Source organism: Xenorhabdus griffiniae, from assembly GCF_037265215.1.
GTDB lineage: Bacteria > Pseudomonadota > Gammaproteobacteria > Enterobacterales > Enterobacteriaceae > Xenorhabdus > Xenorhabdus griffiniae.
On the sequence record NZ_CP147737.1, the window covers coordinates 3,130,267 to 3,244,111 of the forward strand.

Consider the following 113,845-nt stretch of genomic DNA (forward strand, 5'->3'; position numbering starts at 1 on the left):
TGCAAACACTGATCCTCGGAGAAGCCGCACACCTGCCCGCCCCATTGCCTTACCGCAATTTTATCGCCCAGACCCGTCAGGTGCCGATTGAAGTGCATCAGGCTTATTTCCAGCAGTTACTGGGCGACGTGGAAGAACCGACGCTACCGTTTGGGTTACTGGATGTACAGGGGAATAGCCGCGATAAGCACGATAAAATCGTGGAAGATATTGTCACCTTAGATGAGGAACTGGCCCAACAGATCCGGAATTGCGCCCGTCAATTGGGGATCAGTGCGGCCGTGCTATTCCATGTGGCCTGGGCGCAGGTATTGGCACAGTGTAGTGGCCGTGAAGATGTGGTATTCGGTACGGTGTTATTGGGCCGCTTACAGGGGGGGATGGGCGCTTCACAGGTGCTGGGGATGTTTATCAATACCCTGCCAGTCCGTATCCCGTTACAGGCCCGTACCGTAAAACAGGCGGTACAGGAAACCTACCAGCGCCTGAGTGAATTACTGGATCATGAGCAAACCCCTCTGGCGATTGCCCAGCGGTGCAGCGGCGTGCCGGCCTCATTGCCACTGTTTAACAGTTTGCTGAATTTCCGTCACAGCCCGCGTGATGAGGAAGCGGCGCATTCATTGGCTTGGGACGGTATTCAGGTGCTGGACAGTGAAGAGCGCAGTAACTACCCCTTATCCCTGGATGTGGACGATTTTGATGATGGATTTGCACTCACCGCACAATGCAGCCAGCAAATTAATCCGGTGCGCATTACTGCCTATATGAAGACGGCACTGGAAGGCATTGTGGCCGCGCTGCAATATGCGCCTGAGCAACCTATCCACGCTATTGATATCTTGCCACGGGCCGAACGTACCCAACTACTGGAAACATTTAACGATACTATTGTTGAGTATCCGCAAGACGCCTTAATCCATCAACTGTTTGAACAACAGGCAACACGTACACCGGATGCCATTGCATTGGTCTTTGGCGAAAACGAACTGAGTTATGCGGCACTAAACCGCCAGGCTAACCAACTGGCACACCAACTGATCGCCGCGGGGGTACGCCCCGATGATCGCGTGGCAATCTGTGTTGACCGCAGTCTGGATTTGATTATTGGTCTGTACGCCATTCTTAAGGCGGGAGCCGGCTATGTTCCGCTTGATCCCGAATACCCGACCGAACGGCTGGCGTATCAACTGTCGGACAGCAAACCGGTGTTATTGCTGACACAGAGCTCTTTACAGGGACTGTTGCCAATATCAGATATGCCTGTCTGGTTGCTGGATGATGAAAGCCAGCGCAATAACGTAGCAAAACAGCCGATCCATAATCCGGATATTCAACTTCAACCTCATCATCTGGCGTATATTATCTATACTTCCGGCTCCACCGGCCAGCCCAAAGGCGTGATGCTGGAGCACCGCAATGTGGTGAACTTTATCCATGCACAGCACCAGACCAGCGAACCACAATCAGGGGATCGTATCCTGCAATTTGCGACTATCGCTTTTGATACCTCGGTATCGGATATTTTCCCGACCCTGGCCGCCGGTGCGACACTGGTTTTGCGACCGCCCCATATTCGGATACCGGATATGACTTTTGTCACCTTCCTGCGTGAACAGAAGATCACCATTATAGATATGCCGACCGCCTTCTGGCACCTGTGGGTACAGGAGATGATGGCCGGTCGCAGCGGTTTTAGCCCCTACCTGCATACCCTGATTGTGGGCGGCGAAAAAGCAGAATATCGCCATTTAATCAACTGGCTGTCTCATCAGGAAACCCAATCCTGCCGCTGGATTAACTCTTATGGTCCTACCGAAACCACGGTGATTGCCACCACGCTGAAATTGGACCACCAAAATTTACCCCAGCTTAAAGGGGTTATCCCGATTGGCTATCCACTGCCGAATACCCGTATTTATATTCTGGATACGCACGGCCGGCCGGTTCCTCTCGGCGTCAGTGGTGAAATTCATATCGGTGGCGCCGGTGTGGCCCGTGGTTACCTCAATCGTCCGGATTTAACCGCCGAAAAATTTGTGGCGGATCCATTTAGCATCCAGCCCGATGCCCGTATGTACAAGACCGGTGATCTGGGGCGCTGGCTACCCGATGGCGCGATTGAATATTTAGGACGCAACGATTTTCAAATTAAGATCCGTGGCTTTCGCATTGAACTGGGGGAAATTGAAACCCAACTGCTGGCTTGCGAAGACGTCCACGATGCCGTGGTGATCGCCCGTGAAGAAGAAAGCGGTGACAAACGCTTAATTGCCTATGTGATCCCCAAAGCTGGCAGCACGCTAAAACCGGCGGAGTTACGTGAACACCTCAGTTCCCGCCTGCTGGAATATATGTTACCCCGTGCCTTTGTTATACTGGACGCTTTCCCGATGTCCGCCAACGGTAAACTGGATCGCAAGGCCCTGCCGGCACCGGATCAAAGCGCTATCGTCAGCCGTGAATATGAAGCGCCACAGGGTGAAACTGAACAGAAACTGGCGGCAGTCTGGCAATCGCTGCTGGAACTGGAACAGGTCGGGCGCCATGACAATTTCTTTGAACTGGGCGGCCATTCCCTGCTGGTCGTCAGCCTGATCGAACAGTTGCGCCAGCAAGGGCTTTCTCTGGCGGTCAGCGCGGTCTTCGCTGCCCCTACCCTGGCGGCCATGAGCGCCCGCTTACATCAAAAGCAAGATGCCGCGCTAGCGGTTATCCCGCCTAACCTGATCCGCGAAGACAGCCCGCAGATTACGCCCGCCATGCTGCCACTGGTGACATTAACCCAGGCCCAAATTGACCGTATTGTTGACCATGTCCCGGGCGGTGTCGCCAATATTCAGGATATTTACCCGCTTGGCCCCTTGCAGGAAGGCATTCTGTTCCACCATTTACTGACCGAAACCGGTGACACCTACCTTGAAAATATTCTGATGCACTTTGACAACCGGCCACGGCTGACGCGTTTCTTGCAGGCGTTGCAGCAGGTGATTGACCGGCACGATATCCAACGCAGTGCCTTCCACTGGCAGGAGCTGCCCATTCCCGTGCAGGTGGTCTACCGTCATGCCCCTCTGCCGATCACAGAGCTGACGTTATCCGCCGGAGAACGTGCCGAAACCCAGCTACGGCGTCTGACCGATCCGGACAGCATACGGTTAGATATTACTCAGGCGCCATTACTGGCCGCTTATATCGCCCGGGATCCTGATACCGATCAATGGTGGTTAAGCCTGCTGCATCACCATCTGGTTTGTGACCATCTGTCACTGGAAATCATTTTCAGTGAAGTGCAGGCACTGATCCTCGGAGAAGCCGCACACCTGCCCGCCCCATTGCCTTACCGCAATTTTATCGCCCAGACCCGTCAGGTGCCGATTGAAGTGCATCAGGCTTATTTCCAGCAGTTACTGGGCGACGTGGAAGAACCGACGCTGCCCTTTGGGTTACTGGATGTACAGGGAAACAGCCGCGATAAGCACGATAAAATCGTGGAAGATATTGTCACCTTAGATGAGGAACTGGCCCAACAGATCCGGAATTGCGCCCGTCAATTGGGGATCAGTGCGGCCGTGCTATTCCATGTCGCCTGGGCGCAGGTATTGGCACAGTGCGGCGGCCGTGAAGATGTGGTATTCGGTACGGTGTTATTGGGCCGCTTACAGGGGGGCATGGGCGCTTCACAGGTGCTGGGGATGTTTATCAATACCCTGCCAGTCCGTATCCCGTTACAGGCCCGTACCGTAAAACAGGCGGTACAGGAAACCTACCAGCGCCTGAGTGAATTACTGGATCATGAGCAAACCCCTCTGGCGATTGCCCAGCGGTGCAGCGGTGTGCCAGCCTCATTGCCACTGTTTAACAGTTTGCTGAATTTCCGTCACAGCCCGCGTGATGAGGAAGCGACGCATTCATTGGCTTGGGACGGTATTCAGGTATTGGACAGTGAAGAGCGCAGTAACTACCCCTTATCCCTGGATGTGGACGATTTTGATGATGGATTTGCACTGACTGCACAATGCAGCCAGCAAATTAATCCGGTACGCATTACTGCCTATATGAAGACGGCACTGGAAGGCATTGTGGCCGCGCTGCAATATGCGCCTGAGCAACCTATCCACGCTATCGATATCTTGCCACGGGCCGAACGTACCCAATTATTGGAGGGTTTTAACGATACGGCGATAGACTCTCCACAAGACGCCTTAATCCATCAACTGTTTGAACAACAGGCAACACGTACACCGGATGCCATTGCATTGGTCTTTGGCGAAAACGAACTGAGTTATGCGGCACTAAACCGCCAGGCTAACCAACTGGCACACCAGCTGATTGCCGCGGGGGTACGCCCCGATGATCGCATCGCTATCTGTGTTGACCGCAGTCTGGAGTTGATTATTGGTTTGTACGCCATTCTTAAGGCGGGAGCCGGCTATGTTCCGCTTGATCCCGAATACCCGGCCGAACGTCTGGCGTATCAACTGTCGGACAGCAAACCGGTGTTATTGCTGACACAGCGCTCTTTACAGGGGCTGTTGCCAATATCAGATACGCCTGTCTGGTTGCTGGATGATGAAAGCCAGCGCAATAACGTAGCAAAACAGCCAATCCATAATCCGGATATTCAACTTCAACCCCATCATCTGGCGTATATTATCTATACTTCCGGCTCCACCGGCCAGCCCAAAGGCGTGATGCTGGAGCACCGCAATGTGGTGAACTTTATTCATGCACAGCACCAGACCAGTGAACCACAATCAGGGGATCGTATTCTGCAATTTGCGACCATTGCCTTTGATACCTCGGTATCCGATATTTTCCCGACCCTGGCCGCCGGTGCGACACTGGTTTTGCGACCGCCCCATATTCGGATACCGGATATGACTTTTGTCACCTTCCTGCGTGAGCAGAAGATCACCATTATAGATATGCCGACCGCCTTCTGGCACCTGTGGGTACAGGAGATGATGGCCGGCCGCAGCGGTTTTAGCCCCTATCTGCATACCCTGATTGTGGGCGGCGAAAAAGCAGAATATCGCCATTTAATCAGCTGGCTGTCTCAGCAGGAAACCCAATCCTGCCGTTGGATTAACTCTTATGGTCCTACCGAAACCACGGTGATTGCCACCACGCTGAAATTGGATCACCAAAATCCACCGTATCCCGAAGGGGTTATCCCGATTGGCTATCCACTGCCGAATACCCGTATTTATATTCTGGATACGCACGGCCGGCCGGTTCCTGTCGGCGTCAGTGGTGAAATTCATATCGGTGGCGCCGGTGTGGCCCGTGGTTACCTCAATCGTCCGGATTTAACCGCGGAAAAATTTGTGGCGGATCCATTTAGCACACAACCTGATGCCCGTATGTACAAAACCGGCGATCTGGGGCGCTGGTTACCCGATGGCGCAATTGAGTATCTGGGACGCAATGATTTTCAAATTAAGATCCGTGGCTTTCGCATTGAACTGGGGGAAATTGAAACCCAACTGCTGGCTTACGAAGACGTCAGCGATGCCGTGGTGATCGCCCGTGAAGAAGAAAACGGTGACAAACGCTTAATTGCCTATGTGATCCCCAAAGCCGGCAGCACGCTAAAACCGGCGGAGTTACGTGAACACCTCAGTGCCCGCCTGCTGGAATATATGTTACCCCGTGCCTTTGTTATACTGGATGCTTTCCCGATGTCCGCCAACGGTAAACTGGATCGCAAGGCCCTGCCGGCACCGGATCAAAGCGCTATCGTCAGCCGTGAATATGAAGCACCACAGGGTGAAACTGAACAGAAACTGGCGGCAGTCTGGCAATCGCTGCTGGAACTGGAACAGGTCGGGCGCCATGACAATTTCTTCGAACTGGGCGGCCATTCCCTGCTGGTCGTCAGCCTGATCGAACAGTTGCGCCAGCAAGGGCTTTCTCTGGCGGTCAGCGCGGTCTTCGCTGCCCCTACCCTGGCGGCCATGAGCGCCCGCTTACATCAAAAACAAGATGCCGCGCTAGCGGTTATTCCGCCTAACCTGATCCGCGAAGACAGCCCGCAGATTACGCCCGCCATGCTGCCACTGGTGACATTAACCCAGGCCCAAATTGACCGTATTGTTGACCATGTCCCGGGCGGTGTCGCCAATATTCAGGATATTTACCCGCTTGGCCCCTTGCAGGAAGGCATTCTGTTCCACCATTTACTGACCGAAACCGGTGACACCTACCTTGAAAATATTCTGATGCACTTTGACAACCGACCACGGCTGACGCGTTTCTTGCAGGCGTTGCAGCAGGTGATTGACCGGCACGATATCCAACGCAGTGCCTTCCACTGGCAGGAGCTGCCCATTCCCGTGCAGGTGGTCTACCGTCATGCGCCCCTGCCGATCACAGAGCTGACGTTATCCGCCGGAGAACGTGCCGAAACCCAGCTACGGCGTCTGACCGATCCGGACAGCATACGGTTAGATATTACTCAGGCGCCATTACTGGCTGCTTATATCGCCCGGGATCCTGACTCCGATCAATGGTGGTTAAGCCTGCTGCATCACCATCTGGTGTGTGACCATCTGTCACTGGAAATCATTTTCAGTGAAGTGCAGGCACTGATCCTCGGAGAAGCCGCACACCTGCCCGCCCCATTGCCTTACCGCAATTTTATCGCCCAGACCCGTCAGGTGCCGATTGAAGTGCATCAGGCTTATTTCCAGCAGTTACTGGGCGACGTGGAAGAACCGACGCTACCCTTTGGGTTACTGGATGTACAGGGAAACAGCCGCGATAAGCACGATAAAATCGTGGAAGATATTGTCACCTTAGATGAGGAACTGGCCCAACAGATCCGGGATTGCGCCCGTCAATTGGGGATCAGTGCGGCCGTGCTATTCCATGTCGCCTGGGCGCAGGTATTGGCACAGTGTAGTGGCCGTGAAGATGTGGTATTCGGTACGGTGTTATTGGGCCGCTTACAGGGGGGGATGGGCGCTTCACAGGTGCTGGGGATGTTTATCAATACCCTGCCAGTCCGTATCCCGTTACAGGCCCGTACCGTAAAACAGGCGGTACAGGAAACCTACCAGCGCCTGAGTGAATTACTGGATCATGAGCAAACCCCTCTGGCGATTGCCCAGCGGTGCAGCGGCGTGCCGGCCTCATTACCACTGTTTAACAGCCTGCTGAATTTCCGTCACAGCCCGCGTGATGAGGAAGCGGCGCATTCATTGGCTTGGGACGGTATTCAGGTGCTGGACAGTGAAGAGCGCAGTAACTACCCCTTATCCCTGGATGTGGACGATTTTGATGATGGATTTGCACTGACCGCACAATGCAGCCAGCAAATTAATCCGGTACGCATTACTGCCTATATGAAGACAGCACTGGAAGGCATTGTGGCCGCGCTGCAATATGCGCCTGAGCAACCTATCCATGCTATCGATATCTTGCCACAGGCCGAACGTACCCAACTACTGGAAACATTTAACGATACCGTTGTTGAGTATCCGCAAGACGCCTTAATCCATCAACTGTTTGAACAGCAGGCAGCACGCACACCGGATGCAATTGCATTGGCCTTTGGTGAGAGCGAACTGAGTTATGCGGCACTAAACCGCCAGGCTAACCAACTGGCACACCAGCTGATTGCCGCGGGGGTACGTCCCGATGATCGCATCGCTATCTGTGTTGACCGCAGTCTGGAGTTGATTATTGGTTTGTACGCCATTCTTAAGGCGGGAGCCGGCTATGTTCCGCTTGATCCCGAATACCCGGCCGAACGGCTGGCGTATCAACTGTCGGACAGCAAACCGGTGTTATTGCTGACGCAGCGCCCTTTACAGGGGCTGTTGCCAATATCAGATATGCCTGTCTGGTTGCTGGATGATGAAAGCCAGCGCAATAACGTAGCAAAACAGCCGATCCATAATCCGGATATTCAACTTCAATCCCATCATCTGGCGTATATTATCTATACTTCCGGCTCCACCGGCCAGCCCAAAGGCGTGATGCTGGAGCACCGCAATGTGGTGAACTTTATCCATGCGCAACACCAGACCAGTGAACCACAATCAGGGGATCGTATCCTGCAATTTGCGACTATCGCCTTTGATACCTCGGTATCCGATATTTTCCCTACCCTCGCATCGGGCGCAACACTGGTGCTGCGCCCTGCTCATATCCGTGTACCGGATGCAGAATTTGTCAATCTGTTAAATAAGCAGAAAATCACTATCATGGATATGCCGACCGCCTTCTGGCATCAATGGGTACAAGAGATGATGGCGGGACGCAGTGGTTTCGGCCAATATCTGCGCACCGTTATCGTCGGTGGCGAGAAAGCGGAACTGCGCCATTTAATCAGTTGGCAATCTATACCTGAAACGCAATCCTGCCGTTGGATTAACTCTTATGGTCCTACCGAAACCACGGTCATTGCGACCACATTAAAAGTGGATGGAACGAGCACGCTATCGACTGATATCACCGATAATATCCCGATTGGCTATCCATTGCCGAATACCCGTATTTATATTCTGGATACATTTGGGAAGCCGGTTCCTCTCGGCGTCAGTGGTGAAATTCATATCGGTGGCGCCGGTGTGGCCCGTGGTTATCTCAATCGTCCGGATTTAACCGCAGAAAAATTTGTGGCGGATCCATTTAGCAAACAGCCCGATGCCCGTATGTACAAGACCGGCGATCTGGGGCGTTGGCTACCCGATGGTGCGATTGAATATTTAGGACGCAATGATTTTCAGGTCAAGCTACGTGGGTTCCGCATTGAACTGGGGGAAATTGAAACTCGTCTGGTGCAATGTCAAGGAGTACAAGATGCTATTGTCCTGATCCGAGAAATAACATCTGATGATAAACGTCTCGTTGCATATGTTCAGCCAGAATCCGGTGTCAACTTGGTTCCCAGTGAACTGCGTCAGCAACTTGCTCAACAGCTTGCCGAGTTTATGCTACCCAGTGCATTTGTGATCCTTGACGCTTTCCCGCTTACCTCTAACGGCAAAATCGACCGTCAGGCATTCCCTGCTCCCGATCAATCTGCCATCGTAACCCGTGATTATGAAGCCCCCCAAGGTGAGGTTGAAATAACATTGGCTCAGATTTGGCAAGATCTTCTGGGAGTGGAGCGTGTCAGCCGTCATGACCATTTCTTTGAATTAGGAGGCCATTCACTGCTTATTTTGAAAGCCAGCTCTTTAGCAATAGAAAAACTTGGGCTTCAGCAGAATATGATGGCGAGCCTGATGACGTTTACCACTATCAAAGAACAAGCCCGCGCCATTGAAGATCGAGATAATATCCATGTTGGTTCTATGGTCGGCCTGTCACAAAACCTCAAAGCAACACCGCTGTTCTTTGCGCCCGGCGCTGGAGGACACGTGCTCTATTTGCGGGAATTGGCGACAGCATTGGAAGGTATTTATGCCGTTTGGGGTATGCAATCACCAGAGTTAGATGGACGTAGTGATCCCCCATCATACCTTGAGATGAACGGCCTTGAGGCAATGGCCAGCGTTATGATCGATGATCTTAAGAAAGTTCAACCCAATGGCCCTTATTATTTAGCTGGACACTCTTTCGGAGGCTGGCTCGTATTCGAAATGGCCCGACAACTCGTCCAACAAGGTGAAAGCATTGGTTTGCTGGCTTTAGTCGATAGCGAATCCCCTCTAGAAAGCCTAACCCAAAGGAACGAATCAGAATGGTCTAATCGCCGCTGGCTGGCTGAGTTTGGCAATGTGCTTGCTGCATTGGCGGGGGCAGAGGAAAACTTTACCGAAGAAGAATTTGAATCCATGACAGAAGAAGAGCAACTCGATAACTTACGAATTCGTCTCATTGAAGAAGAACTCTTACCTCCTCAACTTGAAGCTAAGGAAATCTCTGCCTATTTAAATGTCTTCAAGGCCCATTCTTTGGCAACTTATCAGCCGCAAGAACGCTATTCAGGAACACTCCACCTGTTTCTGGCTAACGAGGAGTATGAAGGACAAAATATCTCTGCCGACAGCATTATTAATGGCTGGAAGACGCTGGTTACTGGGGAAGTTATCTCCGAAACTTTATCTGGTGATCACATCACCATTATGCGTCAACCTTTCGTTCAAGGGTTAGCATCGGCCATAGCGAGTGTAAATATAATTCCATAAATTTCTGGCAGCCAATGGCTGCCTTATCCGCTAACAACAAACCTCGTTATTTTCAACGAGGTTTTTCGATATTTATACCAATCTAACTTCAAGGCGCAACTTGCAAATCAATGTGATTGTTTATATCTCCCCGCTACGCGGGGAGATATAAGACGCATCTTGAAAGGCGATTGGTATAATGCGTATATTAATAGAGAAGAATATAAATTAAATAAATATATTTTAAAGACAAGAGCCAATATAAGAGACACCCATTATCTTGACATATAAACTAAGCTTCTTATCCTTGACATTCCTTCCACAACCAAAAATAAGGGGAATATTTATTATGTCTAAAGATAAATTAACCAACGGCGCTATATTTTATACCGGAAAAAATTATACTGGGGCGTGTTATGAATACCCAGAAAATAGTACAGAAATCAATCTAATTGGCACGCCATTAAATGATAAGTTTCTTTCCGTTGAAATTGGAACAGGTTCTATTGTATTCGCCTGGCGGCATGGCAATGACAGTCAACCTGGACAAATTTATCGTGAATGGGATACAAGCCAGCCAGATATCAGCGATATTAAAGGGTTATCAAAGTTTATTGTCTCACCCTCAAATCGTGATTTACTCGCAGTAAAATTAATTAATGAATCAGGTATCGATCAAATATTTAGGGCTAATATTCAGACTTATAAAATTCCCAATCCTGTAGATTGCTATTCAAATGGAGATTATGAAATTGTTGGTTTAATCCCCAAAGATGGTCAACAATATGTTACATTCGTTGTTGTCTTTGATCAGAATAATATTCCAGTCACGCAAGGATCGGTTTATTTTACATACAATGGTACAGATCTTGATATCGTTACTTATGATACGACTAAACCACATCATATGCGATTTGAAAAAGTAGATGGTTATCATTTTATATTCTTCTTAGAAAAATTTTCTGACAATAAATAAAGCTGAAATATTAAATTAACAACCTGCTATTCCGTTTATTAAATTTTAATAAAAAAGGAGTATGTATATTTATAATACATACTCCTATTTTAAATGATTATTGAATATCAACAAAAGATCCTCATTTCCGTAACCAATAATTGTCAATGATAATTAAAACGACGCCACTTGATTATTACGTGCTAACCATAAAGAGAGCGCTTTCAGTGAATCCTGGGTGAACTCATCACAACGGGCCGTGATTTCTTCCGGTGTTAGCCAGTAAACGGCGGCGACTTCTTCTTCCTGCAATGCAAATGGCCCATGGCTAACACAACTGAACAAACCACCCCATATACGACAAGTGTCCTCTTCATAATAAAAAATCCCATGTTCGGCAAAAGGAACACCTGCAATCCCCAACTCTTCTTCTGCCTCCCGACGCGCGGCTTCAAGCAAAGTTTCTCCCGCCATCACGACACCACCTGCCGTTGCATCTAATTTTCCCGGATAAAAATCTTTCGTTTCTGTACGATGCTGAATCAGGATCTTGCCCATCCCATCATGCACGACAATATAAGTAGCACGATGCCTCAAGTTCTGCGCTCTCATCTGCTGGCGAGACGATTGCGCAATGACTTCATTGCCTTCATTGACGATATCAATCCATTCAATATTTGCCGATTTTTCTTGCATCATTCTAAAAACCTTTTATCAATCAGTTGCCTGTTACTTTTTGCAGTAAATTTATAACATTTATAAACAAACGATGGTAAGGTAATATCGTTACGTTTTTCAGAAAGTTATTATCGCTGGAGGTTATATGATAGATCTGTACTATGCTCCAACCCCAAATGGCTACAAAATCACTCTTTTTCTTGAAGAAGCCGGCATTCCTTATACTATCTACCCCATCAATATCAGCACTGGCGAGCAGTTCAAACCTGAATTTCTCACCATTTCACCCAATAACAAGATCCCGGCTATTGTCGATCATCAACCCGCCGATGGGGGAGAGCCTGTCTCTATCTTCGAATCAGGAGCTATTTTACTTTATCTGGCAAATAAAACAGGCCAGCTATTAAGCAAAGATTTGCGTGAACGTACCGAACAATTGCAATGGCTGTTTTGGCAAGTTGCCGGCTTTGGCCCAATGCTCGGTCAAAATCACCATTTCAACCGCTACGCTCCAGAAGTTGTACCTTATGCCATTAATCGCTATGTGGAAGAATCAAAACGTTTATACAAGGTGCTAAACACTCAACTGGAAAAAACGGCTTATCTCGGCGGAAACGAATATAGTATCGCAGATATTGCCACTTATCCGTGGGCGAGATGCTATGAATACCAAAAAATCGACCTACAGGATTATCCGGCGGTTGCTAAATGGTTAGATAAGATCAGCCAACGCCCGGCAACACAAGCCGCCTACGCCGATAAGGTAGCTTAACGCCCATAACCTGATGACGAGATATTTCACCATAAAACTTGATATTGGTAACAGATAACAGCATATTTCGCTGTCACTTAAGCTATCCCTTGTTATAGTCCAATGTGCAATTATTTTTTGTTACAGGGGGTGGCTATGCGTATCTTAATTACGGGGGGAACAGGGTTAATTGGTCATCGCTTGACCTGCCAATTAATTTCGCTCTCCCATTCCATCACCATTTTGAGTCGTTCACCACAAAAGGTGTATTCTCTGTTTTCTGATCGCGTTGCCTGTTGGACAACATTGAATGACCAATACGATCTTAACGACTTTGATGCTGTTATCAATCTTGCTGGCGAGCCTATTATCAATAAACGATGGACATTGAAACAAAAAGAGAAACTGTGTCAAAGCCGCTGGCAGATCACTGAACAGTTGAGCAAGCTAATCAAGGCCAGTGAATCTCCGCCATCTGTCTTTATTTCCGGTTCGGCCGTTGGCTATTATGGTGATCAGAAACAAGCAGTCGTTACCGAAAACGATCTTCCTCACAATGAATTTGCCCATCAGCTTTGTGAACGTTGGGAGCAACTTGCCCTACAAGCTCAAAGTGACAAAACTCGCGTATGCCTGTTACGTACGGGCGTTGTCTTGGCTCCCGAAGGCGGAGCGTTACAAAAAATGCTGCCACTGTTTCGATTAGGTTTAGGGGGAGCTATCGGCAATGGCAAGCAGTATATGCCGTGGATACACATTGACGATATGGTCAATGGTATTTATTACCTGCTGGTATCACCTGAATTACAGGGCCCTTTCAATATGACATCGCCTTACCCTGTTCATAATGAGCTGTTTAGTGCCACACTCGCGACTGTGTTACATCGCCCTGCTTTTATACGTATTCCTGCATGTGTGTTAAAAGCAATGATGGGAGAAGCCGCAGAGTTAGTCCTGGGTGGTCAACAAGCTATTCCGAAAAGACTGGAAGAAGCCGGATTTGGTTTCCGTTATTTTCAACTGGAAGAAGCCTTGCAAGATGTCATAGAGGAAAAAAACAATACTTAATTAATCTATACGCATTAAACTTCAAATTGCCATTTACAACACGCTATGAAACCTGATTTCTCCCCGCTTCGCAGGGAGAAATCACACGCATCTTGACGTTAGATTGGTATATCTTGAACAAGGGTAAGATAATAAACGATATGCTGTTATGATTTCTTCACAACAGCATATTGACTCAACTTAAATGCCATATCCAATGGGCTTAGCGCCCTGCCAACGGTTAAACAGATCTTCTGGCAAGTCAATATCAAATTGATCAAGCACACGGTTAACCGTTTGGTCGATAATATCCTGAATATGTTCAGGACGATGATAAAATGCCGGAACAGGTGGCATGATCACCGCCCCAATTTCCGCGGCCTGCGTCATTAATCTCAAATGCCCCAAGTGCAAGGGAGTTTCCCTCACTCCCAGCACTAGCTTACGCTTCTCTTTCAAAACAACATCCGCAGCACGGGTAATTAAGCCATCAGTGTAACTATGCACAATGCCTGATAAGGTTTTTATGGAGCAAGGCAAAATCACCATACCCAATGTCTTAAAAGAGCCAGAGGAAATGGATGCGGCAATATCACGATTGTCATGTACAACATCTGCCAAAGCTTGTACATCTCGCAGCGTATAGTCCGTCTCCAATGCCAAAGTCTGTCGGGCTGATTGACTGATCACTAAATGCGTTTCAATGTCTTCTATTGGTCGCAAAACTTGCAGCAACCTGACACCATAAATCGCACCACTCGCGCCGGTCAGCCCGACAATCAATTTTTTCATGTTTTCCTCTGAGATTCTGGCTATAACTGCATGATAATAACAATATTATCCTTCATTATATATTTCCAGATCCTCTATTTCGCTCTGTCCACGCACTTTCATTGCATCGTCTTTGCGTAGATTTTCCAGGTAGTCGAGGTAACACTGGTCAATGTCTTTCGTGACATAAATACCATCAAATACAGAGCACTCGAATGTCTCAATATCAGGATTTTCTTCCCGGACAGCCTGGATAAGATCGTGGAGGTTTTGGTATATCAGGGCATCAGCACCAATGATCTGACGAATTTCATCCACTTCCCGACCGTGAGCTATCAGTTCATTGGCATTCGGCATATCAATACCATAAACATTCGGGAAGCGAACTTCCGGTGCCGCCGAAGCAAAATAGACTTTCTTGGCACCCGCTTCGCGCGCCAGTTCAACAATCTGCTCAGACGTGGTTCCACGCACGATGGAATCATCCACCAGCAAAACATTTTTACCCCTGAATTCAGCGCGATTAGCATTCAGTTTACGACGAACAGACTTACGTCGCTCTTGCTGACCAGGCATGATAAAGGTACGCCCGACATAACGGTTTTTGACAAATCCCTGACGATAGGGTTTATCCAGAATATGGGCGATTTCCAGTGCGATATCACAAGAGGTTTCCGGTACGGGAATAACGACATCAATATGTAAGTCTTCCCATTCACGGGCAATTTTTTCCCCCAATTTCCGCCCCATCCGCAACCGAGCGTTATAGACCGAAACCTTGTCAATAAAGGAATCCGGGCGAGCAAAATAGACAAATTCGAACAAACACGGTGTTAATGACGGATTTTCTGCACACTGGCGAGTAAACAGTTGCCCGCTTTCAGTGATATAAATCGCTTCCCCAGAAGCCACATCACGCAGGAACTCAAAACCCAATGTATCCAGCGCCACACTTTCCGACGCCACCATGTATTCATTGCGGCCATCTTCCCGTGTTTTCTTTCCCAGCACCAGAGGACGAATGCCATGTGGATCACGAAAAGCCACCACTCCATGTCCAATAATCATGGCAACACACGCATAAGCGCCACGAATTTTTTTGTGCATTTTTGCGACTGCCGCGAAAATATCATCAGGCTCTAAAGGGAAATGGGGAAATTGGGCTAATTCATTGGCAAAAATATTCAGTAGAATTTCAGAGTCTGAGGTTGTGTTGACATGACGGCGGGCATTTTCAAACAGCATTTTTTTCAATTCATGTGCGTTTGTCAGATTGCCGTTATGTGCCAACGTGATACCAAAAGGAGAATTCACATAAAAGGGCTGCGCTTCAGATGCACTGGAACTGCCCGCCGTAGGATAACGGACATGTCCAATGCCGATGGTTCCCTGTAAACGTAGCATGTGCCGTGTTTCAAACACATCCTTAACTAAACCATTCGCCTTACGTAAACGAAACTCATTGTTACCATCAATAGTTGCAATACCTGCTGCATCTTGTCCACGGTGCTGAAGCACCGTCAATGCATCATAAATCGACTGGTTAACCGGTGTAAAACCGACGATACCGACAATACCGCACATGTAGCCTTTCCTCATCAGCCAAGCGGAGAGCGTTATCTCTCCGGCAAGAAACTCGACGCACTTTGTAAGTAGTCAAAAAACCACCTGATAATTTGACTAAACTGTGGGATCAGTTGTGATTGTTGCCAATCCTGACTTTTGGGCAGTGGTGTGAAAGAGTCCGCAATAAACAAAATGGCAGACACCACCAAGACACCACGTAAGGCGCCAAAGCAGATCCCCAAAACCCGATCAGTGCCTGACAGGCCCGTTCGCTGAACAAGTGAACCAATGACATAGTTTACTACTGCGCCAACAATCAGTGTTGCAATGAATAAGATAGCAATCGCTACCCCATTGCGCACCAGTTCATCCTCAAGGCGGGTAAAATAAGCCGCCAAATAAGTATAGAAGTGGCTTGCAACAAAGAAAGCACAGCCCCACGTTATCAGGGAAAGCGCTTCGCGAACAAAACCACGAATCAAGCTAACCAGTGCCGAGAAACCAATGATGGCAATGATCGTATAATCAATCCAGACCATATTTTAATCCAAAAACAAGCTCCCGACACTCAGGTCGGGCGCATTCTAACAGAAAACGAAAACGTTTGCGTAGTAGATTCACCACTCTACTGAAAATAATTTTCGACAGGTAAACAAACAGCATTTGCTGTGCCAATCAGATTATGGCTTATAATTTTTGATCTGCCCTTGTAATCCCGTAAGTTCCTTTAATTCGGGCAAAATAGATTCCAGTACCTGCCTTGATGCATTCGGTCCTACATAAATTCGGGTTAACTGCCCCTGTACCGGAGAAGAAGGCACTGTATATACCTGGTGCCCAGAAAGACGCAACCTTGCCACTATCTCGTCAACTTTATCCGCGTTTTTTAATGCGCCAAGCTGAACAACATATGCCGCTGCCTGGGGGGCTTGCTCTGTTGGCTCCGGTTTAGGTTTCGTTACCGCTTTTTGTTGAGGAGATGGCTCCACTTTTTTAGGCTCTGGCGTGACAGTAACAGGAGGTGCTGTTATTGGCTCTGCAGGCGATGGCCAAGACAGCATCTCGATATCTGGCTCTTGCTCCTGTGATTGCATTGCTTGTGCAGCACCTTCAGGCGGTGTAGACGGCATGTTTTGTGTCAATGGTGGGATCGAGTCAATATCTTCTTCATCACCAGGTTTTGGCACCAAAGGGATCGCCGCAAATTGATTTTCATTGTATTTCTTATCGCCATCAAAAATCATAGGCAGGACAATGACGCCCAATGCAACAAGAACAATCGTACCAACCAAGCGATTTTGGAATTTACTGGCCACTTTCCTTGCCCTCCTCCAGTGCTTCCATGACATGTGCGACAGTGTGGAAAGAGCCACAAACCACGATAATATCTTGCACCGACGCATCTTTTTCTGCCTGCTGCCAGGCTGTTTTTACTTCGGGGAATGTCCGCGCCTGTACAAGATGCCCAGACAATTCGTCAGCTTCTGCTCCCCTCAGTTCATGCAACGATGCGCAATACCACTCATCAATTTGTTGAGAAAGACAAGCAAGTGTACCCGCTATATCCTTATCTCCCAACATGCCAACCACGCCACGGATCTTGCTGTCTGGTGAACGAGGCAATTCTGCCAGTTTTTGCACCAGATAGCTCGCAGCATGTGGATTATGAGCCACATCCAAAATAACCAGTGGATTTTCCCTGATGATTTGGAAACGCCCCGGTAATTGCGCATTTCTTAGCCCTACACGGATTGCTTGTTCATCAATGGCCCGGCTGACTTTGTCATCCTGCTGCAACAAGCAGTGGATCACCCCCATTGCAGTTGCAGCATTTGCTAACGGCAAATTAGGTAAAGGTAACTCGTTGAATTGTTGCTTATCGCTTCGCCAGTTCCAGCTATCTCCACGCTGTGAGAAATGCCAGTCAACGCCACGACGAAAGAGCTTAGCGCCTAATTCATTCGCAACTTCAGCAATTGAATGAGGCATATCAGGTTCACCCACTACGGCAAAATGCCCACGGCGGAAAATGCCCGCTTTTTCACGGCCAATGTGTTCGCGATCTGCACCCAACCAATCCGTATGATCCAGTGCAATACTGGTGATTGCGGCAATATCGGCATCAACGATATTAGTGGCATCCAAACGTCCACCCAGCCCAACTTCCAAAATCACGACATCAAGATCCGCTTCTTTGAAAAGCTGTAATGCGGCCAACGTCCCATATTCAAAATAGGTTAATGAGATGTCACCACGCTGGGCTTCAATCGCTGCAAATACACGGCAGAAATCTTGTTCCGTGGGTTCCTTGCCCTGAATACGCACCCTTTCGGTGTAGCGGACTAAATGCGGGGAACTGTACACGCCGACTTTAAGCCCTGCGGCCAGAAAAATGGATTCCAGGGTATGGCAAGTGGTTCCCTTGCCATTAGTACCTGATACCGTGATAACTTTTGGAGCCGGAGTCAATAAGCCTAACTGACGCCCCAGCTTACCCACACGTGCAAGCCCCATATCAATGGCTTTGGTATGCAGGTTTCCCAGATAGGAAAGCCACGTCATCAGTGGCGACGTGGCTTGAGGAATTTGTGAAATATCAGACATCTTCTTTATTAGGACTGATGTTTATATCCGCTTCGACATCAGCAGAATCAACAACGATTGCTTCTACTGGCTCTGCTTTTGTGCCTGGATGAGGTTTGTGGGTCAACATAGCAAGCAAGCTGGCAACTTTATCGCGCATATCTGGACGACGCACGATCATATCAACCGCCCCCTTCTCCAGCAGAAACTCACTACGTTGGAAACCTTCCGGCAATTTTTCCCGCACAGTCTGCTCGATGACACGAGGCCCCGCAAAGCCAATCAATGCTTTAGGCTCAGCGATATTGATATCACCCAGCATTCCCATACTCGCCGTTACCCCACCCATTGTTGGGTTGGTCAACACACAGATATAAGGCAAACCACGGTGTTGCATTCTTGCCAGCGCTGCACTGGTTTTTGCCATCTGCATCAGTGACATCAACGCTTCCTGCATACGAGCTCCGCCACTGGAAGCAAAGCAGATAAATGGACAGTTATCTTCCAGAGCCTGTTCGACAGCGCGCACAAAACGAGCGCCAACCACAGAGCCCATTGAGCCACCCATGAAATTGAATTCAAAGGCACCCGCCACAACTGGCATATCATGCAGCTTACCCTTCATAACGATGAGTGCATCTTTTTCTTGCGTCTGCTTCTGGGCTGCCACTAAGCGATCTTTATATTTTTTAATATCGCGGAATTTCAGGATATCTTTGGGCTCCAGCTCACTGCCTAATTCTGTGCCAGTGCCTTCATCCAAAAATGAATGCAATCTCTTACGGGCTGAAATACGCATATGGTGGTCACATTTTGGACACACTTCAAGGTTACGCTCTAATTCAGCACGATAAAGTACCTGACTGCAACTGTCGCATTTTGTCCAAACTCCTTCGGGTATACTGGCCTTACGAGTTTGTATGATTTTGCTTTTGTTTAGAATCTTTTCAATCCAGCTCATTAATGAACCTTTCCGTCTGAATCTGGCTGCTGCCAGCTATTGTTTTACGTGCCATTAAACCACAATGCCATTGCAGTGTGGATAAAAAACTGCTCAAACCTGTTTACGGTTATCGATTTATCTATCTTCTATTTTTATCTATCTACTGCACTGCTTGCTGCTTTTTTCGATGCAGCACGACGATGGCGCCAAATTTCTATGATGCCAGGCAAAATAGAGATAAAAATAATAGCAACAATCAATAATTTCAGATTTTGCTGTATAACTGGCATATCACCAAATAAATAACCGGCATAAGTGAATAATAGCACCCAGATAAATGCACCGATGACATTATAAGCAGCAAAGTGGCGGTAAGACATTTTCCCCATTCCTGCAACAAACGGTGCAAACGTTCTCACAATTGGCACAAACCGAGCCAAAATTATGGCTTTTCCACCATGTTTTTCATAAAACTCATGGGTTTTATCTAAATAACTGCGGCGAAAAATCTTTGAATTGGGATTGGTAAATAATTTCTCACCAAAAATTCTGCCAATGGTATAGTTGATAGCATCACCAATAATCGCGGCTGTAATCATCAAAGCGACCATGACGTGCACATTCAGATCATTAGAATCTAATGCAGATAGTGCGCCAGCCACAAACAGCAAGGAATCCCCTGGCAAAAATGGCGTGACCACCAGACCTGTTTCACAAAATATAATCAGAAATAGGATGCCATAAACCCAATCACCATAACTGGCAACTAATTCAGCTAAATGAGCATCAATGTGTAAAATAAAATCGACAATGAATTTCGCAAAATCAACAAAATGAGTTAAAAACTCCATAATATTCCTCGTTATGGCCAAACATCCCTGTCACTATTCGAAAATGTCAGATTAAATGATTTGCCAGAAATAGTGGCCCCATGACAGGTTCAGGTAAACCAAAACGCTCAGGATAATCCACAGCAACTAAATATAAGCCTTCAGCCTTAGCAGTGGCTGCCGCTTTTGTCCTGTCTTTCAGCGCCAATAATTCAGCCATCCAACCAATATCCTGGTTACCGCAACCAATCTCCAGCAGGCTGCCAACGATATTGCGTACCATGTGATGCACGAACGCATTCGCCTTAATGTCCACGACAATATAGTGCCCATGCCGACTAACGTTAATATGCATCATATTGCGCCACGGTGAATTGGATTGGCACTGTACTGCCCGGAAAGAAGTAAAGTCATTTTCTCCCAACAAGCTCTGTGCCGCTTCATGCATTTTTTTCTCATCCAATGGATAATGAAAACGCGTGACACCGTGCGCCAATACCGCTGGACGATAACGATGGTTAAAAATCACATAGCGATAACGGCGAGCAGTTGCACTGAAACGGGCATGGAATTCATCATCCACCGTTTTAACCCAACGTACTGCAATATCCGCAGGTAAATGGGTATTTACCCCCATTGTCCATGCGGCATCTTTACGTTGGGACGAGGTTTCAAAATGCACGACCTGGCCGGTCGCGTGTACCCCTGCATCCGTTCTACCTGCACAAAAAACTGAAATCGGCTCATTCGCAACTTTCGACAGGGCTTTTTCCAGGCATTCCTGTACGCTTTTCACTTCTTGCTGACGCTGCCAACCATAATATCGACTGCCGTCATATTCAATCCCCAGTGCAATTTTTACTTTTTTTGCCTCTGGCACAGACTGACTCAGCTCTGTATCAGACATCAGTAAAATTGCTCCTGCATCAGCTTTTCAGCGATTTCAACCGCCATCAAAGCACCCCCGAAACGGATATTATCGGCAACTGACCAGAATTGCAGCATCTCAGGCATTCCGTAATCGTTACGCAGACAACCTATGCTCAAACTATCACTGCCCGAAGCATCCGTTACCTGAGTCGGGTAATCACCCTCTTCTGAAACGTGAATATCGTCAAGGCGTTCAAATTCACTACGGGCTTCTTCTATGCCAACCGGACGCAACGTTTCCAAATTCACCATTTGGGCAATGCCATAGAAAACAGAAGATTGGACACAACTTACCGAAACCGGCAATCCTTCATCCTGTAATACTTTGCGAATTTGATCGACAATCCGGCGCTCTTCGCGCACTACACCTTCAGCATCAGGCAACAAAGGCAGCAAATTGAAAGCCAATTGTTTGCTGAAACGACCTTCATCCGGTGGAATGCCATTTAATAAACGAGCACTCTGCCCTGCCAGTTCATCAATAGCGGCTTTGCCATAAACAGAAACTGGCAAGATATTGGTCAAATGTAAACGGGCAATGCCAGCCGTATCGATTAATGGCTTGATGGCAGTCAGAACCTGGCTAGTTGAGCTATCTGCCACTGCAATGATGTTACGGTTACGATATTCTGCCAATGCATAAGGGTTAACGCCAGGAACAACCAGAGGCACATCTGGCTCTGCGGCAAACAAGCCGCTGCTATCGATCACCAGACAACCAGATTCTGTTGCTTTTTCAATATATTGTGCCGTTGTTTCCATCGTCGCAGCAAAAAAAGCAAGTTGTACCTGTGACCAGTCAAACTCTGCCGCATCACGAACCGTGATATTTTTTCCGTTAAAACGCTGGATCTTTCCAACACTTTGTTCACTGGCAAGAAGATGCAGTTCACCAACCGGAAATTGACGTTCCTGTAATAACGCCAATATCGCTTCACCTACTGCGCCCGTTGCACCCAAAAGCGCAATATTCCAACCTTCTGACATGTTGGTTTTCTCCACTTCTCTTATTTTACTGACAGACAGGGGTTCCTGCCTGTATTAAATCACTTTTGCATTAAATCCAAGTCTGGACAGTAATTGAGCACTCTCTTCTGAGTCACAATGCACGGTCAGTGAAGACCATTCCCGACGATCTGGATAGTATTTGCGTAATCGATCAAAAGCGCCCTCCTGATCCGCAACCTGACGTAAGGGCGCATCATCACGGCGCACATCATACACTAAATGCATCAAACGCTTGAGGAGACTTTGTGTCACCTCCCCTCGCACGGTGACCTGACTGAAATCGGGTGTTGGCAACAGATCAGCCAATTCCGTCTTGCGCGGTTGCCCCAGGAATTCACAATAAGCCTCAAAAACCTGAGTTGTCCCCCGTGCTTTGCCTTCCAGGGTATAGCCGGCAATATGTGGGGTCGCAATATCAACCAACGCTAGCAGGGGTAGAGAAAGGTTAGGCTCTACTTCCCAAACATCAAGCACTGTGCGTAACCTTTTTCCATTTTGCAGCGCGGAAAGTAACGCTTGATTATCAACCACCTCACCACGGCTGGCATTAATCAAAATACAGTTGTCCGGTAATGCAGAGAGTAATGCTGCATCAGCCAAATGATACGTCTGGTATGGGCCAGAGTGATTAAGAGGGGTATGGAAAGTTAGAATATCCGCTTCTTGCACCAATTTTTCTAAAGGCCAAAACGCCCCTTCATCACCACGATCTGCGCGGGGAGGATCGCACAGTAAGGTCTTCACGCCCAAGGCCGTCAGTCGATCAGCTAAACGTCCTCCAACATTACCAACACCGACAATACCGACAGTTTTGTCTTTAAGCTGAAATTGATCGCGCTCAGCCAATAGCATCAATGCCGAGAAGACATACTCAACCACGGCAATCGCGTTACATCCAGGCGCGGCGGAAAAACCAATCCCTGCCTGAGATAACCATTGCTGATCAATATGATCCATTCCCGCCGTGGCCGTCCCGACAAATTTCACCGAACTGCCCTGCAACAAAGATTCATTGACTTTAGTGACAGATCGAACCATAAAGGCATCAGCATGTTCCAAAATTCCCTCGGGCACTGGGCGCCCTGGAATTGCCTGCACTTCACCTAATTGCTGGAAGAGTTGTTCAGCATAAGGCATATTTTCATCAACTAAGATTTTCACTTTTCTCATCCAATGGCTTAAATGGGCGTGATCCATTATTCTGCCATTTTATCTGTATAAAACCTATATACCAATCTAACTTCAAGATGCGTATGATTTCTCCCCGCTTCGCGGAAAGATATTAAGACGCATCTTGAAAGGCGATTGGTATAGGCTTTCAGCCTTTTCTGAAACGTTCTGGTGTTGTGCCCGCAATCTGTTGAAACATGGCGATAAAAGCCGATGATGAGCTATAACCCACATCAAACGCGATTTCGTGAATACTTTTCCCCTGTTCCAATAAAGAGATGGCATGGAGAAAACGCAACCGTTGCCGCCATTCACTAAATGACATGCCCAATTCTTGCTTACAACGCCGCGATAAAGTTCTCTCTGAGGTATAACGCTTTTTAGCCCACTCCGCTAACGAGGTATTATCCGCCGGATTGCGTTCCAACATCTGTAATACGGGAGCGAGCAACTTATCTTTTGAGGAAGGCAAATAGGTACACTGACTTGGTGACAACTCCAACTGATCAATCAATATACGTGCCAGCCGCCGATCTTTTTCTGTTTCCAACTGCCGGATCTTTCGCTGAAAAAAATCCACCATAATGGCATTGAAGATACCACTCAAACGGATAAGGCAAGGTTGTTGCGGCAAGGTCTCCGTCCATTGGGGGGAAATGTCAATGATCCAAAATCGCATCGCCTTCCGGTTATAACTTGAATGGGCGATATTTTTCGGTATCCAGATACAAAACTCTGGTGGAGCAAGAAAACGCTGCTTTCCCACCTGCGTTTCCATGACGCCACAAACGACATAAATTAATTGACCGAAAGGATGTGTATGTAACCGACATTCAGTATCAGCATTCAATGTTTCATCACGAAAAGAGAGGATATCTGGCATAATTGGCTGAAACATAACTTGATTTGCCTCCAAGGGTAATATCTTGTCTTAATAGCCACATCTGTTGTCTGATTATCAATATATATAATAAATCGGTCATTGCTAAACTAAACAGACAAACTACTTACCTAAATAATCCAATTCAATGAAGAACTTATTATTCCCCCTTGTCGCTGTGCTGATCTGGTCAATCAACGCCGTTGTCAGCAAAGCTGCTGCCACTCATATTGAACCTGCTGCAATTTCTTTTTACCGATGGTTTATTGCCTTTTTGGTTCTGACGCCTTTTCTTTTATTGCCAGTCCTACAACAGCGGAAAATCATTGCTCAATATTGGTGGAAGCTCTTGATTTTGGGTTCTCTGGGTATGGTGCTTAACCAAAGCCTGGCATATTATGCAGCCCACACCGTCAGCGCGACAATCATCGGGATTTTCACTTCATTAATCCCCCTGTTAACTGTCATTATCAGTATCTTTGCCTTACGGGTTACCCCCACTGTTGGTATCACTCTCGGCACTGTACTCTCTCTGTTTGGGCTTGTATGGCTGGTCAGCAAAGGGGAACCCGCTTCCCTATTGCAACAGGGTTTGGGTATTGGAGAAGTGATGATGTTTATTGCCGCCGCTTCTTATGCCTTGTATGGAGTTTTAACCAAACGTTGGGCAATTCCATTAGCCAACTGGCAATCACTCTATGCCCAAATTGGGTTTGGCGTTTTATTGCTTTTGCCCAATTTCATGATGGCAGATGATATCCAGTTAACGACCGATAATATTTCCCTTGTTCTGTTTGCTGGTATTCCTGCCTCCATTATTGCTCCCTATTTGTGGATACAAGGTGTCACCCGCATTGGCGCAAACATGACTGCAATTTTTATGAATCTGGCGCCCGTATTTACTGCCATTATTGCTATCGTGGCTCTCCATGAAGAAATGCACAGTTACCATTTAATTGGGGGAGGTGTTGTTTTGGCCGGTGTGATACTCGCGCAACAGTTACGTATCCCGCTCACGCGCAGAAAGCCTGATTATAATTCTCACTAATAACCCACCCAACACCTCACTGGGTAAAAGCTGGAGAGCGGCATTGTGATACTGGCAAATTTCTTTAACAATAGTCAGCCCTAATCCCGTCCCCTCCAGCCCAGCAGCGTTGTCTAAACGGTTAAATGCCATTAGCGATTGGTGAATATCTTCTTGAGCGATCCCCGAACCTGAATCATCGATCTCAAGGCAAGCGTGTTTTTTATCTGGCATTATACTCACCCTTCCCGTTACCACGCCCATTTGCGGGGTATATTTGATGGCATTGTCCAGCAAGTTAGCGCACATTTCTGCTAACAATAGCGGATCTCCCCTGATCCATGAAGCCTCTTCCCCTTCGTAGCCTAAGTCAATGTTTTTGCTCTCTGCTTGCTGTAAACGAGAAAAGCAAACTTGTTGCAACAGCGCCACGATATTGACCGGCTGATAATTTTGTATTGCCTCTTTTTCATGCACTCTAAGTTGTGAAAGTTGCAGCAGGCGATCAGTCAGCACGATCATATTATCCAAACTCTTATCAATTGCCGTCAGTATGCTATCCCTCTGTTCCAGATCCTGGTTGCCACGTGCTACTGCAACCTGTGTTTTCAATACTGCTAAAGGCGTTCTTAATTGATGAGAAGCATCCGCACTGAATCGTTCTTGGCGTCCAACCATTAATGCCAACCGGTTAAGCGATTGCAGTAAGGGAGCAAGCTCGGACCACGGTAAAATATCCGGTAATGGCGTTAGATCATTAGCAGAACGCAGGCTCATCATGCCTGAAAGTTTCCGCAGCGGTTTAAGCAGGAGTTTGAGTAAGATGTAAGCAAGGAATAATGCCAATAATACGACAGCCCCTTGATTAACAAGCGAAGACAGCAGTAATTGGTGAGCCATATCTTGACGGGAGGTCACCGTTTCCGCCACCAATATCAACGCCATCCCCATGACGTTACCTTCATTGATGGGTTGATACAATCCCACTACACGTATAGTCTGCCCCTGATATTCCGCATCATAAAAATAAGCCAATGCCGTATATAAGGGTGAACGTTGGACGTTCTGCGGTATTTGGGGAAGATCATCATAACCGGAAATCGTCTTGCCTTCCGGTGAGATAACCTGGTAGTACAGACGATCATTCGTATTGCGCTCGAAACTGTCCAAGACAACATAAGGTACGTCAACGATTAAGTTCTGGTCCCGAACAGTCAAGCGTTCAGCAACAGTTCTTGCTGATGCAAGCAGTGTTCTGTCATAAGCCAACATTGCTGCATTTCTCACGCTGGCATACTGGCTATAAACAGAAGCACAGCCCAGTAATAGCAAAGGGACCCCCAGGAACAGTAATAACTGGTGGAATAACGATCGCGGTATTTTCAGATACTTCATTATGTCAGCTGCTCCAACCGATATCCCAACCCACGCAATGTCTTGATCTCTACATCACTGTTGAGTAATTTTTTTCGTAACCGATGAACATACAGCTCTATGCTTTGTGGATTGGCCTCATCCGATAGGGAAAACACCTGCTCAAACAGCTGCTGTTTAGAAACCGGACGCCTTCGACGATGAAATAATGTTGTTAACACAGACAATTCTCTGGGAGTCAGTGCCAACGGTACATTGTTCAGCACAAAATACCCTTCGCCTTCATAAGTCAATGAACCAAATTTCTGTGCCTCTTGTGGTATAGCTGAACTGCGACGCAACAACGCACGAATACGGGCTTCCAGTTCTTGAAAATCAAAAGGCTTGGTTAAATAATCATCGGCACCGGAATTCAATCCTTTCACACGATCCGTAACTTCTGTTTTAGCAGTCAATAACAACACGGGTAAGTTTTGACCACGCTTACGCAACCGCGATAACAGAGACAAACCATCCAATCTAGGTAAAGCCACATCCAGAATCAACAACGCATAATTTTCAGTCTGCAAAAGCTGATCTGCCACGATACCATCTTCCGCCAGATCAACCACAAACCCAGCATTATTCAATGCCTTCTGTAACCAATGTGATAATTCTGGGTGATCTTCAACTAATAAGAGCCTCATTGAATAATACCTATTGTTAAAAATTAACCAGAGAAATAAAGCGGAGATATCACATAATTGCAATATTAAGATTTAGCAATTGCCTAGGGGTTAACAAAAAAACATGAATACAAACAAACCGTTAACGTAATTATGTAAAACACTACGCAAATTAAGCGATTGAGGTCACATCCAGACAACTTTTTTGTTAATGAAAGGTAATTGAAAGGTTTCGTTTTTATAAATAAACAGGCACCAGAAATTTGTCATTCATATCCTTTACTGGTGCTATGTGAGGAATAAAAATGAGAACTTTTAAAATATTAGTAGCCACTGCAAGCCTGTTTATTTGCGCCTGCGCTTTTGCAACTTCTGCTCCCAATAGAACCGAATGTATTGCACCCGCCAAACCTGGTGGAGGTTTTGATTTAACCTGCAAACTCATCCAAATTTCACTATTAGAAACTAAAACTATCGATTCTCCCATGCGGGTGACATTTATGCCCGGCGGTGTCGGCGCAGTTGCCTATAACGCCATTATTGCTCAACGGCCTGCGGAAGCCGGCACTATCGTCGCCTTTTCCGGCGGTTCCTTATTGAATCTTGCACAAGGCAAATTTGGTCGCTACAACGTCAATGACGTGCGCTGGCTCGCCAGTGTCGGTACAGATTATGGCATGATTGCGGTGCGCAAGGATTCTCCCTACAAAACGCTGACAGATTTGATGGAGGCGTTTAAAAAAGCGCCCGATAGTATTGTGTTTGGCGCAGGTGCTTCCATCGGTAGTCAAGACTGGATGAAAACCGCATTACTGGCAAAAGAGGTTGGTGTCGATCCCCGCAAAATGCGCTATGTCGCGTTTGAAGGTGGTGGTGAACCTATCACCGCCCTGTTGGGTAATCATATCCAAGTCGTATCCGGTGATTTAAGTGAAACCTTACCTTATCTCAATGGCGATAAAATTCGCATACTGGCTGTTTATGCCGATAAACGCTTAGACGGCGATCTGGCAAAAATTCCAACAGCAAAAGAACAAGGTTATAACCTTATTTGGCCAATTATTCGCGGTTTTTATATGGGGCCAAAAGTTTCTGATGAGCAATATCAATGGTGGGTAGATACCTTTAAAAATCTCCAACAAACTGATGAATTCAAAAAACAACGTGAACTACGCGGATTATTTGAATTCAATATGGCAGGCAAAGAGCTGGATGACTATGTGAAAAAACAGGTTATTCAATACCATGAAATGGCCAAATCCTTTGGTTTAGCAAAATAACAGGGATAGCATCATGAGCGATCGTATCTTTGCTATTGTATGGCTGCTGCTATGTGGAATAGGGTTGGTCGTTGGATGGGGTATCCATAGTGAATATAGCTATGAACCTCTAGGCCCCCGCCCATTTCCAATTGTTATTATTTCATTAATGGCACTCTGTGCTTTTCTATTGCTGTTAAAAAAACCTGATCCTGTTTACTGGCCGACACCACAAGTGTTACGTCGCTTAGTTTTATTGATTGCCACACTAACCATTTATGCATGGTCATTTGAGTGGTTGGGTTTTCCACTCGCAACTACGTTATTGACTATCTGTGTGGCACGACTCTTTAACGCCACACTCCTTGCTGCAATTATTTCCGGTTTAGTTCTCGGTAGTTCACTCTTTTTTGCTTTTGATCGTCTGTTAGAAGTCACGCTGCCCGTCGGCAGTTGGCTCAGCTAAGGAGACAACAATGGATACTTGGATATATCTGAGCCATGGTTTTGAAGTCGCATTAGTACCCAAAAACTTGGTCATTGCATTGATAGGCTGTTTTATCGGTACTGTCGTTGGGTTACTGCCCGGTCTTGGTCCTATAAATGGGGTAGCTATCCTGCTGCCTTTGGCTTTTGCATTAAAATTACCTGCTGAATCTGCCCTGATCTTATTGGCAACTGTCTACATTGGTTGTGAGTATGGCGGCCGTATCTCTTCAATCTTACTGAATGTACCGGGAGATGCCGCTGCCATTATGACAACGCTTGATGGCTACCCGATGGCAAAACAGGGGCGAGCGGGCGTTGCACTCTCTATCTCTGCCGTTAGTTCGTTTTGTGGCTCACTTTTGGCTATCACGGGTATCATTTTATTTGCTCCACTTTTGGCACAGTGGTCTTTAGCTTTCGGGCCGGCTGAATACTTTGCACTCATGGTATTTGCCATTGCTTGCCTCGGCAGTATGATGAGCCAAAATCCTATCAAATCACTCCTTGCCGCCTTAATCGGTTTGGCCTTGGCAACCGTGGGCGTAGATGCCAACACCGGCGTTTACCGTTTCACCTTTGATAACGTGCACCTCTCCGATGGTATTCAATTCATTGTTGTCGTTATTGGCCTATTTTCAGTCAGCGAAATTTTATTGATGCTGGAGAGTACTTCTGCGGGGCAAAAAGTCATTAGCCAGACAGGACGCTTGTTATTCAATAGAAAAGAAGCCGCAACGTGTGTAGGACCAACTTTACGCTCCTCAGTCATTGGCTTTTTTGTGGGAATATTACCTGGTGCAGGGGCGACAATCGCCAGTGCAATAACCTACATGACAGAAAAGCGGATCAGCGGTAACAGTGATTCATTTGGCAAAGGTGATATCCGCGGTGTAGCTGCACCAGAGGCCGCGAATAACGCATCAGCTTGTGGTTCATTTATCCCTATGCTGACTCTCGGTGTACCCGGCTCAGGTACAACTGCTGTGATGCTGGGTGCTTTGACACTCTACAACATCACCCCAGGTCCTACCATGTTCACCGAACAACCTGATATCGTCTGGGGGCTTATTGCTGCTTTGTTGATCGCTAATGTTTTGTTACTGATCATGAACATCCCAATGATTGGCTTATTTACCCGTATGCTCAGTATCCCAATGTGGTTTTTGGTTCCTGCAATAGCTATCGTTTCCGCAGTGGGCGTATATGCCATCCACAGTACCACTTTTGATCTGATGTTAATGGTCGGATTAGGCGTTTTTGGCTATATACTGCGAAAAATGAATTTCCCAATGTCACCACTGATCTTAGGTTTCGTCTTAGGCGAAATGCTGGAACAAAACCTACGACGGGCACTCTCAATCAGCAATGGAGATTTTGAGATCTTATGGAGTAGTACTATCACACAAGTTTTGCTGATTCTGGCGGTATTGGTCATTGTTATTCCGCCAATTCTGCGCATCATTAATAAACGCCGCAATAAAATCACGGCGCTTTAATAAAAATAGCCAATCCACATAATCAATGGATTGGCTATACCCATCTAACTTCAAGATGCGTGTGGTTCCATATCGTGTTGTAAATTGCAACTTGAAGTTTAATGCGTATAAGTTTTTTATTACTTTAAAAATTAGTTTGAATACTTGCGCATCACCAGGGATGCATTTGTACCACCAAACCCGAAGCTATTGGACATCACTGTCCTTAGCTCGCGTTTGGTAGGTTCAGTAATAATATTCATGCCCTGTGCTTTTTCATCCAGGTTTTCAATATTAATGCTTGGTGCAATAATGCCATGCTCTAACATTAACAAACTATAAATCGCTTCATGGGCACCCGCTGCACCCAATGAATGCCCTGTCATCGCTTTAGTCGCGGAAATGGCAGGTGTGTTGTCACCAAAAACTTCTCTAATAGCTTCCAGTTCTTTCAAGTCGCCAACTGGTGTCGAAGTTCCGTGGGTATTGATGTAATCGATTCCCCCTTCAACACCGTCTAATGCCATTTTCATACAACGCACAGCGCCTTCTCCAGAAGGGGCGACCATATCTGCACCATCTGAATTTGCCCCATAACCGATAATTTCAGCATAAATATGTGCACCACGGGCTAATGCGTGTTCTAATTCTTCAACAACAACAATACCGCCACCACCCGCGATCACGAAACCATCGCGGTTTTGATCATAAGTACGGGAGGCTTGTTCTGGTGTTTCATTATATTTAGTGGAAAGTGCTCCCATTGCATCAAACTCACAAGCCATTTCCCAGCTTAATTCTTCACCACCACCGGCAAAAATAATATCTTGCTTACCGAGTTGGATTAATTCAACGGCATGACCGATGCAATGTGCAGAAGTTGAACAGGCAGAACTGATGGAGTAGTTGACGCCCTTGATCTTAAACGGTGTTGCCAAACACGCTGATACGCCAGAAGCCATTGCCCGTGTGACCATATAAGGGCCAACGCCACGTAACCCACGGGCACGCATACCATCTGAACCTGCGACTTGGTTATAGGGAGAGCCTCCTCCTGAACCGACAACCAATCCAGTACGAAGATTAGAAACTTGTTCATCGGACAGGCCGGAATCTTTAATTGCCTCATCCATTGCCAGATAAGCATAAATAGATGCGTCACTCATGAAACGTAAAGTTTTGCGGTCAATCAAACCAGAAGTATCCAGTTTTACATTTCCCCAAACATGGCTGCGCATGCCTATTTCTTTAAATTTTTCTGAGAAAGTTATCCCGGAACGGCCCTCTTTCAGAGATTCCAGCACCTCTTTCTGGTTATTACCAATACTGGAAACAATACCCAGGCCGGTGATCACTGCACGTTTCATTACTTACCTCATCAATATGTTTACCTGCGGGATTTATTCACCTGCACTTTAGCTTACACTTGTACGCCGAACAAGTCCGATCAGGTTAAAAATTCAAGGAAAAATTGATCTTGACTCAACTTTGAAACTTTACCATGGGTGGTGCAACTAAACGAAGACCGTTAAAATCCACCTATTATTGTTATCAACAGTACAGGCATTATTGTGAAAAGCAGCGCTATCAGCAACGCAACCCTAAGCTGGAATGAGCAGGGCACCCCCATTTCAGAGCAGTTTGATGATGTTTATTTTTCAAATCAAGATGGCTTGGAAGAAACATTATATGTATTTTTGAAAGGCAATCATTTTCCTCAACGTTTTAATACACATTCCCGTCCAGAGTGTGTTATTGCAGAAACTGGATTCGGTACTGGATTGAATTTCCTGACACTTTGTCAATCTTTCTCTCATTTTAGACAACAATATCCTGAAGCTGTATTAAAACGGCTACATTACATCAGTTTTGAAAAATACCCATTAAAACCCATTGACCTGAAAACAGCACATCAACGTTGGCCAGAACTGAAAACGTTTTCTGAGCAATTATGCCAACAATGGCCCTTACCACTGGCAGGCTGCCATAGATTAATCCTGGATAATGGCGCTATTACCCTGGATCTTTGGTTTGGCGATGTAAATGATCTATTACCGAAAATAAGTTCAAGCCTGACAGGGAAAATTGATGCCTGGTTTTTAGATGGTTTTGCACCAGCAAAAAATCCACAAATGTGGAGTGAACAGCTGTTCGCTGCAATGGCCAAATTTTGTCGTCCTGAAGGAACTTTTGCGACCTTTACTTCCGCCGGAACAGTCCGCCGAGGATTGCAGGCAGCAGGCTTTAATGTCACTAAGGTTAAAGGCTTTGGGCGTAAAAGAGAGATGCTAACTGGCACCTTATCTCCATCAAGTGGCCCACTTCACTTACCTTATGCACCCTGGTTTTCTCGCAAAGCCGCTACCTGTACCGATGACATTGCCATCATCGGTGGAGGTATTGCCAGTGCATTAACCGCACTTGCCCTATTGCGCCGTGGCGCCAAAGTCACACTATATTGCCAGGATGAACAACCTGCCCAAAATGCATCCGGCAATCAACAAGGGGCCATTTATCCCCTATTGAATGGTAATAGTGATCCGTTAGAACGTTTCTTTACATCAGCATTTACTTTTGCCCGCCGTCAGTACGATCAATTAATTGACGAAAATGTATCGTTTGACCATCAATGGTGTGGTGTCAGCCAATTAGCTTATGATGAAAAAAGCGCAAATAAAATCAGCAAAATGCTACGGACAGCATGGCCAGAAGACATTGCGCTTGGTATGAACCGCAACCAATTAAGCCATGTCAGTGGAATAGATGTGAATTATGCTGGCATTCACTACCCACAGGGAGGATGGTTATCCCCTGCTCAACTCACTCAAGCGGTGATTAAACTGGCTGAACAACGCGGAATGCAGGTTTATTTTAATCATAAAGTAATTCAGCTTATCCAGGGTGAAAACGGCTGGCAATTGCAGCTTGAACATAAGGAAAACCTGCAATGCAAGGCTCACAAAGTTGTCATTATTGCCAATGGCCACTGTCTGCCACAATTTGAACAGACTAAAAAACTCCCTGTAACCGCTGTTCGCGGTCAGGTTAGCCATATTCCAACCACAGATAGCCTGAGCCAATTGAAAAGCGTACTGTGCTACGATGGCTACATGACTCCCGTTAATCCTAATAACCAATATCACTGTATCGGTGCCAGTTATCAACGCAACCAGTTGGATACACGGTATTCGTCTATCGAGCAACAAGAAAACCGAGATCGTTTATTAAAATGTTTCCCTGATGTTGATTGGCCACAGGAAATTGACATTTCAGAAGAGAAGTCTCGTCAGGGTATCCGATGTGTCATCCGGGATCATATGCCAATGATCGGGAATGTTCCTGCTTTCAATGAGCTTATGGATAAATATGCAAATTTATCTCTGCAAATAAACACGAATAAGATGATTGAAGAATCTCCTTGTTATCCAGATTTATTTGTTCTTGGTGTGTTAGGTTCACGTGGATTATGTTCTGCTCCTTTAAGCGCAGAATTATTGGCTAGCCAAATTTTCGGGGAACCTCTCCCACTTGATGACGAAACATTAGCGGCTTTACACCCAAATCGCTTTTGGGTGAGAAAGCTATTACGTGGCAAAGCGGTAAGAACAGAAAAACCTTAAAGTAGTTTATGTTGTGCACCAGACATGGGAAAATTATGTCTGGTGTAAATCCCAAGATTTTTATTCCCCAAATCGATATCATTTTCAAATTCAGTAAGTTACTTAGGTATAGTCGTCACAGTAAGCAAACGTCTCATTGCACAACGTTGTTCTTCAGCAAATCCATAATCGATTTCACTTTGTCGTATTTGCTGTAATGACTCAGAAAGTTGCTGTGACTCTAAGATCTCAAACCCCAATTTATGATAGAAGGGTGCATTCCAGTTAACATAACGAAAAGTTGTCAATGTCACAGCGTTAAGATGGCGCTGTTCAGCAACCTGAATAACTTTTTCAATCAATGCTTTTCCAATACCTTTTCTCTGCCAATTTTCATGCACTGAAAGCTCCATAATATGTAAGCCATCATCTAACGGCTTAGCTAAAATAAAGCCAACAGGCAGAGCATCTTCATTAAGGGCAACCCAGCTATTGCCTTGCGCAATATAGTCCAAATGTTGCTGCTCCGTTTGCACATGACCATCGGCTATCCAAGCCAGCTCGGGTATAAACCTAAACAATTTCGCAGCAGAACGTTCTATTGCGGGTAATTGGCTTACATCTGATTTTTGTGTTAAGCGAATAGAAGACCTTGTGTTCAAATCATAAACCTCATTGTTGCAATAATGACACCAGAAAAACCAAACATCATGGTGACCATCCATTTGGTTTGAGCAACTATTTTGTTGGATAGCTCCTCATTTAGAGTTGATATTTTCTGATGTATAGATGAGATATCACCTCGTATAGAAGATATCTCACCACGTACAGCTATCATATCCTTCTGCAAGATCGATACGTCATTACGTATAGAAGCTATTTCACTTCTCAGCGAGGACATATCACTACGCACAGATGATATCTCCTTGTAAATCAGTGAACTAACCATTTCAATATCCGTTTTTGTTGCATAGTTTGATTTTATAACAGCAACATCCATTTTGATTTGAGCAACGTCTGATTCCAGATTCTCAACTCTTTTTTCCAATGTTATATTCATCGATTTTTTCTCAGCAAATCTTAATACGTCATAATTTATAGGTTCAGGTAATAAAAGTGCTTTGTTATTTTCAGCATACTCTCTGTCACCACTTTGAATAAAGTTTCTTCCTAGTTTCATGTCACTATCTCCTGAAATATCCTTTTCTAGTTTTGACTTACCAAGAGAAATTTATTTGTTTTTTAATCTTAGCCCTTATTGACTTTTAACTTATAAACCCTCTTAAATCAGTGAGTTAGTTAAGTAAAAACCTCTTTATTTCCCTGTGTGTCATGACCAAAAGCTTAGCATCATTATTTATTTTAATCATCAGTCGTTCCATTAATAACATGATTATTTAAAAGCAATGATAAATAATTATATTCATACTCGTTAAAATCTAACATATTTATACATCATTTTAACGTGACATAAAAAAAATCCTCTTAGATTAAGGTAATAAATAGAATGTCATTATTTTAGACATCATTTATATTTAATTTAATTCAATATATTAACACCCTAATTATTTTAATACACCAATCCAACCTCAAGTTTCAGCTTGAAAATCAATGCTATTATTTATATCTCCCCGCGTAGCGAGGGGATATAAAATGCATCTTGAAAGGCGGTGGGTATATAACAACATTGTTCCAGCAAGGAGTGCTTAAAGCTATATTTTGGACAAATTTAACCGTCAGATAACTCTACTTTATATTTACTATAAAAAACTCAATAAAGATTTCATTATCACCATTTATTCTCATTATTGAGATGCACTACGCATTTTTTTGTCGTTGAAGATAGGGGATTACTCAGTCCGAGCAAAAATAAAGGGCTATCTGAATAGCCCTAAATAAAGTTATTTTTATATATCCATCTAACTTCAAGATGCGTGTGATTTCATATCGTGTTGCCACTTGAAGTTTAATGCGTATATTAAAGAATTACTCTTTCGCACCATCCAGCAGTTTTTGCCAGGTCGCCAAAACCAAAACTTGATCTGGTGGAGTCAGTTCTCCCACTTTAATGGCTTTGTGGATGCTTTCTTCAACACGCTGATGAAGCTGTTCGACCGTATTTGCACCTTCTTGCTCTAATTCAGCAACAGCTAATGTCAGATGCCCGCGGAGGTAACCACCAGCAAATAATTCATCATCACTGGCCTGTTCAACCATATCATCAATTTGCGCCAGAATGCGTGTTTCAAACTCTGCGAGCATTATTTTTTCCTCAACATCAAATTAATTAGCAAAGCGATCTTCCGGATAAGGAAAATGCTCTGCTTTTAGTGGAGGCGTATTGTAGAACGATTGCAGACCTTGAATAAAGCGTGCAGCTCGTGCAGGTATCCCATTTTCAAGGTATTGCATGACTTGTACATGCACTTTCCGCTGAAAAACAAGGCGATCCGGCTCAAAATCACCTTCAAGGTTGTCACAACTGACATTAAAGGGAAATCCCGCAGCTACACAGAATAACCACTCCAGCGATTGTGGCTTAATCTCTACCTTTTCAAACGCTTCCTGAGTTTGAGCGTCACGCCCATCAGGGCAGTACCAGTAACCAAAATCGATCAGTTTGCGACGCTCTTCACCCGCAATACACCAATGAGAAATTTCATGTAATCCACTGGCATAAAATCCGTGGGCGAACACTATCCGGTTAAAGTCCACTTCATCATCTGCAGGCAGATAAATTGGCTCATCGTCACCTTTTATCAGACGAGTGTTGTAGTCATTACTAAAGCAATTATCAAAAATTTCAATCAGTTGTTGATAATGATGTGCGGTCATGTATTAATGCCAGATCCTAAATCAAAAATAAAATGCCAGCCAAGAACGGACAGTATCTCCGTGCTGATCATAAAGAAGTTTGATGCTCATCAAGAAGGAAATTGTCACTAACAGCGGACGGATGAGTTTCTTCCCTTTGCTCAACACCAAACTCGCCCCTAATCGCGCACCGATTATTTGCCCTACCAGCATCACAACGCCCGCCAGCCATAAGATCTGTCCACCAAGCACAAAGAATCCCAAGGCTCCGAGGTTAGATGCAAAGTTCAGTACCTTGGCATGAGCCGTCGCTTTCGCCAAATTGTAACCACAAAGCATGACATAAGAGAGTGCGAAAAACGATCCCGTTCCTGGCCCAAACACGCCATCGTAAAAACCAATGCCACAGCCGGCAAGGCAACCAAACGCAATTGAGCCAATACGACGTTGCCGATCTTCGGCACCAATACTCGGTACTAATAGGAAATAAAGGCCGATAATGATCACTAATGCCGGCAATAAATAACGCAGAAAATCCGGTGACACAAATTGAACCAACAACGCGCCCAACATGGCGCCAATTATCGTCATGACGATAGCAAAACGCTGGGAACGCAAATCGACTACACCACGGCGGATAAAATAAAGGCTGGCAGAGAAAGAACTACCTATAGCCTGTAACTTACTTGTTGCCAATGCCTGGACCGGAGAAACCCCCACCGATAGCAACGCAGGAATGGTCAATAATCCACCGCCCCCTGCAATAGAATCGATAAACCCCGCCACCAGCGCAACCAAAAAGAGGAGACCGTAAATTTCCGGCCCCAATAATGACCATTCCATTATGCATTTCACCAGAAAACTGCTTGCTTATTCTCATGATACCTTTCAGCATCAACCGAAGCAGGTATCAAAAGCCTCTTCCCAGCCTACCAACGTTCACATCAGCACACTGTGCCCGCTGGCGCAGTAAGTGATCCATCAGCACAATCGCCATCATGGCTTCTGCGATAGGTACGGCGCGAATACCAACACAAGGATCGTGGCGGCCGCGAGTCACCATATCCACTTCTTCTCCCTGACGAGTGATAGTTCTGCCTGGCACCATAATGCTGGATGTCGGTTTCAAGGCAATATGCGCAATAATTGGCTGACTACTACTAATTCCGCCTAAAATGCCGCCAGCATGGTTACTGGTAAACCCCTGCGTCGTCATTTCATCACGGTTTTCACTGCCACGTAAATTGATAACACCGAAACCATCACCAATTTCAACACCTTTGACTGCGTTAATGCTCATCAAAGCATGGGCAATGTCTGCATCCAAACGGTCAAAAACCGGTTCCCCTAATCCCGCAGGAACGTTTTCGGCAACCACACTGACTTTCGCACCAATGGAATCTCCCTCTTTTTTCAATGTCCGGAGTAATTCATCAAGCTGCGTCAACTTACTTGCATCCGGGCAGAAAAAAGGATTCTGTTCAACCAGATCCCAATCTTTCAGTTCACAATGAATATCGCCCATCTGAGTCAGGCAAGCACGAATAAGAATACCGTGTTTTTCGAATAGATATTTTTTAGCTATTGCCCCTGCTGCAACGCGCATGGCAGTTTCACGGGCAGATGAACGCCCGCCACCACGGTAATCTCGCATCCCATATTTCTGTTCATAGGTATAGTCAGCATGACCTGGGCGGAAAACATCTTTAATCGCACTGTAATCTTGTGAACGCTGATCGGTGTTTTCAATCATCAGGCCAATGCTAGTACCTGTTGTTACGCCGTTAAAAACGCCAGAAAGAATACGAACCTGATCGGGTTCACGACGCTGTGTCGTATAACGGGAGGTTCCCGGACGACGCCTGTCTAAATCGATTTGTAAGTCAGCTTCTGTAATAGCAATACCTGGTGGAACACCATCGACAATACATCCCAGTGCGATCCCGTGAGATTCACCAAACGTGGTGACACGAAAAAACTGCCCAATACTATTTCCTGCCATTCCTAGCCTGCCATTATTCTCTGTGCATTTAAAAAGAGTGAATAACAATAACTCACCCAATGATTAAAACCTATCATATTCCAGTAATTTTATTTGCCTTTTATACGCATTAAACTTCAAGTTGCAATTTACAATATGCTATGAAACCTAATATCTCCCCGCTTTGCGGGGAGATATCACACGCATCTTAAAGTTAGATGGGTATATCCTTAATCTTTCGAGCAACAATATTGCTAGTTACGACTCGAAATCCACTGGATATTGATACAATTTATATGAAATAGCCGTTTTAACCACTGGATGAATGAGAAAATATCAGTCTTTGAATGGCTGGAAATATTCCTGATATTCAACAAGCTGCTGGCGAGTCAGCACGAAAACACCGTCACCATAATCATGTTTGAATGTCAGCCATTTGAAGGGGACTTCCGGGTATTGCTCAATCAGGTGGACCATACTGTTACCTACTTCACATACCACAATTCCCTCTTCTGAAAGGAAATCCGGGGCAGTTGCCAAAATACGACGAACCAAATCCAACCCATCAATACCTGCAGCCATGGCTAATGTAGGTTCATGATCGTATTCCTGAGGAAAATCACTCATATCTTCTTCATCGACATAAGGAGGATTAGTGACAATGATGTCGTATTTCACCGGTGGTATATCATGAAATAGATCTGAACGGATCGGGATTACACGATGAGAAAGTTTATGATTCTCTATATTTATTTCTGCCACTTCCAAAGCATCAGGAGAAATATCAACAGCATCAACTTCGGCTTCTGGGAAGGCATGGGCACAGGCGATTGCAATACACCCGCTTCCGGTACAAAGATCCAAAATTGTCGATGGCTGACGTGAGATAAGCCCTTCAAAATGCTCTTCAATCACATCTCTAATCAGTGAACGTGGAATCAAAACGCGCTCATCGACATAGAATTCATGACCACAGAACCAAGCTCGATTTATCAAATAAGCAACAGGAACACGTTCGTTAATACGACGCAAGACAAGTTCCACGATGCGTTGACGCTCTGTTGATGTCAGGCGTGAAGCCAGCATTGAATCAGGAACATCCATAGGCAAACGCAATGAAGGGAGAACTAACTGCAAAGCTTCATCCCACGGATTACATGCCGTATGTCCACAATAGATACCCGATTCGCTAAAACGGCTAGTAGACCAACGCAACATATCTAAAATGGTACGCAGTTCTGCAACAGCCTCATCGGCTACGATCTTATCCAAAAAACACCTCCAAACAACAAAAGATATATCAGCTCGCTAGTTTGCCATGATCCAGAACACAAATCAGCTTTCTTAACACAGCGTTATTTTAGGGTGATATAGGAGGGTTAGCCATGACTTGGTTTTTTCACCCATAAATAATAGCTAATAGTCAATAATACTATCCATACTATCCCTACGTATAACGCAATCCGAGTATTTGGGAAATAACCTAATACCGCAATAACAAATCCCATAAACGCAATAGCCAACGTTGGCGCAACAGGCCAGAAGGGAACAGGGAATTTAAGCTGTCTGGCCTCTTCTGCGGGCATCTTCCGGCGCATGATATATTGTGACAGCAGAATCATCAGCCATACCCACACAGTTGCAAATGTTGCGATGGAAGCAATAATGACGAAAACTTTTTCCGGCAACAAGTAATTCAAGAGGACGCCCACCAACAAAATTCCTGACATTGCCAGCACCGTCACCCACGGTACTCCATTTTTAGTCAGTTGGGTAAACGAGGCTGGAGCCTGTTTTTCTTGCGCCATGCCATACATCATCCGTCCGGCACCAAAAATATCACTGTTGATCGCGGAAATTGCGGCAGTAATGACGACAATATTTAAAATATTGGCTGCGGAATCAATTCCCAAGCTGGAGAAGATTTGGACAAACGGGCTGCCATTTTGCCCCACTTGGTTCCACGGATAAATGCACATCAAAACAAACAGCGTAAGGACATAGAACAATAAGATACGGAATGGGACCGCATTGATTGCACGTGGGATGGATTTTTCTGGATTTTTAGCTTCACTGGCAGTGATACCAATAACCTCAATGCCACCAAAGGCAAACATCACGACCGTAAACGAGGCAATCACTCCCGCTATGCCGTTTGGCATAAATCCACCATGTTCCCATAAATTCGACAGGCCGGTGACATGCTCGGCTTCCTGACCAAACCCATACATCATGATGGCAAAACCGCCGACAATCATGGCGATAATCGCAACAACCTTGATGATGGACAGCCAAAATTCCATTTCACCAAATACCTTCACATTGCATAGGTTGATTGCACCAATAAAAAAGACAATGCCAAGTACCCAAATCCACTGGTCAACATGGGGAAACCAGAGCTTCATATAGATGCCAAATGCAGTGACGTCAGCAAGGCAAACGACCAGCATTTCAAAAACGTAAGTCCATCCGGTCAGAAAACCCGCCAATGGCCCTAAATACTGGGTGGCATAATAAGAGAAAGAGCCTGGCGCGGAGCGATGTACCGCCATTTCCCCCAATGCCCGCATGACCATAAATACAGCTGCACCGCCAATGGCGTAAGCTAGCAATACCGCAGGCCCTGCGGCTTTAATGGCTCCCGCTGAACCATAGAAAAGACCGGTGCCAATTGCCGAACCCAGAGCCATAAACCGAATGTGGCGAACACTTAATCCTCGTTTGAGTTGTGAAATGTTTTGCATGATTTATCCTTATGTCTTTTATTATTAGATTGGAAGAGATAAATACTACGATAAGGCCGGAGCTTATCCGGCCTAAGACGGTGAGTCTGTACTTAGTTTTCTAAGATATTCCCAGCAGGCAACAAGGCAGAAAGTTGCTGTTCGGCCAACAACTGAATTGCTGCATCAATATCCGGGGCGAAAAAGCGATCTTTATCATAATGTGCAACTTTATTGCGGAGAATATGGCGGGCTTTTTCCAATATCGGACTACTCGTCAAGCCATGACGAAAATCCATGCCCTGGCAAGCCGTTAGCCATTCAATCGCTAAGATCCCTCGCACATTATCTGCCATCTCCCATAAACGACGCCCCGCGGCGGGTGCCATTGAAACGTGATCTTCCTGATTGGCAGAGGTTGGCAAACTATCAACACTGGAAGGATGCGCCAGCGCCTTGTTCTCACTTGCCAGCGCAGCCGCAGTCACCTGTGCAATCATGAAACCGGAGTTAACACCGCTGTTTTCAACTAAGAATGGCGGCAACTGGGACATATTGCTGTCCATCAACAAGGCAATGCGGCGTTCTGACAATGAACCTATTTCTGCCAGAGCAATAGCCAGATTATCCGATGCCATCGCGACCGGTTCAGCGTGGAAATTACCCCCAGAAATCACCTCATCTTCTTCAGTAAAGACCAGCGGATTATCAGAGACGGCATTGGCTTCAACCATAATGACATCAGCCGCATGGCGGATTTGGGCTAAACAAGCGCCCATCACTTGAGGCTGACAGCGTAATGAATAAGGATCCTGAACTTTCGGGCAGTTTTTATGGGATTCACAAATCTCACTTTGTTCTCCCAATGCCAAACGGTAAAGGGCTGCCACATCAATCTGGCCTTTCTGCCCACGGACTTCATGGATACGAGCATCAAAGGGTTTACGGGAGCCAAGAGCGGCTTCAACAGACATGGCGCCACAAACAATCGCTGATGCGAGTAAATCTTCGGCAGCAAATAGTCCTTTTAAGGCGAAGGCGGTAGAAGCTTGTGTACCATTGAGCAGTGCCAATCCTTCTTTGGCGACAAGACACATCGGCTCAAGTCCCGCTTTTTCCAGTGCTACTTTTGCCGGCAGCCATTCGCCACGATAATGGGCTTTCCCTTCTCCCAACAATAACAAGCTCATATGCGCTAATGGTGCTAAGTCACCCGAAGCCCCTACTGAACCTTTACTTGGAATACAGGGATAAACTTCAGCGTTGACCAAGGCAACCAATCCCTGGATCACGCCCAGACGAATGCCGGAATAACCACGGGCAAGGCTATTGATTTTCAACACCATAATCAATCGGACAATTTTATCCGGCAGAGGCTCCCCCACACCCGCCGCATGTGACAACACAATAGAACGCTGCAATTCTTCCAAATCTTGTTCTGCAATACGGGTATTCGCCAGCAAACCAAAACCGGTATTGATACCATAAGCCGTTTTATTTTCACTGATAATGCGGTTCACGCAAGCAACACTGCTCTCAATGGCAGGAAAGCATTGTTCGTCCAAACTAATGTGAACAGGATGCTGATAAACATGACGTAATTCTTCAAGTGTCATTTTTCCCGGATGAATAGTGATATTTTTCATTCTAACAACGCTCCTTATTTCGCATCAGTCACTGGCAGGTTTAACATTGGCAAGTTTAGCCCTTGCTCTTTCGCACACTGGATAGCCAATTCATAGCCCGCATCAGCATGACGCATAACTCCCGTTGCCGGATCATTGTGTAATACACGGGCAATGCGTTCAGCCGCTTCATCCGTTCCATCACAAACAATGACCATGCCGGAATGTTGAGAGAATCCCATACCAACGCCCCCACCATGATGCAAAGAAACCCACGTCGCACCACTGGCTGTATTAAGTAAAGCATTCAGCAATGGCCAGTCAGAAACAGCGTCGGAACCATCTTGCATGGATTCAGTTTCACGATTAGGGCTGGCGACAGAGCCAGAATCCAAATGATCACGGCCAATCACGATTGGGGCGGAAAGTTCCCCACGGCGAACCATTTCATTGAATGCTAATCCTAATTTGGCGCGATCGCCCAATCCCACCCAACAGATACGCGCAGGCAAGCCCTGGAAACTGATGCGCTCTCTTGCCATATCTAACCAACGGTGTAAATGGTCATCATTCGGCAGCAACGCTTTTACCTTGGCATCAGTTTTATAAATATCTTCAGGATCACCGGAAAGCGCCGCCCAACGGAAAGGTCCGATACCGCGACAGAACAGAGGACGAATGTAAGCGGGAACAAATCCAGGAAAATCAAAGGCGTGCTCAACACCTACCTCTTTCGCCATTTGGCGGATATTATTGCCATAATCAAAAGTAGGTATACCCTGTTTCTGGAAAGCCAGCATAGCTTCAACATGTGCGGCCATTGACGCTTTTGCCGCTTGGATCACCACTTCTGGCTCACTTTCAGCACGGCGGCAATATGCTTCCCATGTCCAGCCAGCCGGTAAGTAACCATGTAATGGATCATGGGCGCTGGTTTGGTCTGTCACCATATCAGGATGCACACCACGGCGTACCAGCTCAGGTAAAATCTCTGAAGCATTACCACACAATGCTATCGAAATTGCTTTACCTTCCTGGGTATAACGTTCAATACGCGCCAAAGCATCATCCAGATCAACGGCCTGTTCATCCACATATTTAGTACGCAGACGAAAGTCAATGCGGCTTTGTTGGCACTCTATGGTTAATGAAGAGGCACCGGCCAATGTCGCAGCCAGTGGCTGTGCTCCGCCCATTCCCCCCAAACCCGCTGTCAGTATCCAACGTCCGGTCAAATTGCCGTTGTAGTGTTGGCGGCCTGCTTCGACAAAAGTTTCGTAAGTTCCCTGAACAATGCCCTGGCTTCCGATGTAAATCCAACTACCGGCGGTCATCTGGCCATACATAGCCAGCCCTTTGGCATCCAGTTCGTTAAAATGTTCCCATGTCGCCCAGTGTGGCACCAAGTTCGAGTTGGCAATTAATACACGCGGGGCATTTTCATGTGTTTTAAACACCCCCACAGGTTTTCCTGATTGCACCAACAGGGTTTCGTCATTTTCCAGATCCTTTAAGGTTTCAACGATTTTTTCATAGCATTCCCAGTTTCTGGCTGCACGACCAATTCCACCATACACCACCAATTCACAGGGATTTTCCGCCACATCGGGATCAAGGTTATTCATGAGCATACGAAGTGGTGCTTCGGTTAGCCAACTTTTTGCTGTGAGTTGTGTCCCTCTGGGAGCACGAATGGTTACGTTGCTGAATTTATTATTTTGCGTCGTCACGGTTTTTTCCTATCTCATCGTTGTGAATTTTGTTAATTGTATAGTTGTATATACATGTACATTCAATAGGCAAAAATGTGACAGAGATAAAGTTAATAATGCGGTAAAAATATTTTTTTGATTAAAATCAAAAAGATGATATTGATTTATTTCGTGATAAGCAGGGGGATATTTTTGCTGGTTTTGTGTTTAACATCACATTGATTTTACATTATTGTTACAACGATGAATAAAAAACCTCTTCGACTCAACGGAAAAAGAGGTTTTTTGCCGCTTAACTTTTTGTAGCTCCATATAGGAGAACTATGAACTAAAACGCCCTTTCAATTTATATCGATACCCAGGAAACAATAACCTGGCACTGGAAACAATAAATTCTTTCGACCAGGTTCGCCGGCTGATTAACAAACAAGGCGTATTTGCCTCAATTTGTAATAACCGACAAGAGAGGGCATCTCCCGCCACGGCTTCGACGATATGCTCCCCTTCGGTCAATGGCGCTACCTGGGATAAATAATCATGGGCCGTTTGCTGACGAAAATCTTGCCGCAAATACTCTGGTGCCGCCTGAACATTGACAAAGCGATCTTCAATCTGCACAGGGACATCATTTTCATAATGTACAATGATGGAATGGTAGAGCGGCGCACCTACTGCAATACTGAATTCCGCAGCCTGCGTCATGTTAGCCTTCACTTCAGCAAGTTTCAGCACCTTGCAACTATGCCGGTTAGAGCGAGAAGCAATTTCATCGGCAATACTATGAATTTCAAATAACGCCGATTGTCCTTTCGGCTCAGAGACAAACGAACCCACACCTTGCAAACGGAATAGAAAACCTTCTGCTGTTAGCTCCCTCAATGCCCGGTTAGCCGTCATGCGACTACAGTTAAATTGCCTGACCAATTCCGCTTCCGAAGGGATCCGATCATACGGTTTCCACTCCCCCGTATAAATCTTTTCAATAATCACTTGTTTGACTCTTGCATACAAAGGCACTGGTTTGGCATATGTATCTGGTAAATCGTCTGTCACTGTCCCTTCCTTCTCGCTTTTTATTCGTTCACCAACCTATTTATTCCACCAATGCACCAACTGCCATGCAAGGCGAGCCGCCGCTTTCCCCCCCATTCCCTGGATATCATATAAAGGGTTAAGCTCAACTAAATCTACGGCTTGCAATTTTTTGCTCTGACAGATGAGTTGAACCAATGGCAATAAACGCTCCAGCGGAACACCCAATGCCGCAGGCGCAGAAACGGCCGGCATTTGCCAAATTGGCAGCACATCCAAGTCGATGGTCATATAAATGATATCAACCTGATTAATTATATCTTGTAATTGCTGCTGTACCCTATCCAACATGGATTCAACGCAGTGGGTATCCCAAATAATGGTGACATCAAGATGGTTAGCTTCATCCAGTAATGCCTGGGTATTTGATGCCAAGCTGGCGCCAACGCAACTGTAATTAAATGGGCGCTGGTGTTGCTGGCAGTAATGCGCAAGTTGCCGAAATGGGGTTCCTGATGTAGGCTGCGGCGAATTTCTCAGATCCAAGTGGGCATCAAAATTGATGATACCGACACGCTGCTCTGAAAACGCACGGTAAATTCCCATCCCATGAGCAAAAGCCGTTTCATGCCCACCACCAAAAATCAGCGTCTTCATATTATTCTGCTGGCATTCATAGACAGCATCACTGAGTGCCTGCTGTGCTTCACTTAATTCACCAGAATTAGCACGAATATTCCCCAAATCCACCAATCTATCGTGACCATCATAACTCGCCAGGTTTGCCAACGATTGGCGCAAATATTCTGGTCCCAATTTCGCTCCCGGGCGGCCCTGATTCAATTTAACACCTTCATCACATTCAAATCCCAATAGCGCAATGTGGTGAAGAAATTCGGCTGGAGAGAAACTGGTTGGCTGTTTTATTGTCTGGAATAACCGTAACGCGTTATTGGCTTCAGCAAGATCATTGCGCCCTTGCCAAATGTTTTCGGATGTTGGATGCCATAAATTCATATTTTTTCCCTCACCACCATTAATTAAAGCCATTTAAATCATTACGATGCGTAATTTCGCCATGATAAATACGATAAACCAACGGGTTATGTCCCAGTTCGTATAAAATATCAACGGGGTTTCGGGCATCCCAAACAATAAAGTCTGCCGTAAAACCTGCGGCTAATTGACCGTGACTACCCGCTCGTCCCAGTGCCTGAGCTGCATGAATAGTCACGCCTTGCCAAGCTTCTTCTGGCGTCAAACCAAATTGTACGCAAGCCATATTCATAATCAGGCGCAAGGAAGCAAAAGGACTCGTACCAGGATTAAAATCGGTTGAAATAGCCATTGGAACACCGTATTGGCGCAATAATGCAATGGGTGGACGTTGAGTTTCTCGTAGGAAGTAAAATGCCCCCGGCAGTAATACTGCCACTGTTCCACTACGGCTGATAGCCCCAATACCCTTTTCATCCAAATGCTCAATATGATCAACGGATAAACCCTGATATTCAGCAACCAGCTCACTGCCTCCTAAATTGGAAAGTTGCTCAACATGACCTTTTACGGGAATATTCAAACGTTTTGCTGTTGCAAAAAGGCGTTTAGTCTGATTTAAAGTGAAACCAACGGTTTCACAAAATACATCAACAGCTTCGAATAACTGTTTTTGCCAGAGAGTAGGCAAGATGGAGTCACAAACTAAATCAATATAGCCATCAGGATCATGTTTATATTCAGGTGGGACGGCATGGGCAGAAAGTAATGTCGGGCTAATTTCGATGGGATTTTTTTGTGCCAATGCCCGCACAACCTTTAACTGTTTTTCTTCATTTATCAGATCTAGCCCATAACCTGATTTCATCTCAATTGTTGTCACCCCTTCAGCCATCAACGCATTGAGACGTTTCTGGGATACGCTTTCTAACTGTTGAGCGGAACTGTTACGGGTGGCATTAACGGTAGAATTGATCCCTCCCCCTTTAGCACTAATTTCTTCATAAGAAACCCCATTCAAGCGCTGTTCCCACTCAGAGGCTCTATTGCCACCAAAAACTAAGTGAGTGTGGCAATCGATTAAGCCTGGTGTAATTAAGCGCTGTTCTGCGTCAATGACCTTACATTGGTTGGCTGGTACGCTATCTGTCGGTAATATCGCTAAGATTTTTTCATCCCGCACAATAAGGTCATGCTGTTCTAACATGCCGTAATGGCTTTCACCATCAACGTTCTTAATTGCAGGATCCATCGTAGCAAGTTTGGCATTGCGCCATATGACATCAGTGTCTCTCAGTTCAATCGACATTGTACTATCCTGTTATCTTTCTTGTTTGTATCAGAACTCATGTTGTATATACATTTATTTTATAACCAAACATAATTGTCAAATCATTTTGTGAACAATTTGTTACTTAAAATGATAACTGTCAGGAAAAATCACAAAAAATCATGTACACTTGCCAAAAGCAGTGAGTAAATGAATGTGTAATGAAGAAGAAATATCAACTAAACTCAGAAGACATCAGTCTATTCAGAACGTCTGTTACAGGAACCCGTCGTATTGCACAAGATACGGTTTCCCATCCCCCGAAAAGAAAAAAAATTAACGCTGTTGCCCCTGAACGCTTGATGCAGGAGCAAGCTGATGCCAGTTACTATTTTTCCGATGAATTCCAGCCAAATTTGGAAATGGAAGGCCCGACTCGTTACATTCGGGAAGGCGCCAGCCATTATGAATTAAAGAAATTGCGGCGGGGAGATTATTCCCCTGAACTTTTTCTGGATTTACATGGGCTAACTCAGTTGCAGGCCAAACAAGAAATTGGGGCATTAATCGCTGCCTGTCGTCGCGAACACGTCTATTGTGCCTGTGTTATGCATGGACACGGTAAACATATTCTCAAACAACAAGCCCCGCTATGGCTTGCCCAACATCCTGATATTATTGCCTTCCATCAAGCGCCCAAAGCGTGGGGAGGGAACGCTGCGTTACTCATTTTGGTAGAGATGGATGAGTTTACGCAGCGCTAATTTGGTCTTTATATACCAATCGCCTTTCAAGATGCATCTTATATCTCCCGCTACGCGGGGAGATATAAACAATCATATTGATTTACAAGCTGCAATTTACAACATGCTATGAAACCTGATTTCTCCCCGCAAAGCGAGGAGAAATCACACGCATCTTGAAGTCAGATTGGTATATTTAATTAAATTGTCTAATGGTTAAGGTGGTTGGTCAGAATTTCTCCGCTAATTGTGCAGGAGATGTTTGCCATAACAGACACCCTTTTTCTGTTTGGTGATCCAACTCGACACATGCAATGCCGGATGTAGCAAACATCGGCGGCGTTTGCCCAGGACAAAGCTCAGAAACCAAATAACCGACTAACGGTAAATGGGAAACCACCAATACAGATTTGTGTCCTTGTGTTGACAAGACGTGTAAATAGCTAGCAACCAACGCAACATCACCCGATGGCGTTAACTCAGCCAATAACTCTTCATTATCAGGAAGCGCCAAATTTTCTCGCACCACCTTTAATGTTTGTCCTGCACGAATATAAGGACTGACCAAAATACAATCAATATCAGGCGTTTGTTGTGAAAGCCAATCTGCCATCTTCTGTGATTCTTGCCACCCTCTAGGTGTCAGCTCCCGTGCTGCATCACTGATTGCATCCAAAGCAGCATCACCGTGACGCATAATAAAAACGTACATAATCCACCGTTTAGTTAATTGCAAACCGATCTCAAAATACCCTATACACTCGTATTTCTTGAGATAAGCCATTGGTTATACGGCATTAAAACGTAAGCTCAAAAGCAATTATCAAGCTAATATTTGATATATGCCCTATGGATTTCCGAAGGATATAAAAACGTTTCAGTTAGGGCCAATCTGCATTCTGCCCTAAAACAAAGGTAAATAAAATGGCTAAAAAAAATCAATATATCTCTTGTTATTTCGTGGACTCTTTTTAGATAAAAAATACGAATAAGGATTTAATTGCCATAAAAAATCGACTCTTAATTAAAAGAGCCGATCGGGTTATTTAAATAAAATTCAAGTTATGCGTGAAATTTCTTTTTCTGTTCAGCCATCTGGACTAAACGCTCACAGGGCGCAAACCTTTCGCCATATTGCGCCTCCAGACGACGTAAAATTTCTACAACTTTATCACTGCCAAGCTTATCAATATAACGGAATGGCCCTCCCAGGAATGGCGGGAATCCGATGCCAAATACAGCACCAATATCACCATCACGCGGGCTTCTGATAATCCCCTCATCCAGACAGCGCACAGCTTCATTCAGCATGAGCATCACACAACGCTGGGCAATGTCAGCCGGCAACATTTTTATCGCTGGTTTGATCTTTAATAAGGAATAAATCGAAGCATCCACTTCTTTGGCTTTTTTTCTGCCCGTATACAAATAGAAGCCGCGGCCATTCTTCTTGCCTTTTCGGTCATCCTGCAAAATTGCAGATAAAATCTCTGGTGCTTCAAATCGACTGCCTAATTCTTCTACTAAAATAGGGATGATTTTAGTCCCCACATCTATGCCAACTTCATCCAGTAGATTGATAGGACCAACAGGAAAACCAAAATTCAGCAAAGCATTATCAATATGTTCAATCGGCTCACCTTCCAATAAACAATAACCCGCCTCATTAATGTAAGGTGTCAGAATCCGGTTTACATAAAAACCCGCTTTATCACCGACAACAATCGCTGTTTTTCCCTGTTTCTTGGCTAACGCTACAGCAGTTGCGATCGTTTTTTCACTTGTTCCCTCATGTGGAATAACTTCCACCAGCGGCATTTTATCTACAGGACTGAAATAGTGAAGACCGATCACCTGCTCTGGCCGAGTCGCAGCTTCAGCAATCTTATGGATTGGCAATGAAGAAGTGTTAGACGCAAAAATGGTTTCAGGTTTTGTATTCTCTTCAATCTCTGTAACCATTTTGCGTTTTAAGACTAAATCTTCAAATACCGCTTCAACAACAATATCAGCTTGCTTAAACCCACTGTAATCGGTCGTTCCTGTCAATAGAGACATTTGACGAGAACGCTCACTTGATTTCAAACGACGCTGTTTTACCCGCTTAGAAAGGAGATCCCATGTATATTTCAAAGCCTGATTAATACCCTTTTCATTAATATCTTTAATGCGGGCAGGCAAATTTCCTCGCGTCACGGTTACATTGGCAATGCCGCCCCCCATCAGGCCGCCTCCCAAAATCCCCACCTGTCTGATTTCAGCGGGCTGTTCTGAAGAGCCAGTTTCATTCTTCAACGTGGTAGAAGCAAAAAACAGGCTCCGCAATGCTTCTGATTCTTGCGTCATCGCCAGCTCACCAAATGCCTTGGCTTCAAGCTGAAAGCCTTTCTCTGAGCCTTTTTCCAAACCGGCACGAATCACATTGATGATTTTTTCTGGGGCGGGATAATGGCCGCGAGTTTTTTCTCGCGTTTTTTTATGAACCATCTGGAATAACAACGGCCTGCCTAACGCACTTGCCAGCATACGCTGCGACCATGCCAATGGCTTACGTTTCACGATGCCTTTTTTAACATATTGCACAGCAACATCTAATAAGATATCTAAAGGAACTGCGTCATCTACAACACCCAACCGTAGCGCCTGTTTTGCCTTGAGCTGACGGCCTGTCAATATAATGTCCAAAGCAGCACTGACACCAATCAAGCGAGGTAATCTCTGCGTTCCACCTGAGCCGGGCAATAACCCAAGCTGAACTTCTGGCAAACCAAGACGGGTTTTTTCATCCAAAGAACAGATACGCGCATGGCAAGCCAATGCTAACTCCAGACCACCACCTAAGCACGCACCATGAATCGCTGCCACAACAGGCAAAGAATAATTGGCAATCTGCGCAAACAGTTTTTGACCTTTTTCAGCTAATGCTGACGCTTCTTCCTGGGTTTGGCAGTTAGCTATCATGCTAATATCCGCACCAGCAATGAAAGTATCCGGCTTGCCGGACACAATAACCAACCCTTTCAAGCCTGAAACTTGTTGCGCTTTTTCAAACATGATCAGGAACTGCTCGACAAATTCAGCTTTCAGGGTGTTGACTTTCTCTCCTGGGACATCAATGGTGATAATTCCCACCTTGTCGTCCCTGACAGAAAAACGGAATACCGATTGCTCCGGTTGCATTGTTGCTGACATAACCGTTTCTTTTTCAGCCTGAGCCATTATTCTACCTCCAATACCATTGCTGCACCCAAACCACCAGCGGCACAAGCTGTCGTTAATCCAAAACCACCCCCACGGCGACGCAATTCATTCAACGTTTGGGTCACCATTCTGGCGCCTGTCGCCGCGAAGGGGTGCCCATAAGCAATTGATCCGCCTAACACATTGAATTTATCCATATCCACTTCACCAATTGCCTGAGTACGTCCCAACTTTTCACGGGCAAATTTCTCACTGGCAAACATTTTTAAATTCGTTAATGTTTGGGCAGCAAATGCTTCATGCATGTCGATAATGGTCAATTCATTGAGAGTGATACCCGCACGCTCAAGCGCCAACGGGGTTGCATAGGACGGCCCCAGTAACATGTCCTGCCAAACATCAATGGCAGAAAATGCATAGCTACGTAAATACCCCAATGGAACCATACCAAGCTCTTTGGCAACGGATTCACGCATTAACATCACTGCTGCGGCACCGTCCGTCAGTGGTGTGCTGTTTGCCGCGGTGACTGTGCCATGTTTTCGATCAAAGGCCGGACGCAATTTGGCATAAGAAGCTAAGGTTGAGTTTTTTCTGATATTGTTATCTTCTGCCAATGTCTTGCGGTATGGCGGGAAATAGGCCGATATGATTTCCTCTTGCAAAAGCCCTTGCTCCCAGGCTTTGGCGGCCAGTACATGCGAGCGGTGCGCAAGCTCATCCTGATCTTCGCGGCTGATATGATACGTTTTTGCCATCTGCTCAGCGGTATCTCCCATTCTCAACCCTGTGGAATACTCTGCAACAGCAGGGGATACAGGCAATAAATCACGTAATTTCAATCGACTGAGTAATTTTAATCGTTGGGTGAGACTTTTGGCTTTGTTCAAGTCAACTAACGTACGCGCCAATGACTTCGTCACTCCGATAGGTAAAACGGATGAGGAATCCGCACCTCCCGCGATCCCTATATTGACTACGCCTGCCATAATACTTTCAGCCACGTTTGCAATTGCCTGAAAACTCGTCGCACAGGCACGGGAAACACTATAGGCATCAGTATTCACACTTAAGCCTGCCCCCAAAACAATTTCCCTTGCAATATTTGGCGCTTCCGGCATTTGAACAACTTGCCCAAAAACCAATTGGTCGATCTTCTCAGGCGACAAACCGCTCCTAATGACCAGCTCGCTTACAACAGCCTTTCCCAAGTCAACAGCCGGAATACCGTGGTAGAAAGTTGCCTGTTTCGCAAAAGGAATGCGCAACCCGCTGACAATAGCAACACGTTCCTTTTGCGATGTCACTTTTGTTGAAGAATGACCCATAGCAACTCCTAATTATTATTAACTAAATCAATTGATTGATTAAAAATATTTACTCACCTCATAAGAGGTCAGACCTGATGATGCATTGTTAACGCAATGTTGGAAAATAGCAAATAGGAATAAATCAAAAATGAGAACAAACTCAACTTTAAACTATTTATAATTTATACAACTTAAATGGAGAATAAGCGAAAGGAGTACAAAGAAAAGGCAATGATTTACAATCTATTACAAGCGATTTTCCCACTGTTTGGCATGACAAAACAATGAGAAAACCGTTGTTCAGAGTGAATTAACGCAAGCCTAACTGAAAGATGAGGGCTTCCGCTTGGCAGCTAAAGGTAAAGTCCACCGATAATTGCATCCCACCGTTAACCGCTTCGATACTATGGCGTATAATACAGGGATCAGATTCCACTGATTTTGCCTTCTTAATTAACGTATTAAGCATAATTTCTGCGTCTTGTTCACTCGCAAAAATACACTGATAAGAAGCGGTGCAGTCTTCATTATCAATAACGGTTCCCACATCAACACAACAGCAAGCTGCCGTTTCTTCGGCATTACAGCGGTTAATCGCATCAGACATTTAATTTCTCCGGCTAAAAAACTTGCTGATAATTCTACGTTTTCCTGACTGCCAATAACCAGCATTTGCACTGTTTGACGCCATTTATCTCACTATTTATTGATCTGACCACGTCAACAAAAACCCGTTTACACTTCATTAACGGAAGTTGTCTATTTTTTGTTAAGCAAGTCCCAATTTGAGAATCATTTTAGTTATATTTAGAAAACATTCTTGCAACATATTCTAGTATCAAGCCTATACTTCGTGCACTGGTCTGATTTGTCATTATTGTCATGGTGACAAATCGACTCTACAATCCCGCGCTCTCAGCTACTTGAGTGGCATGTTAATAATAATTAGACAATGAGGTTTTGGTTATGGACCAGAAAAACCTATTTACACGTTCAGCGTTAGCAGTGGCGGTTGCAATCCTCTCATCCAACGCTAGTGCTGCTGGTTTTCAATTGAATGAATATTCATCATCAGGACTAGGCCGTGCATTTTCTGGGGCAGGTGCCGTTGCAGATAACGCTTCCGTAGGCAGTCGTAACCCTGCGGCCATGACCTTATTTGATCGCCCATCATTTTCTGGTGGTTTGGTGTATGTCAACCCAGATGTTGATATCACCGGAAAGTCTCCCATCACCAAAAACAGCACTGATGCTAAAAATATCGCACCGAGTGCATGGATCCCAAACCTGCATTTTATTACGCCAATCAATGATCAATGGTTTGTTGGCGCATCTGCAACGTCTAACTTCGGCTTGTCTACCGACTTCAGCAACAACTATTCTGCTGGCCTGCTAGGCGGTAAAACTCAACTGAAGACCATGAACCTAAACCTAAGCGGTGCTTACAAATTTAATAACCAGTTTAGCTTTGGCTTAGGTGTCAATGCTGTTTATGCTGATGCCAAAATCGCCCGTCATATGGGAGAATTCGGCCCAATAGCCACTAAGATGCTAAACGCTAAAGGACAAGCCATTGGTAATCCAGTCCTTGCACATCTTTCAATCCCAGATAGCGCTGAAGCGGCCAGATTGGAAGGTAAAGATTGGGGTTACGGGTGGAATGCAGGGTTCCTATATCAGTATGACGAAAATAACCGCTATAGCCTGACTTACCGTTCAAAAGTCAAGGTTAAGTTTAAAAGCGGAGATTACAGCAATGATTTGCCATATATACCAAAAGTCTTTGATAATGGGACTAATGGTAATATAGTCAAAGGCAAGCTGGACCTGAATTTACCGGATATGTGGGAATTCTCAGGTTATAACCGTGTTGCTCCACAGTGGGCAATTCACTATAGCTTGCTATACACTGGCTGGAGCGAATTCAAAGAATTAAAAGCAGTAAGGAGTGACACGGGTAATGTTGCATTTGAGAAACACGAAGGCTTCCGTGACGCTTACCGTATCTCACTAGGTACAACTTACTACCATGATGATAACTGGACATTCCGTGGTGGTATCGCCTTTGATGAAAGCCCTGTACCAGCCAAAAATCGTTCTATTTCCATTCCAGATCAAGATCGTTTTTGGTTTAGCTTAGGAACCACTTACGCATTCAACAAAGATGCTTCTGTAGATGTCGGTGTTTCCTATATGCGTGGCAAAAAAGTACATATTAGTGAAAAACTCCCAGAAGATGTCCAGAAATTAGGTGGCACGACACCATATGAGTTCGATTCCAAAGGAACTGCATGGTTGTATGGTATAAACTTTAACTATACGTTCTAACTACATACTGTAATCCCAAAAAAGGATAGCAGATGCTATCCTTTTTTGATTATAAGTACGAACTAATCTATGGAATCCAATTCATCTTGAATGCTTGCCGCATTAGGATTTTTTTCTGGCTCCAACTTACCTCCATTGGCCATAAAATCGTGGCGTTGGAAGTAAGCATCGCGCACCATCAAATAAGGATCTGAAGAATTTTTTAACAAGCCGTCAGAATCCAGCAAGCGAGCGCGGGTTTCTATACCTTGGAAAATCCACGTGCCTACCGACACCCATCCCGTAAGATAACTCAATACAGGATAAGTCATATCCGCAAGGTTACCGCCCTCATCACGCAATGTAAAACTGCCGTAACCGGGCAAAACAACATATGGGCCATACCCCACATTATAGTATCCCAATATGCTACCAAAACGCATTGGATCTTCTTTTGCCAGTTTGGGATTAGCCATGGAAGCCACATCAATAAGCCCCCCCATTCCCAACAACGTATTCAAAAAGAAACGGTTGAAGTGTTTTGCACCTTCATGAACATCGCCACGCAAGAAACTGTTTACCATACTGGCTGGCTCTTCAAGGTTGCTCATAAAATTACCAATGCCATTTCGTGCAGGCATTGGCACATAATTACGCCAGGCTACAGCAACCGGGCGCAGTACATATGGGTCGAGAACATCATAATTAAAGTTAAACATAGCACGGTTAAACCCTTCCAGCGGATCAGAACGCCCCTGCTCCATCGTATTCGATGAACTGGCACATCCTGCAAGTAAGACGGCTGTAAGAGCAACCCCGCTCAGACTATACTTCATACTGTTCTCCATATAATTATTTTTAGATATCAATTATCGCGCTGTATACCAGCTATTGCACCCAATATGTAAAATATACTGCCTATCTTTCATTAATGGTAATCAAAAAGAGTGGTGATTATATAGGCAAACAGTTTGTTATACCTTATCTCTGACAAGAAAAACAGGTATACTGCGTTCCATTGGCCCCCTTAGTTAAATGGATATAACAAACAAAACAATCAACCACCTGATAAATATACAAAAAATAAACTTATAAACATCTTAAAAGTACACAGATATGTACACAATCTCAAAACACTGCTCATTTTCTTATTTCTTAGTTTACTATCTATATCCTAATCTCAACAGTTTTTCATTGCTCAGTAATCAATCAATTGAATAATTTCAACTGGCAACTTTCTGTGAGTTTATTTTATACTCTTCAGCATTCTCCCAACCTCAAATCCCACCCCAATAACCGCCTAAATTTCCCCCATCCATCCCCATATCCCTCCAAACTCACATTTTGCACATTTATTGAACTAGTAATTTGTTGAATTTCAACGCGTTCAACAGTCAGTTACCCGTTTTTAATGCACGAATCGGCCTATTGTGGGATTTCATTAAACCTCGGTTTGGCAGAAACCCAGCGACTGGCGGAAAATGCTTTATCCAAAAAAGCGAATGGGGCAGATATTGAGGATAAAACAAAATTTATTGATAACATAGGGTTAAAAGATACTGTTAATAGGGCATATAACGCGTTAAACAAATACGCTAACGGTGCGGACATTACCGATAAATCGGTGTTTGTGAGCAACCTAAATTTCATGGACCAGGTAATTCGAACTGATCTGATTAACGGTAATCAACAACGTATTCAGAGCGAGTTAATAGTAGATAATCGTCTAACTGTGACGAACGAAGTGTACTGTCAGTCGGGAAATGCAGCTATTGCATTGAAATCAACAAAAGGCGGTCCCCACATAGCGTACACTTGGAATAATTCCCAATGGCATGATGTGCGCTTTCCGGAAGGCAAAGGAACCGCCATCGTTTTAGGCGCTAATTGCTGGATAACCGGGGATGGTTACCTGAAATTAGCCTCGCCCATTATCAAAATTTGGCGTGAGGGTAAATTTGAAACCAATAACGAGTCTGAAGGTGCTATCGTGGAGCGTTTGTCCGAGGGCGTTTACCTCATCAAAAACGTGCTGGGATTCAATGCCGATGCGGCATGGGGCGGTGTTGATGGTGGGGTTGATATACCGCTGTGCAAAAATAAATTGCCGCTAATTTGGGTAAACTATAAGGTGTTGCCGGATGGTTCTATCAAATTAATGACCTATCACCGTGAACATGCAGATGCCCCCGCATTCGCCAGAAATGTACGTGAGGGCTATGCCGACGGCGACCCAATTGATATTCCCAGTGGTAGATTTATTTCCGTTCGTGTACAAATGCCGGAAAATTCTATTTGGAATCAACAGCAACGGAAATTAGCTGAATCAAAATAGTGTTTAGGGGCACACAGCCCCTGTATTTATTTCGGCTGTTCTGGCCATGAGATATCGGGCGCGGTAGCGCAATCCACCCGATTGAGCAGTACCCGATATTTGCGCCATTCGGTGAGTGCGGATTTTTCGGCGTCGGTTGCCATATCGAGGTCAACGGCGTCCTGATAAATATCAATTTTGGCTCTGGCGGTATCCAACAATTGCCGTTTCCGGGATTCCGCCTGTTGCTGTTCATGCTGGCGTTGTGCCTGAATATCTGTTACCCACTGTTTGCCATTCCATTTATCAAACGGTGTTGCGGGTGCCTCTGGTGTTGTTTTCGACGGATAATCACCGAGTGCTGTAATCACCTGTGCGGCACCTGTTTCAATACTGTAAACGGTTTTACCACGATGATCTGCGACGTACTCCCACGCGGACAAATCTGCCGTTCGGCAAATGGCATAACCCTGTTTGTGGTCACCCGGCGCATCAATACACGAGTGAGCCGGAATCCCCAGACCGACGAGTAAAAACTCCACAGATGCAGAACTATATTCTCGCGTTTCGCTGTGATAATTATAAACAGTAATATTACCTGCGACAGTGGCGATATGATTTTTGTCTAATTTTGCCGTCATTATACTGCCCTCACAATGTAGTTAAATGCGATGTTTATGGGGCGGGTTTCCATTGCTGTGCGCACCGCACGGGATGCATCAAATATCCAATTTACGGCCCCATATCCTGTAATTTCAGTCGATGGTGTTAGTCCAGATGACAGAACATGCCCCAATTGTGTGAATGGACCCGAGGCGCTGACACCCTGAAAAAGCTGCGTTCGCCCAAATGTTCCGACAATATTTTGAATCGCATCAATCTGAATCGATAATAGTTCTCGTCCGGCATCGTCGCCGGTATCGCCGTTCCAGCCGCGCAGAAATTTACCTCTCAAATCCGGCAATGTTAGTGATGGATATACACGCGCCAGCTCTGGATATTGTGCTGCGGTAAACGTAGCGCCGTTACATTGCATCCATCCAGCAGGCGGGGTTGCTAACGGCCACGGAATCGGTACGCCAACGGGTAATGCCGAGCCTGCCGTTAAACCGAGGTTTTTCACAAACTCAGATTTGTTGGGGATATCTGCGCCGTTACGGGATTTTTCGAGGCGAGAGTTGGCATTGTCGTTGGCGTGTCGTAGGGCGTCGGTTGTGGATTTTGCAATACCGATTGCATCTACAAACAGCATCCACTCATTTTGCGACTTATCCGGTTGTTGACCTCTAGTTTGTCGTTTAGCTGTATAGAATTGTCCTGCGTGTTGCACTACAGCATATTGTGGATAATCTACAGATGCATCCCACTCAGAAATTCCGCGTTGGGATAAATACATTAGCCATTGATCGGTGCGTTTGCCGATGGCATTAAACCATTCCATTGGTGGTTTTCCTGCCGTGCGATCAATGGTGACCCCCCAGCCACGCAGAACGTCAGGAAATGTTTCTATTTCCCCTGTTTTTGCATCATTGGCAAATATTTTGTAATCGGGTTTATTGATGATTGACATTGATAATCCTCGTAAATTGACCGTCGCCAAAACCGAAAGCATGGCTATCATTTTCCCAACCGAAGGGATGGTCACTGTTAATAACAACAAATTGGTAGCGCACACCAATAGGCCGACTCAGGATGTCGAGTTTTAAAATGGCGTGTAATCGAAATGGAGTCAGGTAATTAGCAGGAACAACAACATTCATTGTCATGTCATAGTTATCGATGACAAATGAATATTCCCCTAATAAGTGTTGTAGTGAATGTGTAATTCCGACAATGGTCGGTCGCTGGAAATTTTTGATAATTTTTGCTCGGATAAAAAAACGATAATCCGAATCATCCAATCTGACGGATTTCTGTAACGAGTCACCATAGCGATAAAATAACCCATTATTAAATCCTAACGCGCCAGCAATACCCAGCCACCCAAAATAATCTTTTGGTACAAATGATTTCATTGTCCTGCCAATTCCTACATGGCGACCAATGAGATCTAATCCATACCCAACTGATTTATCGATATCCAATATTTCGGCTAATTTTACGGCTGACTGGAAAACTATTTTGCTCTCAGAAAATAAAAGCTCGACGGTTTGTCGAGCCTTCGGTTTTCCTCTGTATTGCCATATCAGAAAATCTTCGGGTTTTTTATTCAATCAACACCTCCACATTTTCAGGTTTAATGCGAGCGCATTGCCTAACTCCTATAGCGGCTATGTCAGAGTTGTTGACTGTGATTGATTTGATGTAAAAACCAGAAATAGAATTAACGTTACATGTTAACCGCATAGCATATACTGATTCACCAATAGCAAATTCAGTAGTAGCCAATGATTTTTTAATACCGTCAGTATCGATATCCTGAAATCCGTTTATGCGGTCAATGACAACCCTGACCTTGATATCAACCATCTCAGCGCGGTCGAATTTCACTGTTCTCTCTGTACCTGAGTAGTTACATGAACATGAGATGACTCCCATTAAGCCGCACCCGCCAACTTTCTTTTTGAGTATGGCTAATGCAATGTCTTCATCTCGACCACCGATGACAACCGCATTCATAGAGTGAGGCGATACGCCATTTTTATCGGTCTGATTGGTGTCATTCTCATAAACGCGCGCCTGTTTCACATCTGGTAGGTCAAGTAGTGCCGCCTCTATTCCCTGCCTGTCGTCATGATTGTTGATGGAGTGTGAACGCATAAACCGAGTCAAGAAGTTGCCATCTGTTTCCTCTTCACTGCCAGATTTAGCCTCTTTGGTTGTGATAATTTTTTCAATACCAACGATCACTGTAACAAGTTGTAGCTCTTGCTGGGCTTGCAGACTAAATGCGCCCAGTTCCTGACTGCGCAGAATGACGCGGGCTGAGCCGTTGTTATCTAACTTCGCTTCATTGAGAACTATCCATTTGATGCGGTTATTATCTGTGAGCACCGTGCCTTTAGGAACAATAATGCCTGTAGCACCCGTCATCACCACGTCATCCAGATAGCTAAATTCAGCCCCCCGACGAACCAAACCCGCATACATCGCTCGTTGCTCTAACCATGCACCAGTCGCATTGTAGGGATCTAACATCTGTGCAATAAATGCAATGATCTGATTGATATTAGCTAATTCCTGAGAGAATAACCCCACCATCTGACCATCAGGAGAGTCAGCATCCAGATTAATATCCTCACCATAGATGCGTTTAAAACCTGTTTCTAGCCGTTGGTGAATGTCGGACAGTTGGTCAATGACAATTCCTGTTTCAGTGATCTGGAGCATAAGTATTGACCTCGTTTTTTTGTCCGTAAATATCAATGTAGGTCACGCCAATCTGTGACTGGCGGTTATCTGCGCTGATTTTGATATCGAAGTAGGTAATTTCTGTCACACCATCCGTATTTAGTACAGCGCCTTTCAATTCAGATTCCATTGCCATCAAATTAGGATTTTTACGCAGGTAATCAAACCAGCGGATACCGTGATCGGGATTCAAAAACCAGTCATTGTGCAGGGAAAGCAGCCGGGTTTTTACTGACTGCGCGATAGCTTCGGAGGTTGTAGCGTAGTCATTGCGACCGTTCCCGAATGTCCAGTCATGATGATTATCTAACCGCCTCACTCTCATTTATTTGGCCTCCCCGTATTGCCGCCGTGTGAATCAGGGTGCGTGTGGTTTTCAACATCCACCCCACCACCAATAACCCTAGCCGCTGTGATTGTTCCACTGGATTCACTGTTGCCGCTGGTCTGATTCCAATTTCCGGCCTGTTGGTGATTTCCGGTTTGTTTACTATTCCCCAGATGTTCAATATCACCCAGAATGGTGATTGTCCCTTGTGTCATACGAATGAACGTTGAGCCGTCATCCGTTTGCATGGAAGCGCCGCCATGAAAGAAATCAAGGATTTTTTTAGGCTGACTGCAAATGCCAGGGATAAATGACGCATCGGAATAGTCATGCAATCGCGCATCCAGTGGTACGGATTTATTACCCGTGGCATACCAGCCATCGATGCAACGCTCTGAGAATATCGCCAGCCCCTCATCGCCGGATGTCACAGGTACAGTGAAACAGAATCCACCTGCTCGCGGGAACTGGACAACAACATCCACCAGCGGTGGCAATTCTAGTACCTCACCATTGCGCAATATTTGGTTAATCATCAGTTCGATTGTGGCAGTGTGGCCATTAAATGAGACAACGCGGGCAGGTAAGGCGGTATGGATATCAAGGCGCTCGTTTTCCGCTTTTCTATCCAAGACATCAAGCAGTGTTGGGTATTTGTCCATCTTTCTTTTCCACCTTCTGATATTTTCCACCAATGCAGGTGATTTTGGTTGTCCAGTTGTCACCCATGAAATCGCCGGAGTGTTCTAAGGCAGTAACTTTGTAATCACCGCTATATTCAGGAATAATTGACTGAACCCGCACCAGTCCGCCTATCCGCATAACCGGATTTAGTAAACAACTCACTGATAATCCATCATCGGTTTTCTCTGGACTGCCAATCATTCCCGCCTCCTGAGACAGAACGAACCCCTCGTTATCGGCGAGCACCTTACTTTTAGGTAATACAGTCATGTTGCCATCCTGCACTGACCAGTCAGCGCCGTTATTACGGGCGATTTTGTGCATAATGTCGCGTGCATTTCCGGTTAGAACTTTGCCGCGCGGCAGTGCTCTGTCTTTCGGTAAATCCACCACACCATTACCAACCCTCATCGATCTGGTGGCCTCAGCCAGAATACTGGTATCAGTCGCACCCGCCGCCAACGTTTTATTGACCAATGCGCCCGTGTACGCTTCGTAGCCATCACCGCACGTCAACTGGATAATGAAGTCCAGCCCATCCCGCTGTGTTATCGCCTCAATGATGTCACCCATGTAGATTACTCGAAGTTCTTCATAACCGACTGCCAGACTGACACGGTTATAAATTTTACTGGTAATTAAATTGCGATGTGAGGGATTGAGGTTCCACACTTGGATTGTGGCCGGATTTGGTTCGCTACCAATGGTTTTAGATATTTCGAAGGCGACTCTCAGATTAGTAATTTCAATAGACTCTTTAGTGTTGCCGATATTCAGTTTAACCTGTCGTCCGAATTGCCTCATGCCATGCCTCTTTATCGACAAAATAGATTTTTAGCCGCTTTCCCATTTCATTACGCCGGACTGAATTTATCCCTAATCCAGAGCCATCACTCATTAATATGATGAATGGTAGGTTTTTAGTGAAAAGCACAGGGCTGTTTACCGCCATCCCGTACCGTTGGGCGATGTAGTAATCTGAGTTGGTATCCAGTAAATCAAACTGCCACCCGTTAGAAATTGAATTGAAATACAGGGTAAATTTTAGATTCATTTCAAACAGCGTGAACGATTGCTCCTGAACTTCGTCAGTTGAAACGGGTATTTCATATATCATCAGTTACCTCCCAAAAGCCCATTCAAAAACCGTTTAGTCGCACCGATAGGATCACCAGCCATTTCATTAATCTTAAAAACAGCAGAGGATTTTCCATCTACCAATTTTGGTTGGGTTTTTCCCATATTGACCTTGTTCGATGCTGATTTTTTCAGATTAGGGTGTAATCCCTGAGCTGTCTGCGTTTCCACGATAAAGATCTCGCGTAATGTAAGACTAAACTCAGCCGCACCCTCATTCATTTGGGTTACGCTAATACTAACAATCATCATGTTTTTATACTGTTTCAGGCCAGTCATAACAGTAATGGGTTCGCCGAGTTTTTGGAGGTTCAATAAGTCGTTATAGGCTGAGCCGACCCTATCCAGTGTTCGCGAGCTGTCATTAGCACGCCCCTGATAATTAGGTAGCCACGGCGCTACAGGTCGACTATAACCGACTTGTTCCAGTATGGATGCGCCCATTGACATATAACGATTTACCATAGATTCAGCCTGTTTTGTCATAGCTCTGATTTCTACAGGAAGTGGGTATTTATCCAGCGCAGCGGAAAAATCACCACCAACTAGCGCATTGAAGTACTGAGGAGGTTGGTAACCCACCATAATTCCGGCAATAGTTATTTCTTTCGGTTCCAGAACGGCATGATCAGCAATTGCTGCCCCTGATTCGATAGGGTTCTCAGTAATGCGTAAATTCGAACTGTGATTCTCTATAACCACACAGTCAAATTGAAACTCACCTATAGAGCGCGTTATTACTGATGCGCGTGTGGTGTTAAAACCGCTGAGTAAGTCCATAGTCAGATCCAATAAAAAGGCCGCATTTGCGACCTGTTATTCAGTAATGTTATATGGCAGAAATTAAATTTTCTCGTTAATGCCTGCCTGTTTCAGAATTGAGTTAGCGGTATGCTTAGAGACTATTGTATATGGCACACTAAATGCTTTGTTGGTTATATCGCTACGCCATATTTCATGGCTGCCTTTGCCTTGTCTTACAAAGTAACAGCCATGTGCTAATAGAATTTCTTTTAGTTGCGGATATAAGCCGGAACCCATCAGAGAGCCATCCTGGAATCAGATGATTGTTCTTGGACGAACTTAAGGCGGAAAACCTCAGAATGATCGCCAAGTCCATTAATCTCATAAAGCTCAGGCGCTATTTCCCAAACTTTTTCTGTCAGTTCATCGTAAGTTTTAGCTTCTGTAACCAACCCAAGTTCATCACACTCAGCGACCCACATGTCATCATGGATAACATTTACAACGAAAGCCTCAAGTCTTGTTATAACCACTCCCATGTTTACCTCTCCGTATACTGAGTTAATGATTATCTACCCCAATCTTAGCACTCATTGATTATAAAATCATCGAAATTAGCCGTCCATAGCTTGGGGTTAGAATGCGTTCATCGGTAACGAGATCATGCTATCAATGTAATATCCATAACGCTTTGCCAATCCTTCAATAATCCCTTTTGGGGTCTCAGTTCCACCAGTAAAAGTCTCAGTTTTATCGAGATGCTTGTCGTAAACTTCCATCTTGATAATGTATCTGAAATTAGGTGGTTGAGGTTTTTTCGCTTTAACCTCACCAGTAGTCCAATACTCATAAAGCACATCATCGCACTCTTCCTGATACCGGATAACTTTATCCCTGATTGATGCTTTAACTTTATTGGGACTGATAGTCGCTAACCAGCCAGCGAGTTTACGGAGGGCTAGACAACTCATTGATTGCGCTCCGCCTTTTGTAGGTATAACGATTTCCGTGATACCTTTAGAGAAACGTGTTTTTAGCTTCTCTAATTGAGACTGCCACGCTAGCCCCATTCCATCAACAATTGGTTTCATTGGTACATACGGTTCACCGTTATAATTAACGACATAGAGATCTGAACCATAAAATGGGACATTAATAGTTTTACTAACGCTGTTAGTTGCTATAATGGTCATTGTCTATGCTCCTGCAAGAGTGGTAGACGTTGTATTAGAAGCCCCGATTGCCTGATCTGCGTTGGGGCTTCGCTGTTTTAGGACGACAATATTTATTACGTAATTGTAACGTTTTGTAAAGGTTCTCAGCCGTGAACTGAGAGGCCTCTCGAATTTTCAACCAATTACACACGTAATACGCGTAAATACATATTGTTATCACCAACAATCACTGTTAGATTGGCTGACTCTATTGAATAGATCAGTATTTGATCGCCATCCTTGGCGCAATTCTTACGCTACTTCTACACCGTGAATTAAATGTCTCAGCGCCTTAATGCCGTTCTCGTTATAACGGAATGCTTCCACTTGCTTACTTGAGTGAGCGGATTTATCCAAAAAGAACTTACCGTGTTGTTCATTTTTAAGGTTGTGTTCATTGGCAACCCGTCCGATTTTGTTTGCTGACACATCCAGCATTTTTCCTACTTCACCTGCTGTGTAGTATTTTTCTTCCAGCACAGGAAGAGGGACTGCTTCAAAACCAACAATAGGATTAACAATATTGGCTGCTGCGCACTGTTTCGCTTCACTGCTCAGGTTCGGCATTAGGTCAAACAGGCTACTGATAGCATCAACTGACATTTTCAGCGTTCTGGCGCGGCGGTATTCAGGCAAGCCTGACTTGCTTTTCTCTGGTACTAATTTCCCTGAACGATAATCAATGAAAGTCTGGTTCACCTGCAATTGGAATGCTGGACTGATCCACCCTGCATATGAGACTGCTAAAAGTTCATGTGCAAAAGTACCACCATAACGACCTTCTTTTCTAACTAGGGGATTTCCACGAGTTAAATTTGCAACCTCAAGAATCAATGACTTAATAGCATCTGATTTAACCCACTCGCTAGGTGCTCTTGATTGCTGTTGTCCACTCGCCTTATGCAAAGCATTCAGGTTAAAACGACCTTCTGAATCGGTAGTGATTTCTACGCCTGCAATGACAGGAAGATTTTTATTTGCTACATTATTCATATTGTCACTCTCTGTTATGGGTTGACACGTTGGTTTCTTCGAACGTTACTGACAAATTAGAAGCCTCAACTGTTGGCGCAGTTGGGGTTTCGTCTTTATTGGGCTGCATTTTTTCTTTGTCCTATTGCTCTATTCATTCTGTCCCTCAGTATTTTTACAATCTCAGCATTTAAAGAACGATCATTGCGGTTGGATTCTTCCTCATACCATTCCCTAACTTCGGGCGGCATTCTTAGCGGATATGGTTGTATTCTTTTTGGGTGACTCATAATGATTCTCTTTTTTCCTTTGAATTAACTTATTATAGTAAAATGATGGATCGAAAGGATTCACTTGTCAAACATATATTTACTATCTACACTGCCGAATAGTGAGTCTAAAGGAGTCAAACAATGTCACGTATAGCGCCATACCCTTTAAGAATGCCACCTGAATTAAGGGAAGCGTTGGAACAGAAGGCAGAGAAATCGAAGCGGAGCCTTCAGCAAGAGGTCATTTATCACATTGATATGTCATTGCAGATTGAAAAGCTTTTTGTAGCCACTTCATCTGACGATATTTATACGCGGATAGCTAAGGCGTTAAAATCAGAAAGCGAGTCTAAGAAAAAAGATGAAGATATTGAGAAATTAAAAATGCAAATTAGTCTGTTGCATGGAATAACAAAAGACACAGACACAGACAGATTTATGAAAATTAATACACAGGTTAAAATTGCTCAGGAAGCACTGGATAATATAACCAAACACATACCACCGAGGTATGAAGAGCCTATAAAAACTAAAAAATAATATCCTCTTGCCTCAGTGCCAACAAAAAAGCCCCGTAAGGGGCTTTACTTCTTCTCATTCATCTTCTCACCCATTGCAATGATTTCAATGGCTGTTTTGCCTCCGATCATCTTGTTGATTGCCTTTACCTTGTCTTCTTCATTGTTAGTTACTGCCTTAGCAATTAAACCAATATCAAGAACAGCACTTTTGAATTTATTCGCTTCATCTTTATCAAGAGATAGGTAGATTTTTTGTGTAGAAGATTTTAAAGCATCGGAGCTTGAGGCGTCTATTTTCAGCTCCTTTTCTCCACATCCAACCAAGAATACAGTTAAAATAATTGGCAAGAACAATTTTTTCATAATAAATCTCTTAAAATAGAATTGATGATTAATTAAACCATTTAAGAGCTATATTATCCATATCCGTTAGCTAGCTGTCCTTTCGTATTATAACCAGCATTTTTTAATGCTTTGCTGAAACCAGCATTAGAATAGTTGGCGGCTTTTTCTGGTGATGGAGCAGTAATGTGTTGCGTGACATTCACGTCCCCTTGTCGGATTGTTGTCTGACTACTATTGTTACTGGTGGTAACATTTGCAATAGACTGACCAATCGTGGCGCCATTACCAGCGTTGATACTGGATTGGATATTCTTAAGCTCATCATTGCTAAGATCAAACGTAGACTCTTCCTCCTCCTTATCTCCAGTGAAGAAATTCTTTACTGCTTGAATCTTAGCAGCCACCTTATTGTAATAATCCATCACCCAGTCAAGCGCTTCCTTGAACGGCTTCTTAATCATTTCCTTGACCTTGGCAAACCGCTTACCAATATCATCAACGAACTTCGTTACGTCCTGTTCATTCAGCCCGAACAGACTCAGGATGAACTTAAATGCTTCCCTGAACGGCGTAGTCAATAGATCCCAAATCAGGTCAAAGATTTTTCCGAGTTTCTGTGTCCATGTGGTCGAATCATCGGAGAAGATGTCATACAGCCCTTTGACCAGTTTGAAGGCGGCTCTGAACGGATAGGTGAGCCAGTACCAGATAGCGCTGAATATCTCACCCAGTTTATCAACGAACCGGTTAGCATCCCGCTCACTCATACCAAACTGCCGGAGGATATACCTAAAGCCATCCCGGAACAGCCGCTTAATCTCCTGCCATGTTTTGGCTATCGTTTTCCATAGATTACCAAACGCAGATTCACCGGTGGTGATCCACTGATACAGGTCATACAGCACATAGATAAGTCCGGCAATCAGGGCGACCACCAGCCCGATTGGATTCATCAATAAAGCCCGCCCCAACCATATAAAGGCGTGACCTGCGGACATGGCGAGTTTTGCAACTGAGGTGAGCGGGGAAAACAGCCACGCAAGTGCCTTAGCAAATCCGCCTACGTCTTTTGTGACTGCCAGAAACATATTGGCGCTAAACATTACTCCCAGCATACCGCTGAGCAGTTTGATGGAAGTTTTCATCTCACCAGAGAGACTGTCCCACCACGATTTAACATCCTTAATCCACTTGATACAGGAACCCCAGAAATCACCGAACAATGAATCACCACCATCAAGGTAGACTATCAGGTCATCCAGTAACAGTAATACTCCTGCGATAGCGGCGATCACCCACATAACGGGATTAGTGATAAAAGCCATGATCATACCGCGCTTCACTATCGCCAAGACGCCTGCCAGTACCAGCAGGGCATTTTTCCAGCCAATCGTGCCGGAGATAACTTTATCCACCACCCTCACGGAGTTGGTAATCACCTGAATGACCTTGCCACCAGCTTTAATCACGCCGGTTAATCCTTTGGTGATGAGTTCCTTGTTTGAGGCTATCCAGTCATTGAACTTCTTCACAATAGCGGTTAGCGAAGGCACGAGGTTCAGCGCAATCTTGGTCTTAATGGACTCAATCGACAGCCCCGTCTTTTTCATCGCCTCCTGATATTCGTCTGCCTGTGCCAGTTCCTGCTTTGAGATGTCGTATAACAGTCCCTTTTGTTCAGCCAGCTCTTTCGCCCCCGCCAGCGCCCCGTTAAGAAAGCCCATAATTTTAGCAGAGGCAAGACCAACGGCTGCCGATACACCTGCTGCCAGTAATTTGAGCTTACTCAGTGAATCGCGGACGGCTTCGGCCTTCTTGCCAGCCTCATCAATATTGTCCGCTTCGTTATTGCCGATATCATCCAGATTCTGGTTAATCCGGTTAGCCTGAGACGCGACCTGAGTCGCAGCAGCAGCGAGGGCAATAACGACATCCTTGATTTTCTCAGCCTGTGTCGTATCAACACCGATACTAACGAGCAGTTCTTCTATCTGCATCATTTGCCCTCTTTTGTGCCAGCAACTCTTCAACGTGGGCTTCGTGGAAGTCCAGTATGTCTTCAAGGGTGGCGGTGGTTCTCAGGTCATGGCCTGTGTATTTTCCGCGTAAGACCGGTGTCATCTTCAACCAGTCCACATCGGAGGATGTGCTTAATTGCTGAGGATCGCTGAGAGATTGATATTTTTCGCAGATGCGACCCCAGCGGGCAAAAAATCCGCAAAATGGAATTTCAGTCCGTCAAAAATCAACTGGAAGTAATGCGAGCGGTGAGTATTAAAGTGGCTGTTAAACACATCCGGTTTTTGCAGCAAAAGGGTTTCTCCATTTTCATCCGTTGCCGTGACGTACTTAAACACGAATTGCTCAACACCCTGCATTTCCGGTGAGCCAATATTGGCCGCAATCGCCCCGATATCAATATCCACATTATCCCCTTTCGTTGAGATGCAACCTTTAAGCAGGCCAATTAATTTTAAAGCGTGATTTTTCGCTTCAATAAAATTGCTCTGACGGTGCTCGTAAGTGATGTTATCGATGTTCATTAGTTATACAGTCCTTTCTTGAGGTTCATGGTTGAGCGCGTAGCTTTTAGTGTCCACGTGACGCCGTTATGTGCGGTTCCGCGTGTAATTGTGGGCGGAGTGGTAAAGTAACAACTGTCCAGCATAATCTCGTCGCCATTCATCGTGTCTTTGTAGTAAATATGCAGTGGCGAGAAGGCTTTTGGTGTGTTGATCTGGATATTACGCAGTTTGTTTAGGTACTCGTTGTCTGCACTGTGCTGGAGTAGTTTGATGATTATCACCATCCCTTGATTGCACGTGGCAACGAACACCCCATTGCCATTGACTCCATACGTGATATCACCATCATCACCGACCGGCGCAATGGATAGCGCATCTGCCACGTTCTCAAACCCTGAAATCTCATAACCGGAGATGGTTAGAATTGCCTGTGAATGGTTATAGTGAGCCATTTTCGCTCCTTAGCGGTTGAATTGGATTAGCAGATCAACGGAGTGAATCGCTCCGGCTAATTTGATCGCGCACATAATCGGCATGGCCTTACGTGATTCGCGGTCAGCCAGTGATTGCAGGTCGTAGCTATCAGAATAGAAATAGAACCCCTCGTCCAGCCTGTCACCATAGGTCAATTCACCGATATCATTTCCGCGCCAGAGTCCACCCGCCAGAAATCCATTACGCACGAACTCATTACCAATGACGGTCAGAGCACCGATCAACATGGCCTGCCCCTTATCTGTCTGTGGTATTTTGGTTGGGTTCGCCTGTAATGTTGTAAATGCCTGTTTCTGGCACGCATCCAAAAACGCATCAAGACCTACGGTTTCATCAATAAACACGCCGCCCAGCATGACGCCCTCAGCAATCATAGATACACCGTCATAATCGGTATAAAAATTGACGCCCAGACGACGGCATTTTTCAGCATCTGATAAAGTTACCCGGTCATCAGAACGGACAGCCGTTTGTTGTTTGAATTTGACGGTTTTTGCGGAATTTTGCGCATTCCAGTTAGTCGAGAGTGAGATACCCAACAGCGAAACGGCGGCATGGTCATCACCTGTTTTGTTGTATTCCACCATCAGACGACCGGAGTTTTTGTCGTAGAGTTTTTTCAAAATGTTGTCGTTATTCCAGTCAAGCAACTCATCACGCAATGCCGTATATGCGCCGACTTTCATATCAACTGCTGTAATCCATGTGTGCATATCATCCAATTGTTCATCGGTGATAGCATCAGCGAAATATACACCGTACCAGTCCTGATAAACGTTCTGGAGTTTATGCAACGCTTCGGAGGGTAATTCTTGCTCGATGCTGACAGCGACTTTACCTATAGCAATGGCGGCCTGTCCGTCTTGCAATTTCAGCAGATTGCCGATATAGGTTCCGGTATTTGGATCTGTGACATAACCCAATTTAGTTGCCGGATACTCCCCTGCCGTTTGTGCCTGAATAATGACACGATGACCTATTGTATCCCAAGTGACCGTCAGGTTGCTGTTTTCAGGTAGCGCTTTTTGTAACACGGTTGCGATATCAGTGAAATCAATGACTTTTCTGAAATTCAGGCCGGACAACAGAACACCTTTTCCGCCGACATTCAGCATCATTGAACCATCACCGATGGCCTTGAATGCGTTGATGCCTACTGAAATAGTAGAGCCTTTCAACGCATTGGCTGTTGCGGGAATTTCCTGTTTTGTTTTAGCCCAACGACCAATTAAGGCGCGTTTCGGCGTAGGTCGCACAGAAAACAATGATAGCGCTGCTTTATATACCTCTGATTGTGTGCCAAACAGATTCGCCACATCCTGAGCGCCGGACACAATGACATAGCGTGTTGCGTCATCCGTGAACGCACTCCCGATTTCAGGGGTGAAAATGGCAACCATACTCAGATCACGACGACGCGCCGCCATTGCCTGTGGCATGATCTGAGCATTGACCACCTCTTTAATAGATAAGCTCATTGCTAATCCTCATAGACAGTAATATCAACCGTTTTCGCCTGATTAATCGGCGTTTCTATCCGGTGGATATGAGAGAGAGTTAAATCAATTTGCGCCCGCTGTTCTTTACCCCCTGCAATAGCAGTTGGCAGGTTACGGATTTGGGATTTCCTGACCAACCCAGCCCCCATACTAGTAAGCAGGGATTGTGCGTAGCTGGTTCTGAGAACAGAGGCGAATTTTTCAATAATGAGATAGGCATTTTTGCCGAAGGCATTAACAGAGATAAGGGTTTCGCGAGTGACGGTGATAATTTCAACTTCTTTCCTTGCATTGAACTTGTATTCTTCACCCATTAATTCCGATGTTACCCGATTCACAGTGATAAATGACTGTATATCAGACACATCGGTTTCACCGTCAGCATCCAGTACAACAGATTCAGGTAATTTCAAAACCGTCGCTATCATCTGTCTGACTGCCCTCATATCGAGTTGCGAGAGAGTCGTAGTATCCATAGTCGTTCCAACGCGCGTTAGTGATAATTCGCCAACGGTGACCATTCCAAAAGAGAAGGTCTTTTACTTTCACTTCTTCTTGTGTCAACACCTTAATGGTAGGGTTATAGCGATCACCCTCCGGCAGGATCTGTAAGTCTTCTGTTCCGGCAGGAAAAATAATACAGACCAGATTTCGTCTGTTGTCATCGGATGAGGTGAATTCCTGCTCTTGCCGGAAGAAATCATCATCGAAGATGTCATCAATAAAGCTATCCATCTTCGCGCACCTCGTAAGTAATGGACTGAACTAACTGACCGGTATCAATAAGCGGCTTCGATGAACCTTTACGCTTCACCGTTTTCGGGTTAAGTGCTGGTTCAATGCCCGCCTGAATTTTCCGCTTAACTTCGCCTGCCATTTTTTCGCCAACCAACGCAAACGGTGCTGTTTTATCACCGTCCGTCAATAGTGTCTCACGGATACTATTAGCCAATAATTTCGCCGCTTTCTCCTTGTTTTCGTCCACGGTTGAACGTAAAAAAGAGCGTTCAGGAATATACCCCGGAACACCAAATTCTTGTGCCGCTGCAATTTCTGCGTTACTTATCCCTGTTTCGTCATCCCGCTGATTTTTTGATGCAGGTACGCCAACATAAACGCGAAATGGAGAAAGTTCGCGCAATTTGGCTTCTAAAGATTTAAGTGCCGCCCCGTTAAAATTGCCAGAGTTTCTAATCATCGCACCACCAACATATGCCGGGAGACTAATTTTCGCAGGCGCAAATACTCCTGCCCGTAGGTACTGGATGCATAACCCTCATGGTTAGCCGTGAATCCCGCATCAGGCGCAGAATAGCCGATGGATAATCCACCAGCCGATTTACTCATCGCTATCTGTACGGGTTTTCCGTTGTTGTTACCGCTGCGGGTTAATGCACCAGAGACATAGAGGAGGTGAGCAGCCAAAGCCTGCCGCCCTTGCTCATAGAGCCTTCTCCACACTTTGCTACTTATTTGGTCAGCGGCATCCTGTAGGGCTAGCTCAATGCGATGCTTATCAACGTTGGCAAATTCGGGGTAACGGGTGAGAAAATCCATTGTTACCCCCTGTGGTTATGCGCTTTTGTAATCGACGTATATGAACCTGTCGAGCTTACGGATAATCGCGCCGGTAAATTGCGCTTCCAGTGGAACCTCCCAGCTCAGTGAGGAGCGCTGGAAGACAGAACCGGTTGTCGGTGCACGCGCCCAGTCAGTAAATATCGTGTCTTCTTTATTGGTGTAAACACAAGCGCGGTTAGCGCCTTTTGTACCAATCCCCTGAGCGAATCCCATAGGGACACCGATGATACTGATCTCGGTTTGGGCGAATTCACGCAGCGCCTCTTTAATCGCTGCCAGTGCGTTGATATTGGTCGCACCATTGGTGATGGAGGCATCATAAAGACCGGAGAGCGTCAACAAATCCATACTGTCAATTGCGATAGTATCTGGCATCACTATCTGGTCACTGGCGTTATAGCCCAGCTTAATCAGATCAATGAACCATGCCCGCGCCTCAGAGCCTGACATCGCGGAAATGGGCTTCTGCTTAGTCATATCCTCAATGTTAACCGCCGGATTATTCATCATCCCAGTTACATCACGGCGACGAGCATGACCAATCAGGGCTGTTTTCTGGATAGTGCGCAGACAAACACCGCGCAAGTTTTCCAGCTTGGTCGTATCCAACTGAATACCGAACCGCTTTGCACGCTCAACGCCGAGCGAGGTGTACACAACCCCTTTCGCCCAGTCGATGTAACCCATCTTTTTGCCTTCGATGTGAACATCTTCCAGTTCAATAGATGTCGTACTCTCATCAACTAGGCCATTATCCAGATCTTGAGTTCCTTTCTCCTGACCGTACAAAACATCCGTGGTCTGTACGTTACCTTTCTGGGTAATGGTCATGAACTTACCCAACTGAACGTCAGGGTATTCCTGTTTTTCGAAGGTGTTGTCAAACTCAACCGCCACCTGCTCTAGTGTGTCCTGAATGTCTACTGTTTCCATTGTCATAGTTACACCCCTGCTCCTGTGCCACCGGCTTGATTAATAACTTCACTGCGCATGATCTTGGCTAATGAGCCGTTGACGTCAGTGACATAGAAATGCGTTTTGATATCACCGTTATGGCTTGCTGTGCCTGCGTCTTTGCCTTTTACGACAACAGAAACGGTGTCCCCGATTTTTAATTCACTGTCCTCAGCCATCTGAACCACGATTTCAGAACCGTGAGGTAATGTCATCACTGATAAGTTTCGGTTAGGTTTGAACTCATGAAAAATACCAATGACCATGGATACACCGAGGATCCTGTCGCTGGCTGCACTCACATTCCGGCAGGTCTGAACTGCGTCACCCATCGCAACGAAACGACCGCCCAAAATGGCTTTGTCATCCGCATTGATATAGGACGGTGCAACAATACCGGACTCGCCCGCACGCGATACCTGCCCGGCGAACCAGCGTTTACCGAGATAAAGATTCTTACCTGACATTATTTACCTCCAAATTGCTTGGTGAAATCGTGTTTTTTCGTAGAGGCTGCATCGTTGAATAAATGCGTGCCAATATTGCTACGTGGTTTTGATGTTGCCTGAACAGTCGCATATGCCGCGCGGATTTCGTCGTCAGTCATGGCTTTAACCTGAGCATCTGTAAATATATGCGTGCTCAGCAATACGGCTGAACGCACATCGCGCGCCGATTTACTGTCATTGAAATTCACTTTCGGGAAACGAGTCTTAGCATCGTTCAGCGTGGCGCTGGCTTCGTTATCACCTTTCAGCTTTTCCAGTTCCTCTTTAAGCGAGGCGTTTTCCTCTTTGAGCTGTTTGTTTTCAGCTTCCAACGCAGTAATGCGGGCGTCTTTATCGTCAGTGCCACCAGCCTTCGGATCTTCATCATTTGGCGGAGGTGTACTCGTACCTGTACCTTTCGCGGCTTCCAGTTGTGCTTTCAGCTCCGCCAGTTGCGCTACCACTTCCTGTGCTTGAGCGGTAGCTTCGGGTGTTGCGTTACCTTCCAGCTCTTGTAACGTTTTTTCCAGCGCCGCAATCATGCCGATCAGCTCATCTTCGGTCAGCGGTTGCCCCTCCGCATCCTTGACGCGCTTACCTTTTAGTAATGCAATAACATCTTTCAATGTTTTCATCGGTGTACCTTTTTTGTCATTTAATCTAATGTCAGCGCCGTAGCGCCCCTCAGCAACTACGGCAACATGATTGCCGCGAATATTGATTTGATGTAACTCACCATTCTTCTCGACCAATTCAGCAGGTTCATAACCCACTGATAGCTCCCGTATTCCTTTATCTTCCAGCACCCGAATAGCATTGGCATCTTTCAGGTAGGCATCACAGACAATGTAATCGCCGTCTGCCCTGACATTCTGAATGTGGCCGATTGTTTTATTCTTCCATTCATTAGCCCGCACCTCGCCGCTATCCGGGTGAGTCAGTGTTAATGTCTGGCCTTCAAAAGATTGCAGGGTTTCAGGTCTGGAAAGTTCTTCGAGAGTGCGGTGAATGGTAATTTTTTTGTTGATATCTTTACCGGTTAACCCGACTTCATGCCCGTAATATTGCACTGGGCCAGCACGGGTGATCCGCGCAGTGGTCACAACGTAACCCTGCGGTGTTCGTTTCCACGTCATGAATTAATCCCATGAGACTTTCGGAAGAGCAACACAACGACACTGGTAATCGGTGCCGGGCGCGCCCTCATACCCTTTGATACCTGAGCGCTTTTTCCATGTTTTGCCACCATCTTCTGAATAGACGGTCGGATCGGAGTATTTGCAGGTTTTGCCATTCAGCACAAAATGACTGGCACGCTCTCGCTCATCACCGGCACCGCCCCATTCATACAAATCAAGGCCAAGTGTTTTACTGCGGGTTTCAGTTAATGCGGAATTCAGTTTCGCTGTCTGGTCACGGGCAATAAACTTCGCCCGATTCTGAGTGACATTGCCACGTTCACGGATAAGCGACACTAAGTTCTCATGCCGCCCACCATTGGTTAGATTAGCGAAAACCTTTTCCCCAATATCGTTGATAAAATCCGTCTGTATGGATTGGATTAAATCGACATTCTCTTTTACTGCATTTTCGAGATGCTCTTTGACCGCCCCATCACCCAACATTCCTGTTAGGTCAATGCCAAACGCTGCCTTGTATGTCTTTTGCGTCTGAGACTTATTCTGGTCATTAGCACGTCTGACCATGCCGAATGACAATCGACGAGCCATATCGAGAATCGACATATTCGCCAGTTTTTGGATTGCTCGTGAGAGTCGTGCGGTTATCGAGAGGACGGATTCGAAGGGGGCATCATTAAGTATCGGTTTTTGCAGGTCTTCTATTACAACATCCTGCATCATTTTGATAAACGCTATTAACTGGTCACGATACCATACCTCCGTTCGCTTGCTGGGAGTGGGGGGGCGCATTAGCCGATTGCGGGATTTAAGTCGCCCCTGTTTACGCTCCAGCATCTCCGCCAGACTGATAGCTCCATTGCTCATTATTTACCCCTCCTAACGAACTAATATCCGCCTCCGTAACAGTGGTCAGTACACCGCGCGCTACCATCTCACGTAAGGCGGTATCTTCCGGGAGAAAACCCGCCTGAACCATGGTGGTAAACCCTGTGGCATATTGTGTGAACCGGTTCGCTTCTTGCGCTTCATTCACACTGTAGATAGAGGGATAGGTGTAGCTGATTTCCGCTTGTGCTGTCAGTTTGTCGAGAATGAACTGATCAACGAAATCCTGCATAGGCCGCAATCTGGCCTCCTGCAAACCGTTAATCGTTTCGTAGTACGCCTTGTTATCTTCTTCACCAGAGGCAAACCCACTCGCTGATTGACCAAACAGAATAGTAATCGGCCTGTCCAGTGCACCTGCCAGTACGTTCATCATTTTGGTGATCACTTCAGATAGCCCGGCAAACTGTGCATTCTTCTGCTCATAGCGGCTCGGCATTGTGCCGTCACCCGCATCCATCAGCATCAGGCCGGTTGCGGATTTGGTTTGCTTCATCACACGGGCATATTCGATAACCTGCGCCTCCTGCCCTGAATCAATCTGACTGTTTAAGTTGGGCAGGAAGATCACATCAACGTTCGCCTCTTGGATGGTATCGCCCGTACTGACAACCGTGGTGTCAAAAATCTTGATGGCTTCATAGGGTGCTTGAATATCTGATGTTCCGAACTTAGGCATATCCTTGATGCTATGCTGGCCTAGCTTTGTCCGATGACAGCGGGTATGGTGAAACTTCAGTTGCTGGGTGCCAATGTTAAGCTGATAAGTTTGCGGATGTCCGAAGTGTGACGAAGCAATATCTGAAATCACCTGACTGGCAGGAGAGTATTCCCCTTTCCGCACCACCAGAAACTTAACAATATTTTCTGACTGGAGATTGAGTGGTTCACCAATCATCTCATCCGGGCAATCTGTCACCGCTACAATGAGTGAATCCCCCAATAATGACGCCCATGTCAGCGCATCGCGATAAATACCGTATACATCCAGCTCACGCTCAATATCCTCTATCCGCGTTTTAAGCTCCTCGCCGATATCACCGGATAATTCACGGGGCAGCTTCAGCATGTCATAAGCAGTTTTGTTAATATATTTCTGCACTATCCATGAGCTTTTGTACATGGCGAGCAATTCTTTTTCCTGTACATCCGCCTTGTTGCTTGCATACCTGATTGACGCCACCCGTTCACCGAGTGAGGTCAGCATACTCTGGAGGCTATCAGTCAGGCGGCCTATCATAGTTTTTTTCGTCATGACATAATGTCCCATACGGTTGTTCGACCCTTGATATATCCATCCAACCCATACCTGATACCATCCCAACAATGGTTATTGGCATCCTCAATAACAGGTAGTACCTCGCCGGTGATTCTGTCGGTTTTGTAGGAATAGAGCCGGGCTTCTTTGGCGGTCTGCTTACAGCGTGGGTGAATGAAAATTTGCTTAAAGCCACGCAGGTAAGAAATACCGTCCTCTACGCTGCCTTGCCACTTCTTCGCTGCTGAGATATTGAATCCTTGCCGCCTGAGATAGCTGATCGTTTCCGGTCTGGCAGAGTCGGCTTTGATAGGCCATTTGCGAGACTCAGGCACTTGGTCATAGAACGCAGGCATGTGATCGAGTTCCACCCCGATACCGTATGCTTCATAGTCGATATACAGACAGTTATCTAAGATGAACATACGGAGTAGGGTGCTAGGGTCTTTAGCGAAGCCAAAATCCGCCCCAAATAGTAATCTGTCAGCGTTTTGCCACAGATCATCAGGAAAGGCTTCAATCTTGTATTTATTTGCCAACACCTGCTTATCGGAGTTCTCCAGATAGGCACCTTCCCAAATCCAAGCGTAAGTGGAGGCATCCAGTCTTGACTGGTCATTCGCCCGCTCTTGTTCCAGTACATCAGGGAACCACGGATTATCGTCGTAGTTCATTTCGATGATGCAGGCATTATCTGGTGGTGTTTTGCGAAAACGTTTATCGGTCGAACTGCCATTAATTTCAGGGTTCCATGTTACCCAAATTTCAGAGCCTGCTTCACGTACTGTCGGGATTAGCTTTCTCCATGCAACTTCGGATACTGATTCAGCCTCGTCTATCCACGCTATCAGAATGCGGGCTTTGGATTTGATACTGTCGAGGTTATGCCGCAATCCCGCGAACACATACCAGACTCTACGGTTTCGGGTTCGGATATAGTTCTCACCCATCTCATAGTAGTTATCCAGCCAAGGCTCCGATTTGATGGCCTGCTTCACTTCCTCCATTGAGGATTCAGACAGCGAATTCATGAATTCACGTCCACAGAGGATAACGCCCTCAGTTCCTGCCTCGGCAAATATGTAACCACGAATAGCGCTCATCTTGGCAAATGAACGAGTCTTACCTGAACCGCGTCCACCGTATGAGCCGCGATAGCGATAATCACCACTGAACACCGGAATGAGTTTAGGCGGCAGTTCAATTCTCGCTGTCGTCATGTTGACCTCCGGCAACCAATACTATTTTGGCGGGGGACATTGAACCATCAGGGGAGCGGTGATCGATTTCTTGCTTATCGGAATAGCCATGTTTGGTTAACATCATCTTGGCAATTGTCGAATTAAAATCGCCTGTCAGCCCTTTATTGATGAGCTTATTTTCTTGCATGGCTCCTATGCCCTCTAAGATGTCCGAAAACTCACTTGACTGCTTTCCATATTCATATGCGGTTGAGCGTGCGATAGCCAAATAACAGGCCAATCCTGCAACACTGGGGATTACATCACCAACTGATTCATAACCGCCATACAGATACTTTTTTGCCTTAGCGATTAGCTCATCATTCAGCTTGCTAGGGCAACCAACTTGATTTGTTTGTTGTCCCATGTTCCTTTTCCCCATAAATCAGAATAATTAACTGGTCGGGTTGATATAACCCCGACAATTTTCGAGACCGCGAGTGACCAAAACCTCTACAAAACTCTATCAACGCCACTCCTAGAATGACGTTTACAGCATTTTATAAAATCATCGTCTTTCGTACTTGCTCGCCCATGCCTTAGCGATACTCAGACAGTCATCAAACAGCTTACCTTTCCTGCTCGCTGATGCTGAACGGCGGTAATGTTCTTTTGCACGGTCACTCGCCATCCCCGCTATAGATGAAGAAAAGCCGAGCTTGGTTAACTCGGCCTGTACGTTCTTCTGGATAAATTGTTCGTGGTTCATGCGGGTTCTTCCTCATCGGGGAACTCGTCCAGTCCAGGCAAAGCAAGCTGTGATAATTCAAGGATGGCCTTCTCAGCCTTACGAATTTTCTTGAGATGGCGCTTGCGCAAGTTCATTAAGTCACTGCCTTTGCGACCGAAGTTGTCGAATGACCATTTATTGGCAGCCACCAGGCGATTCTGCATTTCACCAATGGTTAACTCTTTGAGGCTTTCCATATCCATCATAGCCAAGTTCTGTGGTTGGTGTTCTTTCTCTGCCAGATCAAGTAACCATTTACGAAGATCTTTGGCGACTTTGGTTTTCGACAGCATCCCCACAAGGTGAGCACCACGAAGCGAATAAATTCTGACCGCCTTATGCTGTAACCCATTGATTTCCCCGCTGACCGTCAGATTGACGACCATGGTCATATCGGGTGAGAACTCATCTTTGTTGCGATCATAAATCCTTGAGACTGAGTCTTCACGAGCATAACCCAGAAGCTCGGCCATTTGTTTACCCGTAAACCAAATCTTCCCGTCCTTATTGTCAAATGGAACGATTTCATGTTCTTTGAAAGTTAATGCTGTACTCACGATGCTTATCCTTACTTAGGGAATGAACCTTTGCCGAAATAGGAAATCAGCCCATCGAAGAGCATCAGCAAGCTGACTCCTCAAAGGCTCACTCCTAAATAAGGGTTCGATGTTTAGATTGGCGCTTTCGGTGCGCGGTGAAAATAAAAATGCCACCAGCCCGTGTGCGCTGGGTACGCGATAGGAACGGGTGGCAGCATGGGTTATTCCTGTAGCCACTCAGGGAATGGGTAGAGAAATAAAAGCCTGCATATTTAACCACCTCAGGCAGTAGTGGTTTCCTGCTATCCACAGTCAAGGAAAATTGATATCTTGGTCATTCCACAGTCAGATGAGGAATGTTATTGATGAGTAAGCTTAGTTTTAAGTGCCCTAACTGTCGTAAGGATCTCGTTGTACGCTCCAGCGTCGATATCAAGAAAATAGACGACCTCAGAGGAACCAAATGCGCTTCTTGTGGTAGAGCAATCAGTAAAAATGACATTACTAAACAAGCTGGTGATTATGTCGCCAATATGCTCAAGGATGCCTTTAGGAAACGCTGATTTTAATTCATCTATTTTTTTATCTAACTTGCTGGTATCAAATTTTATTGATGCCAGTATTGGATCTTTCATTTCGTTACTCCGCATTCAGTCCTAACATATTCCTGCAAATAGCTCAGTTTTGCCCGGTCGTTGATGATGCCTTCTCGGATATCGAGAACAGCTTGTCCAGTTTCTCCAGTGAGTTCGACGGCGGTTGTAGCGCCCACGCTGCTGGAGGTAACGGTTTCAGACACGGTGCAGGCGGCTTTGATACGCAGCTTGCGACGACCAGCGGCAACATCAGCCCGAAGAATATCGATTTCAGTCTTGGCATGGGCGAGTTCCTGAGTGTGTTTGGTGTCCAGCTCGTGGAGTTGCTGGATCCGTTCTTGCTGCCGAGTGTTGATAGCAACTTGTTCATTGAAGTCAGTCGTTAGTTTTTTATTTAAATCATTTACTTCGTTTAACGATGCCATCAACCAACTAGACCAAGCAATGAGTCCGGCTATAATAACGAGTACTACCTTCTCGTAGGCGGTCATAGCATCTCAAACGCTTTCTCAAACGTTGCCTCAGAATACGGCTGATTGCCGTTCTCATGCCGGATAATGGCTTTTGCCAGTGCAATCAGCGTCGGTTTATTGATGTCCAGAACCTGATTTGGGTCTACGTTCACCGCCTCAGAAACACCGTTAATGTAAGCCGTGGTGTTGTTCTCATTGCTGGGTGCATAACGATTAATGATTTTAGAGACACTGTTATGCCCGCCTTTGTGGTAGTTGATTAACAACTTCATCAGTGCCCTGATGCCATACTCCGGCGATTTGAACAGGCAGAACCGAGGATTTTTTGCACCTGTCTCGATTCCAACTTGACCTTGCCAGTCATTCTTCGGGTTATAGTCAATATTACCCGGATTATGATTGCGAATGCCTCTGCTCACTATTTATCTCCCAACCGTTTGTTAATCGCACGAACAGCAAACTCGCGGATTTTCTCAACGCCAATAAAACCAACGGCGCCCCCGATAGCCGGTGCAAAATTGATAGGAATGCCAAACATCTCCAGACCACTGGATACACTCCATGATAAGGCCCCACAAAGCAGCGCCTCTACCCAGCGGTTCTTCCGCTCCACACCGTCGTAAATTAGTCGGCCGTAACAAATGGCTATTGCCAAAGCAGAACCGGATATTTGCGGCCACGAGTTTTTTAGGCCGTTGAGTAAGTCAGCCCATAAATCAGGATTTTCTTTCATCTTCATATTCCACCCCATTAGAACAATGGGCGTCCGTGGGGTGAACGATGGTTACCCCTGTGAGTTGTTGTGAATAGAGTGCCCCCAGAATTGAGGGCTGTAGATACGTAATGCGTACTGGTAGCAGGTATAACTCTGCATGATTTCAGATGTTAAATTGTGATCCTGCCTATGTGAACGTTTGCGGTCGGCTGGAATATGTAAAATCCGCAACGCACCCAACACTCTGGTAGTTGGCGACCAAAAAATTAAAAAGGCCACACCATGCGCAGCCTTAACTGTATGAATTTATTACGTTATGTAATTTCCCATCCCGGGATTTGAACTAATCGGAATTACCGTAATACCAGTCACCTTCTGCCAGCTGGCATTCGAGTGAAAAGATTTCATCTTGGTAGTTTGTAATAACTTGTTTTATAGCTTGCTGCTGCTCAGACGTTAAAGAGCCCCAAATTTCAATAATAGGTCCATCGTGGTGTGACCATTCTCTACCTATTGGACATTCATTGGTAGCAGAAGTATTAACGTTCTGTTTTTCTGCGCTAATATCCAATACCTGATTTGACTTTGAAGGAACGCATGAAAGATCACCTATTATCACTTTTGGCGTGCCAGTGCTGTCGTGAATAATAATCTTCTTATGATGTAGTTCCATACATTCCCCCATGAGGACTCTTTATGAATATAGCTATATTTAAACGGCTTTTTGCGCAAAATGATGATACATCCCAGTCAATAATGACAATATGTGAGAACAGCACGCCGTTAGTGACGGTTTTAACATTGCATTTAACATGTGAAAGTTTCTTAGAAGCCTACATTTGCGCTCACTTAGGTATTGAAGATCTGTTTGCCGAAAAACCCGACAATACAGAGAATGTTAAATTTAGAATGTCATTTGAGCATAAATCCAGACTCGCTCAGAGGCTAGGGCTTCCACGTAAAGCATATGACGCATTCGAGCAACTCAACCAAATAAGGAATCAATTTGCGCATAAGTTGTTACAATCTGATATCCCTGATAAACAGTTAACAACTATTACGAATCTAATCAAGAGCATCCCCGATTATCAAGCGGGGATAAATTTAGAAGAAGAAGGCATAAAATTCTATGGCTCAGAAAACGCAAAGCCATTCACCTTTAAATTTCAAGATCCAGCAATCCCTAAACAAATGAAACTGGTTATTGCTTATTTTTCGCTAATTAGACGCGTTTCCCCGCCAGTAGAAAATTAACTTCTTAACAACTGACCACCACGATGCACCTTATCAAGGTGGTTAGTTACAAATTAAAAAAAGGCTATGCGCAGCCTTGAATTTATAACCGATTGAATTTGTTCCGATGTCGGAAATCCGATATCGGGTAATTTGAACTATCCGGAATTACCGGATGGTTGGATAAAGCCATCGAATTCATCTTGCATGGGGGTGATCTCTTTTTCGCTGAAAATCAGGTTAACCATATGATTTATATAGTATGAAGGGGTGTTCTCCAATCCCGATCAGTATGTTGACCGAAACGCCTAAAATAACACTTAATATATTGATTTAACTACGATATAGGTGTTGATCGTAACGTTCACTTTGAATTAGTTCCGATATCGGACTGCTACACCATTGGTTGACCGCTCACGTGATTAAAGTCTCATTACACCCTCGTGCGGCGAAATTTTAACATATGTGAACGGTCAACAAATAGCATGGTTGTCTAGGATATTACTTTTGATGCAAACAAAAAGCCCCGCGAGTGCGAGGCTATGGAATTATTCCGACCTCTCAGCCGGAGTGGTTGGAGTCCCAGATCTAAGTCGAAGTGACCAACTGGGCGGAATCGATAACAAGCGCCGCCCCGATTTGCCTTGTTACCCGCTCTTTCGCTTCTTGCTCCGAGCATACCTAAAATATACACTTTCATAACTTATTTTCAAGTTATTTCAGAAATATTTATTACCTCTATTCCTTTTTGTGAGCGCTCTCTTACTATTTCATCCTGTAAAACCATATAGACTTTTGCATGAAATAAACTAATGCACCATTTCACCCGATCAATACATTGCTTGATGGTCAACCACGGCGCGATATCACTCTGCATATAATTTGCGAGAGTTTGCACAGTGTTTCTGCGAAGATAATAATCAGTAGCGAGGACATATACGGGGTTGGATTTACTAAAAGCTTTCAAGATAGCCTTCTCTACAAAATCAGCTTCATCTACATCGTTGGCGCGTTGAAATATGTCGCTGAGTGATTGTTTGGGAAATAAAATCATGTGGGCTTTTTTCAGTAGTTCTTCCCCTCTATATCCGGCAGTTCTTAGGCTATCGAATACATCCATAAACTTCTCTTGCTGCTCTCCTGACCACCCACTGACAAATCGCCAAATACCATCACAGCCACTACCTCCATATCCTCCAGAGTAGGCTGATCCCCCCATTTCATCAGCCCATAGTGATAAAATTGCTTTGACCCATCGCTCCTGTGCTGGCGTTAATCTGCGCACTTTGCCTAGGTATGATTTCCTTGGCGCATTGGCTACATGCCTGTAGCTGTTAATATCCCTCATCTCACCTCCGGCAATACTGTGTGATACCCATCATTGGCAGTGCTAAACATGATCCTAACGCCGTGCATGACTTCACCAACGACAATAGCCCGATCTTTTTTCTGAATAATGTTGTAATCTTTGCCGTACTTTTCTTTTTTATGTCTGGCATCTTCAAGAGCCTCATAAAAATCATCGAAGATATTCATGCCGCCTCCTGTCTCAGTATTTTTAATTTCTCCTGAAACTCAGTTTTAATCGCCTTACATTCATCAATCGTCCATCGATGGCGGTCATGATTGGATTCGATGGCATCCACCGCTGCCAGACCGATACGCCGGATTAACTCCACCCGATACGGAACCAGATTCCCCGATTTATGTTGATTGCAGACAATGCACTGGCGATGAATATTCCGTTCATCAAATCTCAGTTGCGGTGCTGCGGAGGTAGTCCGGTAATGACCCGCATCCCATTGAGCGGACGTATACGTACCACAGGAGACGCACGGTAAATCACGGTCTCGCTCTCTGATATAGGCATTAACTGTGCGTTGGGCTTGTTGTATCCAATAACTGCGGGGTTTTACTGCCAATTTGCGGGCTTTGAGTTTATCGCGGGCTAACTTCTGTTTGATTTCATTATCTTTCTTTCGTTGTCGTTCCAGTTCCTCCCGTTTTTTCTGCTCTTGCTTCTTGGCTCTGGCTATTGCACATTGGATTGAGCAGGTATTTTGTAATTGCCGTTCTGGTTCATATTGCTCGCCGCATTCTTTACATTTCCGTTGTCGAAACTTTGCCACCACCCTATCCCCCTAAAACCAGTCCCATCATTAGTGATAATGCGAACCAAAATCCGATGAATATGAGATATTTCATTTGATTTGCTCCAGATGCAGCCCATGCCCAAATACGGCGCCGGTATCGACATACAATTGGTTCCAGTTCTGTTTGGTTATTGGTGCCGGCGTATGTCCAAATATAAACAGGTCAGCGCCTGTGATTTCCCCACCGATATCATCGCCAGCATTGTAAATCCGGCCTCGGTTCCAGATGACATCAGACCAGCAGACCTCCTTGCCGAACTCATATTCGTCATCGGGGTAGTCAGCATGGGCAACAACGATTTTTTTATGCTCCGTATTCACCTCGATAATCAGGGGTAATTTCTCGGCCATTGCCAGCAGTGCCTTTGCCAATATTTCCTGTTCATAATCCAGATACAGGAACCACTGACCGCCATTGTAAAACCACACGTCACTGTGTCTGTTATGCAACACAGCATCTATCGCCATCTGCTCATGATTACCGCGAACCGCCCTGAACCACGGCTGGGTTATCAGGTCGAGGCATCCGACATTTCGATCCCCCCTGTCAATGAGATCACCCACTGATATTAATAAATCATTTTTATAATTAAAATCAATGCATTGTAGTTTATCCATCAATAACTGATAGCATCCGTGCAGGTCACCAACGACAAAAATACGCTGGTATTGATCGCCATCGATTTTCAGGTAATTCCCGTTTCTGATTTCGCTCACCGTTCCTGCTCCTGTTTGAGTTTCATGTATTCGCTGTCATCTGGCGCTGTCACAAAACAACCAATACCCACAGCCCACTGCTCAACCTGCTCCATGAATCGAAACATCTCTCCAGTGTCCAATTTGGATGTCTGGCGGAGTGTCCTAACACGCTCAGGCTCCTGAGTTCTGGCATCAATGCGCTCCACAACCTCGTAGCCCAAGAATGTGTGTTTCATCATCTCTTTAACTTCATCCGGTGAAAATTTCGCTCCGTTAGATTTCAGAAAACAACTAATCTCACCGAACCACAAATGCGCGGTCGCGTTCTGAGATAATGAGCGTTTGTTTTTCCACGGTTTGATGATGAGGCGGTGAGGTTGGTTGGTAGCTAGGACGTCTTTGAGTTGTTGCCATGCAGCTTGTTTGGTTGATTCATGAAATAGAAAATCACATTCCATAAAATGTCCTTAATTTTCATTATTCCAGTTATTTAATACTTGATCTCTAACGTCGCTTTCACATCTTAACCACTGCACAGGAGTAGTTCTTTTATTGCACGATTTACATAAGACAAAACTTTTAAAGGCTTTTTCTCTTTTAAAATATTTTGACTCTATAAATACAAGTTCATTCGTTCCACAATTATTGCATAATTTCGGATTAGCCATTTCAGTAGTTCATCCTTAGAGCATCGCCGATCGCATGGCGGCTCAATTCTCGATTTGTAACCCGACCACCAATACCAACCGCTGCGGTGCTCTGCTGTGCCGCATTTTTTACAGATGTGAACCTGACACATTGCTGACCATGAGTAATTGTGTTTCGCAGCATTATTAGCTCGTTCAATTGCTGTTCTTGCCATTGTCATATCCCCTCCACCAGCTCATCCGGTATCTCAACCTCGTCGCCCAATTTTGCAGCGACTACAGCACGGCAGATGGCGATTTGAGGGGTGTCACCTGTTTGAGTTTTAAAAATAGAAAAATCACCAATTCGTGCTGCTCTACAATTTGCCACCCAATGATCACCTCTAAATGCCATGTGAGTTAAATCGTCGATGTATTTATCAATCAACTGTCCACACTGTGCCCAATCGGTAGATGGAGAATACGGTTTTGCCTCTGCCTGAAATTCAATACGAACCTCACCACAGAGGCCAACGGTGATAATTGGTTTCTCAAATGCCGCCTCCGTGACGTTATAATTACCAATCCATCCATATTCATCATCACGAGAACGACCGCAGATATAAATATCCATACCAATCGCCCTAGCCACAGCCCAATCCAACGCCCGTCCCGTTAGTGCCGATGTTTTGATTTTCATTAAAATGCCTTCCCACCAGATTTGGCGCGATTTTCTCGTTTATGGTCTGCCCGATGCCTGTTGTATGCTAATTTTTCAGCAATCGCGCCCTCAATGTCATAACCAAATGCCTCTGCGTAATCCAAAATACGAATGACAGCATCAGCCAGTTCCACCTCAGCCATAGGGCGATGAGGCAAATGATCATCCATCAAATTTTTGCGCTCTCCCTCCATTGCCTCGCTGATTTCGGAGTGGATTAAACAGAGCAATGTTCCGCGTTCACGGGGATTATCCCACCAACCCGCGTCGATATTTTGTTGGTGAATCTGTTGTTGTAGCTGTTTGATTTTCATTCTTCCCCCTGTAATTTGCTCTTGTGAACCCAATAAATATCATTCACCCTTACGTAACCAGCAGCAGCCATGCATTCTTCATACAGCGATTTGATTTTGTCATAACATGTGCGGCCATTATTTTGTAAATCAGCCTCATACAGTCGGGATAGCTCATCCCAGATAGCAACTAACGGCTGCCATTGCGGGCATTTCTCAGCTACCAGAGGTAGATATTCAGCTAATCTGGGGATCTGATTGATGAGCCTATAACAACGTCCAAAATCAGCGACATCATGTGGCATATCCCATCTGTAAACAGCACTTTCATTCAAACCTAGCGCTATGCTGACTATGGTTTTTGATGATATTCCGGTGTCCTCTCCCAGCGCCCAGATTGCGATTTGTTTAATCTCGGTTTCAGTTAATTTCATCTCAATAGTCCTTATGGTGGGGTTTATTCAGCTCCAACCTTTCCAGCCGAATGAATGCATTACCGCGTGGATAACAACGCCTGATCTTTCGGTTGAAATGATGCTCATCTCTGTAAACGAAAGAGCGATTTTTGCTTCTCAGTAGGCTATAAATTTGATAGCTCTGTGGATTGTCTTCCCAGTGTTTATCTTTGTGGAAAATGGTTGTCATGTAAAAATCCTTAGAAATAAATGGATTATGAGGGAATTAGTTATTTCCGCCATTCTCTTATCTGATATGAATAAATATCATCCTTAATGTCTTTTGCCAGCATTTTCTTAATTCGTTTGATATTTTCCAACGCTGTGTAATGATCGGTAGGTGTGTATTTTTTCTCAATCTGAACAACGGGTTCTGGTATCTTTTCGCCTGCCTGAATCCGCTTAGCCATGATTTTCAATTCCCGGCTACAGAGTTTTTTAACCTCCAAATCAGTTAAGTTCTGGCGTAACATTTCAGCGTGAATATTTGTTACCATCCAGTAACAGGCGTTAGATTGCCATTTGTATTCACACCAACCACGCTGAGAGCAATAATCACGGAACATCTCATAAAGCTCGTCTTCGGTTGGCAACCCAATTACCAGTGCTTCACCCTGCTTGCACCACTGCACGAATTGACCCGGAGAAGGCCAGAACGGGGATTCACTGGCGCGCGCCTGACGCATTCCCGCCGATAACTGCTCTTTGGTACGAATACCGTTTTCAGCGAATGCAGCGATCCATTGCTGCTTAGCTAGCGCCTCATCTGACTCGTTTCGCAGATTAGTTTGCGTAGCAGCAGGAAAAACCTGTTTTAGCTGCCTGAACAGCGCATTTACTAACCGCTCAGCATTTTCATTCACCACTGGCTGATTGTTAGACTGATAGCCATCTAACAGCCGAGACAACGCCGCACCATCACGATTAGCAATTGCGTTAACCAGATTGCGATTCATAGAAATTCCTCCCATGCCTCAGCGGTATTCCAGTTACTGGCTGACTCCGGTTTAGGGTTGGTGATTTGCTTACGGCTGAATTGCTGGCTGTTCTGGTAGTTTAATTTCTGACTGGCAGTGATAAACCAGTTCTTCGGCATCTCAGCCTGAAATTCAATATCCAGCCGTTGCAGTTGGTTATTCAGATCGATGTGAGGGAAAATCTTTTTCCAGTTGTCATAGTCCTTTTGGTTGAGTCTTATAACTTCCCCTCTGAACGCATGTTTATTTTTACTTTCCCCACGAGGAGCTTTAGCGACTTTCGCTATATGTTTTATAGGTTCATTGACTGGTTCAAAAGAGTGACTGGTTCTGGGTGCAGAATTTTCACTAGGGGGTGGTGCAATATTTTCACTAGGATGGTGCAATTCTTTCACTACCCCTAGTGCAGAATTTTCACTAGGGGGTGAATTTTTTGCACCATCTAAATTCAGAATATAAATGTTGGATGAGTTTCCTTTTTCATTCTTCCGGTAAACCTTTTTCACCAGACCTTGTTCACATAAAGCGTCAATATGATTAATAACACTCCTGCGACTTATTTCACATTGATCAGCCATATGCTGATAAGATGGGAAACACTCGCCTTTATCATTGGCATTATCGGCCAGCTTAATTAAGACCAGCTTCCTTGATGGATTGCCAACCTTAACCTGCATGGCCTTAGCCATCAAAATCATGCTCATTTTTCTTATTCCTTGGTTGGGTCTTTCACCAAAGTTTTATGCACAGCGCTATCATTAAATTTATTTTTCATGTATAATTACCTCGTTGTTGGTTGCTTTAGAGTGGGCTTGCATACCTCTTCTTCATCGAGATACCAACACGCCAAACTGTATAAAGAGGCCTCAGTTGTTACCGCAACTGGGGTTTTTCTTTTTGTCCCGCCTGTGATTTCCATTAGTAAAATTCCTAATGTTTAGTTTCGTTTAATAAAAATACAGGTGCATCAACTATCCTGAGATAGATGATGGTTAATAAACACGAACTGGCATTATGATGATCGGCCTTTACGGGGCATAACTCCCCGATTGCCTGAGTTTTACTCGGCGCGATTTCAGTTTGCTAGGGTCACACCAGCAGCCTGTCGTGAGGGTAGATTGTTAAAGAGCGATGCGATTATTCCGCAATGTCAGGGTAAAGAATTTCTAACGGCAGGCCAGTCGCCCTTCTAAACTCGACAATTTTTGTTCTTGGTAAATTTCCGCCACGTTTCTTTAAGTTGCTAATAGCTTGAGGAGATAAACCAACTAAATCTGCCAAGATTTTTTGCTTCCCTCCTACGGCATCAACAGCCTTTTGTAGCGGCGTTTTTAATTGCACCATAACCAACTCCTTGTGTATTTAATACACATAATGTTAATCGCAATATCCAATAAGGTCAACGGTAAGATGATTGCCTTAGTTCACAAAATGTTTATCGTCTATTCTCGGAGGAGTATATGACGCTAAATAAAAGACTAAACTACCTGTTAAGTCAGGAAGGATTGAAACAAAAAGAATTAGCTGAACGCTTAAATACTAGTGCTCAGACAGTTAATAATTGGCTAAAAAGAAACTCCATTAGTCGGGATGCTGCTCAAAAAATTAGTGACATTTATGGTTATTCTTTAGATTGGCTTCTTAATGGAGTAGAACCGCCAAAAATAGAAAACAGAAAGAGCCACTCCATTTCGAACATAGAAATTCCAGAGGAAAAAGACTGGGGACAAATTGATTCTTGGGACAATAATACACAATTGGATAGCGATGGAGTCGAAGTCCCATTTTTGAAAGACATTGAATTTGCTTGCGATAATGAATGTTGCGTGAGTGTCGATTATAGCGGCCATATAAGACTTTCTAAATCCACGCTGAGATGCGTTGGAGCTGATAGCGATGGCTCAACGACTCTCTGTTTTCCGGCGAAAGGAAATAGCATGAAACCAGTCATTCCTGATGGGGCGATTGTGGCTATAGATACAGCCAATAAGCGTATCGTAGACGGAAAGGTTTATGCAATAGAACAAGATGGATTAAAGCGATTAAAAATCCTCCATCGGAAACCGCGTGGAAAAATACTCATAAGGAGTTACAACAGAGAAGAATATGAAGATGAAATAGCTGATGAAAGTGACGTTAAGATAATAGGAAAGATGTTTTGGTATTCAGTGATTGATTGTTAAGGAATTGGGATGGAAAATTTCAGACAGAAACTTAAGCATCACGTTGAGCATGTTAAAAATGTAGGTGAACACTGCTCTACTGAAGAGACAACCAAACAAGCATTAATATTGCCTTTTTTGGATATCCTTGGTTTTAATCCATATGATCCCCAAAAAGTTAAAGCCGAGTATGGGGCAGATTTCCCTGGTGTGAAAGTGAATGAGCGGGTTGATTATGCTCTATTTTGCCAAGGTGTACCTGTCATGTTTATAGAAGCCAAAGGATATAAAGAAAAAATAGAAAATCATTGCCCTCAATTATCGCGTTATTTTAACTCAACACCAGAGGTAACAATATCAGCAATAACTAACGGGCAGGAGTGGCGCTTTTTTACAGATTTAAAACAAAAAAATGTCATGGATCCTACTCCATTCTTACGCATTAGAATGGATGAAATCAGCGATGCCGATGCTAGCCAATTGTATAGATTTAGGCACGATAAGTTTAAGCCTGAAGCATTACGAACTCTTGCGGAAGAAAGTGTATATCTTTCCGCATTTATAAAAACTATCAGTTCAAGTTTGCGGGAAGTAGATAGCGAATTCGTCAGATACGTTGCAAGTAGATCGAATGTTGAAAGACAGTTAAATCAAAGATTTATAGAATCAATAACACCATTAGTGAAACAGGCTGTTGAAAAATCAGTAAGTGACATGGTTGTTTCTGGATTATCGAACAGACATATCCCAATTGATGAAGCATCCAACAGAGAGCCACTAGTAGAGCCTGCTGAACCGGATACGATCATTGATCCAGACAATCCAAATATCATTACGACAAAGAACGAACTTGCTTTGTTCGAAAAAATCAAATCAATCATAGGTGAAGATATTGATTTGCAATATAAGGATACTGAATCTTATTTCGGAATATTATATCAAGGAAAGACAAATAGATGGATTGTCAGGTATTTCGACAAGAAGAGCAAATCGTATATTCAGACGCCAATTGAGCTAACGGATATACTCATCAATGAAGTTCGTAGAGCTGGATTAGAAGCCAATGGTTCGAGAATTTTTATTGATACACCAGAAGATGTTCTACGTGTCACGGGCATTATTTTAGATTCATTCGAGTTTGCAAAGAACGACGAAAATTTTAGAAAAAAACCGTAGCAAATAATGTGGTTGTCCTAGGTAAAAATGACGACAACCACATAGTTATTATCCTCCCTTCAAATAAAAATCTCTTCTTATGCTTTCCCTTTTCGTAAAAAACGAGATTTTTATCACGTATTTATAAATTCACAAAAAATAAATCCCTTATAAATCAACATTAAATACACAAAATGAGTATTTTTATAAATATAAAGTACACCTTTTGTTGACTTAATAATCCACATGGTGTTTAATTTAATCATCAAAGGCGCACAGCCAACGATAAGCACCAACCGCTCTTTAACAACCTAACTCCCACGACAGGCAACTGACGAGCCCTAGCAAATCGAAATCGCGCCGGATAGTTACTCAGTGTATCGGGTAATCATTCAGGCAATCGGGCGAAGCAACAGCCCGTAAAGGCGTACTCGTTATGAAGCTCAGTCGTGTATTAGTTCAAAGTGCAGTTGGCTTTGAGGTGTGGTGAGCATCGCCATAGCATCAAAGCCAATTAACGGGAGAATATTCATGAAAGACAATCTTGAATCAATTTTCGATAATTTTTTCGATGAACTCCAGAGAAAGCAGCGTGAAAATTTCTGGTCTAATCGCGAACCCAAACAACGCATGACCAAACAGGAGCGTGACACTGTTAACGCATTAAGTAGTTTCATTACAACAGTTAACGGCGCTCCATCTAAAAAACCAGTTTCAACCAAAACCAAGTCCCGCCGTAGATTGGAAAGCGGCGGGGTGAGTGCGAGGGTTTAACACTTATGCGGCTGACTCAAATGCTAATTATATCCCATTCGATGAGTGGGCTATGAGGAGTAAGTTATGGGAGGGTTTTCATTATTGATTCAAGATCTCCACCCTCAAATTCAGATGACCAACCACAGGAGCCACAATGGTAAGGAAAATTAGGGAATCCACTACCGACCGCTTTAAGACAATTGGGACAATACACAGCCCTAATGTAGCCGCCAGAGGAATCTTTTCTAAAGGTCGCTCCCATGTGCTGGATAAATTGATCCTTTTCCCGATAACTCGCTACTTCCTTCTCAAGTTCGCAGTTCTTTATTTTAAGCTCGGCAAGTTCTTTCTCGGTCGCTTCATTGGCTTTTTGAATTACTTCAATTTGCTCGTAGATGAAAGTGATTCTCTCTCTGAGTACCTCGTTCGTTTGAATAGTCGAAAGAGTACCAAGGGCATTTTTGACAGAAGAAATAAATAAACCTATATCCATTAATTCAATCCTTCTTAGTGTTAGGGAGATTGAATAATAGCCGATTTCTTTGTGTTGGGGAATACGAAGAACCACTGCCGTCTGAGGTGGTTAAATATGCAGGCGCAATAATAACTAATAGTGAGGGTGTAATGACTGATTATGAATTTAATCGGATGAAATCGGATATCTCAGAAAGAATGGCAGCACTGGAATTTTTGCGGGATAAAATAGGCTGCTTTCCAGGTTACATGGATAATATTTACACAGGGAGATTATTCAAAGGCTGGCGTTTTATAAAGTCACCAGAACCGGAAAATGAAATACCCATTGCAAATGGGTTGCAGCCAGCCATTACTAAAAGAGAATTCGATTTAACCGTCGGTGGAAATTAACTAACTCCAGCTCATTTCCGAGTGGGCTGTGGTGAGTGACTCTGATATATTCATGGATTCGACAATGAATTCATGAGGGAATATGTGTGTTAGTAGCAGAAATGTATAGCCTTGAATGGTTCAAATTTATGTTTTTGATGTGTTGGTGGTTAACGCTTCCAGTTGGAGTGTTATCTATGTATATAGGATGCACATCTAAGAACAAAATAGTTAAATTTATATGCGTGCTAATAGCGTTAGCATTATTAGTCCCTACGATAACATTATTATGTATGGCATAAAATTTTAAATAATAATCACCAGCCTCGCCAATGCGGGGCTTTTTATTACCTGAATATAGGAAAATGATAATGAGTAAAATCACACTAACAATTAAACAATTTCAGCGCATTTGTGATTTCGTAGGAATCCCCTACGAGAAAGTAGAAGAAATAAGATTAAGCGAAGAATTTACTATTGGCACTAATTTAGCAATTCAGGATGACGGTGGTTTTTATATAGAACAACTGGGTGTCTATTGCACTGATTACCCAGAAGACGGTGCGATGCCATTGGAGGATAGATAAACAATGCCTAAACACATTCACGCCGATTTAATTATGGAATACGCGAAATTAGCTCAGGAAACGGATAAACCGTGGGAGCATTTTCAATATGGTGCATTTAACTGTGTTGATAATGTCATCTGGACAGATTGCGATCGCGCCATCAATTTTGATATCCATTTGATGTACCGACTAAAACCCCGCACTATAAAAATTGGGGTATATGATGTTCCTGAGCCAGTGAGGGAGCCGTTGCCTGAACTAACACATTATTACCTTCCAGATATTTACGCAGATTCTGAAGAAATTATGCTTTGGGATGGAGGCATAGATGATATCACTTGGCTACAACGCGGACTAATCCACCTCGACCTCGAATCCGCCGAACTGCACGCCAAAGCGCTGATTGCGCTGACCTCTAAATAATCCAAACTCGAAAATCACAAATCGTTTTCACTAACGAGGGACTGTTACATGCGTAACAACATGTTCGACGGGTGTGCGGTCGTACCCACAAAACCGCAAGCAGTTAGGAACCGGCGGCGCATGGAAGCGCCGAATTACTCTCTTTCTCATCTCATTAACTGTATTTATTCCGATTTAACAGAGGTAATCATGTATCCAATCACGCTCAGTTATACCTATGCGGAAACGACCAGCAAGACGCTGCATGGACGCACACAGGTAATATTCAAAGACCCCGCAGACCTGCAAATTGACATGACATTCTCAGAGTTCACCAAACGCTCCAATCCAGACCCTAGCGAAATAATAACTCATCTCGTGAATAACTGTGATGAGGTGAGTTTGGTTGAGGCGATTATCAAATCAGGGATGGGGCGCAAAATATCAATGGAATTGAACAGGCAATTACATCGGGAGGCGGCATGAGATTCGATTACAACCCCTACGGTGCTCAGGATGAGCAATATGAGCGCAGAATGGAAGAGGCAGCCTATCAGGAAGCTGTAGAGGAACAACAAGAAAACGACGCTCACAGATTATATAACTCATTACCAGAAGGGACATGCTCTATTTTCTCACCACGGATGAATGAGATATTCAGTGAACTGTTCGATGCGGGCGATGAGGTCGATGAGATGGTTAATGACCTGCTACGCAAATTATGTTTGTGTCAGGTGCAGAGGAGACAAGCATGAAAAGTTATTTGAAGAAAGCCGAGCGGAAGCAGGCGTTTGCAAAAATTGGAATTTACGGTGATGCGGGGTCAGGGAAAACCAGAACAGCAACGGAAATAGCTGTAGGGTTATGGAAAACATATAATCTCAAAAAACCTGTTGCTATGTTCGATACAGAACCAGCGGCAACATACATAATTCCGTTTTTTGAGGCTGTTGGTATTGAATTTTTAGTTTATGACGAGAGCCGAGCAATTAAAGATTTGATGGGATTTTGGCGGGAAGCGGAACAGGAATGCTCCATTATCATTGCAGACTCAATTACTCACGTATGGAAAGATTGTCAGGATAGTTATCTAAAGCAACTCAATACTCAACGCCAAAAGAATAATCCACGTGCAAAACCTGTTTATCAGCTTGAATTCCATCACTGGAAGCCTATCAAAGCCAAGTGGGCTGAATTTACCGACTTATTCCTCTCTTCAAAGATCCACGCAATAGTTTGTGGTCGTGCAGGTTCTATTTATGAGTACCAAAAAAATGATGAAACAGGAAAGATGGAACTCATCACTAACGGTACAAAAATGGCAACCGAGAAAGAGATGGGATATGAACCATCGCTACTCATCGAAATGATTAAGCACAGAGAAAACGGCAGAATCATTAACAGGGCGCTGGTAGAGAAGGATCGCACTGACAGGCTCAATGGACAAGAGTTCGACTTCCCTACTTTCCAGACATTCGCTCCACATTTTGATTTTCTCAACATCGGCGGAAAGCACTTTGATTCAATGGAGCAGCATGACAGCTCAATGCTGTTTGTTAACGAAATCACGGATGATGGTTTTCAGTACGAAAGGCGCCAAAGAGAAATCATGTGCGAGGAAATAAAGGGGTTATTCGTAAAATTGGGGCTGGATGGGAACAGCAAAGAAGCTAAAGAACAGCGATTGGACGTTATGGAAAACATTTTTGCCACACGGAGCTGGACAGCTATTGAGGGGATGAATAGCGAAGTATTAAAACAGGGGTTTGGGAAAATAAAATCCATGATTATGGAGACACAAACCAATAACCAAGGAGACTAAATATTTTCAGGGAAAACCCTGTCCGCATGGACATACGGAGAGGTTTGTAGCAAATGGAAAATGCGTTATCTGCAATCGTAAATGGGCTAAGGAGTACGCAGAAAGGATAAAGACAGGGACAAAGCTAAAACGCGGTAGATTATATCACCCCACCGATTTCCAACACCAAGTCACCGTGCTCGGCAATCCAGACAGGGGCCTCCAATGAATAATGAGAATGTATACCTCTACATCTATGAACCACCTGATACAAAGATGCCTACGCATCGAATCAATTTATGCGCATTTGATAAATGGTGCAGGATGAGTTCGGGCGAACAGTACGCCATGATGAAAAAAATCCGTGATGAGTATCCCAACCATACCAACTGCAAAATATTCGTTCATTAGCTGAATACGAATAAACCCACCTAGGATATAACAATGATCAATGTCGTCTCATTCTCTGGCGGCAGGACATCGGCATACCTCGTCTATCTGATGGAGCAGCGCCGCCAGCAAGGTGAGGATGTTCGCTATGTGTTTATGGATACTGGGGCGGAGCACCCATTAACCTACAGATTTGTCAGGGAAGTTGTGAAATTCTGGGATATTCCGTTAGTTGTTTTACAGGCTGATATTAATCCTCAGCTGGGCGCATCCAATGGCTACACTATCTGGGAACCGAGCGATATACAAACACGGATGCCGGTATTAAAACCGTTCACGGAAATGGTGAAAAAATACGGCACACCCTACATCGGGGGAGCATTCTGTACTGATCGCCTGAAACTCAGGCCATTTCGGGATTACTGCAATGACCATTTCGGACGCGGTAATTATCACACGTGGATTGGCATTCGAGCAGACGAGCCACGGAGATTAACCCGCAAAGAGGGCGTCAGCTATCTGGCAGATATCTGCGACTTTGACAAAACCGATATTTTAGATTGGTGGAAATCACAGCCGTTTGATTTATTAATACCGGAGTATTTGGGTAATTGCGTGTTTTGCATTAAAAAGAACGCCAAAAAAATTGGACTGGCCTGTCAGGATGAACCGGGATTGAAAATGCTGTTCGAACAAACCTGCATTACAGGAAAACATGTCCGAGATGGTCATAGAAAAACACCGCGTGAAATTATGTATCGCGGGAATCTATCATTAGACGGAATAGCCCGGATGTATTCAAATGCGGATTATCAAAACCTCTATCGGGAAATGGTTGCGGCTAAGCGTTTTGATACCGGTTCCTGCTCTGAATCCTGCGAAATATTTCAGTTAGATCTATTTTAACCCTATCACTACGCTGCTATGCGGCGGGAGGATTATTGTGTCACCAACCATATTGGATATGTGTTGCGGCAGCCGGATGTTTTGGTTCGACCGCAATAATCCCAATGTTATTTTTTGCGATATCCGGCGAGAGCGTCATATTTTATGCGATGGCAGGGAGTTGAATATTGAACCGGATATTATCTGTGATTTCCGCGCCCTGCCATTTACCAGTAATTCATTTCAGTTAGTTGTATTCGATCCGCCTCATCTGGAACGAGCAGGTGAAAACGGTTGGCAGCGGAAGAAATACGGCATATTGGATAAAAATAATTGGCGCGATGATTTAGCACAGGGATTCAGGGAGGCATTTAGAGTATTACGCCCAGCAGGAACACTGATTTTTAAATGGAATGAAACGCAAATCAAAACCAGTGAAATATTAGCGCTGGTATCTCAATCACCATTGTTTGGCCACCCGTCAGGAAAAAGGGCAAATACACATTGGGTGGCATTCATGAAGGAGAGTCCCTCATGCAATACACCCCATGGAACCCAAATCCAAAAGCAGTTCTCAGAGTTAACGACCCCTACCCCATTCCGACACACTGCCGATATTGTGGCAGGCACGTGATGATTGAGCGTCATCTGAATGTATTTAAACGTATCCATGACAACCGCTGGCCGTGGTTATACCACTGCTGGACATGTGGTGCGCGTGTCAGCATTCATCCGGAAACAGATATTCCAATGGGGTCATTGGCAGATAAACCGACACGGATAGCGCGTCTATCAGCCCATCAGCATTTCGATTATGTCAGAGAAAAATGGAATTTAGAGCGCACGGATGCGTACAGATGGTTAGCGAGAAAATTAGGTATCAGTTTCAATCAATACCACTTCGGCTGGTTTGATACTGATATGTGTGAACGGGCAGCGAATATATGCAGGGAGTTTAAATAATGACTGATTTTACATCACTGGCAGACGGCGGCGAATTATCCCGTGAAACATGGAATGATTTTGTTAATCGCCTCAAATATCAACATAAAGGGGCTGGCGTTGACCAGCATTTTACAACGAACCCATCATTCACAGTGAGAGAACGAGTTAAAGTTGTTGGCCTCGAAGATGATGAGATAGGCATATATTGCGATTGTTGGGAATATTACTCCATTGAGGCGGCATTAGATAGTTTTGAAGATACACAGAAAGAAAGAATATTTAAACACGCCCAAGAGGAATATTTATCTGATTGGTCAGAATTAGATGATCACGACAAAGCTGAATGCATAATATTTGTATTAGAGGATGCCTATGTTTTCCACTGGAAATATGACTACAGAACCGTAAACACGCATTTAACCCGTGAAGCTGCCGAAAAATTTATTCAGCGCAAGCAACATAACTACGAACAACTATCTGTTTATGTCGAATCTTTCTATTGGTGCTGGGAAATGCGCACACTAATTGATGGGATATTGACGGGTAAAATTAAATATACAGGTGATGATAATGACTAATTCAGATTTATGCAAAGAAGCGTTTGAGTTGGCGCGGGAAATGAAAAAACGTAGTGAATTAGCGTTGTTAGCATACGATAGTTTTATGAAATCAAACAGCGATGCTGATAGATTTAAATTCCAAGCAGCGATTGATTATCTTGATTTAATGAGAGCACCTAAGAAGTTAATCACACTTTGCGAAGCAGTAGAAAAGCTCGCTGAATATGAGATTATTATTAATGCGTACCATCAGGATGATGCGGACTGGCATAAATTGGCTGACATAAATGGTGCTATTATATGTGCATTAGTTGATGGAATTGTCAAGCTGCAATCGAAAGTATCTGAATATGAAAATATGGCGCCTGTGGCTATATAATTTAGCTGATGGTAAGGTTTATAAAAGCATTGATGATATAGGTGATAACAAAAGCATATTTGCAGTAAATCTATACCGCCACCCAAACAAATAACGAGAATATAGCCATGAAACAAGTTCAAGCAATGACGACTTTGGTCTTAATTGATGGAGTAACTTATCAATTAGTGTTACCAAAAAATATTATCGCGATTCAAGCCCAACAAGCATTAATGATGGTTAAAGAGTTTGGCGGTCTCATTATTCCATGTGATTTTGCAAATATTAACCCTATGGAGGCAGATGGATTGCCATTTAATATAAGTAACAGTAGGGATGGAGAATGAAATACAGCCTCATCGTAGCTGATCCCCCGTGGCAATATAATAACGCAGCCAGCAACGGAGCCGCCAATAACCACTACTCTACTACCGATTTTTATTCCCTCACCCGATTACCCATAGAACAAATAGCCGCTGAAAATTCCGTACTCTGCATGTGGTACACGGGGAACTTTGCATTGGAAGCTATTAAGCTGGCTGAGGCATGGGGATTTACAGTTAAGACCATGAAGCTGTTCACGTGGATAAAGCTGAATAAGTTAGCGATGGAACGTATCAATAAGGCTATTCGGGAAGAAAGGCTGTTCGATGCTCATGACTTTATGGAACTGCTCAACACCGAAACACGGATGAACGGCGGCAACTACACCCGCAGCAACACCGAGGATGTATTGATCGCCGTTCGTGGTAATGGACTGCCACGACAAAGCGCCAGCGTGAAACAGGTTATTTATTCGTGTCTGGGTGAACACTCGCAAAAGCCGCGAGAAGCTCACTACCGATTAGAGCAATTATACGGTGATGTACCACGCATTGAATTATTTGCCCGTGAGACAGTCGAGGGCTGGGATTTATGGGGTAATGAGTCACCCCAAAATAATATCGAATTTATTAGTGAGGTTAAATTCACCACCAATGACTAACAAATTCGAGAACGGAAAGAGTGTCGGTTGACTATTTAGCGTCAACCGTTTTGCAAATTAAATCGAATTTGTCAACCGAGCATCATGAATAACCAATCATTCGAGAACGGACGACGACAGGTGGCGAGGGAATGCCTGAACGAGTTAAACAATCTACCCAAATACGACGATGTCGCAGTCGCCGCAATTCTCGATAAATACACCCCCAAATTTAAACCACTCAACCACATGAAATTCAGCGCTAAATCAGTGCTGGCGTATTATGTGAGAGTTATTCGGAAGGAGATGAAAGATGGATAAAGATTTAATCTCAGAAAATGATGTTTTCGGTATGTTAGGAAAGAAAAGAACCGCTGTATATAGACTCAGAAAAAAATATGGATTCCCTGAGCCTGTTTTAAGTCATCCAGCAAGATATAGACTTTCGGCTGTGCGTCAATGGATCGATGAAGGCGGAGTCAACCGGAAGTCAGTTGTTTGACATGCCATAATATTTTATCTGCATATAATTCATACGCTTCTTTTTGTTCATCAATCCAATCGTGCTTATTGTATACAGCCATAACCCCACCTAATTCATGCCCCAGCATCTTTTCGGTGACATGGGGCGGAATTCCTTCACTTGATAAATTAGTCACTAATGAGCGTCTAAAATCATGTGTGCGCCATTCAGGTATATCGATAGATTTCCTTAACTTGTTCATATAGAGGTTTGCTGACGACCTATCTATAGCTTTATCCAATTCCTGTCCAGGAAACAAAATATTATTACCCATGCTTAAGAGTCGTTCTATATAAGGCGTAACCTGCTCAAATATAGGCCGTCTTATTACATTACCCATCTTTGAATGAACGACTGGAGTTGTCCAGATTAGGTCATCCATATTAAATTCACTGGCTGTGGCAAGCCGCAGCTCAGAAAGGCGAGATCCCCACAACAAAAGTAGCTGATGTAATACCTTATTAGAGGAAACTATTTTGTTATTTTCCAATGCCAACCAGACCTTAGCCAATTCCGTGTAAGTCAAAACTCTACTGCCTGTGTCTGGTTTCTTACCGATGTTCTTCACGCTGAGTTTCATCACCTCACATGATGGGATAAACTGCCTCCCTACGCACCAGTTAACAACTGATCGAATCTGAGTTAGAAGCACTCTGGCCTTTTTAGAATTTTCCTTTTCTTGCTTATCGAAAAACTTAACCCACGATGATACAGGTATACTAGCAATTGGTGTACACGAGAATTGTGTGTACATCGTGTTGTACACGACAGACTTATAAAGTATTTGAGTATTGGGCTTTAATGTTGACGCGTACTTATCCCACCAGTAGTCAAGACAATCTTTTAAGGTTGCCTCCCCCTCTGAACGAGAAAAATACGTTTTTGGATCAAGTCCTTTTGTGTACAATGAGCGCATTTCGCCTACTGCTATTCTTGCATCCTTAAGTGTCATCTCAGGATAACGACCAACAGTCAGGCGAATGGGTTTGCCATTCCAACGGTATCTGTGCTGAAATGTTATGGTTCCGTTTGGGGTGATCCTGACACTCAAGCCGTCACCATCGGTTAATTCAGGCCTGCCTTTGTAGGGTTTATTGTGAATGCCACGAAGTTTGGTGTCGCTCAATGCCATAGCTATTATAACCTGTACACAAGATGAAATGTGATTATGTACTCAATCTGTACACAATGGCAAGTGAACAAACCGACTACAACAGAAAACAAGCGGAAACAAAACGAAACAAACAAATGCAAAAAACTTGATTAAAACAGGCAGAAGGAGATAAGATAAGAACAGCTTGAAACAAAGCAAAACAGAGTGATAAAAAGTCCCCTTAGTTAAATGGATATAACGAGCCCCTCCTAAGGGCTAATTGCAGGTTCGATTCCTGCAGGGGACGCCAAACGAACCTCTCTCAACGTCTACTAAAGCCTCCAAACCCCATAAAAATCAAGCTATAGCGAGAAACTCTAATCTCTCGAAGTCTACAACCGTCTTCCTAAATCTCTACAATTTGTTGTATAGTTTTTTGTATAGAAATTCCCTATACATTTCTTCTATACAATATTGGGGGGGTTATGAAGCTGACAGACTTAGCAATCAAGCGAGCCAAACCAAAGGAAAAAGCCTATACATTGGCAGATGGCAACGGGCTATCTTTGTTAATTGATACCAATGGTTCTAAAGGCTGGCGATACCGTTATCAATTCGCGGGTAAAACTAAAATGATCTCGTTAGGTGTTTATCCGGTAGTAACGCTCACCGAGGCCAGAATCAAACGTGACGAAGCAAGGAAATTAGTTGCTAATGGGATTAATCCAAGTGAAGTAAGAAAAACTGAAAAGATATCCGCAGCAAACCTGATAGAAAATACCTTCGAAAACATAACTCGTGAATGGTATGAGAAACGTGTAGATAGGTGGTCAGCTTCTTATGCCAAAGAAATGATGGAAACATTTGAAAACGATGTTTTCCCCTATATAGGTAATAGACCTATCGCTGAAATTAAGCCAATGGAGCTTATATCTGTTTTATCACGAATGAATGATCGGGGGGCGACTGAGAAGCTCAGAAAAGTGCGTCAACGCTGTGGGGAAGTATGGCGATATGCAATAGTAACAGGAAGAGCTGAGTATAATCCCGCACCTGATTTAGTGTCTGCCTTTGCTCCACATAAAAAAGAACATTATTCATTTTTAACTGTTGATGAAATCCCTGAGTTCTATAAATCCTTAAATGCCTATACAGGAAGTTTTATTGTAAAAATGGGGATGCGATTACAAATGATAATTGGTGCTCGTCCCGGCGAATTGCGTAAAGCTGAATGGACAGAAATTGATTTTGATAAAGCTCAATGGGAAATACCTACTGCAAAAATGAAAATGCGCCGTCCTCATATTGTTCCATTATCAAGTCAGGCTATTGATATATTAGAACAAATAAAACCAATCACAGGACAAGGAAAATATGTTTTTCAGGGCAGGAATGATGCAAATAAGCCTATGAGTGAAATGGCATTAAATTTATTAATTAGGCGAATTGGCTACACAGGACAAGCAACGAGCCACGGATTCCGCCACACGATGAGTACTATCTTGCACGAACAAAATTACCCCTCTGAATGGATTGAAACCCAGCTTGCTCATGTGGATAAAAACAGCCTTCGTGGCACATATAACCATGCTCAATACTTGGATGGTCGCAGGGAGATGCTTCAATGGTATGCGGACTATATGGAAGCACTAGAACAAGGCGGAAATGTGGTGCATGGCAAGTTTAAGAAATATGCTTAACTGGATGAATAGACAGCGATAATTGACTTTAGTAGACTACCCAAGACATTAAAGATTAAAGCTATGTCTAGGCTGATCCCCGAAAACCCGTACACCTCTACGGACTGGCATAGCTTCTATTAAATGAGGGCATGAGGTGGCGTGATGAATAATGTGTTTTTAGCGGATCCGCTTAGTGAATTAAAAAGCAAAGCAAAAGATTTTATTTCTATAGAAGATACTCTAAATATTATTTGCGAGATGCTGGATTGCTCCTTAGTGACTGCCGCTGAGATTATCTTATTGAAATTACCAGATGATAGAGATTGGAATAATAGTCCAATTAATCCTCCTTTTTTTGGGGAAAAATTAGGAATAGCTACGTTTTCATACTGTGATAATAGACCTCTGATTCGAGAGTTACTAAAAAACATCATTGAAAATGATCCATTTAGCTTTGAAGACAGCATCCCTTTTTAGAGTGAGTTTATTATGACAGAGCATAAATTAGCTAGCGAATATAGGAAGTTTGGTTTTGTGAAATCCCAACTTGAGGATGTTTTAGGTTTCTCTCTAGGGGGAAAGCGTTCTTTGCCTGATTATCTTAAACCATATAAAACAAGAATAGGCATACAACTAGATGAAGCTGCAAATATTTTTGCTGGGTGTAGACCTAGTGAACATATAAATTCTGGTCCATTGGTTGATATTATCCGTGGTTATAGAGCCTCTCTTTGGGATGCATATGATAATGATATATTGTCAGGCAACAATATCATCATGGATTATAACTATAATGAAGAATATAGAGTCGATGTTACTTTAGTTAAAGACCAAGTTACTAAATGGGCTAGAGAGCATAACCTAGATTGGCCTTTTGAATTACCTGAAAGTGAAATAGATAATGAAAGTAGTTCAGTTGATTTACTCTCAAAAATTGAAAGTTTAGAATTAGAAAATAAATCTTTAAAAACAAAAATCAATGAATTAAAAGAAAATATACCGCTACTATTGTCTGCATATAGAGATGATGACCCATTATCAATAGCTATTAAATTAAGAAATGAAGTGTGGGTAGACTACAATGAAGATTCAAGATCAACAATACCAACCCAAGAGTGGGTGGTAGCAAAGCTCATAGATGAATATAAAGAGTTTGAAATGACAAAGGCTCAAGCTCAAGCAATTGAAAAGGTTGCTTGCCCTATTAAGCGTAAATAGGTGGATACGAATATCTACACTGTTCACGCTAAAGTAAAACAACCCTCAACCCTGAGGGTAAAAATGGCCTTTTACCCTTAACCATGATGGTAATGAGCCACTATTTACCCTCTACCCTCATAGTGTTTTGTACAATAAACAGCCGTATAAGGTACAACTCTCATAGTTAAATTTTCAAAAAAGCCATTAGGCCTAATGGCATGATCAAAAAGCATTTTTTCGTGTAAATATAACCCTGAATCTACGAACGTCTATCAAGGCGTATTACAAACTAGATAACAGGGGGGCAACATGCTAACAATCACAATACCTAAAGAAAATCTTATCCGCTTATCCGAAGTTCAACACAGAACGGGCTACGGTAAAGCATGGATCTACAAACTCATTGCAGATAATAGATTCCCCAAACAAGTTAAAATTGGCACTCGTTCAGTCGCTTTCATTGAGTCAGAAATTGATGACTGGATATCACAACGTATTGCTGAATCTCGTAGCGAGGTAATGTAATGACAAAATTTATATTACCCACCGATGAACAGCGGAAATATATTCTTTCCGCTTACAGCGAAAGTGAAAGACGAATAAGAGAAAGGGAACGAGAAAGAATACCCGGTATTTCTCGCAGCCATTGCCATAAATTAGAAAGATTAGGTTTATTTCCACCACGTTGTCATTTTGGGCGTAATTCCTGTGCGTGGCTATTAAGTGATGTGCTCTGGTGGGTACGTAATCCGCCAACAGTAGAAAACGTAAATAACCCCTATAGCCGAAAATCAAATTAATTAAGACAGGGTAAAACTATGACATCTAAAAATATGGCCTTAAATGGTCAGGGGCTCGCTCACACTGAAAACAGCCAAGAGCCTATTTTAGTTCAGTACAAAGAGAATCGAAAAAAGAATTATGCCGAAATGATCCCGTTAACAGCGGGAACCATTAACGGAAAGGCAGCAATGGTTACTGATGCCAGAAATCTGCACAAGTTTCTTGGCAATAAGGAACTGTTTGCTAGCTGGATAAAGCAGCGCATTGAGCAATACGGGTTTATTGAAAATGAGGACTACGAGACTTATTTGGAAAATTCCAAAAAAGGTCGTCCGAGAACTGAATACCGTATTAGCTCTGATATGGCGAAAGAGCTTTCTATGGTGGAACGCACCGAAGAAGGCAAAGAGGCTCGCCAGTACTTTATCGACTGTGAAAAACGTCTACGCCGCATTGCACCAGAAGAACACAAAGCCGCTCTGCTTAATTGGCGTAAAAATCGCGTCACTGCCTGTGAAGATCACAAAAGTATGGCAGATGCGATGAAGGGATACATGGAGCGCACCGGAGACAACCAAAAGGGTTTTGCTTACAGCAATGAATCACGATTCATTAATAAATTGGTGCTGGGTATAGATCCGGTCAGATGGGCTAAAAATAAGGGCATTAAATCTAAAGAAGTCAGAGATAACATGACTGTAGATCAGTTACAGCTACTGGCTTATTTGGAGTCGCGCAATTGTGCATTTCTTGATTTAGATACACCACCTGAGAAGCGAAAAGCGCAATTAACGGAACTGGCTCAACGTTGGTTATGTTCGCGGATACGTTAGTGAAAAATGGCATTCTCAGGAAGCCGGCCAGTGGCAGGAGCTTTCAGGGAAAGACACCGCGACTTAAGCACTTGGGGGGTATCCAGCAACGGGCTTATATCATGGTATTGGTGCCAGAACCCGACGACGAATAATTTCTCATGTGAGGGTTAAACCTATTGTCTCAGTTGTCTCATTTTTATTAACTATATGAATTTTAATTATATTTACTTTTAAATTGAGACAACATGAGACAACAAACAGAGGTTTTGAGACAACATCAAATGGGAAAATAAAAGGACAGTACAGCAGAGGCATTATGAAAAAATTACTTAACTTACACTGTCAGAAAGAAAGGGGTTTCATGGGAATGCTGGTGGGGGAGTGTGCAAATGCGTGATATGCGAATAATACTCAGTCAATGGGGTTCGTGGGCGAGTGACGGGAATAGTGACGTCGATTGGTCATCCATTGCAGCGGGGTTTAAAGGTCTGGTTCCCAGCACCCGAAAGAGCCATGCACAATGTTGTGATGATGACGGGATAGCGATTGATGCTGCTGTTCTGCGATTGAAGAAACATAATCCGTATTCCTACCAGTTGATCGTATTGCACTACATTAAGGCACTGCCATTAAGGGTAATGGGGAATAAATTAGGCATATCTCATAACGAAGTGGCTAAAAGATTACAGGCAGCTGAGGGATTTATTGAGGGCGTACTGGCAGTTTCAGGGGTTATTTTGGAATTTGATAAATGCGTACAAAAATAAGTCATTAATAGAGTTGCGTAATTACAAAAGTCAGTATATTGTGATAAGAGTGATAGCTATGTCACGTAGCTTATTGAATTCCAAGCCTCGCACTCGCGGGGCTTTTTTGCATCTACCAGTTGTCAACTCAGAGTTTACAACTCGATCGGGGTCAGGCAGCGCCCTACATCATAGTTAAATCAGTGTGTTAGGTGGGGTTTTAACCATTTTAAGCAACACCTCGGATCGGTATAAAGAACACTATAACATGCTATATAAATCATATGGTTAACCTGATTTTCAGCGAAAAAGAGATCACCCCCATGCAAGATGAATTCGATGGCTTTATCCAACTACCGAGGAATTTGCGGTAGTTCGAAATCCTGCACGTTCGGGATGTTTAGAGGAATGTTTCAATTCCCCCGAATTCGAGGGAATTACGATTTACAGGTGAGCGAATATCGGCTTGATTTCAGGGCGCTGCTGTTGGGAAGCCTGCCACAACTCATATTGGGACTGCATATTGGTCCACATTTCAGCGCTGGTTCCCAATGCCGCTTCTAAACGGAGTGCCATATCTGCTGATATACCCGTGTTACCATTTAAAATACGGGATAAAGCCACACGGGTTATACCCAGTGCTTTTGCTGCTTCGGTAACAGAGATATCGCCTAAATATTCACGCAAAACAATTCCGGGATGTGCAGGGTTGTACATTCTGTTCATAGTGCATTCCTCAGTGATAATCTTGATAATTAACCAAAATGACATCTTCGCCTTCAAAGCGAAATGTCAGCCGCCAGTTTCCATTAACAGAAATAGCCCAGTGACCTTTTAAATCAGCCCCCTTTAATGGATGTAATTTCCAACCGGGGGCGTTCATGTCATCGGGTTTTTTAGCGGTGTTCAACGCGGTTAATTGGATATTCAGTTTTACAGCGTGATTTGCTTGAATGCCGGCTGTAGAACCTGTTTTAAAGAATTTTTCCAAACCTTTATGCTTAAAACTTTTGATCATTGTGCATCACCGCCGTAAACCGTATAGTATCAGTATACATTAAATATGTGCAGTGTCAACCAAATTCGCCACCGTAATCACTCTCATAACCTCAGTATCCCTATTGCGGCTGGCATCCTATTAACTCACGTGAGGTGAATGATGGAAAAGCGTATTGAAGGGTCATGCTCCCAATGATTAGATCTTGTGATAAACTCCCTACTTTTTATTCTGGGTGAGATATGGCTAAAGTGGATGTGATTTGTCGTTACTGTCATAAAACAGACGAGGTTAAAGGGCATGGAAAAGGACGTACTGGACATCCTCGCTATCACTGCTATGCCTGTCGCAAAACCTTCCAACTGCACTATACCTATCAAGCCTGTCATCCCGGTATGAAAGAGCGAATTATTGATATGGCCATGAATAACGCCGGTGTTAGGGACACGGCTCGGGTTCTGAACGTCGGCATTAACACCGTCATTCGCACATTAAAAAGCTCACACCAAGACAAGTAACTACGCTGCCGCTTGCGAGCAGTGAGATTCATCTTGTTTGTGAAATAGACGAGCAGTGGTCCTTTGTCGGTAATAAGAAAAATCAACGCTGGCTCTGGTATGCCTGGGAGCTGAATAGGAAACGGGTAGTGGCACATGTGTTTGGGGATCGCAGCAGGAAAACGTTGAAAAAGCTGCTGGCTCTCTTGTCTCCTTTTACTATTCGGTTTTACTGTACAGATGATTATGCCGTTTACGATTGTCTGCCTAAAGAAAAATACCTCACGGGAAAGAAATTTACCCAACGTATTGAGAGAACAAATCTTACGCTTCGTATCCGGATAAAGAGGCTGAATAGAAAGACAATAGGTTATTCCAAATCCGAAGAGATGCATGACAAAGTGGTCGGTACGTTCATTGAGCGTGAATACTATCTTTCATAACAGATCTAACTATTGGGAGCATGACCAGAAATGTTAACTTTTTATGCCAAAATTATATTCATGAACAATTACCATACTTAGCTATTGAATCCATTACATCGTGTCCATATTTACAGGTCATGGATTCAAAAAATCTAGGCTCAATGAATTTTGCATACCCAAGTTCTCCTCTTAATTTCAAAATTTCAGATTCAGAAAGAACCCCTAAAGTATAATGATGAATTTTACTTCTGAGTAATCTTTTCTTTTCTCGCCCTAAAGATAATTTTTCATCGTTAGTAATTGTTACTCCCGTTACATGCCGATTGAATTTTTTTGATGAAAAAACCGTTTTTTTATGGTTTATTTTTATATCATTTAAATCAACAGAATTTAGAGTTTCTCTAACTATTTTAGGTACACTAAATAATACCCCATTTACATTAGAGCTAAAAGTTAAATCATCTGCATATCTAGAGTATTTAACCCCTAACTTTTGACATTTAATAGATATTTCACAATCAAAAAAGTACATGATAACATTGGATATCATTGGTGAAGATGGAGCACCAATGCTCAATCTTAACGGGCTATTTCTTCTTAATTTCCAGAAAAATAAATTCTCCATTACTAAAATATCTTTCTCACTTAATTCTCTCCCTGTATTTACTAAAAATCTTTTTAAGTGAATAGGCTTTATACTTAAAAAGAAATTTTTAAAATCCATTTTCAATATAAACTTATTATTACTATGTAATAGTGCATTTTTTCTTATATCTTTTCCATGCTGATAAGCAAAAGCATTTTCATGTATATAAAAATACTGTTCCATATGCTTCAATACAGCCTTCTGCAACGATTTAACCTGCCTTGCAGGCTGTGCAATTAATCTGTACTCCGTACTATTTCGTTTTTTAATATGGAACTTTTTATATCTTCTAGGGATCGTAGTGATGTAGCGCATCGCCTCATCTTCGGTTAGATAAAGGCCATTTGCTATAAATTGTAATAAATTCATATTACATTCCCTCTGATTATATTTATATATTTTAAAGCATTCTCTCTCTTTCTTGCAGTTTCATCAGACTTTTTTGCATCCATGCTTAAATAAGACTGTCTAATTGCTATTTTTATATTCATAGAGTCTTTTATTTTCCCTTTATTACTTAAGCCAAACTTAATCTTACTCTCTCTATGTCCAATAACATAATAATAATCTGTACGACTATATGAGATTGAAGAAATAAGTTTCATTTTAGTTAAAAGATAAAGTAATCTAGATATTAATTTTTGAGAAACATCTATATCAATGCAATATAACGCCCATTCAATTTCTGTTTTTTTATTGGCTCTGATAGTAAAATGATCTCATAAATTAAAATAGCTAAATGCCCTGTGTTTTTACTATTATATTTTTCTGTTTTTTTGACGTTTTTTAATCTAGCACTTACATCATCATAAATAAGCTCTATTTCGTCATATTTTAAACGAGTTTTATCTGGCCAAGGAAAAACTGAAACTGAATTTGGCTCTAAGCTTTTTAAATATTCTAAAGGCCCTAAATAAATGAAGATCTTGGTGTCATATTTTTATTCGGTGTTCCTTCAATTTCTTCAAGTGGAGCAACAACGTGTAATTTTTGAGCTAGATTTTTTCTATTAACAAATAGGCCTAATTCAACTAAAGAACCCGCACTTTCTAAGCATATAATGACTAAAGTCGAAATATTAGCTATATCATCCTCAAAGCTCATTAAATCAGAATAGGCTCCATCTTTAAAATAGTCTTTGAAATCCTCTGCCAAGACAAGAGAATCAAACAATTTTGGATTATGTTGGGCAACATGAGAGAAAAAATAATCTCTTACACTTATCGGGTTAGCATTAATTGGCCCACCACAAACAAAAATTATCGGTGGCATAAATTGAACAATAAAGTTTGAATAGCTCAAATCACCAAACTGTTCTTCTAATGAATTCATGTAAGCAGAATCACTCACATCAAGGAACCCCTCTTATATTAAAAAGGTGGCATATAGCCACCTTTTTTTCCTTCACCTAAAGGATGCGCTTTAGACTTTCAGACTGCTCCTGAATGTAACGCTAGTGAAATTCAGGATCTGGCTGAAAGTGCTGAAGCGCAACCCTAAATGTTCACAATAAGTTAGTGTCTGGCGAAACGCCCGACAAGGATAAAATCAGTTATCCCACGCGTAAAGGTTTGGTAAGAATAACAAAAAAAATGAAATGATCAATACATTAGTTTACCTATCTGGCGCTCAATAATATTTATAGCAACATAAAATAAAAAACCACGTAAAATGCACTACACCGCACCCGCCTGCACAATTTGGATCTAAAAATTATTTCAGTTTTAAAATTCTACAAAACATATCGCCAAGCCGCGCCAATACTAGGGAGTTACCGAAAATCTCAAACTGAAATGTGTGAAAAGATTTTCAGTAAATTTCAGTTTTCAGGTGGAGTGCGTTTAGTGAGTGATTATTTAATCTATTGAAATAAAATGATTTTTCTATTTTACGTGAGATTTTTACTTGAGCGTATGCACCACATAAAAACTGAAAAGCCAGTGTTTATGCGGGTTGCGGAGAATTGAAAAACTGAAATCGAATGAAATTTATTTTGCCAAATTACACTTAACGTTTAAGTGACTACTTCAAAAAATTACTGTGAGATAGCCACGTAAAATACAAATCAATCATAACGGCAAAATAGGCTGGTTGATGGCTTGCTTCAAATTACTTGGCTGTATCGTGTGTGAAAAAGTCAGAGTTAACATATAGGTATGACCACATTCAAAGTCATTACAGGAACAGTAAATATGAGGAGTGTTATCAACGCCCTCCATTTGAATTTCTCGAATTGTTGCCTGTTCACCACAAACAGGGCAATACACTTTCATTACTCGCATGGTTAATCACCTTTGCCTTAATGCCTTCCAGAATAAAGCCAATTAAATACATACCTTGCTATTTTAAAGGGTAACAGGTGTAACAACCGCTAAAGTGTTACACTTTGTTACCCATTTAAAAACAAAAGGTGTAACAGATAAACCCCTTTAAAATCATATCTGTAACCCTTGTTACACCTGTTACACTAAAAATATAAGATGGTCAGTTTTTATTAGAGAATATCCGCTGAACCAAGGACTTCACTGTTAAAGACATACACCCGTTTCACCCCTATTTCTGGTAGGCGTATACTGGTTTGGGCTTTACCATCTTTTCCCGTCTCAAGCCAGCCTTTCTCAATACACAAACGCACCACCTTTCTAAC

130 protein-coding genes, 1 tRNA gene and 3 pseudogenes (2 of these 134 running past the window's edge) are annotated in these 113,845 nt (G+C 44.2%); 42 read left to right on the forward strand and 92 right to left on the reverse strand.

Annotated features, from left to right (window positions below):
• Positions 1-10,145, forward strand: partial view of a non-ribosomal peptide synthetase gene (locus WDV75_RS13565; RefSeq protein WP_273558290.1) — the 3' portion only. The gene continues 7,216 nt to the left of window position 1, outside the view; only the last 10,145 of its 17,361 coding nucleotides appear in the window; its start codon lies off the left edge, out of view; the stop codon is at positions 10,143-10,145.
• A 328-nt stretch (positions 10,146-10,473) separates the two neighbouring features.
• Positions 10,474-11,100 (forward strand): beta/gamma crystallin domain-containing protein, encoded by a 627-nt coding sequence (locus tag WDV75_RS13570; RefSeq protein ID WP_273558289.1) that lies wholly within the window; start codon positions 10,474-10,476, stop codon positions 11,098-11,100.
• A 153-nt stretch (positions 11,101-11,253) separates the two neighbouring features.
• Here the strand turns inward: WDV75_RS13570 and yfcD are convergent, their stop codons facing one another.
• Complete coding sequence (yfcD, locus tag WDV75_RS13575; RefSeq protein ID WP_273558288.1) at positions 11,254-11,778, reverse strand: NUDIX hydrolase YfcD; 525 nt, start codon at positions 11,776-11,778, stop codon at positions 11,254-11,256.
• Between the two features lie 124 nt (positions 11,779-11,902).
• Here yfcD and WDV75_RS13580 point away from each other — a divergent pair, with 124 nt between their 5' ends.
• Positions 11,903-12,529: a glutathione binding-like protein gene (locus tag WDV75_RS13580; RefSeq protein ID WP_273558287.1), complete on the forward strand. Its 627-nt coding sequence runs from the start codon at positions 11,903-11,905 to the stop codon at positions 12,527-12,529.
• A 135-nt stretch (positions 12,530-12,664) separates the two neighbouring features.
• Positions 12,665-13,576 (forward strand): TIGR01777 family oxidoreductase, encoded by a 912-nt coding sequence (locus tag WDV75_RS13585; RefSeq protein ID WP_273558286.1) that lies wholly within the window; start codon positions 12,665-12,667, stop codon positions 13,574-13,576.
• Between the two features lie 180 nt (positions 13,577-13,756).
• On the opposite strand, the gene WDV75_RS13590 is transcribed toward WDV75_RS13585, so the two are convergent.
• The 11 genes from WDV75_RS13590 to WDV75_RS13640 all read right to left on the reverse strand — a co-directional run bounded on the left by WDV75_RS13590 (position 13,757) and on the right by WDV75_RS13640 (position 24,254).
• The gene (locus WDV75_RS13590; protein WP_273558285.1) at positions 13,757-14,347 is read right to left on the reverse strand and encodes a UbiX family flavin prenyltransferase; all 591 of its coding nucleotides are present in this window, start codon (positions 14,345-14,347) and stop codon (positions 13,757-13,759) included.
• Between the two features lie 45 nt (positions 14,348-14,392).
• Positions 14,393-15,910: an amidophosphoribosyltransferase gene (gene purF, locus WDV75_RS13595; protein WP_273558284.1), complete on the reverse strand. Its 1,518-nt coding sequence runs from the start codon at positions 15,908-15,910 to the stop codon at positions 14,393-14,395.
• Positions 15,911-15,942: 32 nt separating this feature from the next.
• Positions 15,943-16,431 carry a colicin V production protein gene (gene cvpA / locus WDV75_RS13600; protein WP_099132017.1) on the reverse strand — a complete coding sequence of 163 codons (489 nt, stop codon included), beginning with the start codon at positions 16,429-16,431 and terminating at the stop codon, positions 15,943-15,945.
• Positions 16,432-16,572: 141 nt separating this feature from the next.
• Positions 16,573-17,208 carry a cell division protein DedD gene (dedD, locus tag WDV75_RS13605; protein WP_273558283.1) on the reverse strand — a complete coding sequence of 212 codons (636 nt, stop codon included), beginning with the start codon at positions 17,206-17,208 and terminating at the stop codon, positions 16,573-16,575.
• Positions 17,198-18,496, reverse strand: coding sequence for a bifunctional tetrahydrofolate synthase/dihydrofolate synthase (gene folC, locus WDV75_RS13610; RefSeq protein ID WP_273558282.1), 1,299 nt, complete (start codon positions 18,494-18,496; stop codon positions 17,198-17,200). Before folC ends, dedD begins: the two co-directional genes overlap by 11 nt.
• On the reverse strand, positions 18,489-19,436 hold the full coding sequence (gene accD / locus WDV75_RS13615; RefSeq protein ID WP_273558281.1) for an acetyl-CoA carboxylase, carboxyltransferase subunit beta: 948 nt from the start codon (positions 19,434-19,436) through the stop codon (positions 18,489-18,491). Before accD ends, folC begins: the two co-directional genes overlap by 8 nt.
• 134 nt (positions 19,437-19,570) lie before the next feature.
• Positions 19,571-20,269 (reverse strand): DedA family protein, encoded by a 699-nt coding sequence (locus WDV75_RS13620; RefSeq protein ID WP_189758861.1) that lies wholly within the window; start codon positions 20,267-20,269, stop codon positions 19,571-19,573.
• A gap of 46 nt (positions 20,270-20,315) precedes the next feature.
• Entirely contained in the window at positions 20,316-21,155 is an 840-nt protein-coding gene (gene truA / locus WDV75_RS13625) for a tRNA pseudouridine(38-40) synthase TruA (protein WP_273558280.1), read from the reverse strand.
• Positions 21,155-22,165, reverse strand: a complete 1,011-nt coding sequence (locus WDV75_RS13630) for an aspartate-semialdehyde dehydrogenase (protein WP_273558279.1) — start codon at positions 22,163-22,165, stop codon at positions 21,155-21,157. Before WDV75_RS13630 ends, truA begins: the two co-directional genes overlap by 1 nt.
• Positions 22,166-22,219: 54 nt before the next feature.
• On the reverse strand, positions 22,220-23,347 hold the full coding sequence (pdxB, locus tag WDV75_RS13635) for a 4-phosphoerythronate dehydrogenase PdxB (RefSeq protein ID WP_273558278.1): 1,128 nt from the start codon (positions 23,345-23,347) through the stop codon (positions 22,220-22,222).
• A 157-nt stretch (positions 23,348-23,504) separates the two neighbouring features.
• Entirely contained in the window at positions 23,505-24,254 is a 750-nt protein-coding gene (locus WDV75_RS13640; RefSeq protein ID WP_273558277.1) for an AraC family transcriptional regulator, read from the reverse strand.
• 130 nt (positions 24,255-24,384) lie between these two features.
• Between WDV75_RS13640 and WDV75_RS13645 the strand changes: the two genes are divergently transcribed.
• Complete coding sequence (locus tag WDV75_RS13645; RefSeq protein WP_273558276.1) at positions 24,385-25,284, forward strand: DMT family transporter; 900 nt, start codon at positions 24,385-24,387, stop codon at positions 25,282-25,284.
• Here WDV75_RS13645 and WDV75_RS13650 read toward each other — a convergent pair.
• Positions 25,237-26,658: a sensor histidine kinase gene (locus WDV75_RS13650; protein WP_273558275.1), complete on the reverse strand. Its 1,422-nt coding sequence runs from the start codon at positions 26,656-26,658 to the stop codon at positions 25,237-25,239. The genes WDV75_RS13645 and WDV75_RS13650 overlap by 48 nt on opposite strands.
• On the reverse strand, positions 26,658-27,323 hold the full coding sequence (tctD, locus tag WDV75_RS13655) for a transcriptional regulator TctD (protein ID WP_273558274.1): 666 nt from the start codon (positions 27,321-27,323) through the stop codon (positions 26,658-26,660). The genes WDV75_RS13650 and tctD overlap by 1 nt, the downstream gene beginning before the upstream one ends.
• Positions 27,324-27,607: 284 nt before the next feature.
• Between tctD and WDV75_RS13660 the strand changes: the two genes are divergently transcribed.
• From WDV75_RS13660 to WDV75_RS13670, 3 genes are read left to right on the forward strand one after another with little or no spacing between them, the layout of a single operon-like run.
• A complete protein-coding gene (locus WDV75_RS13660) occupies positions 27,608-28,582 on the forward strand; it encodes a Bug family tripartite tricarboxylate transporter substrate binding protein (protein ID WP_273558273.1) in 975 nt (324 codons plus the stop codon).
• A gap of 13 nt (positions 28,583-28,595) precedes the next feature.
• Complete coding sequence (locus WDV75_RS13665) at positions 28,596-29,027, forward strand: tripartite tricarboxylate transporter TctB family protein (RefSeq protein WP_273558272.1); 432 nt, start codon at positions 28,596-28,598, stop codon at positions 29,025-29,027.
• Positions 29,028-29,037: 10 nt separating this feature from the next.
• The gene (locus WDV75_RS13670) at positions 29,038-30,546 is read left to right on the forward strand and encodes a tripartite tricarboxylate transporter permease (RefSeq protein ID WP_273558271.1); all 1,509 of its coding nucleotides are present in this window, start codon (positions 29,038-29,040) and stop codon (positions 30,544-30,546) included.
• Between the two features lie 131 nt (positions 30,547-30,677).
• Here the strand turns inward: WDV75_RS13670 and fabB are convergent, their stop codons facing one another.
• Positions 30,678-31,892: a beta-ketoacyl-ACP synthase I gene (fabB, locus tag WDV75_RS13675; protein ID WP_189758850.1), complete on the reverse strand. Its 1,215-nt coding sequence runs from the start codon at positions 31,890-31,892 to the stop codon at positions 30,678-30,680.
• A gap of 204 nt (positions 31,893-32,096) precedes the next feature.
• Here fabB and mnmC point away from each other — a divergent pair, with 204 nt between their 5' ends.
• Positions 32,097-34,145, forward strand: a complete 2,049-nt coding sequence (gene mnmC / locus WDV75_RS13680) for a bifunctional tRNA (5-methylaminomethyl-2-thiouridine)(34)-methyltransferase MnmD/FAD-dependent 5-carboxymethylaminomethyl-2-thiouridine(34) oxidoreductase MnmC (RefSeq protein WP_273558270.1) — start codon at positions 32,097-32,099, stop codon at positions 34,143-34,145.
• A 98-nt stretch (positions 34,146-34,243) separates the two neighbouring features.
• Here mnmC and WDV75_RS13685 read toward each other — a convergent pair whose 3' ends face one another.
• From WDV75_RS13685 to hutI, 13 genes are all read right to left on the reverse strand, one after another.
• Positions 34,244-34,786: a GNAT family N-acetyltransferase gene (locus tag WDV75_RS13685; RefSeq protein ID WP_273558269.1), complete on the reverse strand. Its 543-nt coding sequence runs from the start codon at positions 34,784-34,786 to the stop codon at positions 34,244-34,246.
• Positions 34,783-35,304: a hypothetical protein gene (locus WDV75_RS13690; RefSeq protein WP_273558268.1), complete on the reverse strand. Its 522-nt coding sequence runs from the start codon at positions 35,302-35,304 to the stop codon at positions 34,783-34,785. Before WDV75_RS13690 ends, WDV75_RS13685 begins: the two co-directional genes overlap by 4 nt.
• Positions 35,305-36,110: 806 nt before the next feature.
• A complete protein-coding gene (locus WDV75_RS13695; protein ID WP_273558267.1) occupies positions 36,111-36,386 on the reverse strand; it encodes a YfcL family protein in 276 nt (91 codons plus the stop codon).
• Positions 36,387-36,407: 21 nt separating this feature from the next.
• On the reverse strand, positions 36,408-36,959 hold the full coding sequence (locus WDV75_RS13700) for an elongation factor P hydroxylase (RefSeq protein ID WP_189758847.1): 552 nt from the start codon (positions 36,957-36,959) through the stop codon (positions 36,408-36,410).
• Between the two features lie 21 nt (positions 36,960-36,980).
• The gene (locus tag WDV75_RS13705; protein WP_273558266.1) at positions 36,981-37,781 is read right to left on the reverse strand and encodes a sulfite exporter TauE/SafE family protein; all 801 of its coding nucleotides are present in this window, start codon (positions 37,779-37,781) and stop codon (positions 36,981-36,983) included.
• 67 nt (positions 37,782-37,848) lie between these two features.
• The gene (gene aroC / locus WDV75_RS13710; RefSeq protein WP_273558265.1) at positions 37,849-38,940 is read right to left on the reverse strand and encodes a chorismate synthase; all 1,092 of its coding nucleotides are present in this window, start codon (positions 38,938-38,940) and stop codon (positions 37,849-37,851) included.
• A gap of 315 nt (positions 38,941-39,255) precedes the next feature.
• Positions 39,256-40,191: a 50S ribosomal protein L3 N(5)-glutamine methyltransferase gene (gene prmB / locus WDV75_RS13715; RefSeq protein ID WP_273558264.1), complete on the reverse strand. Its 936-nt coding sequence runs from the start codon at positions 40,189-40,191 to the stop codon at positions 39,256-39,258.
• A gap of 107 nt (positions 40,192-40,298) precedes the next feature.
• On the reverse strand, positions 40,299-41,663 hold the full coding sequence (locus WDV75_RS13720; protein WP_189758843.1) for an amino acid permease: 1,365 nt from the start codon (positions 41,661-41,663) through the stop codon (positions 40,299-40,301).
• A gap of 92 nt (positions 41,664-41,755) precedes the next feature.
• Complete coding sequence (hutH, locus tag WDV75_RS13725) at positions 41,756-43,288, reverse strand: histidine ammonia-lyase (protein WP_273558263.1); 1,533 nt, start codon at positions 43,286-43,288, stop codon at positions 41,756-41,758.
• A 14-nt stretch (positions 43,289-43,302) separates the two neighbouring features.
• Positions 43,303-44,997 carry a urocanate hydratase gene (gene hutU, locus WDV75_RS13730; protein ID WP_273558262.1) on the reverse strand — a complete coding sequence of 565 codons (1,695 nt, stop codon included), beginning with the start codon at positions 44,995-44,997 and terminating at the stop codon, positions 43,303-43,305.
• A 303-nt stretch (positions 44,998-45,300) separates the two neighbouring features.
• Positions 45,301-46,032, reverse strand: a complete 732-nt coding sequence (hutC, locus tag WDV75_RS13735; protein ID WP_273558261.1) for a histidine utilization repressor — start codon at positions 46,030-46,032, stop codon at positions 45,301-45,303.
• A 36-nt stretch (positions 46,033-46,068) separates the two neighbouring features.
• Entirely contained in the window at positions 46,069-47,028 is a 960-nt protein-coding gene (gene hutG / locus WDV75_RS13740) for a formimidoylglutamase (RefSeq protein ID WP_273558260.1), read from the reverse strand.
• A 19-nt stretch (positions 47,029-47,047) separates the two neighbouring features.
• Positions 47,048-48,316, reverse strand: coding sequence for an imidazolonepropionase (gene hutI, locus WDV75_RS13745; RefSeq protein ID WP_273558259.1), 1,269 nt, complete (start codon positions 48,314-48,316; stop codon positions 47,048-47,050).
• A gap of 182 nt (positions 48,317-48,498) precedes the next feature.
• Between hutI and smrB the strand changes: the two genes are divergently transcribed.
• Positions 48,499-49,041: an endonuclease SmrB gene (gene smrB, locus WDV75_RS13750; RefSeq protein WP_193851216.1), complete on the forward strand. Its 543-nt coding sequence runs from the start codon at positions 48,499-48,501 to the stop codon at positions 49,039-49,041.
• Positions 49,042-49,249: 208 nt separating this feature from the next.
• Here the strand turns inward: smrB and sixA are convergent, their stop codons facing one another.
• The 4 genes from sixA to WDV75_RS13770 all read right to left on the reverse strand — a co-directional run bounded on the left by sixA (position 49,250) and on the right by WDV75_RS13770 (position 54,138).
• On the reverse strand, positions 49,250-49,732 hold the full coding sequence (sixA, locus tag WDV75_RS13755) for a phosphohistidine phosphatase SixA (protein ID WP_273558258.1): 483 nt from the start codon (positions 49,730-49,732) through the stop codon (positions 49,250-49,252).
• A 350-nt stretch (positions 49,733-50,082) separates the two neighbouring features.
• Positions 50,083-52,239 (reverse strand): fatty acid oxidation complex subunit alpha FadJ, encoded by a 2,157-nt coding sequence (fadJ, locus tag WDV75_RS13760; protein ID WP_273558257.1) that lies wholly within the window; start codon positions 52,237-52,239, stop codon positions 50,083-50,085.
• Positions 52,239-53,549, reverse strand: a complete 1,311-nt coding sequence (gene fadI, locus WDV75_RS13765) for an acetyl-CoA C-acyltransferase FadI (protein ID WP_273558256.1) — start codon at positions 53,547-53,549, stop codon at positions 52,239-52,241. Before fadI ends, fadJ begins: the two co-directional genes overlap by 1 nt.
• Before the next feature lie 292 nt (positions 53,550-53,841).
• Positions 53,842-54,138, reverse strand: coding sequence for a YfcZ/YiiS family protein (locus WDV75_RS13770; protein ID WP_273558255.1), 297 nt, complete (start codon positions 54,136-54,138; stop codon positions 53,842-53,844).
• Positions 54,139-54,497: 359 nt separating this feature from the next.
• Here WDV75_RS13770 and fadL point away from each other — a divergent pair, with 359 nt between their 5' ends.
• Positions 54,498-55,859, forward strand: coding sequence for a long-chain fatty acid transporter FadL (gene fadL, locus WDV75_RS13775; RefSeq protein WP_273558254.1), 1,362 nt, complete (start codon positions 54,498-54,500; stop codon positions 55,857-55,859).
• A 62-nt stretch (positions 55,860-55,921) separates the two neighbouring features.
• Here the strand turns inward: fadL and mlaA are convergent, their stop codons facing one another.
• On the reverse strand, positions 55,922-56,674 hold the full coding sequence (gene mlaA, locus WDV75_RS13780; protein ID WP_273558253.1) for a phospholipid-binding lipoprotein MlaA: 753 nt from the start codon (positions 56,672-56,674) through the stop codon (positions 55,922-55,924).
• 575 nt (positions 56,675-57,249) lie between these two features.
• Between mlaA and WDV75_RS13785 the strand changes: the two genes are divergently transcribed.
• Complete coding sequence (locus WDV75_RS13785; RefSeq protein ID WP_338860000.1) at positions 57,250-58,173, forward strand: hypothetical protein; 924 nt, start codon at positions 57,250-57,252, stop codon at positions 58,171-58,173.
• Between the two features lie 26 nt (positions 58,174-58,199).
• Here WDV75_RS13785 and WDV75_RS13790 read toward each other — a convergent pair whose 3' ends face one another.
• The 14 genes and pseudogenes from WDV75_RS13790 to WDV75_RS22160 form a co-directional block, all read right to left on the reverse strand.
• Positions 58,200-58,793: a tail fiber assembly protein gene (locus tag WDV75_RS13790; RefSeq protein ID WP_273572380.1), complete on the reverse strand. Its 594-nt coding sequence runs from the start codon at positions 58,791-58,793 to the stop codon at positions 58,200-58,202.
• A complete protein-coding gene (locus WDV75_RS13795; protein WP_338860003.1) occupies positions 58,793-59,722 on the reverse strand; it encodes a tail fiber protein in 930 nt (309 codons plus the stop codon). The genes WDV75_RS13790 and WDV75_RS13795 overlap by 1 nt, the downstream gene beginning before the upstream one ends.
• The gene (locus WDV75_RS13800) at positions 59,706-60,365 is read right to left on the reverse strand and encodes a DUF2612 domain-containing protein (RefSeq protein ID WP_273571706.1); all 660 of its coding nucleotides are present in this window, start codon (positions 60,363-60,365) and stop codon (positions 59,706-59,708) included. Before WDV75_RS13800 ends, WDV75_RS13795 begins: the two co-directional genes overlap by 17 nt.
• Positions 60,358-61,482, reverse strand: coding sequence for a baseplate J/gp47 family protein (locus tag WDV75_RS13805; protein WP_273571705.1), 1,125 nt, complete (start codon positions 61,480-61,482; stop codon positions 60,358-60,360). The genes WDV75_RS13800 and WDV75_RS13805 overlap by 8 nt, the downstream gene beginning before the upstream one ends.
• Positions 61,466-61,828 carry a hypothetical protein gene (locus WDV75_RS13810; protein WP_273571704.1) on the reverse strand — a complete coding sequence of 121 codons (363 nt, stop codon included), beginning with the start codon at positions 61,826-61,828 and terminating at the stop codon, positions 61,466-61,468. Before WDV75_RS13810 ends, WDV75_RS13805 begins: the two co-directional genes overlap by 17 nt.
• Entirely contained in the window at positions 61,825-62,493 is a 669-nt protein-coding gene (locus WDV75_RS13815; RefSeq protein ID WP_273571703.1) for a Gp138 family membrane-puncturing spike protein, read from the reverse strand. The genes WDV75_RS13810 and WDV75_RS13815 overlap by 4 nt, the downstream gene beginning before the upstream one ends.
• Positions 62,468-63,319 (reverse strand): phage protein, encoded by an 852-nt coding sequence (locus WDV75_RS13820; protein ID WP_273571702.1) that lies wholly within the window; start codon positions 63,317-63,319, stop codon positions 62,468-62,470. The genes WDV75_RS13815 and WDV75_RS13820 overlap by 26 nt, the downstream gene beginning before the upstream one ends.
• Positions 63,294-63,632, reverse strand: a complete 339-nt coding sequence (locus tag WDV75_RS13825; protein WP_273571701.1) for a phage baseplate plug family protein — start codon at positions 63,630-63,632, stop codon at positions 63,294-63,296. The genes WDV75_RS13820 and WDV75_RS13825 overlap by 26 nt, the downstream gene beginning before the upstream one ends.
• Positions 63,632-64,432 (reverse strand): phage baseplate protein, encoded by an 801-nt coding sequence (locus WDV75_RS13830; protein ID WP_273571700.1) that lies wholly within the window; start codon positions 64,430-64,432, stop codon positions 63,632-63,634. Before WDV75_RS13830 ends, WDV75_RS13825 begins: the two co-directional genes overlap by 1 nt.
• Positions 64,433-64,495: 63 nt before the next feature.
• Complete coding sequence (locus WDV75_RS13835; RefSeq protein WP_273571699.1) at positions 64,496-64,693, reverse strand: type II toxin-antitoxin system HicA family toxin; 198 nt, start codon at positions 64,691-64,693, stop codon at positions 64,496-64,498.
• Positions 64,693-64,935, reverse strand: a complete 243-nt coding sequence (locus tag WDV75_RS13840; protein WP_273571698.1) for a DUF1902 domain-containing protein — start codon at positions 64,933-64,935, stop codon at positions 64,693-64,695. The genes WDV75_RS13835 and WDV75_RS13840 overlap by 1 nt, the downstream gene beginning before the upstream one ends.
• Before the next feature lie 264 nt (positions 64,936-65,199).
• A pseudogene (locus tag WDV75_RS13845) lies at positions 65,200-65,589 on the reverse strand (phage antirepressor N-terminal domain-containing protein); the annotation flags it as partial.
• A gap of 273 nt (positions 65,590-65,862) precedes the next feature.
• Positions 65,863-66,603 (reverse strand): KilA-N domain-containing protein, encoded by a 741-nt coding sequence (locus WDV75_RS13850; protein WP_273571697.1) that lies wholly within the window; start codon positions 66,601-66,603, stop codon positions 65,863-65,865.
• Between the two features lie 95 nt (positions 66,604-66,698).
• Positions 66,699-66,872, reverse strand: a complete 174-nt coding sequence (locus WDV75_RS22160) for an Arc family DNA-binding protein (protein WP_422399052.1) — start codon at positions 66,870-66,872, stop codon at positions 66,699-66,701.
• A 123-nt stretch (positions 66,873-66,995) separates the two neighbouring features.
• Here WDV75_RS22160 and WDV75_RS13855 point away from each other — a divergent pair, with 123 nt between their 5' ends.
• Positions 66,996-67,394, forward strand: a complete 399-nt coding sequence (locus tag WDV75_RS13855) for an Arc family DNA-binding protein (RefSeq protein WP_273571696.1) — start codon at positions 66,996-66,998, stop codon at positions 67,392-67,394.
• Between the two features lie 44 nt (positions 67,395-67,438).
• On the opposite strand, the gene WDV75_RS13860 is transcribed toward WDV75_RS13855, so the two are convergent.
• The 19 genes from WDV75_RS13860 to WDV75_RS13950 form a co-directional block, all read right to left on the reverse strand.
• Positions 67,439-67,738: a DUF6694 family lipoprotein gene (locus tag WDV75_RS13860; RefSeq protein WP_273571695.1), complete on the reverse strand. Its 300-nt coding sequence runs from the start codon at positions 67,736-67,738 to the stop codon at positions 67,439-67,441.
• 53 nt (positions 67,739-67,791) lie between these two features.
• Entirely contained in the window at positions 67,792-69,720 is a 1,929-nt protein-coding gene (locus WDV75_RS13865; RefSeq protein ID WP_273571694.1) for a hypothetical protein, read from the reverse strand.
• The gene (locus tag WDV75_RS13870; protein ID WP_193757196.1) at positions 69,692-69,841 is read right to left on the reverse strand and encodes a hypothetical protein; all 150 of its coding nucleotides are present in this window, start codon (positions 69,839-69,841) and stop codon (positions 69,692-69,694) included. The genes WDV75_RS13865 and WDV75_RS13870 overlap by 29 nt, the downstream gene beginning before the upstream one ends.
• Before the next feature lie 29 nt (positions 69,842-69,870).
• The gene (locus WDV75_RS13875; protein ID WP_273571693.1) at positions 69,871-70,263 is read right to left on the reverse strand and encodes a phage tail assembly chaperone; all 393 of its coding nucleotides are present in this window, start codon (positions 70,261-70,263) and stop codon (positions 69,871-69,873) included.
• Complete coding sequence (locus WDV75_RS13880; protein ID WP_273571692.1) at positions 70,263-70,697, reverse strand: phage protein; 435 nt, start codon at positions 70,695-70,697, stop codon at positions 70,263-70,265. Before WDV75_RS13880 ends, WDV75_RS13875 begins: the two co-directional genes overlap by 1 nt.
• Before the next feature lie 9 nt (positions 70,698-70,706).
• A complete protein-coding gene (locus WDV75_RS13885) occupies positions 70,707-72,218 on the reverse strand; it encodes a DUF3383 domain-containing protein (protein WP_273571691.1) in 1,512 nt (503 codons plus the stop codon).
• Between the two features lie 2 nt (positions 72,219-72,220).
• Positions 72,221-72,715 carry a phage neck terminator protein gene (locus WDV75_RS13890; RefSeq protein ID WP_273571690.1) on the reverse strand — a complete coding sequence of 165 codons (495 nt, stop codon included), beginning with the start codon at positions 72,713-72,715 and terminating at the stop codon, positions 72,221-72,223.
• The gene (locus WDV75_RS13895; RefSeq protein WP_273571689.1) at positions 72,639-72,974 is read right to left on the reverse strand and encodes a hypothetical protein; all 336 of its coding nucleotides are present in this window, start codon (positions 72,972-72,974) and stop codon (positions 72,639-72,641) included. Before WDV75_RS13895 ends, WDV75_RS13890 begins: the two co-directional genes overlap by 77 nt.
• The gene (locus tag WDV75_RS13900; RefSeq protein WP_273571688.1) at positions 72,967-73,437 is read right to left on the reverse strand and encodes a hypothetical protein; all 471 of its coding nucleotides are present in this window, start codon (positions 73,435-73,437) and stop codon (positions 72,967-72,969) included. The genes WDV75_RS13895 and WDV75_RS13900 overlap by 8 nt, the downstream gene beginning before the upstream one ends.
• The gene (locus WDV75_RS13905; RefSeq protein WP_273571687.1) at positions 73,434-73,796 is read right to left on the reverse strand and encodes a DUF4054 domain-containing protein; all 363 of its coding nucleotides are present in this window, start codon (positions 73,794-73,796) and stop codon (positions 73,434-73,436) included. Before WDV75_RS13905 ends, WDV75_RS13900 begins: the two co-directional genes overlap by 4 nt.
• Positions 73,797-73,811: 15 nt before the next feature.
• Positions 73,812-74,759 carry a major capsid family protein gene (locus tag WDV75_RS13910; protein WP_273571686.1) on the reverse strand — a complete coding sequence of 316 codons (948 nt, stop codon included), beginning with the start codon at positions 74,757-74,759 and terminating at the stop codon, positions 73,812-73,814.
• Between the two features lie 2 nt (positions 74,760-74,761).
• Positions 74,762-75,241 (reverse strand): structural cement protein Gp24, encoded by a 480-nt coding sequence (locus WDV75_RS13915; RefSeq protein WP_273571685.1) that lies wholly within the window; start codon positions 75,239-75,241, stop codon positions 74,762-74,764.
• On the reverse strand, positions 75,241-76,398 hold the full coding sequence (locus tag WDV75_RS13920; RefSeq protein WP_273571684.1) for a DUF2213 domain-containing protein: 1,158 nt from the start codon (positions 76,396-76,398) through the stop codon (positions 75,241-75,243). Before WDV75_RS13920 ends, WDV75_RS13915 begins: the two co-directional genes overlap by 1 nt.
• Before the next feature lie 3 nt (positions 76,399-76,401).
• Positions 76,402-77,268, reverse strand: coding sequence for a phage minor head protein (locus tag WDV75_RS13925; protein WP_273571683.1), 867 nt, complete (start codon positions 77,266-77,268; stop codon positions 76,402-76,404).
• Positions 77,225-78,544, reverse strand: coding sequence for a DUF1073 domain-containing protein (locus tag WDV75_RS13930; protein WP_273571682.1), 1,320 nt, complete (start codon positions 78,542-78,544; stop codon positions 77,225-77,227). Before WDV75_RS13930 ends, WDV75_RS13925 begins: the two co-directional genes overlap by 44 nt.
• Positions 78,541-79,767, reverse strand: coding sequence for a PBSX family phage terminase large subunit (locus tag WDV75_RS13935; RefSeq protein WP_273571681.1), 1,227 nt, complete (start codon positions 79,765-79,767; stop codon positions 78,541-78,543). Before WDV75_RS13935 ends, WDV75_RS13930 begins: the two co-directional genes overlap by 4 nt.
• Positions 79,748-80,155, reverse strand: coding sequence for a DNA-packaging protein (locus WDV75_RS13940; protein WP_273571680.1), 408 nt, complete (start codon positions 80,153-80,155; stop codon positions 79,748-79,750). The genes WDV75_RS13935 and WDV75_RS13940 overlap by 20 nt, the downstream gene beginning before the upstream one ends.
• Positions 80,156-80,296: 141 nt before the next feature.
• Complete coding sequence (locus WDV75_RS13945; protein WP_338860017.1) at positions 80,297-80,497, reverse strand: hypothetical protein; 201 nt, start codon at positions 80,495-80,497, stop codon at positions 80,297-80,299.
• Positions 80,494-81,075, reverse strand: coding sequence for a BRO family protein (locus WDV75_RS13950; RefSeq protein ID WP_273572416.1), 582 nt, complete (start codon positions 81,073-81,075; stop codon positions 80,494-80,496). The genes WDV75_RS13945 and WDV75_RS13950 overlap by 4 nt, the downstream gene beginning before the upstream one ends.
• A gap of 347 nt (positions 81,076-81,422) precedes the next feature.
• Between WDV75_RS13950 and WDV75_RS22165 the strand changes: the two genes are divergently transcribed.
• On the forward strand, positions 81,423-81,620 hold the full coding sequence (locus WDV75_RS22165; protein ID WP_422399053.1) for an ECs_2282 family putative zinc-binding protein: 198 nt from the start codon (positions 81,423-81,425) through the stop codon (positions 81,618-81,620).
• 68 nt (positions 81,621-81,688) lie between these two features.
• On the opposite strand, the gene WDV75_RS13960 is transcribed toward WDV75_RS22165, so the two are convergent.
• The 4 genes from WDV75_RS13960 to WDV75_RS13975 form a co-directional block, all read right to left on the reverse strand.
• A complete protein-coding gene (locus tag WDV75_RS13960) occupies positions 81,689-82,144 on the reverse strand; it encodes a lysis protein (RefSeq protein ID WP_273572337.1) in 456 nt (151 codons plus the stop codon).
• A complete protein-coding gene (locus WDV75_RS13965) occupies positions 82,141-82,545 on the reverse strand; it encodes a structural protein (RefSeq protein WP_273572336.1) in 405 nt (134 codons plus the stop codon). The genes WDV75_RS13960 and WDV75_RS13965 overlap by 4 nt, the downstream gene beginning before the upstream one ends.
• Positions 82,545-82,865 carry a phage holin, lambda family gene (locus WDV75_RS13970; RefSeq protein WP_422399054.1) on the reverse strand — a complete coding sequence of 107 codons (321 nt, stop codon included), beginning with the start codon at positions 82,863-82,865 and terminating at the stop codon, positions 82,545-82,547. Before WDV75_RS13970 ends, WDV75_RS13965 begins: the two co-directional genes overlap by 1 nt.
• Positions 82,866-83,184: 319 nt before the next feature.
• The gene (locus WDV75_RS13975; protein ID WP_273572391.1) at positions 83,185-83,514 is read right to left on the reverse strand and encodes a hypothetical protein; all 330 of its coding nucleotides are present in this window, start codon (positions 83,512-83,514) and stop codon (positions 83,185-83,187) included.
• Positions 83,515-83,537: 23 nt separating this feature from the next.
• Between WDV75_RS13975 and WDV75_RS13980 the strand changes: the two genes are divergently transcribed.
• On the forward strand, positions 83,538-84,095 hold the full coding sequence (locus WDV75_RS13980; RefSeq protein ID WP_273572392.1) for a hypothetical protein: 558 nt from the start codon (positions 83,538-83,540) through the stop codon (positions 84,093-84,095).
• 688 nt (positions 84,096-84,783) lie between these two features.
• Here the strand turns inward: WDV75_RS13980 and WDV75_RS13985 are convergent.
• From WDV75_RS13985 to WDV75_RS14050, 14 genes are all read right to left on the reverse strand, one after another.
• The gene (locus tag WDV75_RS13985) at positions 84,784-85,422 is read right to left on the reverse strand and encodes a hypothetical protein (RefSeq protein ID WP_273572330.1); all 639 of its coding nucleotides are present in this window, start codon (positions 85,420-85,422) and stop codon (positions 84,784-84,786) included.
• Positions 85,419-85,610: a hypothetical protein gene (locus tag WDV75_RS13990; RefSeq protein ID WP_273572329.1), complete on the reverse strand. Its 192-nt coding sequence runs from the start codon at positions 85,608-85,610 to the stop codon at positions 85,419-85,421. The genes WDV75_RS13985 and WDV75_RS13990 overlap by 4 nt, the downstream gene beginning before the upstream one ends.
• Positions 85,607-86,203, reverse strand: a complete 597-nt coding sequence (locus tag WDV75_RS13995) for a recombination protein NinG (RefSeq protein ID WP_273572328.1) — start codon at positions 86,201-86,203, stop codon at positions 85,607-85,609. The genes WDV75_RS13990 and WDV75_RS13995 overlap by 4 nt, the downstream gene beginning before the upstream one ends.
• A 72-nt stretch (positions 86,204-86,275) precedes the next feature.
• On the reverse strand, positions 86,276-86,944 hold the full coding sequence (locus WDV75_RS14000; protein ID WP_273572327.1) for a metallophosphoesterase: 669 nt from the start codon (positions 86,942-86,944) through the stop codon (positions 86,276-86,278).
• Complete coding sequence (locus tag WDV75_RS14005) at positions 86,941-87,384, reverse strand: YbcN family protein (protein WP_338860018.1); 444 nt, start codon at positions 87,382-87,384, stop codon at positions 86,941-86,943. The genes WDV75_RS14000 and WDV75_RS14005 overlap by 4 nt, the downstream gene beginning before the upstream one ends.
• Before the next feature lie 9 nt (positions 87,385-87,393).
• Entirely contained in the window at positions 87,394-87,594 is a 201-nt protein-coding gene (locus WDV75_RS14010; protein WP_338860019.1) for a hypothetical protein, read from the reverse strand.
• 1 nt (position 87,595) lies between these two features.
• Positions 87,596-87,757, reverse strand: a complete 162-nt coding sequence (locus WDV75_RS14015; protein ID WP_273572116.1) for a hypothetical protein — start codon at positions 87,755-87,757, stop codon at positions 87,596-87,598.
• A 33-nt stretch (positions 87,758-87,790) separates the two neighbouring features.
• A complete protein-coding gene (locus WDV75_RS14020; RefSeq protein WP_273572118.1) occupies positions 87,791-88,252 on the reverse strand; it encodes a phage protein NinX family protein in 462 nt (153 codons plus the stop codon).
• Complete coding sequence (locus WDV75_RS14025; protein ID WP_099116416.1) at positions 88,252-88,587, reverse strand: hypothetical protein; 336 nt, start codon at positions 88,585-88,587, stop codon at positions 88,252-88,254. The genes WDV75_RS14020 and WDV75_RS14025 overlap by 1 nt, the downstream gene beginning before the upstream one ends.
• Entirely contained in the window at positions 88,584-89,000 is a 417-nt protein-coding gene (locus tag WDV75_RS14030; RefSeq protein WP_273572121.1) for a hypothetical protein, read from the reverse strand. The genes WDV75_RS14025 and WDV75_RS14030 overlap by 4 nt, the downstream gene beginning before the upstream one ends.
• Before the next feature lies 1 nt (position 89,001).
• Complete coding sequence (locus tag WDV75_RS14035) at positions 89,002-89,211, reverse strand: hypothetical protein (protein WP_273572122.1); 210 nt, start codon at positions 89,209-89,211, stop codon at positions 89,002-89,004.
• Positions 89,212-89,251: 40 nt separating this feature from the next.
• Positions 89,252-89,977: a replication protein P gene (locus WDV75_RS14040; protein ID WP_273572123.1), complete on the reverse strand. Its 726-nt coding sequence runs from the start codon at positions 89,975-89,977 to the stop codon at positions 89,252-89,254.
• Positions 89,974-90,702, reverse strand: a complete 729-nt coding sequence (locus WDV75_RS14045) for a helix-turn-helix domain-containing protein (protein ID WP_273572124.1) — start codon at positions 90,700-90,702, stop codon at positions 89,974-89,976. The genes WDV75_RS14040 and WDV75_RS14045 overlap by 4 nt, the downstream gene beginning before the upstream one ends.
• A gap of 433 nt (positions 90,703-91,135) precedes the next feature.
• A complete protein-coding gene (locus WDV75_RS14050; RefSeq protein ID WP_273572125.1) occupies positions 91,136-91,342 on the reverse strand; it encodes a helix-turn-helix domain-containing protein in 207 nt (68 codons plus the stop codon).
• Positions 91,343-91,458: 116 nt separating this feature from the next.
• On the opposite strand from WDV75_RS14050, the gene WDV75_RS14055 reads away from it, so the two are divergent.
• The 3 genes from WDV75_RS14055 to WDV75_RS14065 all read left to right on the forward strand — a co-directional run bounded on the left by WDV75_RS14055 (position 91,459) and on the right by WDV75_RS14065 (position 94,089).
• Positions 91,459-92,181, forward strand: coding sequence for an XRE family transcriptional regulator (locus WDV75_RS14055; protein ID WP_273572127.1), 723 nt, complete (start codon positions 91,459-91,461; stop codon positions 92,179-92,181).
• A 9-nt stretch (positions 92,182-92,190) separates the two neighbouring features.
• The gene (locus WDV75_RS14060) at positions 92,191-93,336 is read left to right on the forward strand and encodes a type I restriction endonuclease (RefSeq protein ID WP_273572129.1); all 1,146 of its coding nucleotides are present in this window, start codon (positions 92,191-92,193) and stop codon (positions 93,334-93,336) included.
• Between the two features lie 510 nt (positions 93,337-93,846).
• Positions 93,847-94,089 (forward strand): hypothetical protein, encoded by a 243-nt coding sequence (locus tag WDV75_RS14065; RefSeq protein ID WP_338860020.1) that lies wholly within the window; start codon positions 93,847-93,849, stop codon positions 94,087-94,089.
• Positions 94,090-94,153: 64 nt separating this feature from the next.
• On the opposite strand, the gene WDV75_RS14070 is transcribed toward WDV75_RS14065, so the two are convergent.
• On the reverse strand, positions 94,154-94,564 hold the full coding sequence (locus WDV75_RS14070) for a hypothetical protein (RefSeq protein WP_338860021.1): 411 nt from the start codon (positions 94,562-94,564) through the stop codon (positions 94,154-94,156).
• 131 nt (positions 94,565-94,695) lie between these two features.
• Between WDV75_RS14070 and WDV75_RS14075 the strand changes: the two genes are divergently transcribed.
• From WDV75_RS14075 to WDV75_RS14140, 14 genes and pseudogenes are all read left to right on the forward strand, one after another.
• Positions 94,696-94,938 (forward strand): hypothetical protein, encoded by a 243-nt coding sequence (locus WDV75_RS14075; RefSeq protein WP_338860022.1) that lies wholly within the window; start codon positions 94,696-94,698, stop codon positions 94,936-94,938.
• Positions 94,939-95,288: 350 nt separating this feature from the next.
• The gene (locus tag WDV75_RS14080; protein ID WP_273572353.1) at positions 95,289-95,504 is read left to right on the forward strand and encodes a hypothetical protein; all 216 of its coding nucleotides are present in this window, start codon (positions 95,289-95,291) and stop codon (positions 95,502-95,504) included.
• A gap of 3 nt (positions 95,505-95,507) precedes the next feature.
• The gene (locus tag WDV75_RS14085) at positions 95,508-95,909 is read left to right on the forward strand and encodes a hypothetical protein (protein WP_273572354.1); all 402 of its coding nucleotides are present in this window, start codon (positions 95,508-95,510) and stop codon (positions 95,907-95,909) included.
• Positions 95,910-95,957: 48 nt separating this feature from the next.
• On the forward strand, positions 95,958-96,374 hold the full coding sequence (locus WDV75_RS14090; RefSeq protein WP_273572355.1) for a hypothetical protein: 417 nt from the start codon (positions 95,958-95,960) through the stop codon (positions 96,372-96,374).
• Positions 96,371-96,643, forward strand: coding sequence for a hypothetical protein (locus WDV75_RS14095; protein ID WP_273572356.1), 273 nt, complete (start codon positions 96,371-96,373; stop codon positions 96,641-96,643). Before WDV75_RS14090 ends, WDV75_RS14095 begins: the two co-directional genes overlap by 4 nt.
• The gene (locus tag WDV75_RS14100; RefSeq protein WP_338860023.1) at positions 96,640-97,710 is read left to right on the forward strand and encodes an AAA family ATPase; all 1,071 of its coding nucleotides are present in this window, start codon (positions 96,640-96,642) and stop codon (positions 97,708-97,710) included. Before WDV75_RS14095 ends, WDV75_RS14100 begins: the two co-directional genes overlap by 4 nt.
• Before the next feature lie 423 nt (positions 97,711-98,133).
• Positions 98,134-98,985: a phosphoadenosine phosphosulfate reductase family protein gene (locus WDV75_RS14105; RefSeq protein WP_273572374.1), complete on the forward strand. Its 852-nt coding sequence runs from the start codon at positions 98,134-98,136 to the stop codon at positions 98,983-98,985.
• A 58-nt stretch (positions 98,986-99,043) separates the two neighbouring features.
• Positions 99,044-99,499: pseudogene (locus tag WDV75_RS14110) on the forward strand (SAM-dependent methyltransferase); the annotation flags it as partial.
• A gap of 98 nt (positions 99,500-99,597) precedes the next feature.
• Positions 99,598-99,927, forward strand: coding sequence for a zinc-finger-containing protein (locus tag WDV75_RS14115; RefSeq protein ID WP_338860024.1), 330 nt, complete (start codon positions 99,598-99,600; stop codon positions 99,925-99,927).
• Positions 99,927-100,487, forward strand: coding sequence for a hypothetical protein (locus WDV75_RS14120; protein ID WP_338860025.1), 561 nt, complete (start codon positions 99,927-99,929; stop codon positions 100,485-100,487). Before WDV75_RS14115 ends, WDV75_RS14120 begins: the two co-directional genes overlap by 1 nt.
• Positions 100,480-100,848, forward strand: coding sequence for a hypothetical protein (locus WDV75_RS14125; protein WP_273572399.1), 369 nt, complete (start codon positions 100,480-100,482; stop codon positions 100,846-100,848). Before WDV75_RS14120 ends, WDV75_RS14125 begins: the two co-directional genes overlap by 8 nt.
• A gap of 107 nt (positions 100,849-100,955) precedes the next feature.
• Positions 100,956-101,174, forward strand: a complete 219-nt coding sequence (locus WDV75_RS14130; protein WP_273572400.1) for a hypothetical protein — start codon at positions 100,956-100,958, stop codon at positions 101,172-101,174.
• A complete protein-coding gene (locus WDV75_RS14135; protein ID WP_338860026.1) occupies positions 101,171-101,812 on the forward strand; it encodes an MT-A70 family methyltransferase in 642 nt (213 codons plus the stop codon). The genes WDV75_RS14130 and WDV75_RS14135 overlap by 4 nt, the downstream gene beginning before the upstream one ends.
• Before the next feature lie 292 nt (positions 101,813-102,104).
• Complete coding sequence (locus WDV75_RS14140; RefSeq protein WP_273571936.1) at positions 102,105-102,293, forward strand: helix-turn-helix transcriptional regulator; 189 nt, start codon at positions 102,105-102,107, stop codon at positions 102,291-102,293.
• On the opposite strand, the gene WDV75_RS14145 is transcribed toward WDV75_RS14140, so the two are convergent.
• On the reverse strand, positions 102,271-103,446 hold the full coding sequence (locus WDV75_RS14145) for a tyrosine-type recombinase/integrase (protein WP_273571938.1): 1,176 nt from the start codon (positions 103,444-103,446) through the stop codon (positions 102,271-102,273). The genes WDV75_RS14140 and WDV75_RS14145 overlap by 23 nt on opposite strands.
• Positions 103,447-103,642: 196 nt before the next feature.
• Here WDV75_RS14145 and WDV75_RS14150 point away from each other — a divergent pair.
• From WDV75_RS14150 to WDV75_RS14190, 9 genes are all read left to right on the forward strand, one after another.
• A tRNA-Arg gene (locus WDV75_RS14150) sits at positions 103,643-103,717 on the forward strand.
• 175 nt (positions 103,718-103,892) lie between these two features.
• Positions 103,893-105,107, forward strand: coding sequence for a tyrosine-type recombinase/integrase (locus WDV75_RS14155; RefSeq protein ID WP_273571939.1), 1,215 nt, complete (start codon positions 103,893-103,895; stop codon positions 105,105-105,107).
• Positions 105,108-105,251: 144 nt separating this feature from the next.
• A complete protein-coding gene (locus WDV75_RS14160; protein ID WP_273571940.1) occupies positions 105,252-105,566 on the forward strand; it encodes a hypothetical protein in 315 nt (104 codons plus the stop codon).
• A gap of 12 nt (positions 105,567-105,578) precedes the next feature.
• Complete coding sequence (locus WDV75_RS14165; protein ID WP_273571941.1) at positions 105,579-106,307, forward strand: hypothetical protein; 729 nt, start codon at positions 105,579-105,581, stop codon at positions 106,305-106,307.
• 291 nt (positions 106,308-106,598) lie between these two features.
• On the forward strand, positions 106,599-106,814 hold the full coding sequence (locus WDV75_RS14170) for a helix-turn-helix transcriptional regulator (RefSeq protein ID WP_273571943.1): 216 nt from the start codon (positions 106,599-106,601) through the stop codon (positions 106,812-106,814).
• Positions 106,814-107,089, forward strand: a complete 276-nt coding sequence (locus tag WDV75_RS14175; protein WP_273571945.1) for a helix-turn-helix transcriptional regulator — start codon at positions 106,814-106,816, stop codon at positions 107,087-107,089. Before WDV75_RS14170 ends, WDV75_RS14175 begins: the two co-directional genes overlap by 1 nt.
• An 18-nt stretch (positions 107,090-107,107) precedes the next feature.
• On the forward strand, positions 107,108-107,905 hold the full coding sequence (locus tag WDV75_RS14180) for an antA/AntB antirepressor family protein (RefSeq protein ID WP_273571946.1): 798 nt from the start codon (positions 107,108-107,110) through the stop codon (positions 107,903-107,905).
• Complete coding sequence (locus WDV75_RS14185; RefSeq protein ID WP_273571948.1) at positions 107,905-108,039, forward strand: hypothetical protein; 135 nt, start codon at positions 107,905-107,907, stop codon at positions 108,037-108,039. The genes WDV75_RS14180 and WDV75_RS14185 overlap by 1 nt, the downstream gene beginning before the upstream one ends.
• Before the next feature lie 237 nt (positions 108,040-108,276).
• On the forward strand, positions 108,277-108,654 hold the full coding sequence (locus WDV75_RS14190; RefSeq protein WP_273571950.1) for an antiterminator Q family protein: 378 nt from the start codon (positions 108,277-108,279) through the stop codon (positions 108,652-108,654).
• Between the two features lie 423 nt (positions 108,655-109,077).
• Here WDV75_RS14190 and WDV75_RS14195 read toward each other — a convergent pair whose 3' ends face one another.
• Entirely contained in the window at positions 109,078-109,359 is a 282-nt protein-coding gene (locus WDV75_RS14195) for a HigA family addiction module antitoxin (RefSeq protein ID WP_273571952.1), read from the reverse strand.
• A 10-nt stretch (positions 109,360-109,369) separates the two neighbouring features.
• Entirely contained in the window at positions 109,370-109,651 is a 282-nt protein-coding gene (locus tag WDV75_RS14200; protein ID WP_273571954.1) for a type II toxin-antitoxin system RelE/ParE family toxin, read from the reverse strand.
• Between the two features lie 221 nt (positions 109,652-109,872).
• Between WDV75_RS14200 and WDV75_RS14205 the strand changes: the two genes are divergently transcribed.
• Positions 109,873-110,570, forward strand: a protein-coding gene (locus WDV75_RS14205) for an IS1 family transposase (RefSeq protein WP_273571956.1) whose coding sequence is annotated in 2 segments (ribosomal slippage) — positions 109,873-110,122 and positions 110,122-110,570 — 699 coding nt in all. Because the reading frame shifts where the segments join, the coding sequence is not laid out codon by codon here.
• 58 nt (positions 110,571-110,628) lie between these two features.
• Here WDV75_RS14205 and WDV75_RS14210 read toward each other — a convergent pair.
• From WDV75_RS14210 to WDV75_RS14225, 4 genes and pseudogenes are all read right to left on the reverse strand, one after another.
• A complete protein-coding gene (locus WDV75_RS14210) occupies positions 110,629-111,567 on the reverse strand; it encodes a retron St85 family RNA-directed DNA polymerase (RefSeq protein WP_273571958.1) in 939 nt (312 codons plus the stop codon).
• A 540-nt stretch (positions 111,568-112,107) separates the two neighbouring features.
• Positions 112,108-112,548, reverse strand: coding sequence for a retron St85 family effector protein (locus tag WDV75_RS14215; protein WP_273571959.1), 441 nt, complete (start codon positions 112,546-112,548; stop codon positions 112,108-112,110).
• A gap of 719 nt (positions 112,549-113,267) precedes the next feature.
• Positions 113,268-113,480 (reverse strand): ogr/Delta-like zinc finger family protein, encoded by a 213-nt coding sequence (locus WDV75_RS14220; RefSeq protein WP_273571961.1) that lies wholly within the window; start codon positions 113,478-113,480, stop codon positions 113,268-113,270.
• A 212-nt stretch (positions 113,481-113,692) separates the two neighbouring features.
• Positions 113,693-113,845, reverse strand: a pseudogene (locus WDV75_RS14225) (alkaline-shock protein); its annotated part runs 432 nt beyond the window's last position; the annotation flags it as partial.

Bases quoted from the DNA above. Each gene is read 5' to 3' on its own strand.
- WDV75_RS13570 (WP_273558289.1), top strand. From the start codon at position 10,474: ATGTCTAAAGATAAATTAACCAACGGCGCTATATTTTATACCGGAAAA.
- yfcD (WP_273558288.1), bottom strand. From the start codon at position 11,778: ATGATGCAAGAAAAATCGGCAAATATTGAATGGATTGATATCGTCAAT.
- WDV75_RS13580 (WP_273558287.1), top strand. From the start codon at position 11,903: ATGATAGATCTGTACTATGCTCCAACCCCAAATGGCTACAAAATCACT.
- WDV75_RS13585 (WP_273558286.1), top strand. From the start codon at position 12,665: ATGCGTATCTTAATTACGGGGGGAACAGGGTTAATTGGTCATCGCTTG.
- WDV75_RS13590 (WP_273558285.1), bottom strand. From the start codon at position 14,347: ATGAAAAAATTGATTGTCGGGCTGACCGGCGCGAGTGGTGCGATTTAT.
- purF (WP_273558284.1), bottom strand. From the start codon at position 15,910: ATGTGCGGTATTGTCGGTATCGTCGGTTTTACACCGGTTAACCAGTCG.
- cvpA (WP_099132017.1), bottom strand. From the start codon at position 16,431: ATGGTCTGGATTGATTATACGATCATTGCCATCATTGGTTTCTCGGCA.
- folC (WP_273558282.1), bottom strand. From the start codon at position 18,496: ATGTCTGATATTTCACAAATTCCTCAAGCCACGTCGCCACTGATGACG.
- accD (WP_273558281.1), bottom strand. From the start codon at position 19,436: ATGAGCTGGATTGAAAAGATTCTAAACAAAAGCAAAATCATACAAACT.
- WDV75_RS13620 (WP_189758861.1), bottom strand. From the start codon at position 20,269: ATGGAGTTTTTAACTCATTTTGTTGATTTTGCGAAATTCATTGTCGAT.
- truA (WP_273558280.1), bottom strand. From the start codon at position 21,155: ATGTCTGATACAGAGCTGAGTCAGTCTGTGCCAGAGGCAAAAAAAGTA.
- WDV75_RS13630 (WP_273558279.1), bottom strand. From the start codon at position 22,165: ATGTCAGAAGGTTGGAATATTGCGCTTTTGGGTGCAACGGGCGCAGTA.
- WDV75_RS13640 (WP_273558277.1), bottom strand. From the start codon at position 24,254: ATGTTTCAGCCAATTATGCCAGATATCCTCTCTTTTCGTGATGAAACA.
- WDV75_RS13645 (WP_273558276.1), top strand. From the start codon at position 24,385: ATGAAGAACTTATTATTCCCCCTTGTCGCTGTGCTGATCTGGTCAATC.
- WDV75_RS13650 (WP_273558275.1), bottom strand. From the start codon at position 26,658: ATGAAGTATCTGAAAATACCGCGATCGTTATTCCACCAGTTATTACTG.
- tctD (WP_273558274.1), bottom strand. From the start codon at position 27,323: ATGAGGCTCTTATTAGTTGAAGATCACCCAGAATTATCACATTGGTTA.
- WDV75_RS13660 (WP_273558273.1), top strand. From the start codon at position 27,608: ATGAGAACTTTTAAAATATTAGTAGCCACTGCAAGCCTGTTTATTTGC.
- WDV75_RS13665 (WP_273558272.1), top strand. From the start codon at position 28,596: ATGAGCGATCGTATCTTTGCTATTGTATGGCTGCTGCTATGTGGAATA.
- WDV75_RS13670 (WP_273558271.1), top strand. From the start codon at position 29,038: ATGGATACTTGGATATATCTGAGCCATGGTTTTGAAGTCGCATTAGTA.
- fabB (WP_189758850.1), bottom strand. From the start codon at position 31,892: ATGAAACGTGCAGTGATCACCGGCCTGGGTATTGTTTCCAGTATTGGT.
- WDV75_RS13690 (WP_273558268.1), bottom strand. From the start codon at position 35,304: ATGAAACTAGGAAGAAACTTTATTCAAAGTGGTGACAGAGAGTATGCT.
- WDV75_RS13695 (WP_273558267.1), bottom strand. From the start codon at position 36,386: ATGCTCGCAGAGTTTGAAACACGCATTCTGGCGCAAATTGATGATATG.
- WDV75_RS13700 (WP_189758847.1), bottom strand. From the start codon at position 36,959: ATGACCGCACATCATTATCAACAACTGATTGAAATTTTTGATAATTGC.
- WDV75_RS13705 (WP_273558266.1), bottom strand. From the start codon at position 37,781: ATGGAATGGTCATTATTGGGGCCGGAAATTTACGGTCTCCTCTTTTTG.
- aroC (WP_273558265.1), bottom strand. From the start codon at position 38,940: ATGGCAGGAAATAGTATTGGGCAGTTTTTTCGTGTCACCACGTTTGGT.
- WDV75_RS13720 (WP_189758843.1), bottom strand. From the start codon at position 41,663: ATGCAAAACATTTCACAACTCAAACGAGGATTAAGTGTTCGCCACATT.
- hutH (WP_273558263.1), bottom strand. From the start codon at position 43,288: ATGAAAAATATCACTATTCATCCGGGAAAAATGACACTTGAAGAATTA.
- hutG (WP_273558260.1), bottom strand. From the start codon at position 47,028: ATGAATTTATGGCATCCAACATCCGAAAACATTTGGCAAGGGCGCAAT.
- hutI (WP_273558259.1), bottom strand. From the start codon at position 48,316: ATGTCGATTGAACTGAGAGACACTGATGTCATATGGCGCAATGCCAAA.
- smrB (WP_193851216.1), top strand. From the start codon at position 48,499: ATGAAGAAGAAATATCAACTAAACTCAGAAGACATCAGTCTATTCAGA.
- sixA (WP_273558258.1), bottom strand. From the start codon at position 49,732: ATGTACGTTTTTATTATGCGTCACGGTGATGCTGCTTTGGATGCAATC.
- fadJ (WP_273558257.1), bottom strand. From the start codon at position 52,239: ATGGCTCAGGCTGAAAAAGAAACGGTTATGTCAGCAACAATGCAACCG.
- fadI (WP_273558256.1), bottom strand. From the start codon at position 53,549: ATGGGTCATTCTTCAACAAAAGTGACATCGCAAAAGGAACGTGTTGCT.
- WDV75_RS13770 (WP_273558255.1), bottom strand. From the start codon at position 54,138: ATGTCTGATGCGATTAACCGCTGTAATGCCGAAGAAACGGCAGCTTGC.
- fadL (WP_273558254.1), top strand. From the start codon at position 54,498: ATGGACCAGAAAAACCTATTTACACGTTCAGCGTTAGCAGTGGCGGTT.
- mlaA (WP_273558253.1), bottom strand. From the start codon at position 56,674: ATGAAGTATAGTCTGAGCGGGGTTGCTCTTACAGCCGTCTTACTTGCA.
- WDV75_RS13785 (WP_338860000.1), top strand. From the start codon at position 57,250: ATGCACGAATCGGCCTATTGTGGGATTTCATTAAACCTCGGTTTGGCA.
- WDV75_RS13790 (WP_273572380.1), bottom strand. From the start codon at position 58,793: ATGACGGCAAAATTAGACAAAAATCATATCGCCACTGTCGCAGGTAAT.
- WDV75_RS13795 (WP_338860003.1), bottom strand. From the start codon at position 59,722: ATGTCAATCATCAATAAACCCGATTACAAAATATTTGCCAATGATGCA.
- WDV75_RS13805 (WP_273571705.1), bottom strand. From the start codon at position 61,482: ATGCTCCAGATCACTGAAACAGGAATTGTCATTGACCAACTGTCCGAC.
- WDV75_RS13810 (WP_273571704.1), bottom strand. From the start codon at position 61,828: ATGAGAGTGAGGCGGTTAGATAATCATCATGACTGGACATTCGGGAAC.
- WDV75_RS13815 (WP_273571703.1), bottom strand. From the start codon at position 62,493: ATGGACAAATACCCAACACTGCTTGATGTCTTGGATAGAAAAGCGGAA.
- WDV75_RS13820 (WP_273571702.1), bottom strand. From the start codon at position 63,319: ATGAGGCAATTCGGACGACAGGTTAAACTGAATATCGGCAACACTAAA.
- WDV75_RS13825 (WP_273571701.1), bottom strand. From the start codon at position 63,632: ATGATATATGAAATACCCGTTTCAACTGACGAAGTTCAGGAGCAATCG.
- WDV75_RS13830 (WP_273571700.1), bottom strand. From the start codon at position 64,432: ATGGACTTACTCAGCGGTTTTAACACCACACGCGCATCAGTAATAACG.
- WDV75_RS13835 (WP_273571699.1), bottom strand. From the start codon at position 64,693: ATGGGTTCCGGCTTATATCCGCAACTAAAAGAAATTCTATTAGCACAT.
- WDV75_RS13840 (WP_273571698.1), bottom strand. From the start codon at position 64,935: ATGGGAGTGGTTATAACAAGACTTGAGGCTTTCGTTGTAAATGTTATC.
- WDV75_RS13850 (WP_273571697.1), bottom strand. From the start codon at position 66,603: ATGAATAATGTAGCAAATAAAAATCTTCCTGTCATTGCAGGCGTAGAA.
- WDV75_RS22160 (WP_422399052.1), bottom strand. From the start codon at position 66,872: ATGAGTCACCCAAAAAGAATACAACCATATCCGCTAAGAATGCCGCCC.
- WDV75_RS13855 (WP_273571696.1), top strand. From the start codon at position 66,996: ATGTCACGTATAGCGCCATACCCTTTAAGAATGCCACCTGAATTAAGG.
- WDV75_RS13860 (WP_273571695.1), bottom strand. From the start codon at position 67,738: ATGAAAAAATTGTTCTTGCCAATTATTTTAACTGTATTCTTGGTTGGA.
- WDV75_RS13865 (WP_273571694.1), bottom strand. From the start codon at position 69,720: ATGATGCAGATAGAAGAACTGCTCGTTAGTATCGGTGTTGATACGACA.
- WDV75_RS13870 (WP_193757196.1), bottom strand. From the start codon at position 69,841: ATGACACCGGTCTTACGCGGAAAATACACAGGCCATGACCTGAGAACC.
- WDV75_RS13875 (WP_273571693.1), bottom strand. From the start codon at position 70,263: ATGAACATCGATAACATCACTTACGAGCACCGTCAGAGCAATTTTATT.
- WDV75_RS13880 (WP_273571692.1), bottom strand. From the start codon at position 70,697: ATGGCTCACTATAACCATTCACAGGCAATTCTAACCATCTCCGGTTAT.
- WDV75_RS13885 (WP_273571691.1), bottom strand. From the start codon at position 72,218: ATGAGCTTATCTATTAAAGAGGTGGTCAATGCTCAGATCATGCCACAG.
- WDV75_RS13890 (WP_273571690.1), bottom strand. From the start codon at position 72,715: ATGGATACTACGACTCTCTCGCAACTCGATATGAGGGCAGTCAGACAG.
- WDV75_RS13895 (WP_273571689.1), bottom strand. From the start codon at position 72,974: ATGGATAGCTTTATTGATGACATCTTCGATGATGATTTCTTCCGGCAA.
- WDV75_RS13900 (WP_273571688.1), bottom strand. From the start codon at position 73,437: ATGATTAGAAACTCTGGCAATTTTAACGGGGCGGCACTTAAATCTTTA.
- WDV75_RS13905 (WP_273571687.1), bottom strand. From the start codon at position 73,796: ATGGATTTTCTCACCCGTTACCCCGAATTTGCCAACGTTGATAAGCAT.
- WDV75_RS13910 (WP_273571686.1), bottom strand. From the start codon at position 74,759: ATGACAATGGAAACAGTAGACATTCAGGACACACTAGAGCAGGTGGCG.
- WDV75_RS13915 (WP_273571685.1), bottom strand. From the start codon at position 75,241: ATGTCAGGTAAGAATCTTTATCTCGGTAAACGCTGGTTCGCCGGGCAG.
- WDV75_RS13920 (WP_273571684.1), bottom strand. From the start codon at position 76,398: ATGACGTGGAAACGAACACCGCAGGGTTACGTTGTGACCACTGCGCGG.
- WDV75_RS13925 (WP_273571683.1), bottom strand. From the start codon at position 77,268: ATGAGCAATGGAGCTATCAGTCTGGCGGAGATGCTGGAGCGTAAACAG.
- WDV75_RS13930 (WP_273571682.1), bottom strand. From the start codon at position 78,544: ATGACGAAAAAAACTATGATAGGCCGCCTGACTGATAGCCTCCAGAGT.
- WDV75_RS13935 (WP_273571681.1), bottom strand. From the start codon at position 79,767: ATGACGACAGCGAGAATTGAACTGCCGCCTAAACTCATTCCGGTGTTC.
- WDV75_RS13940 (WP_273571680.1), bottom strand. From the start codon at position 80,155: ATGGGACAACAAACAAATCAAGTTGGTTGCCCTAGCAAGCTGAATGAT.
- WDV75_RS13945 (WP_338860017.1), bottom strand. From the start codon at position 80,497: ATGAACCACGAACAATTTATCCAGAAGAACGTACAGGCCGAGTTAACC.
- WDV75_RS22165 (WP_422399053.1), top strand. From the start codon at position 81,423: ATGAGTAAGCTTAGTTTTAAGTGCCCTAACTGTCGTAAGGATCTCGTT.
- WDV75_RS13960 (WP_273572337.1), bottom strand. From the start codon at position 82,144: ATGACCGCCTACGAGAAGGTAGTACTCGTTATTATAGCCGGACTCATT.
- WDV75_RS13970 (WP_422399054.1), bottom strand. From the start codon at position 82,865: ATGAAGATGAAAGAAAATCCTGATTTATGGGCTGACTTACTCAACGGC.
- WDV75_RS13975 (WP_273572391.1), bottom strand. From the start codon at position 83,514: ATGGAACTACATCATAAGAAGATTATTATTCACGACAGCACTGGCACG.
- WDV75_RS13980 (WP_273572392.1), top strand. From the start codon at position 83,538: ATGAATATAGCTATATTTAAACGGCTTTTTGCGCAAAATGATGATACA.
- WDV75_RS13985 (WP_273572330.1), bottom strand. From the start codon at position 85,422: ATGAGGGATATTAACAGCTACAGGCATGTAGCCAATGCGCCAAGGAAA.
- WDV75_RS13990 (WP_273572329.1), bottom strand. From the start codon at position 85,610: ATGAATATCTTCGATGATTTTTATGAGGCTCTTGAAGATGCCAGACAT.
- WDV75_RS14005 (WP_338860018.1), bottom strand. From the start codon at position 87,384: ATGGAATGTGATTTTCTATTTCATGAATCAACCAAACAAGCTGCATGG.
- WDV75_RS14010 (WP_338860019.1), bottom strand. From the start codon at position 87,594: ATGGCTAATCCGAAATTATGCAATAATTGTGGAACGAATGAACTTGTA.
- WDV75_RS14015 (WP_273572116.1), bottom strand. From the start codon at position 87,757: ATGCTGCGAAACACAATTACTCATGGTCAGCAATGTGTCAGGTTCACA.
- WDV75_RS14020 (WP_273572118.1), bottom strand. From the start codon at position 88,252: ATGAAAATCAAAACATCGGCACTAACGGGACGGGCGTTGGATTGGGCT.
- WDV75_RS14025 (WP_099116416.1), bottom strand. From the start codon at position 88,587: ATGAAAATCAAACAGCTACAACAACAGATTCACCAACAAAATATCGAC.
- WDV75_RS14030 (WP_273572121.1), bottom strand. From the start codon at position 89,000: ATGAAATTAACTGAAACCGAGATTAAACAAATCGCAATCTGGGCGCTG.
- WDV75_RS14035 (WP_273572122.1), bottom strand. From the start codon at position 89,211: ATGACAACCATTTTCCACAAAGATAAACACTGGGAAGACAATCCACAG.
- WDV75_RS14040 (WP_273572123.1), bottom strand. From the start codon at position 89,977: ATGAATCGCAATCTGGTTAACGCAATTGCTAATCGTGATGGTGCGGCG.
- WDV75_RS14045 (WP_273572124.1), bottom strand. From the start codon at position 90,702: ATGAGCATGATTTTGATGGCTAAGGCCATGCAGGTTAAGGTTGGCAAT.
- WDV75_RS14050 (WP_273572125.1), bottom strand. From the start codon at position 91,342: ATGGTGCAATTAAAAACGCCGCTACAAAAGGCTGTTGATGCCGTAGGA.
- WDV75_RS14055 (WP_273572127.1), top strand. From the start codon at position 91,459: ATGACGCTAAATAAAAGACTAAACTACCTGTTAAGTCAGGAAGGATTG.
- WDV75_RS14060 (WP_273572129.1), top strand. From the start codon at position 92,191: ATGGAAAATTTCAGACAGAAACTTAAGCATCACGTTGAGCATGTTAAA.
- WDV75_RS14065 (WP_338860020.1), top strand. From the start codon at position 93,847: ATGAAAGACAATCTTGAATCAATTTTCGATAATTTTTTCGATGAACTC.
- WDV75_RS14070 (WP_338860021.1), bottom strand. From the start codon at position 94,564: ATGGATATAGGTTTATTTATTTCTTCTGTCAAAAATGCCCTTGGTACT.
- WDV75_RS14075 (WP_338860022.1), top strand. From the start codon at position 94,696: ATGACTGATTATGAATTTAATCGGATGAAATCGGATATCTCAGAAAGA.
- WDV75_RS14080 (WP_273572353.1), top strand. From the start codon at position 95,289: ATGAGTAAAATCACACTAACAATTAAACAATTTCAGCGCATTTGTGAT.
- WDV75_RS14085 (WP_273572354.1), top strand. From the start codon at position 95,508: ATGCCTAAACACATTCACGCCGATTTAATTATGGAATACGCGAAATTA.
- WDV75_RS14090 (WP_273572355.1), top strand. From the start codon at position 95,958: ATGCGTAACAACATGTTCGACGGGTGTGCGGTCGTACCCACAAAACCG.
- WDV75_RS14095 (WP_273572356.1), top strand. From the start codon at position 96,371: ATGAGATTCGATTACAACCCCTACGGTGCTCAGGATGAGCAATATGAG.
- WDV75_RS14100 (WP_338860023.1), top strand. From the start codon at position 96,640: ATGAAAAGTTATTTGAAGAAAGCCGAGCGGAAGCAGGCGTTTGCAAAA.
- WDV75_RS14105 (WP_273572374.1), top strand. From the start codon at position 98,134: ATGATCAATGTCGTCTCATTCTCTGGCGGCAGGACATCGGCATACCTC.
- WDV75_RS14115 (WP_338860024.1), top strand. From the start codon at position 99,598: ATGATTGAGCGTCATCTGAATGTATTTAAACGTATCCATGACAACCGC.
- WDV75_RS14120 (WP_338860025.1), top strand. From the start codon at position 99,927: ATGACTGATTTTACATCACTGGCAGACGGCGGCGAATTATCCCGTGAA.
- WDV75_RS14125 (WP_273572399.1), top strand. From the start codon at position 100,480: ATGACTAATTCAGATTTATGCAAAGAAGCGTTTGAGTTGGCGCGGGAA.
- WDV75_RS14130 (WP_273572400.1), top strand. From the start codon at position 100,956: ATGAAACAAGTTCAAGCAATGACGACTTTGGTCTTAATTGATGGAGTA.
- WDV75_RS14135 (WP_338860026.1), top strand. From the start codon at position 101,171: ATGAAATACAGCCTCATCGTAGCTGATCCCCCGTGGCAATATAATAAC.
- WDV75_RS14140 (WP_273571936.1), top strand. From the start codon at position 102,105: ATGGATAAAGATTTAATCTCAGAAAATGATGTTTTCGGTATGTTAGGA.
- WDV75_RS14145 (WP_273571938.1), bottom strand. From the start codon at position 103,446: ATGGCATTGAGCGACACCAAACTTCGTGGCATTCACAATAAACCCTAC.
- WDV75_RS14155 (WP_273571939.1), top strand. From the start codon at position 103,893: ATGAAGCTGACAGACTTAGCAATCAAGCGAGCCAAACCAAAGGAAAAA.
- WDV75_RS14160 (WP_273571940.1), top strand. From the start codon at position 105,252: ATGAATAATGTGTTTTTAGCGGATCCGCTTAGTGAATTAAAAAGCAAA.
- WDV75_RS14165 (WP_273571941.1), top strand. From the start codon at position 105,579: ATGACAGAGCATAAATTAGCTAGCGAATATAGGAAGTTTGGTTTTGTG.
- WDV75_RS14170 (WP_273571943.1), top strand. From the start codon at position 106,599: ATGCTAACAATCACAATACCTAAAGAAAATCTTATCCGCTTATCCGAA.
- WDV75_RS14175 (WP_273571945.1), top strand. From the start codon at position 106,814: ATGACAAAATTTATATTACCCACCGATGAACAGCGGAAATATATTCTT.
- WDV75_RS14180 (WP_273571946.1), top strand. From the start codon at position 107,108: ATGACATCTAAAAATATGGCCTTAAATGGTCAGGGGCTCGCTCACACT.
- WDV75_RS14190 (WP_273571950.1), top strand. From the start codon at position 108,277: ATGCGTGATATGCGAATAATACTCAGTCAATGGGGTTCGTGGGCGAGT.
- WDV75_RS14195 (WP_273571952.1), bottom strand. From the start codon at position 109,359: ATGAACAGAATGTACAACCCTGCACATCCCGGAATTGTTTTGCGTGAA.
- WDV75_RS14200 (WP_273571954.1), bottom strand. From the start codon at position 109,651: ATGATCAAAAGTTTTAAGCATAAAGGTTTGGAAAAATTCTTTAAAACA.
- WDV75_RS14210 (WP_273571958.1), bottom strand. From the start codon at position 111,567: ATGAATTTATTACAATTTATAGCAAATGGCCTTTATCTAACCGAAGAT.
- WDV75_RS14220 (WP_273571961.1), bottom strand. From the start codon at position 113,480: ATGCGAGTAATGAAAGTGTATTGCCCTGTTTGTGGTGAACAGGCAACA.